Source organism: Kitasatospora sp. NPDC036934 (assembly GCF_055608425.1).
This window is the reverse complement of record NZ_JBVJQR010000001.1, coordinates 1-112,210: the sequence shown is the minus strand read 5'-3', so window position 1 is coordinate 112,210 and position 112,210 is coordinate 1. Positions and strand designations below refer to the sequence as shown.

Annotated in this window: 99 protein-coding genes, 1 tRNA gene and 2 pseudogenes (1 of these 102 cut by a window edge); 51 read left to right on the top strand and 51 right to left on the bottom strand. The window is 73.5% G+C overall.

Annotated features, from left to right (window positions below; genetic code table 11):
* A protein-coding gene (locus tag ACZ7BZ_RS00510; RefSeq protein ID WP_470356396.1) for a cation-translocating P-type ATPase crosses the window boundary here: on the top strand, window positions 1-868 show its 3' portion. The gene continues 2,090 nt to the left of window position 1, outside the view; the window shows 868 of its 2,958 coding nt (coding positions 2,091-2,958); the start codon falls outside the window, past its left edge; its stop codon occupies window positions 866-868.
* Window positions 869-1,204: 336 nt separating this feature from the next.
* The gene (ppsA, locus tag ACZ7BZ_RS00505; RefSeq protein ID WP_470356395.1) at window positions 1,205-3,568 is read left to right on the top strand and encodes a phosphoenolpyruvate synthase; all 2,364 of its coding nucleotides are present in this window, start codon (window positions 1,205-1,207) and stop codon (window positions 3,566-3,568) included.
* Between the two features lie 11 nt (window positions 3,569-3,579).
* Here ppsA and ACZ7BZ_RS00500 read toward each other — a convergent pair whose 3' ends face one another.
* The 6 genes from ACZ7BZ_RS00500 to ACZ7BZ_RS00475 form a co-directional block, all read right to left on the bottom strand.
* Window positions 3,580-3,771 (bottom strand): hypothetical protein, encoded by a 192-nt coding sequence (locus ACZ7BZ_RS00500; protein WP_470356394.1) that lies wholly within the window; start codon window positions 3,769-3,771, stop codon window positions 3,580-3,582.
* A gap of 71 nt (window positions 3,772-3,842) precedes the next feature.
* Window positions 3,843-4,334 (bottom strand): hydrogenase maturation protease, encoded by a 492-nt coding sequence (locus ACZ7BZ_RS00495; protein WP_470356393.1) that lies wholly within the window; start codon window positions 4,332-4,334, stop codon window positions 3,843-3,845.
* Complete coding sequence (locus tag ACZ7BZ_RS00490; RefSeq protein WP_470356392.1) at window positions 4,331-5,626, bottom strand: Ni/Fe hydrogenase subunit alpha; 1,296 nt, start codon at window positions 5,624-5,626, stop codon at window positions 4,331-4,333. Before ACZ7BZ_RS00490 ends, ACZ7BZ_RS00495 begins: the two co-directional genes overlap by 4 nt.
* Window positions 5,623-6,423: an NADH-quinone oxidoreductase subunit B family protein gene (locus ACZ7BZ_RS00485; protein WP_470356391.1), complete on the bottom strand. Its 801-nt coding sequence runs from the start codon at window positions 6,421-6,423 to the stop codon at window positions 5,623-5,625. The genes ACZ7BZ_RS00490 and ACZ7BZ_RS00485 overlap by 4 nt, the downstream gene beginning before the upstream one ends.
* 5 nt (window positions 6,424-6,428) lie before the next feature.
* Window positions 6,429-7,235, bottom strand: a complete 807-nt coding sequence (locus ACZ7BZ_RS00480; RefSeq protein ID WP_470356390.1) for an FAD/NAD(P)-binding protein — start codon at window positions 7,233-7,235, stop codon at window positions 6,429-6,431.
* Window positions 7,235-8,383, bottom strand: coding sequence for a 4Fe-4S dicluster domain-containing protein (locus ACZ7BZ_RS00475; RefSeq protein WP_470356795.1), 1,149 nt, complete (start codon window positions 8,381-8,383; stop codon window positions 7,235-7,237). Before ACZ7BZ_RS00475 ends, ACZ7BZ_RS00480 begins: the two co-directional genes overlap by 1 nt.
* A gap of 239 nt (window positions 8,384-8,622) precedes the next feature.
* Between ACZ7BZ_RS00475 and ACZ7BZ_RS00470 the strand changes: the two genes are divergently transcribed.
* The 6 genes from ACZ7BZ_RS00470 (at window position 8,623) to ACZ7BZ_RS00445 (ending at window position 12,892) form a co-directional block, all read left to right on the top strand.
* Window positions 8,623-8,808, top strand: coding sequence for a hypothetical protein (locus ACZ7BZ_RS00470; RefSeq protein ID WP_470356389.1), 186 nt, complete (start codon window positions 8,623-8,625; stop codon window positions 8,806-8,808).
* Window positions 8,801-9,412 (top strand): cytochrome b N-terminal domain-containing protein, encoded by a 612-nt coding sequence (locus ACZ7BZ_RS00465; RefSeq protein WP_470356388.1) that lies wholly within the window; start codon window positions 8,801-8,803, stop codon window positions 9,410-9,412. Before ACZ7BZ_RS00470 ends, ACZ7BZ_RS00465 begins: the two co-directional genes overlap by 8 nt.
* Window positions 9,409-10,341, top strand: a complete 933-nt coding sequence (locus ACZ7BZ_RS00460) for a hypothetical protein (protein ID WP_470356387.1) — start codon at window positions 9,409-9,411, stop codon at window positions 10,339-10,341. The genes ACZ7BZ_RS00465 and ACZ7BZ_RS00460 overlap by 4 nt, the downstream gene beginning before the upstream one ends.
* Before the next feature lie 331 nt (window positions 10,342-10,672).
* Window positions 10,673-10,891, top strand: a complete 219-nt coding sequence (locus tag ACZ7BZ_RS00455) for a hypothetical protein (protein ID WP_470356386.1) — start codon at window positions 10,673-10,675, stop codon at window positions 10,889-10,891.
* Between the two features lie 14 nt (window positions 10,892-10,905).
* Window positions 10,906-11,607, top strand: a complete 702-nt coding sequence (locus ACZ7BZ_RS00450; RefSeq protein WP_470356385.1) for a helix-turn-helix domain-containing protein — start codon at window positions 10,906-10,908, stop codon at window positions 11,605-11,607.
* 16 nt (window positions 11,608-11,623) lie between these two features.
* Window positions 11,624-12,892, top strand: coding sequence for an NAD(P)/FAD-dependent oxidoreductase (locus ACZ7BZ_RS00445; protein ID WP_470356384.1), 1,269 nt, complete (start codon window positions 11,624-11,626; stop codon window positions 12,890-12,892).
* Between the two features lie 160 nt (window positions 12,893-13,052).
* On the opposite strand, the gene ACZ7BZ_RS00440 is transcribed toward ACZ7BZ_RS00445, so the two are convergent.
* The 5 genes from ACZ7BZ_RS00440 to ACZ7BZ_RS00420 form a co-directional block, all read right to left on the bottom strand.
* A complete protein-coding gene (locus ACZ7BZ_RS00440; RefSeq protein WP_470356383.1) occupies window positions 13,053-13,250 on the bottom strand; it encodes a hypothetical protein in 198 nt (65 codons plus the stop codon).
* Between the two features lie 975 nt (window positions 13,251-14,225).
* A complete protein-coding gene (locus ACZ7BZ_RS00435) occupies window positions 14,226-15,401 on the bottom strand; it encodes a magnesium and cobalt transport protein CorA (RefSeq protein WP_470356382.1) in 1,176 nt (391 codons plus the stop codon).
* 262 nt (window positions 15,402-15,663) lie between these two features.
* On the bottom strand, window positions 15,664-16,026 hold the full coding sequence (locus ACZ7BZ_RS00430; RefSeq protein ID WP_470356381.1) for a hypothetical protein: 363 nt from the start codon (window positions 16,024-16,026) through the stop codon (window positions 15,664-15,666).
* A gap of 381 nt (window positions 16,027-16,407) precedes the next feature.
* Window positions 16,408-17,955 carry an alpha-L-arabinofuranosidase B gene (locus ACZ7BZ_RS00425; RefSeq protein ID WP_470356380.1) on the bottom strand — a complete coding sequence of 516 codons (1,548 nt, stop codon included), beginning with the start codon at window positions 17,953-17,955 and terminating at the stop codon, window positions 16,408-16,410.
* A gap of 714 nt (window positions 17,956-18,669) precedes the next feature.
* Window positions 18,670-19,782, bottom strand: a complete 1,113-nt coding sequence (locus tag ACZ7BZ_RS00420) for a sensor histidine kinase (RefSeq protein WP_470356794.1) — start codon at window positions 19,780-19,782, stop codon at window positions 18,670-18,672.
* 614 nt (window positions 19,783-20,396) lie between these two features.
* Here ACZ7BZ_RS00420 and ACZ7BZ_RS00415 point away from each other — a divergent pair.
* Window positions 20,397-21,731: a cation:proton antiporter gene (locus tag ACZ7BZ_RS00415; protein ID WP_470356379.1), complete on the top strand. Its 1,335-nt coding sequence runs from the start codon at window positions 20,397-20,399 to the stop codon at window positions 21,729-21,731.
* 16 nt (window positions 21,732-21,747) lie between these two features.
* On the opposite strand, the gene ACZ7BZ_RS00410 is transcribed toward ACZ7BZ_RS00415, so the two are convergent.
* Entirely contained in the window at window positions 21,748-22,434 is a 687-nt protein-coding gene (locus tag ACZ7BZ_RS00410; protein ID WP_470356378.1) for a response regulator, read from the bottom strand.
* Between the two features lie 211 nt (window positions 22,435-22,645).
* On the opposite strand from ACZ7BZ_RS00410, the gene ACZ7BZ_RS00405 reads away from it, so the two are divergent.
* On the top strand, window positions 22,646-24,442 hold the full coding sequence (locus ACZ7BZ_RS00405) for an ABC transporter ATP-binding protein (protein ID WP_470356377.1): 1,797 nt from the start codon (window positions 22,646-22,648) through the stop codon (window positions 24,440-24,442).
* Between the two features lie 143 nt (window positions 24,443-24,585).
* Here the strand turns inward: ACZ7BZ_RS00405 and ACZ7BZ_RS00400 are convergent, their stop codons facing one another.
* Window positions 24,586-25,365 carry an SGNH/GDSL hydrolase family protein gene (locus ACZ7BZ_RS00400; RefSeq protein WP_470356376.1) on the bottom strand — a complete coding sequence of 260 codons (780 nt, stop codon included), beginning with the start codon at window positions 25,363-25,365 and terminating at the stop codon, window positions 24,586-24,588.
* A gap of 265 nt (window positions 25,366-25,630) precedes the next feature.
* Complete coding sequence (locus ACZ7BZ_RS00395; protein WP_470356375.1) at window positions 25,631-25,822, bottom strand: hypothetical protein; 192 nt, start codon at window positions 25,820-25,822, stop codon at window positions 25,631-25,633.
* A 1,068-nt stretch (window positions 25,823-26,890) separates the two neighbouring features.
* On the opposite strand from ACZ7BZ_RS00395, the gene ACZ7BZ_RS00390 reads away from it, so the two are divergent.
* Window positions 26,891-27,484: a PadR family transcriptional regulator gene (locus ACZ7BZ_RS00390; RefSeq protein WP_380456135.1), complete on the top strand. Its 594-nt coding sequence runs from the start codon at window positions 26,891-26,893 to the stop codon at window positions 27,482-27,484.
* A gap of 20 nt (window positions 27,485-27,504) precedes the next feature.
* Here ACZ7BZ_RS00390 and ACZ7BZ_RS00385 read toward each other — a convergent pair whose 3' ends face one another.
* The 6 genes from ACZ7BZ_RS00385 to ACZ7BZ_RS00360 all read right to left on the bottom strand — a co-directional run bounded on the left by ACZ7BZ_RS00385 (window position 27,505) and on the right by ACZ7BZ_RS00360 (window position 33,602).
* Window positions 27,505-28,296, bottom strand: coding sequence for an SGNH/GDSL hydrolase family protein (locus tag ACZ7BZ_RS00385; protein ID WP_470356793.1), 792 nt, complete (start codon window positions 28,294-28,296; stop codon window positions 27,505-27,507).
* Window positions 28,296-28,697, bottom strand: coding sequence for a nuclear transport factor 2 family protein (locus ACZ7BZ_RS00380; RefSeq protein ID WP_470356374.1), 402 nt, complete (start codon window positions 28,695-28,697; stop codon window positions 28,296-28,298). The genes ACZ7BZ_RS00385 and ACZ7BZ_RS00380 overlap by 1 nt, the downstream gene beginning before the upstream one ends.
* Before the next feature lie 281 nt (window positions 28,698-28,978).
* Entirely contained in the window at window positions 28,979-30,895 is a 1,917-nt protein-coding gene (locus ACZ7BZ_RS00375; protein ID WP_470356373.1) for a putative Ig domain-containing protein, read from the bottom strand.
* Window positions 30,896-31,489: 594 nt separating this feature from the next.
* Entirely contained in the window at window positions 31,490-32,341 is an 852-nt protein-coding gene (locus tag ACZ7BZ_RS00370; RefSeq protein ID WP_470356372.1) for an NmrA family NAD(P)-binding protein, read from the bottom strand.
* Between the two features lie 121 nt (window positions 32,342-32,462).
* Window positions 32,463-32,927, bottom strand: a complete 465-nt coding sequence (locus ACZ7BZ_RS00365; RefSeq protein WP_470356371.1) for a hypothetical protein — start codon at window positions 32,925-32,927, stop codon at window positions 32,463-32,465.
* A 156-nt stretch (window positions 32,928-33,083) separates the two neighbouring features.
* Window positions 33,084-33,602, bottom strand: coding sequence for a MarR family winged helix-turn-helix transcriptional regulator (locus ACZ7BZ_RS00360; RefSeq protein WP_470356370.1), 519 nt, complete (start codon window positions 33,600-33,602; stop codon window positions 33,084-33,086).
* A 341-nt stretch (window positions 33,603-33,943) separates the two neighbouring features.
* Between ACZ7BZ_RS00360 and ACZ7BZ_RS00355 the strand changes: the two genes are divergently transcribed.
* Complete coding sequence (locus ACZ7BZ_RS00355) at window positions 33,944-34,816, top strand: universal stress protein (protein ID WP_470356369.1); 873 nt, start codon at window positions 33,944-33,946, stop codon at window positions 34,814-34,816.
* Window positions 34,817-35,039: 223 nt separating this feature from the next.
* Here ACZ7BZ_RS00355 and ACZ7BZ_RS00350 read toward each other — a convergent pair whose 3' ends face one another.
* The 3 genes from ACZ7BZ_RS00350 to ACZ7BZ_RS00340 all read right to left on the bottom strand — a co-directional run bounded on the left by ACZ7BZ_RS00350 (window position 35,040) and on the right by ACZ7BZ_RS00340 (window position 39,509).
* Window positions 35,040-35,210: a hydrophobic protein gene (locus tag ACZ7BZ_RS00350; protein WP_380456107.1), complete on the bottom strand. Its 171-nt coding sequence runs from the start codon at window positions 35,208-35,210 to the stop codon at window positions 35,040-35,042.
* A 237-nt stretch (window positions 35,211-35,447) separates the two neighbouring features.
* Window positions 35,448-37,082, bottom strand: coding sequence for a PP2C family protein-serine/threonine phosphatase (locus ACZ7BZ_RS00345; RefSeq protein ID WP_470356368.1), 1,635 nt, complete (start codon window positions 37,080-37,082; stop codon window positions 35,448-35,450).
* A gap of 333 nt (window positions 37,083-37,415) precedes the next feature.
* Window positions 37,416-39,509, bottom strand: coding sequence for an alpha-galactosidase (locus ACZ7BZ_RS00340; RefSeq protein WP_470356367.1), 2,094 nt, complete (start codon window positions 39,507-39,509; stop codon window positions 37,416-37,418).
* 676 nt (window positions 39,510-40,185) lie between these two features.
* Here ACZ7BZ_RS00340 and ACZ7BZ_RS00335 point away from each other — a divergent pair.
* Window positions 40,186-41,880: a ricin-type beta-trefoil lectin domain protein gene (locus tag ACZ7BZ_RS00335; RefSeq protein ID WP_470356366.1), complete on the top strand. Its 1,695-nt coding sequence runs from the start codon at window positions 40,186-40,188 to the stop codon at window positions 41,878-41,880.
* A gap of 362 nt (window positions 41,881-42,242) precedes the next feature.
* Window positions 42,243-42,319: transfer RNA gene (locus ACZ7BZ_RS00330), tRNA-Met, on the top strand.
* 339 nt (window positions 42,320-42,658) lie between these two features.
* Here ACZ7BZ_RS00330 and ACZ7BZ_RS00325 read toward each other — a convergent pair.
* Window positions 42,659-44,422, bottom strand: a complete 1,764-nt coding sequence (locus ACZ7BZ_RS00325) for an ABC transporter ATP-binding protein (RefSeq protein WP_470356365.1) — start codon at window positions 44,420-44,422, stop codon at window positions 42,659-42,661.
* 811 nt (window positions 44,423-45,233) lie between these two features.
* Between ACZ7BZ_RS00325 and ACZ7BZ_RS00320 the strand changes: the two are divergent.
* Window positions 45,234-45,605, top strand: a pseudogene (locus ACZ7BZ_RS00320) (VOC family protein); the annotation flags it as partial.
* A 63-nt stretch (window positions 45,606-45,668) separates the two neighbouring features.
* On the opposite strand, the gene ACZ7BZ_RS00315 reads toward ACZ7BZ_RS00320, so the two are convergent.
* Window positions 45,669-46,523, bottom strand: coding sequence for a helix-turn-helix transcriptional regulator (locus ACZ7BZ_RS00315; RefSeq protein WP_380462529.1), 855 nt, complete (start codon window positions 46,521-46,523; stop codon window positions 45,669-45,671).
* Window positions 46,524-46,678: 155 nt separating this feature from the next.
* Between ACZ7BZ_RS00315 and ACZ7BZ_RS00310 the strand changes: the two genes are divergently transcribed.
* Entirely contained in the window at window positions 46,679-47,458 is a 780-nt protein-coding gene (locus ACZ7BZ_RS00310; RefSeq protein WP_470356364.1) for an NAD(P)H-dependent oxidoreductase, read from the top strand.
* A gap of 84 nt (window positions 47,459-47,542) precedes the next feature.
* On the opposite strand, the gene ACZ7BZ_RS00305 is transcribed toward ACZ7BZ_RS00310, so the two are convergent.
* Window positions 47,543-48,451, bottom strand: a complete 909-nt coding sequence (locus tag ACZ7BZ_RS00305; protein ID WP_470356363.1) for an NAD(P)-dependent oxidoreductase — start codon at window positions 48,449-48,451, stop codon at window positions 47,543-47,545.
* A gap of 83 nt (window positions 48,452-48,534) precedes the next feature.
* Between ACZ7BZ_RS00305 and ACZ7BZ_RS00300 the strand changes: the two genes are divergently transcribed.
* The gene (locus ACZ7BZ_RS00300; protein ID WP_470356362.1) at window positions 48,535-49,002 is read left to right on the top strand and encodes a winged helix-turn-helix transcriptional regulator; all 468 of its coding nucleotides are present in this window, start codon (window positions 48,535-48,537) and stop codon (window positions 49,000-49,002) included.
* On the opposite strand, the gene ACZ7BZ_RS00295 is transcribed toward ACZ7BZ_RS00300, so the two are convergent.
* Window positions 48,992-49,597, bottom strand: a complete 606-nt coding sequence (locus ACZ7BZ_RS00295; RefSeq protein WP_470356361.1) for a hypothetical protein — start codon at window positions 49,595-49,597, stop codon at window positions 48,992-48,994. The two genes, ACZ7BZ_RS00300 and ACZ7BZ_RS00295, sit on opposite strands and share 11 nt — an antisense overlap.
* Before the next feature lie 342 nt (window positions 49,598-49,939).
* Here ACZ7BZ_RS00295 and ACZ7BZ_RS00290 point away from each other — a divergent pair, with 342 nt between their 5' ends.
* The 3 genes from ACZ7BZ_RS00290 (at window position 49,940) to ACZ7BZ_RS00280 (ending at window position 53,285) form a co-directional block, all read left to right on the top strand.
* A complete protein-coding gene (locus ACZ7BZ_RS00290) occupies window positions 49,940-51,064 on the top strand; it encodes a fatty acid desaturase family protein (RefSeq protein ID WP_470356360.1) in 1,125 nt (374 codons plus the stop codon).
* A gap of 62 nt (window positions 51,065-51,126) precedes the next feature.
* A complete protein-coding gene (locus ACZ7BZ_RS00285; RefSeq protein WP_470356792.1) occupies window positions 51,127-52,281 on the top strand; it encodes a glycosyltransferase family 4 protein in 1,155 nt (384 codons plus the stop codon).
* A 92-nt stretch (window positions 52,282-52,373) separates the two neighbouring features.
* Complete coding sequence (locus ACZ7BZ_RS00280; RefSeq protein ID WP_470356359.1) at window positions 52,374-53,285, top strand: alpha/beta fold hydrolase; 912 nt, start codon at window positions 52,374-52,376, stop codon at window positions 53,283-53,285.
* A 16-nt stretch (window positions 53,286-53,301) separates the two neighbouring features.
* Here ACZ7BZ_RS00280 and ACZ7BZ_RS00275 read toward each other — a convergent pair whose 3' ends face one another.
* A complete protein-coding gene (locus ACZ7BZ_RS00275; RefSeq protein WP_470356358.1) occupies window positions 53,302-53,700 on the bottom strand; it encodes a MerR family transcriptional regulator in 399 nt (132 codons plus the stop codon).
* Window positions 53,701-54,012: 312 nt separating this feature from the next.
* Here ACZ7BZ_RS00275 and ACZ7BZ_RS00270 point away from each other — a divergent pair, with 312 nt between their 5' ends.
* Window positions 54,013-54,672, top strand: a complete 660-nt coding sequence (locus ACZ7BZ_RS00270) for a hypothetical protein (protein WP_470356357.1) — start codon at window positions 54,013-54,015, stop codon at window positions 54,670-54,672.
* Window positions 54,673-54,698: 26 nt separating this feature from the next.
* On the opposite strand, the gene ACZ7BZ_RS00265 is transcribed toward ACZ7BZ_RS00270, so the two are convergent.
* The 3 genes from ACZ7BZ_RS00265 to ACZ7BZ_RS00255 all read right to left on the bottom strand — a co-directional run bounded on the left by ACZ7BZ_RS00265 (window position 54,699) and on the right by ACZ7BZ_RS00255 (window position 56,612).
* The gene (locus ACZ7BZ_RS00265) at window positions 54,699-55,556 is read right to left on the bottom strand and encodes a siderophore-interacting protein (protein WP_470356356.1); all 858 of its coding nucleotides are present in this window, start codon (window positions 55,554-55,556) and stop codon (window positions 54,699-54,701) included.
* A 184-nt stretch (window positions 55,557-55,740) separates the two neighbouring features.
* Window positions 55,741-56,100 (bottom strand): DoxX family protein, encoded by a 360-nt coding sequence (locus tag ACZ7BZ_RS00260; RefSeq protein ID WP_470356355.1) that lies wholly within the window; start codon window positions 56,098-56,100, stop codon window positions 55,741-55,743.
* The gene (locus ACZ7BZ_RS00255; protein ID WP_470356791.1) at window positions 56,097-56,612 is read right to left on the bottom strand and encodes a cupin domain-containing protein; all 516 of its coding nucleotides are present in this window, start codon (window positions 56,610-56,612) and stop codon (window positions 56,097-56,099) included. The genes ACZ7BZ_RS00260 and ACZ7BZ_RS00255 overlap by 4 nt, the downstream gene beginning before the upstream one ends.
* A gap of 105 nt (window positions 56,613-56,717) precedes the next feature.
* Between ACZ7BZ_RS00255 and ACZ7BZ_RS00250 the strand changes: the two genes are divergently transcribed.
* The 3 genes from ACZ7BZ_RS00250 to ACZ7BZ_RS00240 all read left to right on the top strand — a co-directional run bounded on the left by ACZ7BZ_RS00250 (window position 56,718) and on the right by ACZ7BZ_RS00240 (window position 59,464).
* Window positions 56,718-57,590 (top strand): LysR family transcriptional regulator, encoded by an 873-nt coding sequence (locus tag ACZ7BZ_RS00250; RefSeq protein ID WP_470356354.1) that lies wholly within the window; start codon window positions 56,718-56,720, stop codon window positions 57,588-57,590.
* Between the two features lie 166 nt (window positions 57,591-57,756).
* Entirely contained in the window at window positions 57,757-58,389 is a 633-nt protein-coding gene (locus ACZ7BZ_RS00245) for a type 1 glutamine amidotransferase family protein (RefSeq protein WP_470356353.1), read from the top strand.
* Between the two features lie 91 nt (window positions 58,390-58,480).
* On the top strand, window positions 58,481-59,464 hold the full coding sequence (locus ACZ7BZ_RS00240) for an aldo/keto reductase (RefSeq protein ID WP_470356352.1): 984 nt from the start codon (window positions 58,481-58,483) through the stop codon (window positions 59,462-59,464).
* Between the two features lie 154 nt (window positions 59,465-59,618).
* Here ACZ7BZ_RS00240 and ACZ7BZ_RS00235 read toward each other — a convergent pair whose 3' ends face one another.
* A complete protein-coding gene (locus ACZ7BZ_RS00235) occupies window positions 59,619-60,128 on the bottom strand; it encodes a transglycosylase SLT domain-containing protein (protein ID WP_470356351.1) in 510 nt (169 codons plus the stop codon).
* Window positions 60,129-60,404: 276 nt separating this feature from the next.
* Between ACZ7BZ_RS00235 and ACZ7BZ_RS00230 the strand changes: the two genes are divergently transcribed.
* The 3 genes from ACZ7BZ_RS00230 (at window position 60,405) to ACZ7BZ_RS00220 (ending at window position 63,400) form a co-directional block, all read left to right on the top strand.
* Window positions 60,405-61,049 (top strand): PadR family transcriptional regulator, encoded by a 645-nt coding sequence (locus tag ACZ7BZ_RS00230; RefSeq protein WP_470356350.1) that lies wholly within the window; start codon window positions 60,405-60,407, stop codon window positions 61,047-61,049.
* Window positions 61,042-62,574, top strand: coding sequence for an FAD-dependent monooxygenase (locus ACZ7BZ_RS00225; protein ID WP_470356349.1), 1,533 nt, complete (start codon window positions 61,042-61,044; stop codon window positions 62,572-62,574). The genes ACZ7BZ_RS00230 and ACZ7BZ_RS00225 overlap by 8 nt, the downstream gene beginning before the upstream one ends.
* 334 nt (window positions 62,575-62,908) lie before the next feature.
* A complete protein-coding gene (locus tag ACZ7BZ_RS00220) occupies window positions 62,909-63,400 on the top strand; it encodes a DUF402 domain-containing protein (protein WP_470356348.1) in 492 nt (163 codons plus the stop codon).
* Between the two features lie 183 nt (window positions 63,401-63,583).
* Here ACZ7BZ_RS00220 and ACZ7BZ_RS00215 read toward each other — a convergent pair whose 3' ends face one another.
* The 3 genes from ACZ7BZ_RS00215 to ACZ7BZ_RS00205 form a co-directional block, all read right to left on the bottom strand.
* Window positions 63,584-65,248, bottom strand: coding sequence for an eCIS core domain-containing protein (locus ACZ7BZ_RS00215; protein WP_470356347.1), 1,665 nt, complete (start codon window positions 65,246-65,248; stop codon window positions 63,584-63,586).
* 313 nt (window positions 65,249-65,561) lie between these two features.
* Window positions 65,562-66,425, bottom strand: coding sequence for a serine hydrolase (locus ACZ7BZ_RS00210; RefSeq protein ID WP_470356790.1), 864 nt, complete (start codon window positions 66,423-66,425; stop codon window positions 65,562-65,564).
* Window positions 66,426-66,526: 101 nt separating this feature from the next.
* The gene (locus tag ACZ7BZ_RS00205) at window positions 66,527-67,474 is read right to left on the bottom strand and encodes a LysR family transcriptional regulator (RefSeq protein ID WP_470356346.1); all 948 of its coding nucleotides are present in this window, start codon (window positions 67,472-67,474) and stop codon (window positions 66,527-66,529) included.
* 188 nt (window positions 67,475-67,662) lie between these two features.
* Here ACZ7BZ_RS00205 and bla point away from each other — a divergent pair, with 188 nt between their 5' ends.
* The 3 genes from bla (at window position 67,663) to ACZ7BZ_RS00190 (ending at window position 71,445) form a co-directional block, all read left to right on the top strand.
* The gene (gene bla, locus ACZ7BZ_RS00200) at window positions 67,663-68,598 is read left to right on the top strand and encodes a class A beta-lactamase (RefSeq protein ID WP_470356345.1); all 936 of its coding nucleotides are present in this window, start codon (window positions 67,663-67,665) and stop codon (window positions 68,596-68,598) included.
* A gap of 104 nt (window positions 68,599-68,702) precedes the next feature.
* The gene (locus ACZ7BZ_RS00195) at window positions 68,703-69,764 is read left to right on the top strand and encodes an MBL fold metallo-hydrolase (RefSeq protein WP_470356344.1); all 1,062 of its coding nucleotides are present in this window, start codon (window positions 68,703-68,705) and stop codon (window positions 69,762-69,764) included.
* A 70-nt stretch (window positions 69,765-69,834) separates the two neighbouring features.
* On the top strand, window positions 69,835-71,445 hold the full coding sequence (locus ACZ7BZ_RS00190) for an Ig-like domain-containing protein (RefSeq protein ID WP_470356343.1): 1,611 nt from the start codon (window positions 69,835-69,837) through the stop codon (window positions 71,443-71,445).
* Window positions 71,446-71,649: 204 nt separating this feature from the next.
* Here ACZ7BZ_RS00190 and ACZ7BZ_RS00185 read toward each other — a convergent pair whose 3' ends face one another.
* Window positions 71,650-72,738, bottom strand: a complete 1,089-nt coding sequence (locus ACZ7BZ_RS00185; RefSeq protein WP_470356342.1) for an alcohol dehydrogenase catalytic domain-containing protein — start codon at window positions 72,736-72,738, stop codon at window positions 71,650-71,652.
* 172 nt (window positions 72,739-72,910) lie between these two features.
* On the opposite strand from ACZ7BZ_RS00185, the gene ACZ7BZ_RS00180 reads away from it, so the two are divergent.
* The 4 genes from ACZ7BZ_RS00180 (at window position 72,911) to ACZ7BZ_RS00165 (ending at window position 76,420) form a co-directional block, all read left to right on the top strand.
* Entirely contained in the window at window positions 72,911-73,804 is an 894-nt protein-coding gene (locus ACZ7BZ_RS00180; protein WP_470356341.1) for a LysR family transcriptional regulator, read from the top strand.
* Between the two features lie 112 nt (window positions 73,805-73,916).
* A complete protein-coding gene (gene thpR / locus ACZ7BZ_RS00175) occupies window positions 73,917-74,510 on the top strand; it encodes an RNA 2',3'-cyclic phosphodiesterase (RefSeq protein WP_470356340.1) in 594 nt (197 codons plus the stop codon).
* 82 nt (window positions 74,511-74,592) lie between these two features.
* Window positions 74,593-75,768, top strand: a complete 1,176-nt coding sequence (locus ACZ7BZ_RS00170) for a hypothetical protein (protein ID WP_470356339.1) — start codon at window positions 74,593-74,595, stop codon at window positions 75,766-75,768.
* 124 nt (window positions 75,769-75,892) lie between these two features.
* Window positions 75,893-76,420 (top strand): hypothetical protein, encoded by a 528-nt coding sequence (locus tag ACZ7BZ_RS00165; protein WP_470356338.1) that lies wholly within the window; start codon window positions 75,893-75,895, stop codon window positions 76,418-76,420.
* A gap of 105 nt (window positions 76,421-76,525) precedes the next feature.
* Here ACZ7BZ_RS00165 and ACZ7BZ_RS00160 read toward each other — a convergent pair.
* A pseudogene (locus ACZ7BZ_RS00160) lies at window positions 76,526-76,642 on the bottom strand (DUF6939 family protein); the annotation flags it as partial.
* A 98-nt stretch (window positions 76,643-76,740) separates the two neighbouring features.
* Here ACZ7BZ_RS00160 and ACZ7BZ_RS00155 point away from each other — a divergent pair.
* A complete protein-coding gene (locus tag ACZ7BZ_RS00155; protein WP_470356337.1) occupies window positions 76,741-77,133 on the top strand; it encodes a hypothetical protein in 393 nt (130 codons plus the stop codon).
* A 186-nt stretch (window positions 77,134-77,319) separates the two neighbouring features.
* Here the strand turns inward: ACZ7BZ_RS00155 and ACZ7BZ_RS00150 are convergent, their stop codons facing one another.
* A complete protein-coding gene (locus tag ACZ7BZ_RS00150; RefSeq protein ID WP_470356336.1) occupies window positions 77,320-77,724 on the bottom strand; it encodes a hypothetical protein in 405 nt (134 codons plus the stop codon).
* Window positions 77,721-78,071 (bottom strand): hypothetical protein, encoded by a 351-nt coding sequence (locus ACZ7BZ_RS00145; protein ID WP_470356335.1) that lies wholly within the window; start codon window positions 78,069-78,071, stop codon window positions 77,721-77,723. Before ACZ7BZ_RS00145 ends, ACZ7BZ_RS00150 begins: the two co-directional genes overlap by 4 nt.
* Before the next feature lie 181 nt (window positions 78,072-78,252).
* Here ACZ7BZ_RS00145 and ACZ7BZ_RS00140 point away from each other — a divergent pair, with 181 nt between their 5' ends.
* Both ACZ7BZ_RS00140 and ACZ7BZ_RS00135 read left to right on the top strand, forming a co-directional pair.
* The gene (locus ACZ7BZ_RS00140) at window positions 78,253-79,245 is read left to right on the top strand and encodes a helix-turn-helix transcriptional regulator (protein ID WP_470356334.1); all 993 of its coding nucleotides are present in this window, start codon (window positions 78,253-78,255) and stop codon (window positions 79,243-79,245) included.
* 175 nt (window positions 79,246-79,420) lie between these two features.
* A complete protein-coding gene (locus ACZ7BZ_RS00135) occupies window positions 79,421-79,795 on the top strand; it encodes a hypothetical protein (RefSeq protein WP_470356333.1) in 375 nt (124 codons plus the stop codon).
* Between the two features lie 159 nt (window positions 79,796-79,954).
* Here ACZ7BZ_RS00135 and ACZ7BZ_RS00130 read toward each other — a convergent pair whose 3' ends face one another.
* Complete coding sequence (locus ACZ7BZ_RS00130) at window positions 79,955-80,929, bottom strand: LysR family transcriptional regulator (protein ID WP_470356332.1); 975 nt, start codon at window positions 80,927-80,929, stop codon at window positions 79,955-79,957.
* Window positions 80,930-81,062: 133 nt separating this feature from the next.
* On the opposite strand from ACZ7BZ_RS00130, the gene ACZ7BZ_RS00125 reads away from it, so the two are divergent.
* From ACZ7BZ_RS00125 to ACZ7BZ_RS00115, 3 genes are all read left to right on the top strand, one after another.
* Window positions 81,063-81,788 (top strand): SDR family oxidoreductase, encoded by a 726-nt coding sequence (locus ACZ7BZ_RS00125; RefSeq protein ID WP_470356331.1) that lies wholly within the window; start codon window positions 81,063-81,065, stop codon window positions 81,786-81,788.
* A gap of 46 nt (window positions 81,789-81,834) precedes the next feature.
* A complete protein-coding gene (locus ACZ7BZ_RS00120; protein ID WP_470356330.1) occupies window positions 81,835-82,449 on the top strand; it encodes an ester cyclase in 615 nt (204 codons plus the stop codon).
* A gap of 73 nt (window positions 82,450-82,522) precedes the next feature.
* The gene (locus ACZ7BZ_RS00115) at window positions 82,523-83,491 is read left to right on the top strand and encodes an NAD-dependent epimerase/dehydratase family protein (protein ID WP_470356329.1); all 969 of its coding nucleotides are present in this window, start codon (window positions 82,523-82,525) and stop codon (window positions 83,489-83,491) included.
* A 9-nt stretch (window positions 83,492-83,500) separates the two neighbouring features.
* On the opposite strand, the gene ACZ7BZ_RS00110 is transcribed toward ACZ7BZ_RS00115, so the two are convergent.
* A complete protein-coding gene (locus tag ACZ7BZ_RS00110; protein ID WP_380454009.1) occupies window positions 83,501-83,848 on the bottom strand; it encodes an ArsR/SmtB family transcription factor in 348 nt (115 codons plus the stop codon).
* 98 nt (window positions 83,849-83,946) lie between these two features.
* Here ACZ7BZ_RS00110 and ACZ7BZ_RS00105 point away from each other — a divergent pair, with 98 nt between their 5' ends.
* The 3 genes from ACZ7BZ_RS00105 to ACZ7BZ_RS00095 all read left to right on the top strand — a co-directional run bounded on the left by ACZ7BZ_RS00105 (window position 83,947) and on the right by ACZ7BZ_RS00095 (window position 89,074).
* Window positions 83,947-85,917: a heavy metal translocating P-type ATPase gene (locus ACZ7BZ_RS00105; RefSeq protein ID WP_470356328.1), complete on the top strand. Its 1,971-nt coding sequence runs from the start codon at window positions 83,947-83,949 to the stop codon at window positions 85,915-85,917.
* A 195-nt stretch (window positions 85,918-86,112) separates the two neighbouring features.
* Window positions 86,113-86,868, top strand: a complete 756-nt coding sequence (locus ACZ7BZ_RS00100; protein WP_470356327.1) for a hypothetical protein — start codon at window positions 86,113-86,115, stop codon at window positions 86,866-86,868.
* 43 nt (window positions 86,869-86,911) lie between these two features.
* Complete coding sequence (locus ACZ7BZ_RS00095; RefSeq protein ID WP_470356326.1) at window positions 86,912-89,074, top strand: bifunctional polysaccharide deacetylase/glycosyltransferase family 2 protein; 2,163 nt, start codon at window positions 86,912-86,914, stop codon at window positions 89,072-89,074.
* A 59-nt stretch (window positions 89,075-89,133) separates the two neighbouring features.
* Here the strand turns inward: ACZ7BZ_RS00095 and ACZ7BZ_RS00090 are convergent, their stop codons facing one another.
* Together ACZ7BZ_RS00090 and ACZ7BZ_RS00085 are read right to left on the bottom strand one after the other, a co-directional pair.
* Window positions 89,134-89,877 (bottom strand): G1 family glutamic endopeptidase, encoded by a 744-nt coding sequence (locus ACZ7BZ_RS00090; RefSeq protein ID WP_470356325.1) that lies wholly within the window; start codon window positions 89,875-89,877, stop codon window positions 89,134-89,136.
* A 254-nt stretch (window positions 89,878-90,131) separates the two neighbouring features.
* On the bottom strand, window positions 90,132-91,580 hold the full coding sequence (locus ACZ7BZ_RS00085) for a PTS transporter subunit EIIC (protein WP_470356324.1): 1,449 nt from the start codon (window positions 91,578-91,580) through the stop codon (window positions 90,132-90,134).
* Window positions 91,581-91,869: 289 nt separating this feature from the next.
* On the opposite strand from ACZ7BZ_RS00085, the gene ACZ7BZ_RS00080 reads away from it, so the two are divergent.
* From ACZ7BZ_RS00080 to ACZ7BZ_RS00065, 4 genes are all read left to right on the top strand, one after another.
* Window positions 91,870-93,558 (top strand): MFS transporter, encoded by a 1,689-nt coding sequence (locus ACZ7BZ_RS00080; RefSeq protein ID WP_470356789.1) that lies wholly within the window; start codon window positions 91,870-91,872, stop codon window positions 93,556-93,558.
* Window positions 93,555-94,013 carry a MarR family winged helix-turn-helix transcriptional regulator gene (locus ACZ7BZ_RS00075; RefSeq protein ID WP_470356323.1) on the top strand — a complete coding sequence of 153 codons (459 nt, stop codon included), beginning with the start codon at window positions 93,555-93,557 and terminating at the stop codon, window positions 94,011-94,013. Before ACZ7BZ_RS00080 ends, ACZ7BZ_RS00075 begins: the two co-directional genes overlap by 4 nt.
* 170 nt (window positions 94,014-94,183) lie before the next feature.
* Window positions 94,184-97,489 carry an amidohydrolase family protein gene (locus ACZ7BZ_RS00070; RefSeq protein WP_470356322.1) on the top strand — a complete coding sequence of 1,102 codons (3,306 nt, stop codon included), beginning with the start codon at window positions 94,184-94,186 and terminating at the stop codon, window positions 97,487-97,489.
* Window positions 97,486-97,611 (top strand): hypothetical protein, encoded by a 126-nt coding sequence (locus tag ACZ7BZ_RS00065; protein WP_470356321.1) that lies wholly within the window; start codon window positions 97,486-97,488, stop codon window positions 97,609-97,611. The genes ACZ7BZ_RS00070 and ACZ7BZ_RS00065 overlap by 4 nt, the downstream gene beginning before the upstream one ends.
* A 39-nt stretch (window positions 97,612-97,650) precedes the next feature.
* Here the strand turns inward: ACZ7BZ_RS00065 and ACZ7BZ_RS00060 are convergent, their stop codons facing one another.
* From ACZ7BZ_RS00060 to ACZ7BZ_RS00050, 3 genes are read right to left on the bottom strand one after another with little or no spacing between them, the layout of a single operon-like run.
* Window positions 97,651-98,970, bottom strand: a complete 1,320-nt coding sequence (locus ACZ7BZ_RS00060) for a cryptochrome/photolyase family protein (RefSeq protein WP_470356320.1) — start codon at window positions 98,968-98,970, stop codon at window positions 97,651-97,653.
* 59 nt (window positions 98,971-99,029) lie between these two features.
* Window positions 99,030-100,532: an SDR family oxidoreductase gene (locus ACZ7BZ_RS00055; RefSeq protein WP_470356319.1), complete on the bottom strand. Its 1,503-nt coding sequence runs from the start codon at window positions 100,530-100,532 to the stop codon at window positions 99,030-99,032.
* A 55-nt stretch (window positions 100,533-100,587) separates the two neighbouring features.
* Window positions 100,588-101,529, bottom strand: a complete 942-nt coding sequence (locus ACZ7BZ_RS00050; protein ID WP_470356318.1) for a MerR family transcriptional regulator — start codon at window positions 101,527-101,529, stop codon at window positions 100,588-100,590.
* 230 nt (window positions 101,530-101,759) lie between these two features.
* On the opposite strand from ACZ7BZ_RS00050, the gene ACZ7BZ_RS00045 reads away from it, so the two are divergent.
* Window positions 101,760-101,951: a hypothetical protein gene (locus tag ACZ7BZ_RS00045; protein ID WP_470356317.1), complete on the top strand. Its 192-nt coding sequence runs from the start codon at window positions 101,760-101,762 to the stop codon at window positions 101,949-101,951.
* 37 nt (window positions 101,952-101,988) lie between these two features.
* Here the strand turns inward: ACZ7BZ_RS00045 and ACZ7BZ_RS00040 are convergent, their stop codons facing one another.
* From ACZ7BZ_RS00040 to ACZ7BZ_RS00025, 4 genes are all read right to left on the bottom strand, one after another.
* Window positions 101,989-103,803 carry an alkaline phosphatase family protein gene (locus ACZ7BZ_RS00040; protein WP_470356316.1) on the bottom strand — a complete coding sequence of 605 codons (1,815 nt, stop codon included), beginning with the start codon at window positions 103,801-103,803 and terminating at the stop codon, window positions 101,989-101,991.
* 234 nt (window positions 103,804-104,037) lie between these two features.
* Window positions 104,038-104,757 carry a scabin-related ADP-ribosyltransferase gene (locus ACZ7BZ_RS00035; protein WP_470356315.1) on the bottom strand — a complete coding sequence of 240 codons (720 nt, stop codon included), beginning with the start codon at window positions 104,755-104,757 and terminating at the stop codon, window positions 104,038-104,040.
* Between the two features lie 219 nt (window positions 104,758-104,976).
* Window positions 104,977-106,644, bottom strand: coding sequence for a serine hydrolase (locus tag ACZ7BZ_RS00030; RefSeq protein ID WP_470356314.1), 1,668 nt, complete (start codon window positions 106,642-106,644; stop codon window positions 104,977-104,979).
* Window positions 106,645-106,866: 222 nt separating this feature from the next.
* Window positions 106,867-107,964: an endonuclease/exonuclease/phosphatase family protein gene (locus ACZ7BZ_RS00025; RefSeq protein WP_470356788.1), complete on the bottom strand. Its 1,098-nt coding sequence runs from the start codon at window positions 107,962-107,964 to the stop codon at window positions 106,867-106,869.
* Between the two features lie 137 nt (window positions 107,965-108,101).
* Between ACZ7BZ_RS00025 and ACZ7BZ_RS00020 the strand changes: the two genes are divergently transcribed.
* Together ACZ7BZ_RS00020 and ACZ7BZ_RS00015 are read left to right on the top strand one after the other, a co-directional pair.
* Entirely contained in the window at window positions 108,102-108,821 is a 720-nt protein-coding gene (locus ACZ7BZ_RS00020; protein ID WP_380453976.1) for a response regulator transcription factor, read from the top strand.
* A 73-nt stretch (window positions 108,822-108,894) separates the two neighbouring features.
* Window positions 108,895-109,935 (top strand): sensor histidine kinase, encoded by a 1,041-nt coding sequence (locus ACZ7BZ_RS00015; protein ID WP_470356787.1) that lies wholly within the window; start codon window positions 108,895-108,897, stop codon window positions 109,933-109,935.
* 81 nt (window positions 109,936-110,016) lie between these two features.
* Here the strand turns inward: ACZ7BZ_RS00015 and ACZ7BZ_RS00010 are convergent, their stop codons facing one another.
* Window positions 110,017-111,060 carry a GlxA family transcriptional regulator gene (locus tag ACZ7BZ_RS00010; protein WP_470356313.1) on the bottom strand — a complete coding sequence of 348 codons (1,044 nt, stop codon included), beginning with the start codon at window positions 111,058-111,060 and terminating at the stop codon, window positions 110,017-110,019.
* A gap of 138 nt (window positions 111,061-111,198) precedes the next feature.
* On the opposite strand from ACZ7BZ_RS00010, the gene ACZ7BZ_RS00005 reads away from it, so the two are divergent.
* A complete protein-coding gene (locus ACZ7BZ_RS00005; RefSeq protein WP_470356312.1) occupies window positions 111,199-112,122 on the top strand; it encodes an NADP-dependent oxidoreductase in 924 nt (307 codons plus the stop codon).
* Window positions 112,123-112,210: the final 88 nt, after the last annotated feature.

Genomic DNA, 112,210 nt, shown 5'->3' with positions numbered 1-112,210 from the left:
GCCGGAGGTCGTCCCCTTCCTGGTCTTCGCGCTCGCCGGCGGCGCCGTGCCGCTCCCGCTGACGGTGATGCAGATCCTGGCCATCGACCTCGGCACCGACACCCTCCCGGCCCTCGCCCTCGGCCGCGAGCGCGCCGAGCCGGGGCTGATGGACCGGCCGCCCCGGCCCCGCTCGGAGCGGGTGATCCGCCCGGCCATGCTCGCCCGGGCCTGGGGCTTCCTCGGCCTGATCTCCGCCGTGCTCGTCATGGGCGGCTACTTCCTCACCCTCGGCCTCGCCGGCTGGCACGCCGGCGACCCGACCGGCCCGGGCTCCGCGCTTCACCTGCCGTACCAGCAGGCCACCACCGTCGCCTGGCTGGGCATCGTCGCCTGCCAGATCGGCACCGCGTTCGCCGCCCGCACCGACCGGGCCTCGCTACGGGCGATCGGCGTGTTCAGCAACCCGCAGCTGCTCGGCGGCATCGGCTTCTCGCTCGCGTTCGCCGCCGCGGTCGTCTACCTCCCGGCGCTGCAGAGGGTGTTCGGCACGGCCGCCCTCTCCCCCACCCAACTACTGACGGTGGCACCGTTCCCGTTCCTGGTCTGGGGCGCGGACGAACTGCGCCGTGCGGTCGTCCGCCGCCACACGACCGCGGCGAGGCCCTCGGCGACGCCCACCCCGGTACCGGCCGCCCCGGTACCACCCGCCCCGGTACCGGCCGCCACCGAGGAGACTCCGCACCACCCGCTCCCCGTCCTGCTCGCCCGGCACGGATGGAGCGCCCCCAGGCTCACCCACGCCCTCGGCGTCGGCGAGCACGCGGCCGCCGAGATCGTGGCCCACGCCCACCGCGTCGCCGCACAGCACGGTCACCGGGCCCGGTGAGCCCGGGCCGCCGCCCCGGCCCTCGCCCTGCCGGCGGACTCGGTGCCGTGGGGCGCCGTGGTCATCGCACCCGGCGCCGCCGCCTACGCCCTGCGCAAGGCGATCGCCCGCACGTGAACGCTCCTCGGGGGGTGGAGTCCATCCGATTCCGATCCGCCCCCCTGCCCGGCCCGGCGATCGGGGCCGAACGGCCCTGATTCGGCAGCCGATCGGGCCGGTTCCCCGGGGCGTACGCCTCTGCGCGCGGCGGGCGGCCCGGGTGGACAGTGGCAGGGACGGAGCCCTCGACGCGTCCCGCGCTGCGAGGACATGCTGCGAGCGCGCCTGGAGGAAGCCATGCGCCGTGTCATCCGCTTCCGCGAGGTCGGCCGCGAGGACGTCGGCCTGGTCGGCGGCAAGAACGCCTCGCTGGGCGAGCTGATCAACGGTCTGGGCCCCGCCGGGGTCCTGGTGCCGGACGGCTTCGCCACCACGGCCGACGCCTACCGCGAGCTGTTGGACACCGGCGGTCTGCGCGAACGGATCGCCGAGCAGGTAGACCGGCTGCGCGGGGGCGCCCCGTTGCCCGAGGTCGGCGCCGCGATCCGGTCCGCCGTTCTGGCCACTCCCCTGCCTCCCGCGCTCGAACGCGAGGTCGTGCAGGCCTACGGGCGACTCGCCCGCGAGGCCGGGCGGGAGGACCCGGACGTCGCCGTGCGCAGCAGCGCCACCGCCGAGGACCTGCCGGAGGCGAGCTTCGCGGGCCAGCAGGAGACCTTCCTCAACGTCCGGGGCGCCACGGCGCTGCTCGCCGCCTGCCGTCGCTGCTTCGCCTCGCTGTTCACCGACCGGGCGATCGACTACCGGGAGCGGATGGGCTTCGAGCACCTCGCCCTGGCGCTGTCGGTCGGTGTCCAGCTGATGGTGCGCTCCGACCTCGCGGGCGCGGGCGTGGCGTTCACGCTGGACCCCGAGACCGGCTTCCCCGGCGTGGTGGTCATCAGCGCCGCGTGGGGGCTGGGCGAGACGGTGGTCAGCGGGCAGGTGGACCCGGACGAGTACACGGTGTTCAAGCCGGTCCTCAAGGACCACCGCCTCGATCCGTTGGTCCAGGTGCAGCTCGGGGCCAAGGGCCGCAAGGCCGTGTACGCCGAGGACGGCTCGACCCGGACGGTCGACACCGACACCGGCGAGCGGGCACGCCAGGTGCTCGGCCTCGGCGACATCCGCACGCTCGCCGAGTGGGCGGTGGCGGTGGAGGAGCACTACGGCTGCCCGATGGACCTGGAATGGGCCAAGGACGGGATCAGCGGCACGCTGTTCCTCGTCCAGGCCCGGCCGGAGACCGTGCAGTCCCGCCGCCGGGGCGAGGTGCTGCGCCGCTTCCGGCTGACCGGTACGGGCGAGCGGCTGGTGGACGGCATCGCCGTCGGCGAGGCGGTCGGCGCCGGTCCGGTGTGCGCGCTGGCCGAGCCGGTCGGCCTGGACCGCTTCCCGCAAGGGGCCGTGCTGGTCACGGAGATCACCGACCCGGACTGGGAGCCGTTGATGAAGCGGGCCGCCGCGATCGTCACCGACCACGGCGGTCGGACCTCGCACGCGGCGATCGTCAGCCGCGAGCTGGGCGTGCCGGCGGTGGTCGGCACCGGCTCGGCGACCGCCCTGCTGGCCGACGGGCAGGAGGTCACGGTCTCCTGTGCCGAGGGCGCGGACGGGCACGTGTACGCGGGCCGCGTCGCGTACGAGTCGACGGAGACCGACCTCGGCTCGCTGCCGGCCACCCGTACCAAGGTGATGCTCAACCTGGCCGACCCCGGCGCGGCGTTCCGCTGGTGGCGGCTGCCAGCGGACGGCGTGGGCCTGGCCCGTACCGAGTTCGTGGTCGCCCACCAGGTGCGCGTCCACCCGATGGCCCTGGTCCACCCCGAGCGGCTGTCGGCCGAGGACCGGCGGCTCGTCGGCGAGTTGACGTACGACTACCCGGACCGCACCGACTACTTCGTGGACCGCTTCGCCCACGGCGTGGCCCGGATCGCCGCTTCCCGCTGGCCCGACCCGGTGGTGGTGCGCACCAGCGACTTCAAGACGAACGAGTACGCCCGGCTGGTCGGCGGGACGCCCTTCGAGCCCGCCGAGGCCAACCCGATGATCGGCTGGCGCGGAGCGAGCCGCTACTACGACCCCGGCTACCGCGAGGGCTTCGCCCTGGAATGCCGGGCACTGCGCCGAGCCCGGGACGAGCTCGGGCTCACGAACGTCGTCGTGATGATCCCGTTCTGCCGCACCCCGCAGGAGGCCGACGAGGTCCTCGCGGTGATGGACGACAACGGCCTCACCCGCGGCGCGAACGGCCTGCGGGTGTACGTGATGGCGGAGATCCCCTCCAACATCCTGCTCGCCGAGCAGTTCGCCGAGCGCTTCGACGGCTTCTCGATCGGCAGCAACGACCTCACCCAGCTCACCCTCGGCGTCGACCGCGACTCCGGCCTGCTCGCCCACCTCTTCGACGAACGGAACCCGGCCGTCACCCGCAGCATCGAGTCCCTGATCGCAACGGCTCACGCGGCCGGCCGCCACGTCGGCCTCTGCGGCCAACGCCCCAGCAACGACCCGGACTTCACCCGCTTCCTGGTCCAGGCCGGGATCGACTCGATCTCCGTCACCCCGGACAGCTTCGCCGCCGTCAAGCACGCCGTGGCGGCCGCCGAGGCGACGGGCTGACGAGGTCGAGGTCAGGCCGCCGGCCGGTTGTGCAGCAAGGCGTCGAGGGCGTCCAGGATGCGCGTCCAGGTGTCCTCGGGGGTGCGCGGGGGTGCGCGGGGTGTGCTGGGAGCTCCCGGCCCGTTCCGGGCGACGTAGCCGTAGAAGGTGCTGCCGAGCAGCTCGGCGCCGAGGTCACCGCGTGACCGGGGACGGGGTCTCACCCTGCGACCTCGCCGTCACCCTGGGCTGGTTGCCGACGCCGCCGGGCGCCGAGTGCCCTCGCGCCGGGTCGTCATCGCCGGGCTTCCACCGCCCGACGGACCTCGGCGGCGAGGCGCGGCACCGCGTCGGCGACGGCCGGGCTCAGGCCCTCGCCGATCGAGAAGTCCGCGCCCTCGACCGCGACGATCAGCAGCTCGCGCGGCAGTTTGCCGAGCGCGGCGGCCAGGGCGACGGCATGGCCGAGGCCCAGGCCGTGGGTGCCCGCCGCCGCCTCGTCCTCGGCGAGGGGGTCGGCGAGCAGGTGGTCGGTATCGACGGTGACGCGGTGGATCCGGCCCGGCTCTCCCGGGTGGCTGTGCACCGCGTCCACCACGATGGCGAGGTCGGCGCCCTCCCAGAGCTCCATCAGACGGGTGGACTCGCCGTCGCACAGGGTGAGCCGGTCGACGGCGGGGCCGTCGGCGGCGAGCTCCGCGAGGACGGCCACGGCGGCGCCGTCGTCGTGCCGGTACTCGTTGCCGACGCCGATGACGACGATGCGCCGGCCGACCACGCCGGTCACCTCCGGTCCACGGTGAGGTTGAGGAAGTGCGCGGCGCAGGAGATGCACGGGTCGTAGTTGCGGATCGCCTGCTCGCACTGGCGGGTCAGCTCCGCGTCGTCCAGGTGCAGCCGCGGCTCGACGAAGGCGCGCAGGTCGGCCTCGATCGCGGACTGGTTCTGCGCGGTCGGCGGGACGATCACGGCCCGCCGGATGAGCCCGTCCTCGCCGATGTCGTACCGGTGGTAGAGCAGCCCCCGCGGGGCCTCGGTGGCGCCGTACCCGGTGCCCGCGCGCGGCGGGACGGGGACGGCCGGGGCCGGTGGCGGCTCGTACCGTTCGATGATGCGCTGGGCCTCGGTGACGGCCCACAGCGCTTCTGTCGCCCTGATCACGATGCTGCGGAAGGGGTTGTCGCAGCGCGGGCCGAGCCCGGCCTCGTCGGCCAGGGCGCGGATGCCGGTGGGCAGCCGGTCGCCGGAGAGGTTCCAGCGGGCGAGCGGGCCGGTGAGGTGGGGCCGGCCGTCGAGGGTGGCGTGCAGGGCGGTGGAGTGCGGCACCTGGTGCTCCCGGGCGCGCTGCTCGAAGTCGGCCACCGGGAACGGGCCGGCCGAGGTTCCGGTGGGCGTGCCGGAGTCGATGGCGTAGCCGCCGGGGTCGGCGAGGGCGAGCAGTTCGTGCCGGACGGTCAGCGGTGGGAAGTCGAAGCCCGCCACCCAGCCGAGGGTGTCCTCGGCATCGGTCCGGGCCTGGCGCAGCACCGTTGCCAGGTGCTCGAGTTCGGCGCGTGTGGGGAGCCGGTGGAAGCCGCCGAGCCGGATGTTCACCGGGTGGATCGCCCGCCCGCCGAGGACCTCGACGATCTCGTTGCCGGCCTTCTTCAGCCGCAGGCCGCGCTGGAGCAGGGCCGCGTCCGTACGGGCGAGCGCCAGCGCGTCGGGCAGGCGGAGGAAGTCGGGGGCGTGCAGCAGGTAGATGTGCAGGGTGTGGCTTTCGATCCACTCCCCGAAGTACAACAGCCTTCTCAGCTGGGCGAGTTGGCCGTCCACCAGTACCCCGCAGGCGTTCTCCACCGCTTGGCAGGCGCTCATCTGGTACGCCACCGGGCAGATCCCGCAGATGCGGGAGGTGAGGTCGGGCGGCTCGGTGTACCGGCGGCCGCGCAGCAGCGCCTCGAAGTAGCGCGGGGGCTCGTAGATCTCCAGCCGGACCTCCTCGACCGCGCCGTCGCGGACGGCGAGGTGCAGCGCGCCCTCGCCCTCGACGCGGGCCAGCGCGCCGACGGTGAGCAGCCGTTCGGTGCGGTGGGTCATCCGGGCTCCTCGGTCGTCTGCCGGGCCGCTTCCGCGAAGTCGGGAGCCTCGGCGTTGAAGGTGCGGTAGAGCCGGGCGGCGTCCGCGTCGGTGACGCCGTCGCGGCGCAGCAGCGGCAGCAGGGCGCGGGTGTTGGGCCCTCCTTCGCCGTGGAAGCTGCCCACGGGCCCGAAGCAGCCGTAGCAGCCCCGCCCGTACGCCGGGCAGATGGCGCCGCAGCCGGCCTGGGTGACCGGGCCGAGGCACGGGGTTCCGTGGGCGACGGTGACGCAGGTGGTGCCGCGCAGCTTGCACTCGAAGCAGACGCTGTGGGTGGGGATGTCGGGCTTGCGGTCGGCCAGGTAGGCGGTGATGACCTCCAGCAGCTGCCGCTTGTCGATCGGGCAGCCACGCAGTTCCAGGTCGACCGGCACGTGGGCGGAGATCGGGGTGGAGCGGTCGAGGCTGTCGATGTACTCGGGGCGGGCGTAGACGACCGACTGGTACTCGGGCAGGCTCGCCAGGTTGCGCAGGGCCTGGACACCGCCGGCGGTGGCGCAGGCACCGATGGTCACCAGGTAGCGGGACTGCTCGCGGACCCGCCGGATCCGCTCCAGGTCGGCGGGGGCGGCGATGGAGCCCTCGACGAGGGAGAGGTCGTAGGGCGGCGGTAGTTCACGGCTGGAGGCCTCCAGGAAGTAGCCGATCTCGACCTCTCCGGCGAGCGCGAGGAGTTCGTCCTCGCAGTCGAGGAGGGTGAGCTGGCAGCCGTCGCAGGAGGAGAACTTCCACACCGCCAGGCGCGGGGTAGCGGCCATGGCACTCACCGCTCGGGGGTGGACAGCAGGCCTTCGGCGTGGTCCCAGCCGAAGACCGGGCCGTCCCGGCAGACGAGGACGGGGCCGAGTTGGCAGTGGCCGCACCAGGCGGTGGCGCAGCGCATGTTGCGTTCCAGCGAGACCCGGATGCGCTCGGCGGGCACGCCCCGGCGCAGCAGTTCGCGGGCGGTGGCGCGCATCATCACCTCCGGGCCGCACAGGTGGGCGGCGCAGTGCTCGGGGCGGAGGTCGACCCCGTCCAGCAGCGCGGTGACCAGCCCGACTGCGCCGCGCCAGCCGGGCTCGGGGCGGTCCACGGTGGTTCGGACGTCCGCCCGGGAGCGCCAGCGCGGCAGGTCTTCGACGAACAGCTGCTCGCCCGGTTCGCGGTATCCGGTGAGCACCGAGACCGTCCCGTAGGAATCGGCTCGGGCGAGGACTTCCTCGATCAGCGGGCGGAGCGGGGCGAGCCCGATACCGCCGGAGACGATCAGGACGTCGCTGCCTGCGGGTGGGGTCTGCCAGGCCGTGCCGTACGGTCCGCGCGCCCCGATCCAGTCGCCCGGCTCGGCCTTGCACAGCGCCTCGCTGACCCTCCCGACCGCCCGCACGGTGTGGGCGAGCGTGTCGCCGGTGATGGCGCTGACGGAGAGCGGGATCTCGCCGGTGCCGAAGCCGTACAGCATGGCGTACTGCCCGGGCCGGAACGGCCGCAGTGGGCTCGCGGCCGGGACGAGGTCGAGGGTGACGGTGTCGGCGGTCTCCCGGTGGCGGGCCAGGACCCGGTAGGGGACGGGGGTCGTCTCGTGCATCACGGTTCTCCGTCCGTCGTGGCGGCCTCCGCGCGCAGGGCGGTGACCTCCTCGGTGATGTCGATGCCGACCGGGCACCAGGCGATGCAGCGGCCGCAGCCGACGCAACCCGAGGAGCCGAACTGGTCGTGCCAGGTGCCGAGTTTGTGGGTGAGCCACTGGCGGTAGCGGCTGCGGGCGGAGGTGCGGACCGGGCCGGTGCCGTGCAGGTGGGAGAAGTCGAGGTCGAAGCAGGAGTCCCAGCGGCGCCACCGCTCGGCGTGGTCGCCGGTGAGGTCGGTGATCTCCTCGGTGGTGGTGCAGAAGCAGGTGGGGCAGACCATGGTGCAGTTGCCGCAGGTCAGGCAGCGGTTCGCGACCTGGTCCCAGCGCTCGGCGGTCATCGTGCCGGCCATCAGGGCACGCAGGTCGGTGGGGTCCATGCTCCGGCCCATCCGCCCGGCGGCCTCGGCGACGGCCGTACGGGCCCGTTCGCCGTCGGTGGGGCGGGTGGGGAGGGCGGTGAGGACCTCCTCGCCGTCGGGGCTGCCGGCGCGGACCGTGTAGTGGAGCCCGTCCGGTTCCGCCGTCTCGGTGAGCGCCAGGTCGTAGGAGGACCCCTGCGGGAGGCCCGGACCGGTGCCCATCGAGACGCAGAAGCAGACCGCGCTCGGTTCGGTGCATTCGGCCACGACGATGAACGCGCCGGCCCGCCGGGGCTCGTACACCGGATCGGTGTACGAGCCGCCGGTGAGCACCCGGTCCTGGACGGCGATCGCGCGCAGGTCGCAGGGGCGCACACCGAGGAACGCGTAGCGGGGCGGCGGATCGTCGTCCTCCCGGACGGTGACGGTGCCGTCCTCGGCTCGGTCGGCCTGCCAGAGCCGGGCCCGGGGCGGGTGCAGGAAGGTCTTCCAGGACTGCGGCCCGGCCGAGTGGGCGAAGGCCGCCCGGTCCGCGCGCGGGTGCAGCCGGTAGGTGCCGGCCTCGGCCTCGACGCCCCAGCCGTACGGCAGCTCCGCGGCGGAGGCCAGCTCGGCGAGCACGATCGCGCCGTCCCGCACGGTGGGGCCGACCACTGTGTACCCGCGCTGCCGCAGGGCCGCGACGAGCGCGGCGAGACCCTGTTCGTCCAGCTCCACGAGCGGAGCGGTGGTGGTGTCCATCATCGGGCTGCCCTCGGGCTCGTCGTCGTCCCCGGCACCGCCCGGGGCGGGCGGTGCGCGTGGTTCCACTGTCCATCGCGACCCGGGATCCCGCATGGGCCGCCCGGCCCCGCCCCGGGGGCCGTCGGGGCCGGGCGGCCCATCGGCCGCCGCCGTTCGGCGCAGCGTCGTGTGCGGCGCGCGGGAGGACGGGCAAGACTGGCGCCAGATTCTCGGTCCGGATGCTCGGAGAGGGGGCCGCCATGAGAGCGGCACCGCGAACGGGTGGCCTCGCGGCACCAGTCGACCTCAACCACCCCGGGCACTACGTCCACTGGGGCGTGGTGCAGATCTCGGTGGCGAACCTGGTGGTCATCGGCGTGATGGTGGTGGTCTTCCTGGCCGCGCTGTTACTCCCGTTCCCCGAGGGGCGGCGGCGCGATGACTGACTGGACCGGGGCGGTGCGGCGGTTCGCCGTCCGCAGGCTGCCTCCGGAGAAGCTGCTGCCCGGCACCCAGCCGGCGTACATGTCGTCGTGGATCTACGTCTTCGGCGTGCTCACGGTGTCGTCGCTGGTGGTGGTGCTGGTCTCCGGCGGGGTGCTCGCGCTGGAGGGTCCGGGCTGGTGGCACGCCTCCGGCGTCGGGAGGTTCGTCAACAGCGTCCACCTGTGGAGCGTGGAGCTGTTCATGGCGGTGATGGTGATCCACCTGTGGGGCAAGTTCTTCATGGCCGCCTGGCGCGGCCGGCGGGCGCTCACCTGGGTGACCGGCGCGGTCACCTTCCTGGCCGCGATCGCCACCGCCTTCACCGGCTACGCGGTGCAGCAGAACTTCGACTCGCAGTGGATCTCGGGACAGGCCAAGGACGCCCTCAACGCCGTCGGGATCGGTGCCTGGTTCAATGTGCTGGACTTCGGCCAGATGCTGATGTGGCACATCATGCTCTTCCCTCTCGTGCTCGTGGTGCTGACGGCCTGGCACGTCCTGTTGGTCCGGACCCGAGGGATCGTGCCGCCGATCGACGCCGCCGCACCGCGGGTCGAGTCGTGAGGCGCACCGACACGCCCGACCCGGGCGACTTCCCGACCCGCCCGTACGACCTGGTCAAGGAGTTCACCGTCGCGTTGGTGGTGGTGACGCTGTTGAGCGTGGGCCTGGCCGCGCTGTTCTCCTCACCGGACGAGAAGCCGACCACCCTGGCCTCCTGGTCGACCGCGGACCCGAACGACTTCACCGCCACCGCCGTGGCGGAACTCGCCGGCACCAGCACCTCGGCGGGCTACGGCCCGCCGTACAACCACGCGCCCGGTGCCGGGCAGAAGATCGGCCCAGTCGGGCTGCAGCGCGCGGCCGGGGTGCGCATCCCGGTCGATCCGGCCGAGGACTTCGTCCTGGGCCCGCTGCGCCGTTCCCCCGAGCCCGCCGAGGTCACCGCCGCACTCGCGGCCTGGAACGGCGCCACGGGCGACCAGCAGCAGTCCTGGAGTTCGGCGTACACCGACGCCCTCGGCAAGGCACCCGACGGCGACCCGGCCAAGGTCGCGCCCGGTGACTACGGCCCGGTACCGGTCCTCGCCGCCCGGCTCCTGGTGCTCGCCCAGTCCGGTTCCCTCGACGGGCAGCTCCTCGCCCAGGGCCGCTTCTACCAGACGGACTACACCCGGCCGATGCTCTTCCTCGCCGACGGCTCCCACCTGTCCGACCGGGCCACCTCCCAGCACCTGACCGGCAGCCAGTGGGGCATGATGAACGAGACCGGGAACTACCCGGGACAGGCCTGGCTGTGGCTGTACACCTTCTGGTACCAGATCGACCCGTTCAACACCTCCAAGAACGCGGACGCCGAGATCTGGGCGATCATGGCCGTTCTCAGCCTCGCCCTCGTCCTGGTTCCGTTCATCCCCGGCATCCGGTCCATCCCCCGCTGGACCAGGGTCCACCGGCTGATCTGGCGGGACTACTACCGCGGTCGGCGGTAGTTCCGCTTCAGCGTTCGTCCCTTCCGGCTGGTCAACGGTCCGAGTGCCACCGCCCGGAAGACGCCCGCTGAGTCCGCGCGGCCGCCGGAGGTCTCGCCCGGCGACGGCCGCTGACCGGGCCGACCGGAACCACCCTCCGTGGTGACCGCACAGCCCCGTCACCCCGTCGCGGTGTCACCGGGACCGCCCGGGCCCGTCAGGGCCCACCGGCCTGCGGCCCGGGACCGACCGGCCCTGCCCCGCCCGCCCGGCGGCGACCGACGATGAGAGCGGTCAAGCCTCCGCACAGAGCCGGTGACGGCGCCGGCCGGGGCCGACGAAGGAGTCTGCGATGAACGGCTTCGAAACCCGCCGCCCCGTGATCGTCGGCGTCGACCGCTCCCGGCTGCCGATGACAGGCAGCGGGCGCGCGTCGCGACGGGCGCCAGCACCGGGGTGCGGGAGCCGCCTCGGCGGCTCCCGCGGCCCGCTGTCCGGCTCCACCTGCCGCGCCCTCGTGCACCGCTGCACCGCGCCGCCGGTGATCGTCCCGAACAACGTCCCGGCCTGACCACGGAGATCGTCATGAAGACCACCAACGAACACCGGACGGACCCCTGTCCGCCCGACCCCGGCGACCTCGGCCGCCGGGTCGCCCACCGCCGTACCCAGCTCGGGCTCACCCGCGAGCTGGTGGCCGAGCGCGGCGGCCTGGATGCGGGGTTCGTCGCATACCTGGAGACGCACCCCGTTCCGGTCGGCGTCAGTACGCTCACCCGGCTCGCCGACGCGCTCGACACCACGGTCGGCAACCTCCTCGGTGGCGGGCGTGAGGAGCCGCCCGGCCGAGCCCGCGCCAACACCCGGGTACGGACCGAGGAACTGGACCCGGCGGCCTGCTGGAGCAGACTCAACCCCGGGGGCGTCGGCCGGGTGATCCTGACGGCGCCGCGCGGGCTGGTGGCGCTGCCCGTCAACTACCGCGTACTGGACGCCACCATCCTCTACCGCACCGCGGAGGACGGCACCCTCGCCCGCACCGCGGGCAGCGAAGTCGCCTTCGAGGTGGACCAGTTGGACGAGACGTTCGCCACCGGCTGGAGCGTGCTGGTCAACGGCACCGTCTCGGTCGTCTCCGACGAGGAGGCCGTGCGATGGTTCGAACGGCACTCCGACCCCCGCCCCTGGGCGGGCGGCGCCCGGGACACCTGGATGCGGATCCGGCCCACCGGGATCAGCGGCCGGATCATCCGCCCGGAAGGACCCCCGATCATCGACTCCGAGTAGGCAGGGCACCATCGCGATGAACGCCAAACCGCACGTGCTCGTGGTCGGCGGCGGCTTCGCCGGCCTGGAGACGGCCTTCGGCCTGCGCTACCTGCTCGGCGACCGCGTCCACATCTCGCTCGCCGCCGACCGGGAGGACTTCCTGTTCAAGCCCAGCACCATCTACCTGCCCTTCGGCGCCGCCGAGGGCCCGCTCCACATCCGCCTACCCGGCCCGCTGTTCCGCCGCCACGTCGCCTTCCACCAGGGCGCGGTGGCCGAGGTCGACCCGGACGCACTGGCGGTGGAACTGACCGACGGCACCCGTCTCCGCGGCGACTTCCTGGTCCTCGCCACCGGAGCCGCGATGCGCCCGCAGGAAGTGCCCGGCCTCGCCGAACACGCCCAGACGGTCTGGACTCCCCGCCAGATGCGCTCGCTGGGACGGAGGTTCCAGGAACTCAAGGAAGCCGCCGAGGCCGGGCAGCACCGCCGGGTGCTCTTCCTCGTCCCGCCGGACAACACGTGCGCCGGGCCGCTGTACGAGACCGCGCTGATGCTGGACACCTGGCTGCGCCGGGCGAACCTGCGTCCGCACGTCCACCTCACCTGGACCACCCATGAGACCGGCTACATCCAGGCCTTCGGCCCGCGCCTGCACCAAGTGGTGGAAGGCGAGTTCACGGCGCGGGGCATCGAGGGCCACACCTCGGCGGTGGTCGACGAGGTCGGCGCCGACGAGGTCCGCTACGCCGACGGCACCATCCGCCCCTACGACCTGCTGGTCGCCTTCCCCCCGTACGCCGCGGCCGTCGACTACCCTGAACTGCCGCACGATGAGCGGGGGTTCCTGCTCACCCATCCGGACACCCGGCAGGTGCGCGAGCACCCGCGGATCTACGCACCCGGCGACGCGGGCGATTTCCCGGTCAAGCAGGCCTTCCTGGCCTTTCTCCAGGCCGATGCCGTCAGCCAGCACATCTGCACCGTTGTCGACCCCGAACTGCTCGACCGGCCAGGACCGTTCGAGCCGATCAGCATGTGCGTGCTGGAGATGCTCGACAAGGCGACGTTCGTCCAGGTGCCGCTGGAGGAGACCGGCAGCACGGCCCAGCCCGTCCGCGTGGCGGTCGACGCCGATGGCGCCTACCGGGTCGGCACCTCCCCGCTCTGGCGCCTGGGCAGGAAGGCCCTCGGCCTCTACCTCCCGGTCCGGTTCCGCGCCGGCCTGCCGTTCCACGGCGGCCGCCCCTGGCAGGCCATGGAGCTCGCGCTCAAGGGCATGTCGCGCGTTCTCGCCACCTGACCTGCTCCGATCCGCACCCCTCGCCAAGTCATGGCGGTTCACTCCCTGCCGGCGGGGAGCGTCGGTGATTCGAACACCCGCCGGACCGGTGGTACCGGTCGAGGGTCCAACAGCCCCGACCGCTCCGGCCGGGCGGCACTGACCGCTGGGAGCCCGCACCTCACCGGACGGCCGGGGCCAGCAGCTCGATGTGCCCGGTGCGAAGGTGGTTGCGGTGTCCGTCGGCGAACTCCAGCCGGAGGCTGCGGTCCGCCGGGGTGTCCACGACCACAGCGTTCTCGATCGTGCCGTAGCAGGACTCGCGGTAGACGCAGACGCGGTCGCCGATGTGGAACTCCATGGTCTCCGAGACGATCACCGGACTCACCTTCTCTCCCCTGTTCCGGTGCCTCCACGATGACGCATACGTGCGGCGGCACCGAGAGGCCCAGGGCCCTCGCCCGCCGGTCTCCCCGCCCTCCCGCACCAGGGCATCCGGCCTGGGCCGGTTCCGCGCCAACCGGCCCAGTCGGTCCCGTCGGCAGGGCCCATCAGCAGGCCGAAGGGCCCTGCCGCCCCGCGCAGGTCCTCAAGACCGAATTCCTGCCTCCTGATCGGGAGGCGGACAAGAGCGCGTGGCGTGGAAGCAGTCGGTAGCTCGAGGAGTGGCCCGGCGACGGCACCGTGATCGCTCGGCAGCACGGTCGCAGCACCATCCATGTGCACCGTGACTTCGTCCGCGGCACAGCCCGGACTGTTCGCCGTCGCGGCGTTGGCGCGGACCCTGGGGGGTGACGGTGGACGAGCGGGTGACGGCCGCGGGTCCGGTGCCGGGTCCGTGGTCAACGGGCTACGAGGGCCGCACGATCGACTCGCTCAGGCCGCGGTCCGGGTCGCGGCGTCGTCGTCCCACCGGCCGGATACGGGCGGCGCTGTGCGGTGCGTGGTCACGGTTGAATGCTCCAGAGAGGTCGTCGGGAACGGCGGCAGGGCAGTGGCGGCGAGCAGAGCGGTGAGGACGATCCGCTGACACCGGCGACGCACGGCATGCCGTCGGGCACGGTGGGGAAGGACATGCACCCAGCATCGGCAGCCGGGCGGGCCGACGGTATCCGGCAGGAGTCCGGACTCCGCCAGCCGGTCGGCCGCGTGCCCCCGCCGCTCAGCGGGGTGCGGTGTCACGCTCGCCGCACCCCCGGAGGACGGAAACGGGCGTGCGGCGCCGTCAAGGGCGCAGACGGGGCCGCGGGAGTCGGCCGGCCTGACCGGGATCTCTGCGTCGCCACGGCACGGTCGGTCCGTCCGGCAGGGCGGTCGTCCGTCGGCTGTTCAGGCGGATCCCCACGAGGGCCTGCTACAGCCAGTCACGGCGCTTGAAGGCCAGGTACAGACCGGTGCAGACCAGCGCCATCAGGCCGATCGCGAACGGGTAGCCGAAGGCCCACTTGAGCTCGGGCATGGTCTGGAAATTCATGCCGTAGACGGTGCCGATCAGGGTGGGGGCGAAGAGGATGGCCGCCCAGGACGAGATCTTCTTGATCTCGTCGTTCTGGGCGTGGCCCGCCTCGGCGAGCTGCTTCATCTCCTCGTTCTGCCGCTGCGAGACCAGGGTGGCGTTGACCGTGAGGATGTTCTGCAGCATCTGGCGGAACCCGTCGACCCGCTCGGCCGCGTAGGTGGCGTGGTCCGCGACGTCGCGCAGGTAGCGCTGGAGCTCCTCGTCGGTCCCGTACTTCTCGAAGCCCGCCTCCAGGCTCCGCATGATGTCGAGGAGGGGGCGGGTGGCACGCTGGAATTCGATGACCTCGCGGGAGAGCTCGTAGATGCGGCGGGAGACCTGCGGGTCGCCGCCGAAGACCTCGGTCTCGATCTCGTCGATGTCGTGCTGCAGGCCCGCGATGACAGGTGCGTAACCGTCGACGACGGCGTCCAGGACCGCGTAGAGCACCGCCTCCGGGCCGAGCGCGAGCAGGTCCGGGTCGGCCTCCAGACGCCGGCGGACCGCTGAGAGGTCGGGAGCCTGCGAGTGACGCACCGTGAGGACGAAGTCGGGGCCGACGAACAGGTGGATCTCGCCGAAGTCGACCTCCTCGACATCGTCCAGGTAGCGGGCGGCGCGCAGTACGACGAACAGCGTGTCGCCGTAGCGCTCCAGCTTCGGGCGCTGGTGGGCGACGATGGCGTCCTCGACGGCGAGCTGGTGCAGGTCGAACCGCTCGGCGGCTTCCAGCAGCTGGGCCTCGGCCGGACGGTAGAGACCGATCCAGGTCATGGTGCCGGGTTTGCCGGGCAGCTGCCGGTAGACCTCCGTAAGGCTGGACGGCGTCCCGGTGCGGTGGCCGTCCCGGTAGACCGCGGCATCGACCACCGAGCGTTCGAGCGGGATCGCCGACGGCTCGTCGTGATGGTCGGGCCGGGGGTCCATCGAGTGCTCGGGCGCCGGGTGGGGGGTGTCGTGGCCGGTCGGGTCGGTCGGTCGGGTGAACGGACGCCTGCTCGCCCGGGTCGCGCGGGCACGCCAGTCGGACATGGAAGAAACCTCCACGGGAGAGTATCCGCCGCCGCTGCCCGCGCCGCCTCCGGGAGGCGGCGGTGCGGAAGGGGGTGGTGCGGGAGGGGGTGGTGTGCCGGCTGGCCGCGCGGTCCGGAGGTCTTGACGGTGCCGAGGGCCGACGGCGACCAGCAGGTGGCCGCCCGAGGCGGAACCGCCCATCCGGTGGCCGGCGGGCCGGTGAGCCGGTAAGCCGGTAAGCCGAGCCGGCACTGCGCCGCCTCGGCCCGCGCGGAAGCAGTCACTCGTCGTAGTGACCGTCGTCGCTGAACGCCCCGCCGAGCAGGGCCCCGCCCACCAGGCCCGCCGCGCCCGCGCCCAGGAGCGCGCCGGTGCCGAACCGGCGACCGCCACCCTCTGGCCGGTCCTGCCCGGCATCCTGCGCGTAGCCCTGCTGCGGGTAGCCGTGCTGGACCGGCTGCGGGTACCCCGCCGCCGATGCGTACCCGTTGCTCTGCGCCGGCGTGTAGTACGGCGGCGGAGTGGTCTGGACGCGATGGGCGCAGCCGCCGCAGGTCTGGACCTGGCGGGGAACACCCCACTGCGGGGACCACAGGACGGCTGTGGTGCCGGTGCCGTGCGAGGGGTCGAAGAAGCAGGTCATGACAGAAGTCCCTGATGGTTCCTTGGTGCTGAGGGTGGCAGCGGCCGGGGCGGCCGCGGGTCGGGCCGACCGTCTGACGGGCACCGGCGGCGGGGACCCCGTGGACCGTTGCAGCGTGCCGGGCCGACTGCTCCGGCCGGCACCCGGCACCCGGCCGGAGCAGCCCCGCCACCCGGCCGGAGCAGCCCCGCCACCCGGCCGGTACGCCCCCTCTGCTCGGCCGGAAGCGCCACCGGCCCGGCAGGGTCGGCTGGCCGCGGCCAGCCGGATTCGGCGGCACGCCGCACTTGATCGCCTCGGGTTGCCATGACGCCGCCGGGCCGGTGCGGCTTCGGCCCCCTTGGGCGCGGGGCCCAGCGGGGCCCGGCCCGGGGCTGCTGGTCAGCTCCAGGAAGCAGCCGCGGACCAGGTGGTGTCCTGGGCCCACGACGACGGGTTGTCCCAGGCGTTGGCACCGCCGTCGCTCGCGAGGTAGCCGGCGAGGCGGTAATGGCGGACGTAGTCGGCCGGGTAGTTGAAGGACCGGAGGGAGTAGCCGGTGCCGCCGTTTCCGGGCTGGACGCAGAAGGTGGCGTCGGCGGCGAACTGGCTGGTGCCGGCATCGGGCTGGAGGTGCAGCTGGAACGCGTAGTGCCTGAGGTAGCTGCCGGGTGTGTCGGCCGACTCGAAGGAGACGCAGCCGCTGTCCGCCAGGCCGGCCCGGACGATCCAGGTCGCGTTGCCCTTGTCCGCGGCGGAGCTGCCGGACGGCACCGGCGCGATCACCACCTTGTCGTCGGTCGTGTCGTGCTGCAGGTAGCCGCCGGTGCAGCAGGAGGTGGTGGCCTGGAGCGACACCTCCGCGCCGGGGGTGAAGGGGGTGGTGGCACTGTAGCCGGCCGCGGCGATGTTGGCCTGGACCGCGGCGTCGGTGGCGTCCGAGGGGTAGCCCTTGACGATGGCGCCCTCGTAGAAGGTGCCCGCGCTCGCGTTGCGGTTGGTCTGGCAGCAGTCGCCGCCGCTGCCGAGGATGACGGCGCCCTGCTTGTGCATCGGGCTCCATCCACTGGGCAGCGAACCGCTGTAGAGCTGGGTCAGGCTCCCGGACCGGGCGTCGGCTCCCTTGAGTGCCATCCGGGCGGTGCCGTCGTTCTTGAGCATGGCGGTGACGAAGCGGCTGGTCTGCGGGACCTGGTGGGGGTTCCACGTCTTGCCGCCGCCGGAGAACAGTCCGTTCTCCAGGTCCGCCTGCACCCACGGTCCGGTTCCGGTGCAGCCGCCGAACCAGCATTCCGTGCCGAAGTTGATCGCGTCCATGGCGCCGTTGCCGTCGGCCTTGTGGTCGATCTCCGTGTTGCCGTAGTCGAAGCAGCAGCCGTTGTTGACGTGGGTTCCGCTGGTGACCATGTACTCGCCCTCGGGTGAACTGCCGGTCGGCACGCCCCCCGTGGAGTTGTGGGCGAAGTAGCTGTTGCCGGGGTCGATGTGGAGCGCGTATGCCTTCCGGCCGCCGACGCTCAGCGCCTCCGTGTTCGCGGTGGCCGCAGTGTCGGCGCCGCCGGTCCCGCCGGGTCCCTGGTAGACCAGGGTGTTGCCGCCACCGGTCTGGTCGTAGACGCGGGTGATGGTGCAGGTGGTGCCCGCGCAGAAGGAGTCCTGCGCCGGGCCGTCGGCAACGCCCCCGGCGGACAGCACCCTGACGTCCTGCAACGTGCTGTCCGAGGCCCGCCGCACCTGGTACAACGGGCCGTTGTAGGAGGCGAACAGCGCGCGCGTGGTGCTGTGCGCCGCGACGCACGGCGTTCCGCCGCCGGCGTAGACGTCGCACGGCCCCTCGGCCGCGGCCTGAGCGGTGGCCGTGCCGGTGAGCAGGCCGGCGACGAGCAGGGCGGTCGCGCCCGCTGCCGACAGCGCCCGCCGGGCACGGCGCAGCCACGATCGTGTGGTCATGAACGGACTCCTTCACGGGGTGGGGGAAGGAAGAGGGCGTCCCAGTCTGTTAGCGCTAACAATCAGGCATCGCAAAGGCTGCACGCATAGCGTCGAGGGCACCGCCACCGTGCTGCGCCGGCCATCACTATTCCCAGGCGCCGGGGCACCGTCAAGAGATCGGACTGTCAGCACTCACCGCGAGTACCCCGGCCACCGGAGCGGGCGGCCCGCCGAATGCCCGCTCACACGCATCCGACTCGGCCAGGGGCCGAGCCGGGGCCCTGCCCGCCGGGCCGACCAAGGGCGGCGAAGCGATCAACGGCCAGAAGAATCAAGGGACTTAAGCTTGGCAGACATCACTCTACGCGCGTCATCATGTGCTGGCCGGGCCCCTCCCCGGCAGGGCTCACACGTGCGAGGTCAGGCGAGGGCGGTCATGCCGTGCCGGTCAAGCGCCAGTCGGCCGACGCCCGCGCGGCGTCGGGTCCTGAGGTTCAGCCACGACGGTCGCCCTGACGGCGTTCTCGGCAGCCTCGTGGCAAACCGGACCTGTCGAAGTCCGGCAGCTCGCCATCACCATCGACCTCCTCCGGGAACCCGCAAGAGGAGTGCGGGCGCCGAAGCGGTTCATCGACGGCAAGAGTCTGCGTCTGGTCCCGAAGACGGCCTGAGCCGCACACGACCCTGCCCCGTGCGGCCAGGAGCGGCGCGGGCAGAGGTGCGGCCTGCCCCTCAGTCGCCGTTGGCGGTGAGGGGGATGCGCAGGCTGACCCGGTAGCCACCCCCGTGGGTGGGGCCGGCTTCGAGGGTGCCGTGCAGGATCTCGGCGCGTTCGCGCAGACCGATCAGGCCCTGCTGGGAGCCCGGCAGAGCCAGGGAAGGACGAGCGGGCGCGCTGTTGGTGACGGTCACCCCGACGTCGGCCCCGTCCTGCCAGAGTTCGACGGTCGCGGTGGCACCCGGGGCGTGCTTGCGGGCGTTGGTGAGCGCCTCCTGGACCGTCCGGTACACGGCCCGCTGGGCGGAGGCGCCGAGGTCGGGCGGCAGTCCTCCGGTCAGGCGGGTCTCGATGCCGCCGGAGTCCACGAGCCGGTGCAGGTCGGCCAGGGTGGGCTGCGGGGTCAGTTCGGTGTCTCGGCCGCCGGAGGCGCGCAGCAGCCTGACCATGGTGCGCAGCTCGTCCAGCGTGGTGACGCTCAGGGAGCGGATGGTGCGGGCGGCGTCCTTGGCGTCCTCGTCCCGGGTGGACACCTGGAGCGCCCCGGCGCGCACGGCGATCAGGCTGACCTGGTGGGAGACCACGTCGTGCATCTCGCGGGCCAGTTGAGCGCGTTCGCGGGCGAGCACGGTCTGGGCGTGCAGGATCCGCTCGTGCTCCCTGGCCTCCTCGGTCTCGGCCATCTGCCGCTCCAGGTCCCTGCGGGTCTGGAGGAGTTGCCCGAACAGCACGGCGGCAGCCGCGGTGGCGAGGCTGTACACGAACGTGACCAGGGTGAAGGTCCGGCTGACCTCGAACGGGCCGCCGAGGGACCACGGGACGATACTGGCGAAGGCGGTACCGAGGGCGCAGAACGCGAGCAGCCGGCGGTTGCGGGAGCGTTCGGCGAGGGTGAACAGCGCCACGATCGGTGCGAGGGCGATGTCGTCCTGGGTGAAGGCGATCGGCAGGGTGAGCAGCAGCACACCGAGGGGGTACCTGCGGCGCAGTGCCAGCGCGGCGCAGGCGACGGCGGCCACGGCCAGATCGAATGCCCCCGGGCCCTCCGTGAGGTTCAGCCAGGCGTCGATGCTCGCTGCCAGGACCAGGGCGCCGTCCACGACGGGCGCCGGCACCCGTGCCCACAGTGCGCGGGCTCGGCCCGTCCCCGGCGTCTGCGGCTGGTTCCCGTCGACCGCCGTGCGACTCACCGCAGCCTCCCGCTCCGTCACCGCCTTCGTTCTCATCCGTGCCGCCTCGCCTTCGCTCTGTTCCGTCCCGGCCGCCCCGGCCCCGGGTCGTGGGCGGCGCCCCGGGGGCGACCGGGGTGGGCCGTCACAGGGTGCGGCCGGGCTGAGCCGGTGCGCGACCCGCTCCGGCAGGTGTTTCCGTCGGAGCCGACCCTAAGGCTTCGGTGTCGTCGGGGCGGTGGCCGACCGACAGCTCCGGCCACCCGGCGGGGTGTTCACATCCAGTCGGCAGAGGGCGCCCGGTCACGCAGGCCCGTCGAGGTGGCGGGCCTTCCGGCGTCACAGGCGTTCCGCCCGGTCGGCGGGGGTGTTCCCGGCGGTCGGCGGGGTGACTGCGTACGGCCTTCGAGGTGGGATGGGGACCGTCCGCTGCGACACTGGCCGGCGGACCGGGGCACCTGCATGCTCGGGCGCTGCCAGGCATGTAGTCAGGACCGACGGACTCCTCCGGCGAGCAATGAGCCGACGACGGAGGTGTCCACCCCCGTCGTCGTTCGGAAGCGGAAGTTGCCTTGTTGATTCCTGTCCTGATCGTGATCACCGCCGTGGTGGCCGGCTGGTCGCTCGTCGCCGGGCGGCTCGAACGCCGGCACGTGCGCGCGCCGCTCGTGCTGGTGCTCGCGGGTGTGGTCACCGGCCTGTTCACACACAGTGAGATCGCCGCCGCCATGAACTCCGTGATCGCCCAGCGGGTGGCTGAGATCATCCTGGCCGTGCTGCTGTTCGTGGACGCCACCGAGCTGCGGGGCGGGCGGCTGTTCGGCCGCGATCCGGGCTCGGCCGCCCGGGTGCTGCTGGTCGCCCTGCCGTTGAGTCTCGGTGCGACGGTCCTGCTCGGCGGGCTGCTGCTGCCGGACCTGTCGGTCGCGGCGTTGCTGCTGATCGCCTGCGTCATCATCCCGACCGACTTCGCACCCGCCGAGATCCTGGTCCGCGACCGGCGCATCCCGGCCCGGGTGCGCAGCGTGCTCAACGTGGAGAGCGGCTACAACGACGGCATCGTGTCGCCGCTGTTCCTGTTCGCGCTGGTGCTGGCCGGGTCGACGGCCGAGAAGCGCACGCCGCTGGGGGCGCTGGGCACGACCGTGCCGTTCGCGGTCAAGGCGCTGGTGGTCGGCGCGCTGGTGGGTGCGCTGCTGGCCTGGCTGATGAACCGAGCCCAGCGCGCGCACTGGATGACCGACCAGTCCCGCCGGATCCTGGTGCTGATCATCCCGCTGCTGGCCTACACCTTGACCACCGCGGTGCACGGCAACGGCTTCGTCGCCTCGTTCGTGGCCGGCGTCGCCTTCCGGTACGTCCGGCGGGCGCCGGAACGCCATGGCGCCGCGGTGCCGGCCGGCTCGGACTTCCAGCTGATCGAGGACACCAACGCCATGATGACCATGGTCATGTGGTTCTTCTTCGGCAACGCGGCGGTACTGACGTTCAGCCTCGGCCTGGACTGGCCCGTGCTGGTGCTGTGCGCGGCCGCGCTCACCGTGCTGCGGATCGTGCCGGTCCTGCTGTCCTTGCTCGGTTCCCGGTTCAGCCGGGCCGAGCGGCTGATGGTCGGCGCGCTCGGGCCGCGCGGCACCACCTCGATCGTGTTCGGGCTGCTCGCCTTCAACGCCCTCCCGGACGGGCCGGCGGCCAACAGCGCACTCGACGCCATGGTCGTCGTCGTCCTCGGCAGCATCCTGCTGCACGGCGGTGGGTCGCTGGCCATCGCCCGCGCGCTGCGCGGCCGAGCCCGGCCCCGTCCGGAGACGGCGGTGGACGCCGGGAAGGCCGAAGAGGTCGGTGATGTCCGGGGCGGCGGGAGGGACGAGGCTCCTCGCTCCTCGGCCGGCGCACGGCGCGAGTGAGCCTCGATGCCTCACCTCACAGGCGCCGCGGCGTGGTGCCCGTCCCGTTCGGGACGTCGGCCAGCAGGCCCGCGCGCTGGGCGAGCAGCGCGGCCTGCACCCGCCCACCGACCCTGAGCTTGGTGAGGATCGCGCTGACGTGGTCCTTCACCGTTCCCGTCCCCAGGTGGAGGCGTACGCCGATGTCGGCGTTCGACAGCCCCTCGGCGAGCAGCACCAGCACCTCCCGCTCCCGGTCGCTGAGCCGGTCGACCCGCCCGGCCTCCTCGTCGACCACGGCCGGACCACTGCCGGGATGGCCGCGCAGCAGGCTCCGCGAGGCCTTGGGCGACAGGACGACCCCGCCTGCCGCGAGGGTGCGCACCTGCGGGGCGAGGTGCTCGGGCTCGGTGTCCTTGAGCAGGAACCCGGCCGCCCCGGAGTTCAGCGCGGTCAGGATGTACTCGTCCGCGTCGAAGGTGGTCAGCATCGCCACCACCGGCGGCGACGGCAGGAGGACCAGTTCCCGAAGCACGCTCAGCCCGTCCACGTCCGGCATCCGGATGTCGAGCAGGACGACGTCCGGACGGTGCTCCCGCACGGTGGCGACCGCCTGCCCCCCGACGCAGGTCGCCACCACCTCGATGTCCCCCGCCGCACTGAGGATCATTCCGAACCCCGACCTGATCAGCGCCTCGTCGTCCACCACCACTACCCGGATCACATATCCTCCGCCGCCGCAGGACCTCTGCCGTACCGCCCAATGATCCCTTGTCCGGCCGGCACCGGCGCACACGGGGCACCGGTGCGGCCACGCGCCACCCGGCGGGGAGGTACCGGCCGAAAGGCGGGGGTGATCCGGACGGTCACCGGATGGGGCGCAGCGCCGCGCGCCGTCACGCTGGACCCGTACGCCACCAGCTGAGAGGAATCCTGTGAACACCGCATCCGACCCGACGAGCGCGGACACTCCGTCGCTGTCCGCGCGGGCGACGTTCAAGGCGCTGTACGGCTATGTCCGGCCGCACCGGTGGACGGTCGCGCTCGGCCTGCTGTGTGCACTGGTCGGATCGGCCGGCGGCCTGCTGCAGCCGCTGGCCACCAAGGCGCTGGTGGACCGGCTCTCGTCCGGTCAGACCATCATCGCGATCGTGCTGTCCCTCACCGCGCTCGTACTGCTCGGCACGGTGTTCGAGGCGCTCAGCGGATACGTGCTGGAGCGCACCGCCGAGTCCGTCGTGCTGGCCGCCCGACGAAGCCTGATCGGACGGCTGCTGCGGCTGCGGATCTCGGAGGTGGACCGGATCCCGCCGGGGGACCTGATGTCCCGCGTGACCTCCGACACCACGCTGCTGCGCGCCGTCACCACCCGGGAGCTGGTCTCCGGCGCCACCGGCGTGGTCACCCTGGTCGCGGCCGTCGTGCTGATGGCCGTCCTGGACCCCGTCCTGCTGGGCGTGACGCTCGGCGTCGTGGCCCTGGTCGGCGGGGCCGTCGCCCTGGTGATGCCGAAGATCTCCGAGGCCACCGAACGCTCGCAGGAGGCGGTCGGCGAGATCTCCACCGAACTGGAACGCACCTTCGGGGCCTACCGCACGGTGAAGGCGTCCGGCGCCGAGGAACGGGAGACCGCCCGGGTGACGGCCGCCGCCCAGCGGGCCTGGCAGCACGGCGTGCGCAGCGCCAAGTGGGAGGCACTCGCGAAGTCCGCGGACGTCCTCGCCGTCGAGCTCGCGTTCCTCGCGGTGCTCGCCGTCGGCGGGGCCCGCGTGGCCTCCGGGCAGATCCCGGTCTCCACGCTGATCGCCTTCCTGCTGTACGTCTTCTACCTGATCGAACCGGTCTCCCGGCTGGTCGACGCCGCCTCCCAGTACCAGGAGGGCGCGGCCGCGATCTCCCGGATCACCCAGGCACAGCAGCTCGCCACCGAACAACGGGAACTGCGCCGGCTCACCCTGCCCGCCCGCACGGAGGACGGCGCCGGCGCGGGCCCGGCATCGATCCGCTTCGAGCAGGTGTCCTTCCGCTACGGCCCAGCGCTGCCCGACATCCATCACGAGGTGACCTTCGACGTGCCGGCCGGCGGGATGACCGCCTTCGTCGGCCCGTCCGGCGCGGGCAAGTCGACCGTCTTCGCCCTGCTCGAACGCTTCCACGAAGTGACCGGCGGACGAGTGCTGGTGGACGGCGAGGACGTCCGGGACTGGTCGCTGCCCCGTCTGCGGGACTCCATCGGCTACGTCGAGCAGGACGCCCCGGTCCTGGCCGGCACACTCCGCGAGAACCTGCTCTTCGCCGCACCAGACGCCTCGGACCAGGACCTGGTCGACGTCCTGACCCGCACCAGGCTCGACACTCTCGTCGCCCGCCTGCCCGACGGCCTGGACACCCTGGTCGGCCACCGCGGGTCCAAGCTCTCCGGCGGCGAGCGGCAACGCGTCGCCATCGCCCGCGCACTGCTGCGCAAGCCCCGGCTGCTGCTCCTCGACGAGGCCACCTCACAGCTCGACGCCGTCAACGAACTCGCGGTGCGGGACATCGTGGCGCAGGCGGCCCGGGAGACCACCGTCCTGGTGGTGGCCCACCGCCTGTCCACCGTGACCGGCGCCGACCGGATCGTGGTGATGGACGCGGGCCGCGTCCGGGCCGTCGGCACCCACGCGGAACTCGTCGAGCGGGACGAGCTCTACGCCGAGTTGGCCACCACCCAACTGCTGACCCCGGCCCGCTGACCCGACAGGCCGTACACCCGGCCGCGCGGTGCCGAAGCCGGCGCCGCGCGGTCCGGCGCCGGGCACCGTCTCCGCCGCGAACAGGGTGACCAGCCACGGCTCACCGCTGCCGCCCAGCTCTGGACGGCGTGCCGGTGCCAGTGTCAGACCGGGGTCGGCTCGGGGCGCTTGGGGGCGAGGTGGTCGCCGGAGGTCTCGCCGCGCAGGCGGCGGCCGACCCAGGGCGCCAGGTACGTGCGAGCCCAGTGGAGGTCCTCCCGGTAGTGCGCCGCGGTGGAGCGGGGCGGCTGGGCGGGCCAGGGGGCTTGCGGGTCCTGCGCCGTGGGGAGTCCCAGGGTGCGGGCGGCGAGCAGGGCCACTCGCTGGTGGCCCTCGGGGGACAGGTGCAGGCGGTCCCCGCTCCATGCTCGCGGGTCCTGCACCGAACCGAGCGACCACAGGTCCACGACCGTGCAGCAGTGGCGGTCCGCGATCGCGCGCAGGTGGCCGTTGTAAGTGGCGATCTTCCCGCGCAGATGCTTGAGCAGGGTCATGCCGCGGGTGTCGAAGCCGGTGAAGAGCACCACGGTCCCGGCTGCCCCGGTGAGCTGCGTGACGGCGGCCTCGAAGCGTCGGGCCACCTCGTCCGGGTCGCTGCCGGGGCGCAGGATGTCGTTGCCGCCGGCACAGAGGGTGACCAGGTCGGGGCGGATCCGGCTCACCTGCGGTACCTGCTCCGCCACGATGCGGTCGAGCAGCCGCCCGCGCACCGCGAGGTTGGCGTACCGGAACTCCCCCTCCGGGCGGCCCTCGGCGAGCATCGAGGCCAGGCGGTCGGCCCAGCCCAGGAAGGCTCCGTCGGTGCCGGGGTCGTTCATCCCTTCGGTGAAGCTGTCCCCGAGGGCGACGAACGAGCGGATGTCGGCCGGCTCCATTTGGTTCATGGCATCTATATTTCATGAACTGAAGGGTTTTCGCCAGTCGAGAGACCGCCTCGCCGTGCCCCGCCCTGGCCGCCGCTACCGGGGCCCTCCCGCTGGTCATCACCCCCGGGCAGTGCGCCGGCCGCACCCGGTTCGAGGCGGTCATGGACCGGATCCGGGTACTGCGGCTGACCTGCGGCAGGCCGCGCACGAAGCCGGACAGTCGGCTGGCCCGTGAGGTACCGGCCGCACCCGGCCAGGTGCGGCCGACCTCCCCGACGTGAAGTCAGACCCCCACGGGCTCACGGTCGGAGACCCCCGCGGCGGTCTCCTCCTCCTGGCCGAAGTGGGCCACCGCCACGGCCGCGGCGACGGCGATGACGAACCCGCCGACGGCGAGCCAGCCCAGCCCGCTGCGGGAGGCGTCGCCGAGCCACAGCACGCCGGCCGCGCCGGGGACGACGGTCTCACCGATCACCAGGGCGTCGGCGGCGCCGAGTGGTTCGCCACGTGGTCAGGTCCTCACGATTCCTGGTCTGCGGTCAACTCGGTGAAGGCTAGATCCGCCACCCGGCCACGCCGGCGACGGCGCGCCGCGCGGCGGTCGGTCCTACCGGGGATTGGAAGTTCCGCGCCGTCGGCCAGGGCTACGCCTCCGGGCTGGCCGGAATCGCCGCCGACTTCGGCGTGGACGTGCTGCAGCCCTCCGCACCACCACCGGCGCCAGCACCACTGCCGGTGCCGGTGCCGGTGCCGGCCGTCCCTGCCACGGCCACCCTCCTCACCAAGGAAACACCGGGGAGTTCACTCATGACCTGCTTCTTCGACCCCTCGCACGGCGCCGGCACCACCACCGCCCTGTGTTCCCCGCTGTGGGGCGTTCCCCGCCAGATCCACACCTGCGGCGGCTGCGCCCACCGCATCAGCACCACCCCGCCGCCGTTCTACACCCCGCCGCAGACCGGCGGGTACCCGCAGCCGGTACAGCCGGGCTACCCGCGGCAGGCCTACCACCAGGACGCCCCACCCGCAGCAGGGCCATCCCCAGGCCCCCGGACAGGAACGGCCGGAGGGACGCCGCCGCTTCGGCACCGGCGCGATGCTCGGCGCGGGCGCCGCCGGCCTGGTGGGCGGCGCCCTGCTCGGCGGGGCGTTCAGCGACGACGGCCACTACGACGAGTGAGGGCTCCGGCGCCCGGACGGAGGCAACGGCGTGCCCCTGGCAGCCAGGCCGAGCAGCCTGACGCCACCCCCGAACCGACCGCCGCGGATCGGGGCACCTGCGGACGGCTCCGATTCGCTGTGGTCGCAGCGCCGGGACGGGACAGGTGAACACCGCAGCGCCGCGGTTGGCTTGTGTCGGCAACGGGTGGGATTCAGCCGTTGCCGACATCGGCCGCTGACAGGAAGCCGCTCTGCGCGACCCATCGGGCTGTGCGCCCGTCCGGTTCCCGCTGCAGGAGCATGCCGGGACCCCAAGAGCTAGGTGCGTTGTTGATTAGTCGCATCGGTCGCCGGCGCACCGGGCGCTCGCTAGGCTGGCGGCATGGCTCTGCGCAACGCGATCATGTCGACCCTCCTGGAGGGCGAGGCGTCCGGTTACGACCTGACGAAGGCGTTCGACGCGTCGGCGGCGAACTTCTGGATGGCCACACCGCAGCAGCTCTACCGGGAGCTGGACCGGATGAAGGCGGAGGGACTGGTCAGCGCCCGGGTCGTCGAGCAGGAGCGGCGGCCGAACAAGCGGCTGTTCTCGCTCACCGAGGCGGGCCGCGCCGCGCTGCGGTCGTTCACGGCCTCGCCACCGCGACCGTCCGCGGTCCGGGACGAGCTGCTCGTCCAGGTGCAGGCCGTGGACGCGGGCGACCCGGACGCCGTTCGCGCGGCGCTGCTCGAACGGCTGGTGTGGGCGCAGGCCAAGGTGGCCCGCTACGAGCGCCTGCGGGCGCGGCTGCTGGACGGGCGTTTCGAGGACGAGTACCTCGCCACGGCCGAACGGATCGGGCCGTATCTGACCCTGATGCGCGGACTGTCGTTCGAGCGCGAGAACCAGCGCTGGTGCGAGCAGGTGCTCGCCGTTCTGGACCGGCGGGCCGCCGCGCCGGCCCCCGCACGGGGGCCGGCGCAGGGCCCGGTCTGACGGTCTTCGCGGGCGGCCGCTCAGTGCGCCGGGCGGGGAGCCCCGACCGGCCGCAGATCCGGGCGCTTCGCGACACGTCCGTCGCCGGAGGAGCGCCCGCGCAGGCGGCGCATCAGCCACGGTCCGAGGAAGGTGCCGATCCAGGCGGCCTCCTGGGCGGCTCGCCGGTGGAGCCCCGCTGCCGGGAGCGGTGGCAGCGGCTCGGTCCACCCACCGTCGCTGCCGGGCAGCGCGAGCGCTTCGGCCGCCGCGGCGGCGATCCCGGCGTGGCCGAGCGGGCTGGCGTGCAGCCGGTCCGAGCTCCACATGCGCGGATCGGTCGTCACCTCGTGCGGGAAGAAGTCGACGACCACGACGCCGCGGTGGTCGGCCGTGGCCCGGATGCGCGCGTTGAGGTCCAGGAGCCGGGGTCGCAGTCCGCGGGCCAGTGGCGCGATCCGGCCGATGTCGGGGAAGGTGAACGTGAGCACCTGCGCCCCTGTGGCCGTGAAGGCGGCGAACATCGCGTCCAGCTCCGCCACCACGCCGCCCGCGTCGAAGCCCGGCCGCATCAGGTCGTTCATCCCTGCGACCACGGTGACCAGGTCCGGCCGCAGTGCGAGGGCAGGGGCGAGCTGTTCGGCCCGCACCTGGCCGGCGAGTCGGCCGCGCACGGCGAGGTTGGCGTAGAGCAGATCGCGTTCGTGCCCGGCGATCGTCTCCGCCAATCGGTCCGCCCAGCCGCGCCATCCGGCCGCCTCGTCACCGTCCCCCAGGCCCTCGGTCTGGCTGTCGCCGACCGCGACGTAGCGACGGAAGCCCGTGGTCGCGATCATGCCGCGGACGCGCCCTGCGCTTCGGCGGTGATCCGCTCGAACTGCGCGCCCATCGCGGCGGCGAGCGCCTGCGCGCCGGAGAGGGGGCGGACCATCACCGTCAACTCGTCGACCAGGCCGTCCTCGTCGACGTGGAGGAAGTCGCAGCCGTGCACCTCACGGCCGTCGACGGTGGCCTTGAAGACGAACGCGTGGTCGCGGCCGTCGCCGTCGTTGATCTCGCGGACGTAGTGGAAGTCCTCGAAGACCCGTGCGGCACCGCGCAGGATCGCGGCGGTCATGGCCTTGCCCGGATAGGGCTTGAAGACGACGGGGCTGGTGAAGACGACGTTCTCGGCCAGAAGGGCCTCGAGGGCATCGTGGTCGCCGGCTTCGACGGCTGCGCGAAAGGGGTGCACGACGGGCTCCATAGTCAACAAATTGAATAGCTTGCCTGCGCGTGAGCCTAGTCGCGCGGTCCGGGCGATGTCGAGGATGCACCGAACCTCGGCGTTCGCGAGGGCGCCCGGGCGTTCCGGGCCGCGACCTGCCCCGATCGGGCCGGCGCCGGGCTGGACCGACCAGATCCGGACCACCAAGCTCTTCACTCCGATCAACACCGACGACGGCGACATCACCGACCAATGGGTGGGCCCGGCGGCAAGGAGCCGCCGGGCCGAACGTTCGGACGGGCCAGGGGTCAGCTGGTCTGGATCGCGGTGTCGTCGATCACGAAGCTGGTCTGGAGGGAGGAGTCCTCCACCCCGGTGAACTTCAGCGCGACGCTCTGACCGGCGTAGGCCGACAGGTCGACCGTCTTCTGGGCGTAGCCGGTGTTGTGGTCGAGGTTGGAGTACGTGGCCACCGTGGTGCCGTTGACGGTCACGGTGAGCTTGTCGTACTGGGCGGTGGTGGTGGTCTCGGCCGTGTCGATGTGCAGCCAGTAGCTCAGGGTTGCCTTGCAGCCCGACGGGACGGTGACGGTCTGCGCGAGGCTGTCGGTGTGCGAGGTGCCGTAGCCGTCCAGCCAGGCCTTCCAGGAACCGCTGTGGGCGGGCTCGGACGCCGAGTTGTCGATGACGCCGCTGGTCGCGGTCCACGGCGCGGCGGAGCCGGTCTCGAAGCCGGGGTTGCCGAGCAGCTGGGCCGGAGTGCAGGAGCCTCCGGTGCCGTTGACCGTCCAGCCGAAGCTGGTGGAGCCGGTGGCGCCGGTGGTGTCCTTGGCGGTGGCGGTCACGTTGTAGCTGCCGGCCGCCGTCGCGGTGCCGGTGATCAGGCCGGTCGCCGAGTTGATGGAGAGGCCGGTCGGCAGGCCGGTGGCCGAGTAGGTGAAGCTCTGGCCGGAGGCCGAGTCACTGGCCTGGACCTGCAGGCTGACCGAGGCGCCCTGCGCGGTGGTCTGGTTGCCGGGATTGGTGACGCTCACCGTGTTGCCCGTCGAGCCGCCGCCCACGATCGGGTGGGAGATCGCGCAGGAGTTGGTGTCGTTGGACCAGCTGGCCTGCTCGGCCCAGGTACCGAAGCTGCCGAAGGTGATGTTGGCCGCGCCGCCCGCGGTGCCCGGGGACAGCCAGGCGCACTCGTCGGAGTTCTCCTGACCGTTGTACGAGCTGCCGGACACGTGGTTGGTCCAGCCGCCGGCCGGGTTCTGGTCGGACATCATCTCGTGCCACTCGTGGCCGAGGGTCATCGTGAAGCCGTCCAGCGTACCGGGCGAGTTGACGAAGCCCACGCCGCAGCCGGCGCCGGAGTCGATGTTGTACGGCTGGTTGCTGAACGCGACGTCGCCGTACGGGGAGTTGACCGCGCCGCCGGTCAGAGTGGTGTCACCGTTGTAGTCGTGCCACGCGCAGTACTGGTTCTGGTAGTTGTCCGGGTTGGTGCCGTGCGGCGACAGGATCACGTAGTAGGCGTCCCGGTTGGACGCCGCCGTGGTGTTGCCGAAGTGCGCCGCGGCGTTGACGGCTTCCTGGCCCAGCTGGTGCCCGGTGGCCGCGCTCGGCGACGCCGCCGCGTTGTCGTACCACACGCCGGCGAGCACGCCACCGCTCTGGTACGGGACGAAGTTCGCGTTGGAGGGGCAACTGGTGGCCCCGGCGGCCACGTTCGGCCCGTCACACCACTGCGTCAGGTCCGCGGACCACAGCTCGTTGCCGGTGCCGATGCCCTTGAACATCTGCTGGGCGGCGCCCGCCGCCCCGGCGGAGTCGCCCGAGAACTTGGCGTTGCCGTTGGCGTCCGCGGTCTGCGTGCCCCACTGGTTGCCGTAGAAGACCAGGTAGACCTTGGAGTGGCCGCTCTGCACGCCGATCCCGTCGATCCCTCCGCCGTAGGAGAGGGTCTGCGGTCCGGTGGCCGCGCCGGCGCTGGGCTCCTGGTGGGTGGAGGCCCACTGCTTCATCTTCTCGTTCTGCGCGATGGTCGGCATGACGCCGTGTCGGTACGGGTGCTGGTAGGCGGGGCTGTACGGGTTGGTCACGGAGCCGTTCTGCGACGACGCCGACTCGTCCGCCGCCCGGGCGGCACCGCCGGTGATCAGGGCGGCGGTGACGAGGGAGAGCGACGCGACGGCGGCCAGGGCCGCTCGTCTGAGCGCACGAACGTGGGGGATGCCCATGGGTGGGGATTCCTCTCTCATGCCGGCTCCGGTGCCGGTCGGCCCGGATGACGGCTCGTGGCAGGGCGGGTGCCGGCGAGGACGCGGGCGCGAGGCGTAACGGTGGAGTGGCCCGTGCTTGCCGGCAGTGCCGTGGGGGCTGACGGACGTCGACCGACGCCGTGTCAGCGGCAGAGCTGCGGTGCGGGTGGAGCAGCGGAAACCAGGCCCGGTGGCCGGCCTGCGGAGGCTCCGGCGGGGGCGTGAACGGAAGAAAAGCAGCGGTGACGGGCCGCAGTCAACGGATAACGCAAAAGAAGGATGTGCGCGCCACCGAAACCTCTGCGAAGGAAAGAATCTGACGAGAAGTCAGCAACGGGACACTCTCGCGTCCGTCATTTCGGAATGTCCGGAACAGCACGCAGCCCGGGTCACAAAAGGCCCGAGCGATCGGCAGCACCCGGCTCGACGGTTACATCACCATCGGACCTGGCGTCAGACGGCGTCGCCCACTCCCCTGGATCCAACACCGAGGGCCGGCTGCGCCAACAGGAACGCAAGGGCTTCGCCGAGGCCGTCGGTCAAACCCGCGCCCGTAACCGGAAGCAGGATGGATCACCGGAAGTGGGCGCGATGTCCGTCCAGGAAGGCGTCGAGCGTACGGGGCGGCCGGCCGAGGACGTCGGCGACGGTGCTGGTGGGGAACTCGGGTCGTTCGATGGCGAGTTGCTGGATCTCCACGACGTGGTCGGCGAGCCAGGCAGGCATGCCGGCCTGGCGGACGAGGGTGTCGCGCAGCTCGTCCGGGGCGAGGTCGACGTACGTGATCCGACGGCCGGTCAGTTCGGTGAGCCGGGCGGCGAGATCGGGGTGGGAGACGGCTTCCGGGCCGGTCAGCGCGTACGTACCGCCCGCGAGGTGGCTCCGGGTGAGCACTGCGGCCGCGACATCGCCGACGTCGCGGCAGTCGACGTAGTTGCAGCGCGCGTCCCTCATGGCACCGAGGACGAGCCCCTGGGCCACGGTGGGCGCGAGGCGCAGCAGGTTCTGCATGAACGCGTAGGGACGCAGGACGGTGCCGGTGAGCCCGGAGGCCCGCAGGTGTTCTTCGACGGCGTGGTGCCCCCGGGATATCGCGACGGGCGACGTGGGCTCGGCCGCGGGGGCGGAGAGCTTGACGACGTGTCCGATACCGCTGTGGGCGGCGATGTCGATGACGCGGGTTTCGAGTTCGACCTGTGCGGGGCTGTTGGCCATGGCGAGGAAGAGCTGGTCGGCGCCCGCGAAGGCGGTGCGCAGCGAGTCCGGGTCGCCGGCGTCGGCGTACCGGACCTCGACGAGCCGGTCGTGCGGGCCGGTGGTGCCGGGGAGCGGTCGGTGCGGGGTGCGGGTGAGGGCACGGACGGGTACGTCGAGTGCGCGGAGGCTGTGGAGCAGGGCGGTCCCGGTGGTTCCGGTCGCTCCCATGACAACGATCATCGGGTTTCTCCTCGGTGCTTGGTGTCGTCCGCGGCAGCCGGTGCCGCAAGGGTGGGTTCGGTGCGTCCGGGCGCCGGTGGCCGGACCGCGGTGCCGGTCACGGCCGGGCTCACGGCCGGGCTTTCGCGACGCCGGCGCGCCAGCGCAGGGTGACGATGGTGGTGGCGAGGACGGCGGAGACGGGCAGGTCGATGCGCAGTCGCCGCAGCCAGGGCGCAGCGTGGACCGGGGTACGGGCCGGCAGCCACTCGGCGGCGAACCATCCCAGCGCCGCCGCCGCACCGGCGGTCACGATGACGAGCAGCGCGGTCAGGACGAACCGCGGCAGGGTCGTGGTCCAGCGTCGTGGCTGCCCGCCGTGCCGCAGCCAGGTACCGACCAGGTACGCCATCACCGCGGATGTGCCGGCGATGGAGGTGCAGGCCGCCACTGTCAGGTCCGCCTGTCCGGTGACGACTCCCGCGGTACCCGCCATCAGGGCGGGGGCGGCGTAGGCGGTCAACACCTCGCGCCACAGCGTGAACTGCGGGGCGGCCGCCGGGCTCGGGCCGGTTCTGTCCTTCGTTGCAGCCATCTTGACCTCTTCATCTCGTGGGAATTCCGGAAGGCGAAAGGGTTCTGCCAGGCTGCCGACGGGCCCTTGAAGAGCAGATAATTAGCTGGCTAATTACTGCTCCGCGAGAAGGGCTCCCATCCACGGGATGAGAGCCCGGGCCGGCCGCCGGCCGGGTCAGTCGGCGGTCAGGGCCGAACTGTCGCGCACGACACGGGCGAGAAGGTCCAGGAACACGGTTCGCTCCTCGACGGTGAGCCCCCCCACCATCGCCTCCAGTCGCCCGAAATGCTCGGGCGCCATGTCCCGCAGGCGCTGCGCACCGCGCGCGGTCAGGACCGCGACCGTGCCGCGACCGTCCTCGATGGACGGACGCCTGGCAATCAGGCCCTCGCGCTCCAGGCCGTCCAGCAGGCCGGTGACCGTGGCCCTGGAGACATCGAGGTCGGCCGCCAGTTGCGAGGGGGACTTCTCCCCCCCATGGCCTTCGAGGTCCGCGAGCAGCCGGTAGCGGCCCGTCGACAACCCGAACCTGGCGAAGTGGGCCTCGGCCGCCCGCCCGACCCTGGCACCCGCGGAGATCAGCCGCACCGCGACCAGCACGGCCTGCGGATCCACCTCCAGGCCGTAGTGCCGCAGCTGCCACTCGGCCTGCTCCAGCGTGGGCTGCTCGCCGTCGACTCCACCCTTTGCCATACACATAATATGGCAGCTAACGACCTGGGGCGTCAAGACGCCATGAGGCTCAGGCGGACCAGGCGGGGTCCGGCTACTTCTGGACCATTGCCCCGCTCGATCTCGGCGTGGGTCTGCCCGGGCCCTGAGGACCGCGGTCAGCTGACCGGCAGCACCGCGGCCGGACCCGAGGCGCGCACCCGGACGTTCCGGGTGCGCGCCTTCGCGCACCCGGGACCTTCGGCCCGGCCGACGGACCCGGGCGGCCCTGGAGCGGCGGGACCGCATTCGGCCAGGCTGGTTCCCCGGCCCCGGGTGGTTGTGCCCGGGGCGGTCCCGAGGAACGGAAGCAGGGCACAGCCATGAGCAAGTTCGTTCTGGCCGGAATCGACGGCTCGGCCGAGAGCACCGCGGCAGCGCAGTGGGCGGCCGACGAGGCGGTGCGGCGCAGCCTCGCCCTGCGCCTGGCCCACGCCTGGACCTGGCAGGACGACGTCCACGCCGATCCCGACCAGCCGGCGGAGGTACGCGCCCTGACCGAGCGCATGCTCGCCCACGCGGCGGAACAGGTGTGCTCGGCTCACCCGGGCCTGGAGGTGCACACCGAACTGCTGGCCGGCCACGAGCCGGCCGCGTCCCTGCTCGCCGCCGCGGCCCGCTCCGAACTGCTCGCCGTCGGATCCCTGGGCCTTGGCGGCTTCGAGGGTCTGACGGTGGGATCAGTCGGTCTGAACGCCGCGGCACGGTGCGACGTGCCCGTCGTCCTGGTCCGGTCCGCGCAGTCGAATCAGGTGGGCGCCGCCGACGGAGCCGAGGTGGTCGTCGGCCTCGACACCCGCGCCCCGGCGGACGAGGTCATCGACTTCGCCTTCCGGGAGGCCGCGGAACGCGGAACCGCGCTGCGCGCCGTTCACGGCTGGACCCCGCCGGCGGTCTGGGGCTACGCGGGGTGGACGGCGCCGCTGGTCGAGACCGAGCAGTTCCGCATTGTCGAGGCCGGGTTGCTCAGCCAGGCGCTCGACCCGTGGCGGGAGAAGTACGCCGGGGTGCAGGTGGTCGAGGACAGCCGGATCGGCAGCGGCGCCGGCGCGGTGGTGGACGCCTCCGGCAGTGCCGGACTGGTCGTGGTCGGCCGCCGGCGGCGCCGCCACCACCTCGGTACGCGGCTCGGTCCGGTCGCCCATGCGGTGATCCACCACGCCCAGGCGCCGGTCGCCGTCGTCCCGCACGACTGACGCGCCGCAGGGAGCCGTGGCGGGACGACGGCGAGCAGGGCGGTGAGGACGGCTGCGACGTCTGCCCGGTCTCTCTCGCCGGGACCGGTGGTGTCGGCGAAGAGGACCGCGTGCGCGGCGGCCAGGCGGGGTGCGAGGTGTTCGGCGGTGGCCGTGGCCAGTTCGAGGACCAGGATCATCCCGCACCTCCTCGGAACCACGCGGGCGGCCGCGGGCTGCGGTGCTACCAGCGGTACCAGCGGCCTCGGCTGCCCGCACTGCTGGTGCCGCGCACGACGAACCCGAGCAGCCAGACCACCAACACCACCACGGCCACCCACCACAGGGCCTTCAGTGCAAAACCCACACCGAACAGGATCAGGGCCAGCAGGAGCACGAGCAGAAGGGGAACCATCGTCAGCAACCTCCTTGGTCGGTCGAACGTCCTTCGTGTGGACTCGTCTGCCCCGCACCGCCCTCCCCATGCACGTTCAGAGCACAGGAGCGGTGCCCGCGGCGTTCGGCGCCAGGACCTGTGTGCTGACGCCGTGGTGCCGTTGGGGGTGCGCGCCTGGACACCGGCCCGGTCCGGCAAGCGGCTCCAATTCGGCGCCACCGATCACCATGGGCAGGACGAGCGACCCGCCCCCGCTCAGCGGGCCATGTGCAGGGCGCAGATGTCGTCGCGGCGCGCCTGTGGTCCGACGAGCGCCCGCGTGAGCGCGTCCACGCAGCGCGGATCGCCCACGTGGACCAAGGCGGTGCGCGCCAGACGGGCCAGCCCCTCGTCCAGGGTCTGGCCCGGGGTCTCGACCAGCCCGTCCGTGTAGAGGAACAGGTGGTCCCCGGGCAGCAGGTCGAGGGTGGACGCCTCGTAGTGCGCCTCCGTGGTGGCTCCCAGCAGCGTACCCTCGGGGGCCGGCAGGAAGCGGGCTCGGCCCCCGCGCACCAGCAGCGGGGGCAGGTGGCCGGCTCGGACCCAGGTCAGCCGGGAAGCGACCGGGTCGTAGCGGGCCATGATCATGGTCGCGGTCTCGAAGCCCTGGTCCGGTGTGTGCAGCAGCAGGGTGTTGAGGCGGGCCAGGATGGCGGGCAGCGGCGTGCCGGTAATGGCCATGCCCTTGCCGGTGAAGCGCAGCAGCGCCATGGTGGCCACTGCGTCGAGCCCGTGGCCCGCGACGTCGCCGACGACGAACAGCGCGTCACCGTCGGGCAGTTCGATGGCGCTGTACCAGTCGCCGCCGAGGCTGAGACCTTCCTGCACGGGCTGGTAGGCGACGTCGACGGTCAGGCCCGCCAAGATCCGGGTCTGGCGGGACACCGGAAGGAGAGTGTCCTGGAGACGGGCGGCCAGCCGGCGTTCGGCGGCCAGCTGGCTCTGCTGGGCGAGCGCCTCCTGCTGGTGATGGCGGAGCTGCTGTTCCGCGTGCTTGGCTGCGGTCAGGTTCTGGAAGAAGCCGTGGACTTCGACCGGGTCGGCGTGCGCGTCGAGTTCGGCTTCCGCGACGATCCGCACGTGCCGAACCTGTCCGCCCGGAGTGGTGATCCGGAACGTGTGATCGATCGGCTGACCATCGCCCAGCAGCTGATGGACAGCCCTTCCGAGGGCCGGAAGGTCCTCGGAGGGGACGTGGGAGGGCAGTTCCTCCAGAGTCATCGGGCCCTGGACCGGGTCACGGTCGAAGATCGTGTAAACCGCCTCGGACCAGGTGACCACGTTGCGAACCAGGTCCCAGTCCGCCCAGCCCATGCCCGCCAGGCGCTGCATGACCGCCAGACGGCGCTGCTCACGCTCACCCGTGTCCAGGCGGGTCCAAGAGACGATCAGCCCGCTTTGGCACGGCACCGCCCGCACCCCGTAACGCGAGCGGTGCGGGATGCCGGCCGCGACCTCCTCGTACTCCAGCTCGCCCTCATAGCACTCACCAGTCTCCAGGACCTTCAGGTAGCCGAGCCACAGCTCACTGCCCGCCGCCCCGGGATACGTCTGGAGGACGCTGAGCCCGATCAGGTCCCGGCCCCGCCGGCCCCCGATGTCCACCGCCCCGGGCGAGGCCGCCGCGAAGCGCAGATCTGTGACCTCTCCCTCCGGGCCGAGGACCGGCTGGAGGAAGGTCACCGATCCCGGGACCCCGGCCAGGACCTCCTGAACCGCGGACACCGCCGGCTCGGCGACCGGGTTCAGGGCGGGTGGCTGCTGGCGGGCCAGGTACCGGCGCGAGGAGAAAACACCACCGTAATCGGGTCCCCCGGTCCGCGTGACCTCGTGCTCGGCGTCGACATCCATGGGACGAGCATGCCACGTAGGCTCCGCGCGACAGCCAGTTCCCGTTGTTCGTCCCCCCGCTCCCACCAGAGCGGCCGGTCCGAAAGGCGCCGCATCGTACTCGGATGCATCCGCAGGGATGGCACTGCCGACCCCGAGTCCCCGCAGACGCCTCTGCGGCACAAGCCCCGCAGGCGCCCGAGCCGGACCCGCTCCTGCGGTCCGGTCCCGCACTGACAGGGATCTCCCGACAGCAGCCCACGGGCCCGGGCTTGGCCGGTGCCCCGCACGCTGTCGAAGCGTGCGGGGCACCGGCGGTGGTTCGGGGCGGGACCGGGGTTCAGCGGCCGGGATTCAGGACAGGGCCGTCCAACTCTGGCCGGCCGCAGCCGGGTTGGCCGGGTTGGTCATCCCGGTCGAGCCTGCGGTGGTGCCGGCGACGTCCAGGACCAGGCCGTTGCCGACGTTGGTGATGGTCAGCACGCCGGAGCCGTTCTGGACGACCTTCCACTTCTGCCAGGGGTTGTTGGGCGAAGGGTTGAGCAGGTAGGCGCTGCCGACCCCGCTGCCGCCGGCCAGTACGGTGTGCGTCTGGGCAGCGGTGTAGCAGTTGTCGCTGATCGTCACCGTGCCGTCCGCGTTGGGCGTGAACAGCCACTGCTGGGCGGCGTCGCCGCTCTGGTAGGCGTTGATGTCGGAGTTGGCACCGGTGACGGCGTAGCAGCCGCCCTGGACTTCGAGTGCCCGGCCGCCGGTGCCGCCCGCGCTGATCGCGTGGTACTTGCCGTCACCGACGATGCCCGTGCCGGTACCGGTGCCGGCACCGCCGCCCATGCCGATGCTTCCGCCGGCGATGCGGTAGAGCGTGACGCCGTGCGCGGGGATCCAGTTGCCGCCGATCGTGCCCGTGGTGGTGCCGGTGGCGCCGGTCCACAGGTCCCGGTAGGAGTAGCTGGAGCCGGTGAGGCCGAGGTCCGCGAAGCTGGCGCTGGGCATCGCCCAGTTGTTCGGGTCCTGGTTGATCAGCGCCACGGCCAGGTCACCGTTGGCGAGTTGGCGCTTGAGGATGACGGGGGCCGTCGGGGAGGCGGGCGGGTTGCCGACCAGGGTGGCGGGCTTGGCCAGGCTGTCCTGGTCGATGGCGATCATGTCCGGGTTCTTCAGCAGCCCCAGGGCGGAGGCGCTGATGCCGGTGGACCAGGTGTAGCCGTTCGAGGTGCGCTGCGAGTCGGCGGTGGTGCGCAGGTCGGCGCCGGCGATCAGCGGGGCGGCCATCATCGACAGGATGGACAGCTCGGTGCGCGACTCGTCGTCGGTGAACGGCTTGTTGCCCTTGTTGGTGTCGGTGACGCCCCAGATGCCGTTGGTGTCCTGCCAGCCGGCGAACATCATGTCCATGTCGTTCCAGCTGCCGGGGTGGACGTTGCCCGGATACTGCAGGGCGGTCTGCAACTGGCCGTTGTAGAGGACGCCGTCCAGCTCACTGTCCCGGTCGCCGCCGATCCGGCACAGGTTGGCGACCTGTCCGCACCACACGCCGGTGGGGTAGTACCCGGGCGCATGGTTCGGCAGGGTGCCGGCGGCCGCGATCAGCGGGTCGGTGCGGGCCGGGTCGTCGGCGTTCAGCAGCGAGGGGATGCCGGTGTGCGCGGGCTGCGCGGACAGGCTGAGGGTGACCTTCGGCCGGCCTGCGGCGGCGGTGGCCGCGTCCAGGGCGTGCTGGAAGGTCTGCGTCCGGGCGTAGATGGACCGGGTGAGCTCCTTGCCCTCGCCCTGCGGGTAGTAGCTGTAGTTGTTGATGGTGATCGTCGGCCCGTAGGGGCAGTCGTCGTACTTGACGTAGTCGACGCCCCAGGAGACGAAGTCGGTGGCATCGATGGACTCGTGGCCCAGGCTGCCGGGGTGGCCCTGGCAGGTGGTGTAGGTATCCGTTGCGTACAGACCGAACTTCATGCCCTTGCTGTGCGCATACCAGGCCAGGTACTGGATGCCGTTCATGGTCTGGCCGTTGACGGTCTGCGAGGGGAACGAGCCGGGGTCCGGGACGAGGTGGCCGCTGGTCGGGTCGTTGCCGCTGCCATCGGTGCCGGAGACCGGGTTGCCGTAGCTGTCGTACAGCTGCATCCCGTTGTCGGCGTTCTTCACGAAGTCCGTGGTCTGGCCGTCCCGGTGACGCATCGACCAGCCGTCGTCGATCGTGACGGTGTTGTAGCCCGCCTGCACCAGGCCGTTGGCCGACATGAAGTCGATGGTCTGCTTGACCTCGGTCTCGTTGATGGAGGCGCCGAAGCTGTTCCAGGAGTTCCAACCCATGGGCGGGGTCAGGGCGTTGCCGTTACCCAGGGCGGCGGCCGGAGCGGCGGTGACGAGGGTGGTGGCACCGAGGCCGGAGGCGGCGAGCACCATGGCGGCCAGCAGGCCGACGACGCGATGTGGCGATGTGCGCATGTGGGGGCTTCCCGAGGACTGGGTGCGCCAGGTCCGCATCCACCCGAAGGGGCGGGGCCTGGCCACGGCTGGTGGGGGGCGGCTCTGAGTTCTGACGCGCCTGGACGCGGTCGTGAACACGAGCGGGCACCCGCAGGCGCCGCGCTGGGAGAACATCACGACAGCACGTCAGACAGTCACCGTCGGTGGGGTGTTGACAGGGCGGATCGCTGGGCCGCCCGGCTCCGAAGGTGATGCCATATGATATTTCACCAATCAGAACCCCACAAGACTAAACACAAAAACCCACACGCCATGATGGCTGATGTCGCCTCCACGACCCTCCACCATCGCAACGCAACCGCGGGACGGACGGTCACCGCCCGGCAGATGCGAGCGCGACCGCCCGCAAGCAGTACTGCTCATATCTGCGCAGCTGGTTCGCACGGCCGCGTGATCGAAGGTGATCGCCTGACTGCGACAGACCGACTCGCTCCGGCCGGCGCCTGGCCGCTTACGCCGCCTTCACCGGCCTCATTGATCTCCATGTTCACGACCGTGCGACTTTGGCGGTGACGTGCAACTGCACCGATCATGCTCAAAGTTGAAGTTTTTTCAGACTTCTTGACATAACTGCGCAGCCCCAGTGCACTTGGGTGCGCACTGCTCCTCAGCATCCCGACGCAAGGAGTCCACCGTGCCACTCTTCCGCACGTCCCGGCGCCGACTAGCGGCCGGCGCACTGTCAGCCGCGTTACTCACGCTCTCACTGGCATCCACCACGGCGCACGCCTCACCCACCGCGACGTCGGGTGACGGCAAGCCGCTCGCCGTCACCCCGCCGATGGGCTGGAACGACTGGGCCCACTACCAGTGCGCCGTCGGCGAACAGGTCGTCACCGCCAACGCCGACGCCCTGGTCTCCACCGGCCTCGCCGCCAAGGGCTACAACACCGTCACCGTGGACGACTGCTGGATGTCCACCGCTCGGGACGCCAGCGGCAATCTGACCGCCGACCCGGCCAAGTTCCCGCACGGCATGGCCTGGCTCGGCTCCTACCTGCACGCCCGCGGGCTGAAGTTCGGCATCTACGAGGACGCCGGCTCCACCACCTGCGGCGGCTACCCCGGCAGCGGCATCGGCCGCCACGGCGAGCCGGACCACTTCGCGCAGGACGCCGCCACCTTCGCCACCTGGAGCGTCGACTACCTGAAGCTGGACGGCTGCAACCTCTACACCGCCCCCGCCCAGACCCAGGAGCAGGCCTACCACCAGGCCTACGACGCCCAGGCCGGCGCACTCCGCGACTCCGGCCGGGACATCGTGTTCTCCGAGTCCGCGCCCGCCTACTTCCAGGGCGGCGAGTGGGGCAACCAGAGCTGGTACGACGTGCTGTCCTGGGTCGGCCAGGACGGCCAACTCTGGCGCGAGGGCTACGACATCGCGACCTACGATGCCGCCCACCCCGACGCGAGCCGCTGGTCCAGCGTGCTCGGCAACTACGGCTACAACCGCTGGATCGGCTCCTTCTCCTCACCCGGCAACTGGAACGACCCCGACTTCCTGATCGCCGGCGACAAGGGCCTGACCGACGACGAGGCGCGCAGCCAGGTCGCCCTGTGGTCGATGATGGCCGCCCCGATGATCCTCTCCTCCGACGTCTCCCAGCTCTCCCCCGCGGGGCTGCGCGCGCTCGGCAACTCCGACCTCATCGCCATCGACCAGGACCCGTCGGGCCGACAGGCCGGCGTGGTGTCCAGTACGTCCTCCGCCGACGTCCTGGCCCGGCCGCTCGCGAACGGGGACCGCGCGGTGGCGGTGCTGAACCGCTCGAACAGCGTCCAGACGATCAGCGTCCCGCTGGGCGCCGTCGGACTGCCCGGCTGCTCCGTCGCGGCGAAGGACCTCTGGACCGGAACGGCATCCGCCTCGTCGTCCGTCCTGAGCCAGACCGTCCCGGCGCACGGCACCGCCGTCTGGCGGCTCACGCCCGGCAGCGGCTGCGGCACGGCCGTCCCGACCGGGCAGTTCACCGGCGACGGCGCAAAGTGCATGGACGACTCCGCCGGCGGCACCGCGGACGGCAACCCGGTGATCCTCTACGACTGCACCGGCAACGCCAACCAGCGCTGGACCAGGAACGCCGACGGCACCGTTCGGAGCCTCGGCAAGTGCCTGACCGCCAAGGGGAGTTCGGTCGGAAGCGGGATTGTGCTCAGCACCTGCACCGGCGGCGTTCTCCAGCAGTGGGCCCCCACACCGGACGGCACGCTGACCGGCTCCGGCCTCTGCCTGGACGTGACGGGTGGCAGCACCGCCTCCGGCACCAAGCTGGAGCTCTGGACCTGCGGCAACCATCAGGCCAACCAGTACTGGTCGCTCCCGGTCTGACCGGAGCACGGCATCTCTGCCCGGGGCAGGTCACCCCGGGCGGAGGTCCCACCGGCGTCGACGCGCTCGCGGTGGCCCCGGTGCTCCGGCCCCCGGCCTCGACGCCGGTCGCAGAGGCGACGGGATGTTCGGCACAATCGGTTCCGTTCTTGTCCGACCGCCCCCTCGCGGCGTCCGTCCTCGCCGCAACCGCCGTACTCGCCATCGCCGTCGGCGCCGCGCCGACCGCGTTCGCGCACGCGTGCGGTGCGTCCAGACCGAGTTGGGGCGGACGTGGATCAGGAGCCGGTCGCGGGTTGCCTGGCACCGGACGCATGCATTTCGCGTCGTGGCCGTGGATGGCGTACAGTCTCCCTCATCGACGCGGGGTGGAGCAGCTCGGTAGCTCGCTGGGCTCATAACCCAGAGGTCGCAGGTTCAAATCCTGTCCCCGCTACCACCAAGGCCGGGCCCGGTGCGCAGTGCGCGCCGGGCCCGGCTTTGTGCTCGCGCGTCGCGGCCGACGAGGCTGCGCCACCAACGGGAGCCCACGGAGAACCTGGACCGGCTGGGCGAAGTCCTCGGCAGTGCCGCGAACCTGCCAGGCCGCACCGACGACGGTGCTCGCCGAGCGCGTCAGCCTCTGGCGGCTGGTCGTCGTGGACGAGGACTGCCGGCCCTGACTCGCACAGCCCGACGGGAACCCCGAGGAGATCTGCGAGAAGCCGCGCAGCATCGCAGGCGGCGGACCTCATCGAGGGGGCGCGGCACTGAGCGACTCCCCCACCGCGGTTCGGCGTCACCCCGGGTGGGTGGCGGCGACTGCTGCCGGGGTCGGGCCGAGGTTGAGCACGTCGTCGGCGAGGGGTAGCAGGGCCTGGTCGTGGGTGATCAGGATGATCGTGCGGCCGGCCATCAGGCGGCGCAGCGGGGGGACGAGCTGTTCGACGGTGTGCGGGTCGAGTCCGGTGGTGGGTTCGTCCAGGACGAGGACCGGGGTGTCGCGCAGGAAGGCCCGGGCGATGGCGACGCGCTGGGCCTGCCCCCCGGAGAGCTGGAAACCGTCGTCGCCGATGACCGTGCGGTAGCCGTCCGGGAGTGCGGTGATGAAGTCATGGGCGCCGGCGTTCCGGGCCGCGCGCTCGATCTCGTCCGGCAGGGCGGCGGCGGCGCGGCCGTAGGCGATGTTGTCGGCGATGGAGGCGTGGAACAGCGGTGCCTGCTGGGGCAGCAGGGTGACGGCCTGGCGCAGGGAGGCGAGGGTGAGCTCCCGGATGTCCTGGCCGTCGAGGCGGACGGTTCCGCTCTCCGGGTCGAGGAAGCGGACCAGCAGTTTGGCGAGCGTGGACTTCCCGCTGCCGCTCGGGCCGACCACGGCGAGCGTCCCGCCGGGGCGGAGGTCGAGGTCCAGGCCGGCCAGCACCGGGGCCCCGGAGGCGCCCGGGTAGGCTGCACGGACGTCCTCGCAGGTGATCCGGCCGCGCACCGGCCCGGTGTCCCGGGCGCCGTCGCGTTCCCGTACGGGGCTGGTCAGGTCGTGCAGTTCCAGGAGGCGTTCGCCGGAGGCGCAGGCTACGCCTGCCAGGGGGACGAGCCCGGCCAGTTGCTGAGCGGGTTCGAAGAGCTGGGCCATGAAGGCCGCGAACGCAAGCAGGCCGCCGAGGCTCAGTTGGCCGTGGATGACCTCGAAGGCCCCGACGCCCACCACGACCAGTCCCGCGAGCAGCTGCAGCACCCCGATGAAGGGCTGGTAGAGGTCGGCCACCCGGGCGGCGGAGAGCTCGGCGTTGAGGAGCGCCCGGCCCTCCCGGTCGATCCGTTCGACCTCGCGGCCCTCCTGGCCGTAGGTCCGGGTGACGACGGCATTGCGCAGCGTCTCCTCCAGCAGCGCGGTGACACCGCCGGCACGGCGCTGGACCTGCCGCTCCCGGCGGCGGATGCCCCTCCCGAACAGGGTGGTGGCGAGGATGAACAGGGGTGCGACCACCAGTGCGGCCAGCGTGAGCGGCCAGCTGAGGTAGAACGCGGCGCCGGTGAACAGCAGCAGGCTGACGGTGGCCACCGCGCCCTCGACCAGCCCGGTGGCCACCATCTGCTCGATCGCGGCGATGTCGGTGGTGAGCCGGGCGACCAGGTCACCGCGCCAGCGGGTCTCCAGGGTGTCGGGCGGCAGGGTGTGCAGATGGGCGAGGGTGTCAGTGCGCAGCCGGAGCATGTACCGCTCGGCGGTCCTGGTGCTGGTGTACGTCCCCGCGTAGGTGAACAGCCCGGCGACGACGGCCGCGCCCAGCATGAGCCCGGCGAGCAGCCAGAAGTCGCCGAAGCGGCGCGGCACGAGGACTTCGTCGATCAGGTCCTTGAACAGCCAGACCGAGACGACCTCGCCGAAGGCGCCCAGGACGAGCAGGGCCGCGCTGAACGGGAGCCACCGAACGTCCGGGCGGACCCACGGCCAGAAGCGGCGGAAGAGCTCGCGTAGCGGGATGTCGGGTGAGTCCGCGACCGGGCCCTGGTCGGCAGCGGTCGGGTCCGCCCGGCCCCCCGAGGACGTTGCACCGTGCACGTCGGCACCCCGTTCGGCATGCGGAGGACAGGATGAGGGGCCGACGGCGATGCCGCCGGCCCCTGGTTGAGCTATGACGGACTACTCCACGCAGTCCTCATCGGCCCCACCGTCACCAGAATCCGAACCGCCTACGGCGGTGGTGACGACGACGACGCCGACGTCCGTGGTCATGGTCGCGACGGTCGAAGTAACTCATTGCTGACTTCTTTCTCTCGTCTCACCGGCGCTCCGCCCTCGCACTCGTCGGTTGACTTGACGGGGGAACGGCGTCGGATCTGCCGTGCCGTGGTCGGATCCGTCGGGCGGGGCCGTGGGCCACGCGCTACGCGGATTCGCTCCACTTCTTCAGTATCGCCCCGTCCCGGCCGCGCGCAGCCCCAGAACGGCACCGGGAGCAGCCTCACCCGCTCTGACCAGGCGAAACGTGATTCGGATTCGGTGGCGCCGAACGGGGCCGTGCCCAGGCTGCTACGGGCCGGAGCGGCGGTCGGCGGGACGGCCGAACGGGGCGGTAGCCAGTGTCTGCACGGGGGTGAGCGCGCTCGGCCGGGCCGGGCTGCCCGCCATCGCTCCGGGGTGCCGGTGGTGCGGTATCTCCTCGACGTGGTCGACGTGGTCGACGACCGGGTGCTCAGGTCGACCGGCATCGACCTCGCGCCACCGCGTCACCGTCCGTCACGGGCCCGCGGCCGCCACCCGCATCGCCCGTCTGTCCCGGACCGGACCCGCCGCCGTCTGCGACGTCAGCTGACGCGCCCTCACTCACCACCTGCCCGGGTGGGCCCGCGGCCGCCCCAGGATCTGCGGCATGGCGACACGACTCGTGCAGATCAACATGAAGGCCCGGGACGACTCCGCGCTCGGCCGGTTCTGGGCGGCGGCGCTCGGATGGGACGTCGACAGCGAGGGGCCGGGCGTGACCAACCTCGAACCCGTGGGCTTCGCCTACCCCGACCCGGCGGCCGTCTGCATCGACATCGTCGCCCGCCCGGAGCCCAAGACGGTGAAGAACTGGGTGCACCTGGATCTGGCCACCGAATCGGCCGCGCACCAGGCGGAGTTGGTCGCACGGTTGCAGGGCCTCGGCGCGACGCTCGCCGACGTCGGGCAGGGCGACGGCGTGCCCTGGACGGTCATGGCCGACCCGGAGGGCAACGAGTTCTGCCTCCTCAGCCCCCGCTGACCACCGGCCGCCCGCGCCCGCCGAAGGCCCGTCGTCGGTGGGCGCGGGCAGGATGTCCGATCACGAACGGCCGCCGGTGCGGGCGTTCACCGGGGGATGCGCGTCGTCACCGTCCGCGCCCAGGCCCGCGAGCAGGCGCAGCCCGTCCTCGGCGGGGCTGCCGGGGGCTGCGGACAGCACCAGCAGTTCGATGCCGGATTCGTCGGGCAGGGCGAAGTTCTCCTGGTGCAGCTCCAGCAGTCCGACCAGCGGGTGCCGGTACACCTTGCGCCCGTGTGTGCGGGCGCGCACGTCCGCGCGGGCCCAGAGGTGACGGAAGCGCTCGCTGCCCATCGCCAGTTCGCCGATGAGCGAGGCCAGGCCGGGGTCGTCGGGGTACTGGCCGGCGGCCAGCCGCAGGTGCCCGACCACGTCGAGGGTGCAGGCCTCCCACTCCGCGTAGAGGCCGCCGTCGAGTTCCTCCAGGAAGATGTGCCGGGCGGTGTTCAGACCCGGCATCGGGCGGCCGAGGAGGAGCCCGGCGAGGCGGTTCCCGGCGAGTACGTCCAAACGGTGGTTCATGATCAGCGCGGGTGCGTCGGCGACCAGGCCGAGGACGCGCAGCAGCTCCGGCCGGATCCGGCCGCCCGGCGACTTCGCGCGGCGGCGGCACTGCCGGGCGAGGCGGCCGAGGTGCCCGCGTTCGGTCTCGTCGAGGTCGAGGACGCGGGCGAGCGCGTCGAGCACCTGCTCGGAGGGCTGGGTCGCGCGGCCCTGCTCCAGGCGCACGTAATAGTCCACGCTGACGCCGGACAGGTGCGCGACCTCCTCGCGGCGCAGCCCTTCGACCCGGCGGCGGCGGTCGGTGGGAATGCCGGCCAGCGCCGGATCGACCCGGGCGCGCCGGGTCCGCAGGAAGCCCGCGAGATCGTCCATGCGGCCCAGTATCGCCCCCGGCCGGGCCCGCGAGGGTGGCCCTGCCGGTACCAGGAAGTCCGGTCCGACGGAAGCAGGGCCCCTGAACGCCGGGCGCCGGGGCGTCCAGGATCGAAGCCGTCCGATCCGAACGCATCCGATCCGAAGGAGTTCCCGTGAAGACGCTGATCGTCCACGCCCACCCGGAGCCGAAGTCGCTCAACGGCTCGTTGAAGGACCTCGCCGTCACCACCTTGGAGGAGGCCGGACACGAAGTACGGGTGAGCGATCTGTACGCGATGAACTGGAAGGCCGTCGCGGACGCCGCGGACTACGGCCCCGAGGCCTCGAACCCGCTGAGGGTCGGCCGGGACTCCGGCCGGGCCTTCGAGGCCGGGACGCTCACCCCGGACGTCCTCGCCGAGCAGCAGAAGCTGCTGTGGGCCGACACCGTCATCTTCCAGTTCCCGCTGTGGTGGTACACGATGCCCGCGATCCTCAAGGGCTGGGTGGACCGGGTGTTCACCCACCGCTTCGCGTACGGCGTCGGCGAGCACAGTGACACCAAGTACGGCGAGCGCTTCGGCGAAGGCACCCTCGCGGGCCGCAGGGCGCTGCTGTCGGTGACCACCGGCGGCCCGCGGTCGCACTACGCCGCGCGCGGGATCAACGGCCCCATCGACGACCTGCTGTTCCCGTTCCAGCACGGCGTCCTCTACTACCCGGGCATCGAGGTTCTGCCGCCCTTCGTGCTGTACGGCGCCGACCGGATGACCGAGGAGGACTACCCGGCCGTCGCCGAGGCCTGGGAGCGGCGCCTGCTCACCCTGGAGTCGACCGAGCCGATCGCGTTCCGGCCGCAGAACTTCGGCGACTACGAACTCCCCTCGCTGCACCTGAAGGAGGGCCTGGAACCTGCGGGCCGCACGGGTTTCGGCCTGCACGTGCGCGGCTGACCGCCGACGACGGACCGGGACGAGCAGGGGCGCGAACAGGACGAGCGGGGGCGCGGGTCCGGGCGCCCCCGCTCCCTCATCCGGTCAGCGCGCTCCTCGGATGCTGTCGATGATGCGGGTCCAGTTGTCACCGCCGTGTCCGTTCTCGATCGCGCGCCGGTAGTGGGCCTGCACGGCCATCGGAAGCGCGAGGTCGAGGCCGACCGAGGCACTGGTGTCGACGATGTGGTCGGCCGTCGCGCCCATCATGGTGACCGTGCTGAGGGCGCCGGGGTGTTCTCCGGCATCGAGCGCCGTGCCGGGGGTCTCCTCACCGGCCCTCAGGATGGCGCCGATCGAGTCGGCGGAGGCGAGCAGCTCCGGCAGCGCCGCCGTGGCCTTCATACCGGCCGTGCCCAGCATCGCGGTCGCCTGCATCAGTCCGGACAAGGTGCTGAGGAACACCGCGAGTTGGGCCTGGTACATCAGCTGCGCGAGCCCCGGGTCCTCCCCCAGGTACTTCGGTGTCCCCAGCAGCGTCAGCGCCGCCAGGTGGCGCTCCAGCACGTGGCCGTCGCCGCTGTAGTAGACCTGGGACGCCGCCGTACCGACCATCGGCGCGGGGACCATGACACCTCCGGTGAGGAAGGCCGCGCCGTGGCCCGCCGCCCAGGCCGCCGCCTCGCGCGAGCGGTCGGGGGTGTCGGAGCCGAGGTTGACCAGCGTCCGGCCGGCCAGCGACCCGGTGGCCCCGCCGAGGATGTCGTACATCGCCTGGTAGTCGGTCAGGCTGAGGATCACGAGGTCACTTGCCGCCACCGCCCCACCGGGCGTCGCCGCGAGTACCGCCCCGGCGGCGGTGAGGCCGTCCGCTCGGCCGGCGGTGCGGTTCCAAACGGTCACCGGGTGGCCGGCGGTGAGGAGGGTTCGGGCCATCGCCTGTCCCATCGGGCCGAGCCCGATCACGGTGACGGCGCTGTTCTGCTTGCTGCTGTGGTTCTGTCGTTCGTTCACCCCTCCATGCTCGGAGAGTGTCACCGCTCCCGGAAGTACCTACTATTTCCTGCGGTACTTACCAATAAGTAAGGGGGTCGGCGATGGCCAAGGCACCGAGGCAAGGCCCGTACATCTGCGGCATCGACGCCGCGCTCGACGTGGTGAGCGGCAAGTGGAAGGGGCTGATCCTCTGGGAACTCGACACCTGTGGCGTGCGCCGCTTCGCCGAACTCCGCCGCGCCCTGCCGGGAGTGAGCGAGAAGATGCTGACGCAGCACCTGCGCGAGCTGGAGGCCGACGGCCTGGTGCACCGGGAGGTCTACGCGGAGGTGCCGCCACGGGTCGAGTACTCCCTCACCGAGCACGGGCACACCCTCAATCAGGCCCTCCGGCCGCTCGGCGTCTGGGGGCGGGAGCGGATCGACCGCGAGGGCCACGCGGTGGTCGACGCGGCCGGGGATCCGGTCGACGGACAGACCGGGCGGCGAGTTCAGCCTCCGCTCCCCGGTCGCGAACTCGACGGCCCCGCCGGTGCCCGCTCGCACGGTGCTGCCCGGTTCACCTCGTGATGTCGCCGTCCGGCAGGTCGTGGACGGTGACCTCGGCGCGCGGCCGGCCCAGGAGCTCGGCCACCGTGTCGCCGATCCGCCGCGCGTCGCCCGTGGGCTCGGGGGGCGCTCCTTCGGTGTACCGCTCGACGGCCTTCTCGAAGTAGGAGGGGTTCCAGGCCCCGACGGCCCCGCTGACGTCGACGGCCTTCACCGGGCTGTGGCCGACGGCGCGCCTGATGGCGGGGAGGATCTCGTCCGAGGCGTACTTCCCCGGGACCTGGAACAGGCTCGCGTGGCCGCCGACCTTGCCGCCGTCCCGCAGGTAGACGGTGACGACCAGGCAGCTGGTCACGGACGGGTAGGTGATCGTGCCGCGCGGACCCACCCGGCCGACCTCTCCCTCGGTGAGCGAGATGCCGGGCGCGGCCGGCGTCCGCGGCACGAGGTGCTGTGCGCTGACCTGCCCGGCCCCGCCGAGCGCCGCGGCCCCGACCGGGCCGGCGCCGAGCCCCTCCGCCGACGCTCCCCCGGCCGTGAAGACCGCCAGCACCAGCGCCGCCGCGACGGCGCCACCGGCGCTCCGCACGCCCCGCCTGGACACCAGCAACGTCATGACCCCACACCCCCGGAAACCGATTCCGCTTCCGCGTGCACCCGTGCACACGCGCGGTGACACATGCTCCTGAGCACGAACGGTCTCGTCAACTCCGCGCCCCTCCCGTCCACCCCCCTCCCGCCGGTCGACCCGGGAAGGTCGCCGGAACGAACGGGCGCCCTTCGGACAGACGGCCGGACAACCAGCCCGTCCGTCCACCCGATCGGGCACTTCCCCGGAACATCCGCGAACGGGGCGGGACAGCAACCGGCCGCATGCGAAAGGCTCCGCGCATCCGGAGCGGGCCCCGTGGTTCGGCGGCCGGGATCGGCCGGATCGAGCCCACACCCGGAAGGTGACATGACCGTTCAGGACGTCCCGACCGCCCGCGCCGTCCGGCACGGCGACTTCGCCGAGCTGCGGCGACGCGTCGCGGAGGCCGGGCTGCTGCGCCGGCGTCCGCTGTACTACGCCTACCGCGCCGTTGCCCTGCTCATCGCCTCGGGGCTGGCGCTGGCGGGGTTCACCGCGCTCGGGGCGAGCTGGTGGCAGCTCGGCCTCGCGCCGCTGTTCGCCTTCCTGCTGGGGCAGTTGGCGCTGCTCGGGCACGACGTCGCGCACCACGCGGTGTTCTCCGGGCGCCGGGCGACGGACCTGGCGGGGATCCTGCTGGGCAACCTGGTGGTCGGCATGAGCTACGGCTGGTGGGTCAGCGACCACAACCGCCACCACGCGCACCCCAACCGCGAGGGCCGCGACCCCGCGGCGGACGCCATCCTCTTCGTCCGCACCACCGAACAGGCCGACCGGACAAGGGGGTTGAGGCGATCCATCGCCAGACACCAGGCGGAGCTGTTCTTCCCGCTGCTCTCCCTCCAGGCACTCGGCCTGGTCGTCGCCACCGGGCTGACCCTGGCCCGCGGCCCGCTCCGCCACCCGGTGCTGGAACGGACCCTGGCCACCCTGCACTACGCCCTGGCGGCGGCCCTGCTGCTGCTCGTCCTCACGCCGCTCCAGGCGCTCGCGTTCGCCGTGCTGTGCGGCGCCGTGCTCGGCGTCTACCTGGGGTGCGTCTTCGCACCCAACCACAAGGGCATGCCGATGACCGGCGCCGCCGAGGAGCACACGGACTACCTGCGCCGGCAGGTGCTACCCTCCCGCAACCTCCGGGCCGGGTGGTTCGTCCACTTCCTGTTCGGCGGCCTCGACCTCCAGATCGAGCACCACCTCTTCCCGGCCATGCCGGTGGTCGCGCTGCGCCCGGCCTCGCGGATCGTGCGCGCCTACTGCGCGGAGATCGGAGTGGACTACTGCGAGGCCGGGCTCGTCGACTCGTTCCGGGAGATCCTGCGGGACCTCCGGGCGGTCGGCCGCTCCATCGAGCCGGAGCCGCCGTCGGCCGCCGAGCCCGGGACGGAAGCCGGGCCCACGTCGGCCGCCGGGCCCGGGACGGAAACCGGGCCCACGATGGGAGCAGCCCGGTGAGCGCGGCCCCCTCCGGGGCGGCGGTACGCACCCCGGGCGGCCCGGTGCGCGACGGCGGCCTCCTGCGGGTGCTGATCGTCACCGAGTCCTTCGCCCCCCAGGTCAACGGCGTCGCCCACAGCGTGCTCCGGACGGCCGAGCACCTGGCGGCCCACGGCCACCGGGTACTCGTGGTCGCCCCGGCGACCCGGACCCGGCGGGGCCCCGAGCGGGCCGACGGCTACGACGTCCTCCGGGTGCCGTCCGTCCCGCTGCCCGGCTACCCGGAGGTGCGGATCGCCCTCCCCGGGCGCCGACTGGCTGCGGCCATCGACCGGCACCGGCCCCAAGTCGTCCATCTGGCCGGACCGTTCGCGCTCGGCGCGGCCGGGGCCGCGGCGGCCGGACGGGCCGGGATCCCGACCGTGGCGGTGTTCCAGACCGACATGGCCGCGTACACCAGGACCTACCTTCCGGTGGCGCGCGAGCCCGGCGCCCGACTCGCCTGGCGGATCCTGCGGCGCATCCACACCGGCGCCGCCCGGACGCTGGCGCCGTCCCAGGCCTCGCTGAGCGCGCTGGCCGCCCAGGGCGTCCCCCGGCTGCACCTGTGGCCGCGCGGCGTCGACGGCGCCCGCTTCCACCCCCGTCACCGCGACGAGGCCCTGCGCCGCCGGCTCGGCCCGCGCGGCGAGGTGCTGGTCGGCTACGTCGGGCGTCTGGCTGCGGAGAAGCAGGTCGACCGGCTGGCCGCGGCGTCCCGGCTGCCGGGCGTACGGCTGGTGGTCGTCGGCGACGGCCCGTGCCGGAGCGCCCTGGAGGCCGCACTGCCGGACGCGCTCTTCCTGGGCCGCCGCACCGGCCCCGAACTCGCTCGGCTCTACGCCTCGTTGGACGTGTTCGCGCACACCGGCCCGTACGAGACCTTCGGCCAGACCGTCCAGGAGGCGATGGCCAGCGGCCTGCCCGTCATCGCCCCGGCCGCCGGCGGGCCGCTGGACCTCGTCCGACCGGGGAGCACCGGCCTGCTCGTCCCACCCGGCTCGGGCGACGCGTTCCGGGCGGCGGTCGAACGGCTCGCCCGGGACGGCCGGCTACGGGCGGAACTCGGCCGGGCGGGCCGCGCGGCGGTGGCCGGGCGCAGCTGGGCGGAGGTCGGCGACCAGCTGATCGGGCACTACCGGCTGGCCATCGCGGAGACGGCCGGGCCGCGGAGTCGACCGGTCGGGACCGGCTGACGGCACCCGTCCGCGACCCGCCTCGGGACCCGTCGCGCCAGCCTCGCAACCCGCCTCAGGCCGCCGTCGCGCCACGCATCGAACCCCCCGAGATGAGGACCACCGTGCACCAGCCCCTCGCCGCCGAGTACCTCCCCAGTACGGCGCCCGCCGCCGACACCGCCGTGTTCCTGCACGGCCTCGGCGGGTGGACCCACAACTGGGCCGCGCTGACCGGCCTGCTGCGGCCGTCCGTCCACTGCCTCGCCCTGGACCTCCCCGGCTTCGGCAGGTCCGCACCCCCGCCCGACGGCCGGGTCACCGTCGCCCGGCAGGCCGCCGCCGTCGCCGGCCACCTGGAGCGCGCCGGGCATCGCCGCGTCCACCTCGTCGGCAACTCCCTCGGCGCCCTGACCGCCCTCCACCTCGCCGCCCACCGTCCGGGCCTGGTCGCCACCCTGACGCTGGTCTCCCCCGTGCTGCCCGCCCTGCCGCCGCGCCAGGCCCTGCGGCTCTCCCTGCTCGCCCTGCCCGGCGCCCACCGCCTGTACTCCCGGCGCCTCGCCGCCCAGAGCCCGGACCGCCAGCTCGACGACCTCTACCGGCTGATCTACGCGAACCCCGCCCTGGTCACCCCCGAGCAGCGGACGACCGAGGCCCGGGAACGCCTGCGCCGCGCCGAACTCCACCACACCCCGGGGATGCTGACCGCAGGCGTGCGCGCCGTCATCCGCACCTACCTGCGCCGCGGAACGTCCTCGCCCTGGCAGCAGGCGCGCCGGATCACCGCTCCCACCCTGCTCGTCTACGGCCGGGAGGACCGCCTCGTCCCCTTCCGTACCGCACCCCGCGCCTACGCGGCCTTCCGCGACGTCCGGCTCCTGGCCCTGCCCGGGACCGGCCACGTCGCCATGCAGGAACGCCCCGAGCCGGTGGCCGCCGCGCTCCGCGCCCTGATCATCGGGAGCCGCCCCGCCCTGCCGGACCCCACCACCGCGGCCCGGCCCGCCGTCTCCGGGCGCTGATCCGACCCGGCCGGCGTCAGAGGGCCCTGGACTCGCCGTCGACCATGCTGAGTTGAGCCCGGCCGGAGGCGGTCTCGATCACCTCGTCCAGGACCTCGCGGGAGCGGATCAGATCGGTGATCACCTGGTCGATCCGGTCGCGCTCGGCGGCGAGCTCCTCGACCAGGCGCGGGGTGGCGGTCGCGTTCGGCGCGCCGTCGGAGTCCCGCATGCAGGGGAGGAGTTCGGCGATCTTCTTGCTGCGCAGCCCGGCCGCGAAGAGCTCCTGGATGAGGACGACCCGGTCCACCGCGCCGTCCGGGTAGTCCCGGTGCCCACCCAGGGTGCGCTCGGCGGAGAGCAGCCCCTGTTTCTCGTAGTAGCGCAACGAGCGCTCGCTCACACCGGTGCGCCGGGCCAACTCGCCGATCCGCATCCCGTCCCCCGTCCCCCGTTCTCCGACGCGCCGTCACCTGGCGCCGGAGAAGCACTTGAACCTGACACCCATGTTAACTTCTGCGGTTTCGGCATGACGACGAGCGCCGGAACCACCGCCCCGATCCACCGCCGCAGGCGCGTACGTGCCCGATCTTGAGTACGCGTACTCAGGCGGCGCCCGGACGGATCGGTGAGGATCACCAGGGCAAGCCACGCGGACACCGCCAGGCTCGCCCGCACCGACGAGGGGCATCCGCCCCGGTCGGACCGATCATGATTTCTCCCGGGGGATTCCTTGCGCTCCGCAACCGTGCTCCGTACCACCGCCGTCCCGGCCGCCGCCGCGCTCGCCCTCCTCCTGACGGCCTGCGGGCCCGACAACAGCGACGGCCCCGCCAGCGCGGCCCCCACCGCCACCGCCGCCACGGGCCCGATCACCGCCCCGCCGTCGACGGCCGCCACCGCGGCACCGAGCATCACCGCCGCAGCGCCCACCGCGACGCCCTCCGCCCCCAGCCGCTTCGCCGGCGCGCTCGCGCCCGCAACGACCGCGAAGGGCACCTACACCGACAGCGAGAAGGGCGACATCTCCGTCGCCATCGGCCCCACCAGCGTGGTCAAGGGCGACATCGCGGACCTGGCCAGGTTCCTCAAGCCGGAGGACATGACGGGCAAGACGCCGTACTACGTGAGCGTCACCTACACCCACACCGGCGGCAACGGGATCTACGAGCCGTACTTCAACCGGCGGCTGCGCGCCATGATCAGCGACACCTCCCAGGCCCGGAAGGTCGACCTGCTCAGCGCCTTCCCCAAGTGCGAGAGCGACGTCCCCCAGGGTGGCAAGGACTTCGTCAGGGGCCAGAGCGAGCACGAGTGCGCCATCTACCTGGCCCCGGCCGACCAGCCCCTCAAGTACGTCCTGTGGCTCGACAAGGACGACAAGCCCCTGGCCTGGAAGGCCGGCTGACGCACAGCCGGCCCCCACGGCCACGATCAGCCGACCTGCTGCCGCTCGGCCTGCTCCTGCTCGGCCTCCACCTGGGCGTTCCACTCGCGCTTGGCCGCCCGCCAGGCCTCATCGCTCTGGCCGAGCCGCCAGTAGCCCGAGACCGACAGCCGCTCGCGCGGGATGCCGCGCTCCACCCGTAGCAGGCGGCGCAGTTCCTTCACGAAGCCCGCCTCGCCGTGGACGAACGCGGAGGCCGTGCCGGCCGGGAACTCCAGCGCGCCCACCGCCTCGACCAGTGCCTCGCCCACCGGGCGCGTGCCGCGGTGCAGCCAGCTGATCCCGGCCCTGGCGGGCGTGACGATCTTCTGCTCCTCCGCGGCGTCCGCGACCTCGATGAAGGCGTGCACCAGCGCGTCGGCCGGCATCCGCTCCAGCGCCGCGGCGATCGCGGGCAGCGCGCTCTCGTCGCCCGCCAGCAGGTGCCAGTCGGCGCTCGGGTCGGGGGCGTAGCCGCCGCCGGGGCCCAGGAAGCGCACCGTCTCGCCGGGCTGGGCGCGGGCCGCCCACGGGCCGGCCAGGCCCTCGTCACCGTGCACCACGAAGTCGACGGTCAGCTCGCACTGCGCCGGGTCCCAGGCCCGCACGGTGTACGTCCGGGTGATCGGCCGTTGCTCGGGCGGGAACTCCGCGCGGATCCGCGCGATGTCGAAGGGCTCCGGGTAGCCGACGCCCTCGGGAGCGAAGAGCACCTTGATGTAGTGGTCGGTGAACTCGGTGGCGTCGAAGTCCGCCAGCCCCGCACCGCCGAGGACCAGTCGCACCATGTGCGGCGTGATCCGCTCGGTGCGCAGCACCCGTGCTTCACGGGCCCGTGGCGTGCGGCGGGTCGGTTGGTCTGCCATGGTGTGTGCCCCCCTGGGCTTGCTGGTCGCGCCTTTTGAGCAGAAATGGTAAGGCTTACCTAAGTTACCACTCCCCGGGGGGCATCGACACTCCCGGGGCGTCGGCACTCAGCGGGGGCGTCGGCCCGCCACCGCGTGGTGGCGGGCCGACGCCCGTGCCGTCCGGCCTCCCGGTTGACCGGGCTCAGGGCCCGGCGGCCAGCCAGGCGGCCCCGGCGGCGGCGATGACCAGGGCGGCGTTGAGGCCGAGCCGGCGGTCCCCACCGCTCAGGTGGACGGCGACCGCCCCGCCCTGCAGCAGCACGAGGCCGATCGCCGCGGCCGGCGCCAACGCGGGCGCGATGCCGGTCAGCGGCGGCAGGAGCAGGCCCGCCGCGCCGAGCACCTCCACCACGCCCAGCGCCCTGAGGGCGGCCGGCGGGACGCGGTCCACCCAGGCCATCATCGGCCGGAGCCGATCCGGGCTGCGGACGGTCTTCAGCGTGCCCGCGTAGCCGTAGAAGAGCGCCAGCGGTCCCGCGACGATCCAGTAGACGAGACTCATTCGGCACCCGGGGCGGCAGTGGTCGCGGGCTCGGTCGCGTAGCGGCTCATCGCCTCGGTGTTCGCGCGGGGCGTCAGCGGCCGGCCGGCGGCGAGCACCTCCGCGAGGTCACGGAAGTACTGCACGTACAGGTCGGGGGTGAACGTGCTGAGCAGGACGGCGGGTTGGTCGGTCAGGTTGGCGAAGGTGTGCGGGGCGCCGGGCGGGACGATCACCAGAGTGCCCGCCGCGGCGTCGTGGTCCTGCTCCCCGACGGTGAAGCGCACGGTGCCGGAGAGGACGTAGAAGCCCTCGTCGTGCTGGGCGTGGCGGTGCTGCGGCGGCCCTTCGGTGTGCGGGGCGAGCACGGACTCGGCGATCGCGAGGCGGTGCCCGGTGTGGCTGCCGTCCTCCAGGACGCGCATCCGCGTGGTGCCCAGCACGATCGTCTCGCCCTCACCGGGGCGCACCAGGACGACGGCGGGGGTTGTCCCGGCGCCGGTTCCGGTGTCGCTCCCGGTGCCGCGTGCCATGTCTTCTGCGAGGTCTTCGGTCATGCCCACCACTCCACCGCCGGCGCCCACCGGGTGTCCAAGACCGGTCCCGCAGCGCCGATACCGGATGGGTATCGTGGCAGCGTGGAGCTACAGACCCTGCGCTACTTCGTCGCCGTCGCCGAGGAACTCCACTTCGGCCGGGCGGCCCACCGCCTGCACATGACCCAGCCGCCGCTGAGCCGGGCGATCAAGCGGCTGGAGACCGAGGTCGGGGCCCTGCTGTTCACCCGCTCCCCCGCCGGTGTCGCGCTCACCCCCGTGGGCGCGGTGCTGCTGGACGAGGCCCGGGGGCTGCTCGACCACGCCGACCGGCTCCGGGCCCGGGTGAGCGCGGCGGCCGGCGCCGCGACCGTCACCGTCGGCATCCTGGGCGACGGCACCGACCCGGGGATCTCCGACCTGGCCGCCGCCTTCCGCGGACGCCACCCCGGCATCGACATCCGCGTCCGCGACACCGATCTGACCGACCCGGTCTGCGGGCTGCGCGCCGGACTGGTCGACGTCGCCCTGACCCGGGCGCCGTTCGACGAGACCGCCCTGACGGTTCGTACACTCCGGGCCGACCCGGTCGGCGTGGTCCTGCGCGCCGACGATCCACTGGCCGGCCGCGACCGGCTGCGGCTGGCCGAGTTGGACGACCGCCGCTGGTTCCGGTTCCCGCCGGGCACCGACCCCGGCTGGCAGTCCTACTGGCACGGCGGCATCCCGCGCGAGGGCCCGGTGGTGCGGGCCGTCCAGGAATGCCTGCAGGCCGTGCTCTGGAACGGCACCGTCGGCCTGATGCCGCTCGGGCACGACCTGCCCGCGCAACTCGCCGTGGTGCCGCTGGCCGACATGGCACCGAGCCGGGTGGTGGCGGCGTGGAACGAGGGCGACGGCAACCCGCTGATCCGCTCCCTGGTCGAGCTCGCGACGGTCGTCTACCGCCGCCGAGCAGCGTCGGCCACGGGTTGAACGCAGTTCCGTGACAAGGGAGTCGGGCGAGATCCCGGCTGGGCCCGCCCGCCTTCGCCCCGCCCCGGACCCGAGGCTCCGATCCGAGCGGGAACACCGCGACACCGTTGCCCCCGACCGGCCGCTCCCAGGAGACTGGACGCCCGTACCGCACGGAGGAGTCGTGATGCAGGTAGCCGTGATCACCTTCGACGGGTTCAACGAACTCGACAGCTTCATCGCCTCGGCATTGATCAACCGCTGCCGCAGGGACGGCCTGGAGGCGTTCATCACCACACCGGCGCCGGTGGTCACCTCCATGAACGGCGTCGAAGTGACCGGGCAGCGCCCGATGGAGTTCGTGGCCGAGGCCGACGTCGTGCTGATCGGCAGCGGCGTGCGCACCCGCGACGTGGTCGCCGACGGCCGGACGCTCTCGCTGCTGCCGCTCGACCCCGCACGGCAGCTGATCGGCTCCCAGTGCTCCGGCGCCCTCGTCCTGGCCCACCTCGGACTGCTGGGCACCATGCCCGTCTGCACGGACCGGACGACCCGCCCCTTCGTCGAGGCCCGCGGACTCACCGTGCTGGACGCGCCGTTCCACGCCGAGGGGAACATCGCCACCGCCGGCGGCTGCCTGGCCTCCCAGTACCTCGCCACCTGGGTGATCACCCGGACCCTCGGGGCGGACGCCGCCCGCGCCGTCCTCGACTACGTGGCCCCGGTGGGCCAGAACCAGGAGACCGTCGACCGCGGCCTCCGGACGGTCGGCGCCACCCACGCCGTCCGCACGGGCGGGCCCGCCCTGCCCTGCCCCTGACCCGGGTCCTGACCCCGGCCGCGGAGCTGGTCGCGGAGCCGGTCGCGGGCCGGGGTAGGCGTCGCCCGGCGTGGCGTGAGAGGCTCGCGGCATGGAACAGCGCGTACTCGGCCGCACCGGCCGTCCCGTCTCGGTGGTCGGACTCGGCACCTGGCAGCTCGGCGCGGATTGGGGGGACGTCCGGGAGGAGGACGCCCTTGCTGTGCTGGACGCCTCCGTGGAGGCGGGTGTCACGCTCTTCGATACCGCCGACGTCTACGGCGACGGCCGCAGCGAGCGGCTGATCGGCCGCTACCGGAAGGAGCGCCCGGACGCGGAGGTGTTCGTCGCCACCAAGTTCGGCCGCCGGGTCGAGCAGCGGCCCGAGCACTATCGGCTCGCCAACTTCCGCGCCTGGGCGGACCGTTCACGGGCGAACCTGGGCGTTGAGCGGCTGGACCTGGTCCAGCTGCACTGCCCGCCGACGCCCGTCTACTCCTCCGACGAGGTGTTCGACGCCCTGGACACCCTGGTCGCGGAGGAGCGGATCGCCGCCTACGGGGTGAGCGTGGAGACGTGCGCGGAGGCGCTGACCGCGATCGCGCGCCCGGGCGTCGCGAGCGTGCAGATCATCCTGAACGCGTTCCGGCTCAAGCCGTTGGAGCGGGTGCTGCCCGCCGCCGCGGCGGCCGGGGTCGGGATCCTGGCTCGGGTGCCGCTCGCCTCGGGGCTGCTGTCGGGCCGTTACGGCAAGCAGACCGTCTTCGCCCCGGACGACCACCGCACCTACAACCGCCACGGCGAGGCCTTCGACCAGGGCGAGACCTTCTCCGGGGTGGACTTCGCAACGGGCGTCGAGGCGGCGGCGGAGTTCGCCGCGCTCGCGCCCGAGGGCGCGACGGCCGCCCAGACGGCGCTTCGCTGGATCATCCAGCAGCCGGGCGTGACGACGGTGATCCCCGGGGCCCGCAACATCGAGCAGGCCCGGGCGAACGCGGCCGCCGCCGCGCTGGCGCCGCTGCCGCCAGCCACCCTCGACGCCGTCCGGGAGCTGTACGACCGCCGGATCCGGCCGCAGGTGCACGACCGCTGGTAACCCGGGCCCGCCGCGCGGGCGAACGAACGGAGCAGGGGCGGCCCGAACACGGGCCGCCCCTTTTCCGTCACCGCTCCGCTCTCCCGGTCGGGCCGGACGGGCGGACGGGCGGACGGGCGGACGGGCGGACGACTTGCTCGCCCGCGGTGGGGCGTTACTGCCAGACGCGGTAGACCGCGTCGCGTGCCTGGCCGAGGTACTGCTGGTAGGTGCCGAGCTTCCAGGCCGCCCAGGAGGCCCACCCCCGGCCGGTGCCGTCGGTGTCGATCCTGAAGGCCTTGCGGGCCGACCAGCCCATGTCCTGCCAGTTCTCGGCGGTGACGACCTCGGCGTCGTGGTAGTGGACCTCGGGGTACCACCGCTCGTTGATCTGCCAGGCGCCGAGGTCCTTGGTGCCCGGGTCGGGGTCGGTGGGCTGGTTGGTGTGGACGGCCAGCCGGTCGCAGCCGGACTCGGCCATGGCGATCGCGACGGCGTAGATCGCGTCGTCGTTGCGGCCCTCGCCGGACTTGTCCTTGGCGAAGCCGGCGAGTTGGGCCTCCCGGGCGCAGGCGTCGATGCCGCTCTGATCCCCGGCGGCATGGGCGGTGAAGGTGATCGAAGTGAGCGTGAGCGCCAGGGTGACGGCCGTACCGGTCAGCAGTGCGCGGGTCTTGCGGAGCACGAGTGTTCTCCCTTCGGCGCCGGCCCGGGTCGGGCCGGGTTCGAGGAGGGACGCTAGGCGGCACGGGAAGACAAACGGTCAACGCGGGCGACGGAGGGTGCGGTCCCGGTGCGCCAGAGGGGCCGGCGGGTCCGGCAGGTCCGGCAGGTCCGGCAGGTCCGGCAGGTCCGGCGGGTGGGTGCCCCACGAAAGGCCTTGCCCTCGACGCTCCGGCTCCATATGCTCGGATCCGAGTAATCGATACCTAGTAGTCCACGCGTCGACCCACGGAGCCCCATGGCCAGCCGCCAGCACCCCACCACCGGCCAGCAGTCCCCGAAACGCCCCGCCAACGCCCTCGCCCTCGCGCTCCTCGGGCTGCTGCTGGAGCAGCCGATGCACCCCCACGCGATGGCCGGCGCGCTGCGTGAGCGCGGCATGGAGCGCGCGTTCAAGCTCACCACCGGCTCGCTCTACGACACCGTCCGCGCGCTCGCCCGGGACGGCTGGATCGAGGCGGACGGCACCGAGCAGGTCGGCAACCGCCCGGCCCGCACCGTCTACCGCCACACCCCCGCCGGACGGGCCGGCTTCACCGACTGGCTCGACGAGCTGATCCGGCAGCCCTCCCCCGAGTACCCGCGGTTCCTCTCCGCCGTCGGCTACCTCGGCGCGCTGGGCCGCGACCGGGCTGCGGAGGCGCTGCGCGAGCGGGCCGCCGCCCTGCGGGAGAGCATCGCGCGGGACGCCGAGGGCTACCGCGCGGCCCGCGAGGAGCACGGCGCGCCGCGGCTGTTCGTCATCGAGGCCGAGTACGCCACCGCCATGGCGCAGTCCGAGCTGGCCTGGGTGGAGCGCACCGCCGAGGAGATCGAGCGCGGAACGCTGACCTGGCCGGACCAGGAGTCCCGGGGCGGGCGGACGGGGGCGGACGATGAGTGACCACGCCACGGAGCCCGAGACCGTCGACGTCCTGGTGGTCGGCGCCGGGCCCGCCGGACTGACCGTCGCCGGGGAGCTCGGGCGCGCCGGGGTACGGGCGCTGGTCCTGGAGCGGGAGCCCGAACCTCCCGGCCACTGCCGCGGGTTCAACCTCAACGCCCGGAGCCTGGAGCTGCTCGACCGCCGGGGCCTGGCCGACCGCTTCCTCGCTGAGGGGCCGACCGTACCGACGGCCGTGTTCGTCGGAGCCTCCCGGCTCGACCTCGCCGCCATGCGCGCGAAGCACCGCTACGTCCTGGGCATCCCCCAGACCCGGGTCGAGGAACTGCTCGCCGAGTGGGCCGTCGAATCGGGTGCCCGCCTGCTCCGCGGCCGACGCCTCGCCGGGCTGCGGCAGGACGGTGCCGGCGCGACGGTCGAGGTCGACGGCGCGGACGGCCCGTCGACCGTGCGCTGCCGGTGGCTGGTCGGCTGCGACGGGGGCCGCAGCACCGTGCGCAGGGCGGCCGGGATCGGCTTCCCCGGGACGCCCGCCCGGAACTTCAGCCTGCTCGGGGACGTCGTGCTCGCCGACCCTTCGGCCGTCCCGTTCGGCCCCAACACCGGTCCCGGCGGCCGCTCGGTGTTCGCGATCCCGCGCCCCGGCTACGTCCGCCTCCTCACCGCCGACCCGGCGCCGCCCGCGGACCCGTACGAGCCGGTGTCGCTCGACTCCTTCCAGCGCGCGGTCGACGCCGCGCTGGGCCGCCCGGCCGAGATCGCCCAGGCCCGGTGGCTGACCCGGTTCGGCGACGCGGCCCGGCTCGCCGAGCGGTTCCGGGCCGGCCGGGTCCTGCTCGCCGGGGACGCCGCGCACATCCACCCCCCGGCCGGCGCCATCGGCGTCAACGCGGCCCTCGACGACGCCGTCAACCTCGGCTGGAAACTCGCCCTGGTGGCGCGCGGGCAGGCCCCGGACACGCTGCTCGACACCTACCACGACGAACGCCACGCGGCCGGCACCCGGCTGCTCCGCAACACCTGCGCCCAGGCCGTACTCGCCCGGGCGGACGGGAACGACCACGACCGGCTGGCGCCCGTCCGCGAACTCCTCGCCGAGCTCGCCGAATCCGCCGACACGGCAGGGCCGTTGGCCGAGGTGATCACCGGTGTCGCCACCCGCTACCCCGCCTCCGGCGACCCCGGACACCCCTGGGCAGGACGGCTGGTGCCGGACCTCCCCCTCGGCCCGACCGGCCGGGACCGCCTCACCGCACTGCTGACCCGCACCCCCGGCGGCGCCCTGCTGCTCGACGGCGCCACCCCGTACTCCGCCGCCCTCGCAACCGCCGCGCACCCCTGGGCGGACCGGGTCACCACCGCCCGCACCCACCCGCGCACCCCGCACCGCGCCGACGCGATCCTGGTCCGCCCGGACGGGCACGCGGCCTGGATCGGCACGCCGACCACACCCGCCGACGTGGCGGCGGAGGAGCTACGGGCAAGCCTCACCCACTGGTTCGGGCCACCGGCGGCAACCGGCTGACGCGCGGCGCCGACTGCCGTCAACTACCGCCCCAGAGCGGAAGAACGGGCCGAGACAGCCCGCATCGCCCACGACGTCTTCGCCTACGCCGGCCAGCTCGCCGCCCGGCCCAGGGCGAGTACCTGCCCGAGGGCGCCTTCTCCTACGTAGCGGGTGAGCCGGCAGACGGCGAACAGGTCAAGCCGATGCGTCTGCGCCAACCCGGCACCGCCAGCAGGCGGGGCTTCGCCCTCGACTGCGCCTGTAGCCTGACCGACGTCACCGACGGCTGTACAGACGAGACGGGCTTTCTGCGTTGACGAGGACGGACACCGGAACGGGCGCACGGATCCGGGTGCGCAAGGGCAAGTGGCCACTGCCGGGCTCGGCCTCGCCTCGGCCGGTGGCGGAGTGGGACGCGCGGGTCCTGGGCACCGATGAGTTCGGAACCTGGCTGTTCTGCGCAGAGGGTGAAGTCCACCACAAAGCCAATGGCGAGTCGCTGGCGGTTCCCAGCGACGGCGTGCAACTTCTTCCCAGCTCCGGCTGGTGGGCCGCATGGTGGTGGCGCAAAGGGCAATGGATCAGCGTGGACGTCTGCACGCCACCCGCCCTCGGCGAATCGGGCTGGAGCTATGTCGACCTCGAACTGGACCTGGCGCGCCTGACGGACGGCACGGTCCTGCTGGTCGACGAGGACGAGTTCGAGCAGGCCGTGGTCGAGTGCCTGATACCCGTGGACGTCGTCGGCGCAGCCCGAGCTGCGGCGGCGTCCCTGCAGACCATGCTGGCCGACGCGACGGAGCCCGTCGTAGCCGCTGGCTGGCAGTGGCTCGACCAGGCCTGACGGCCGGTCCGCCAGCAGCTACACCTACGAGAACACCATCCTGCCCACCGGCTCACTCACTGGTGCCCCCGAAGGCGCTCTCGGCTGCGCCTGCGGCCTTCACTCCACCTGGCCATACAACTGACCGAGCAACACACGGCACCGGATCCGAAGGCAACCCCCGAAGAACTCCGGAGCCGACCACTAGGCCCGAGTCGGCCCCTGGCCCGCCAGGATGTCGGCGAAGACGACCACGGTCGCGCTCTCGCCGTACTTCGCCGACTTCTCCTGCCGGAAATCGCCGCTCCGCACGAGGATCTGGCGGATGTGGATCTCGGTGCCGATGGGGAAGGTCATCTCCTCCTCGGACTGGTTGTTCCTGCCGAGCGCCCTTCCCCGGTGGTCCTCCGGGAGGCCGAACTCCCAGACGATCTCCTTGCCGGCCACGTACGTGTGGGTCAACGGATCGCCGTACGTGGTCGACAGGATGGCCGGCCACTCGATCGTCTGGTCGACCGGGACGTAGCCACCGTCCGGGTGGTTCTCCTGCTGCTTGAGGATGCCGCCGAACGAATCGAACATGTGCTTGCTGTCGCCCCGCATCACGTTGCCTTCCTCGTTCGCGCGGGGCGTCGCGAAGTCGTCCCACACGCCGTTGATCCGGGCGAAGATGTCGAAGGTGTCCGCGAGGTGCTTCTCGTCCCACGCCTCTGTGCTCTGCTCGTCCGCGTACCCCCGTGCCACGGCGATACTGCGCCACACGTCGAGCACCTCCCTCTCCTTCGACTTGTAGGAGAAGCCGGGGGCGGCGATCTCGCCCGGGGCGAAGCCCACCTGCCCGAGGGCCGCGAGGAGCGGGTTGATCCGCCGGTAGTCGGCACTGAGGTAGTTCTCGCCGAGATCGAGGTCCTTCTGCTTCTGCTTGGCCGCGAGGACCGCCGGGTCCAACTCCGCGGCGCGAGCCGCTTCGTACTCCGCGCGGGACGCCTCCTGCCCCTCGACCGTCCCCCACGACTTGTCCTTGAGGGACGCCCGGGGCTTCTTGCCGTCCGCGCCCGCAGAGATCAGATAGGACCCGAAGGAGAAACCGAGGATCGTCTGCCCCCCGATGTCCTTCTCGTCCGTGTGCTTGACGACCTGGGTGCCCTTGGGGAGGCCCGCCGCGAGGGTGCGCTGCACGGGCTCCGCTGCCGCACCGGCCGTCCCGGTCTCGGGGCCGTCCGAACGCTGCAGGCCGGCGGTCGCCCGCGGGGCCGGACGGCTCATCACCGCGCGGGCGTTGGCCTCGGCCTCGCGCTCGAAGCGGTCGGAGGGGTCGGAGACCTTCAGCCCGTTGCCGTGGTCGGTACCGCTGACCGGTCCCCGGCGCTGCTGGATGACGTGGGTGAGCTCGTGGGCGAGGGTGTGCGCGTCGCCCCCGCCCGCGGCGATGACGACGTGGTTGCCGGAGGTGTAGGCACGTGCGCCGACCTCGGCGGCGGAGGCGTTCGCGGCGCTGCCGGTGTGGATGCGTACGTCGGAGAAGTCGGCGCCGAGGCGGGACTCCATGTCCGTACGGGTGGCCTGGTCCAGGGGCCGGCCGGGGCTGCGCAGGACGTCGTGGACGGAGGAGCGCTGGACGGCTGCAGCCGCAGCGCGCGGGACGGCGGGGTCCTTGAAGCCCCCGTGGCCGCAGCCGTCCCCGTGCCGGTGCTCCTCCTCGTCCAGTCCGTGCCCTGCCCTGCGAAGCATCTGGACGACCGCCGCGTTGCCCACGGTGCCCTGCAGGGCGAGGAGTCCGGGCCGTGGGTGCCCGGCCGTGGCGGGCGCGTGCCTCGCCTCCCGGCCGGCCCTGGCCCCGGTGGCTTTCTCGTTCTCCCGCTCACGCATCGGGCTCCGCCCCTCCTGGGATCGTCGGCAACGTTCCATTCAACCCAACGGCCGGGGCGCGGCGGAAGGTACTTGAGGGCAGAGCACGGGTGCCCTGCGACGGTTTCCTGTGGCACTTCCGTGCAGGTGGCCGATGACAGGGTGTGGACGAACCGTTCCGGCGCGGTCGGCTGGAACCACCGCGCCGAGGCATCGCCGCCACCCGCTACGAGAAGACCGCCGCCATCCACCTGGCCGGACTCCACATCGCAGGCACCTTCCTCAGGTCCGCCTGGTGGTCCAGACGAAAGCGCCTTGGTCCTGCCCGGCCCGCTCAGCCCCTCCCGGCCGCTGCCGCCTGTGCCCGGAGGGCGTCGACGGCGAGGCGGGCGGTGGTTCCGATGGCGGCGTCGGCGGCGGGCAGGGTGATGGTGGTGGCGGCGGCCCGGGTGAAGACGGCGACGGCGTAGCGGCCGCCATCGGGGTACTCGACGACGCCGACCTCGTGGCGCAGCGTGGGGAGGGTGCCGGTCTTGCCGTGGACGCGGACGTCGTCGAAGGGGAAGCCGGAGGCCAGGCGGTGCGGCCAGACCTGGAGGCCGAGGAGGCGTCGCAGGGCGGCGCCGTGCTCGCCGGGGCAGGCGTCGCCGTGCCAGAGGGCGGCGAGCAGGGTGGTCATGTCGCGGGGGGTGCTGTAGTTGGTGAAGGCGGGGTCGAGAACCCTGAGGCGGGCGACCACGGCCGGGTCCACCGGGGAGTCCGGGCCGGTGTCCTCGGCGAGGGCGGCGACGAGGTCGCGGAGCTTGTGGACGGCGAGGGTGCGGCTCAGGCCGAGGTCGGCCATGGTCCGGTTGACGGTGTCGAGACCGATCTCGTCCCACAGGACGTCGGCGGCGGTGTTGTCGCTGACGGCCACGGTGAGGTAGGCGAGGTCGCGCAGGGAGAGGCGGGCGGCGTCGAGCATGGCGGCGAGGCCGGTCCTTCCGGGGGTGCGACCGGTGGCGGGGACGTCGACCTGCCGGGTCAGGTCGATCCGTCCGGCGGCGGCCTCGCGGTACAGCGTCACGAGCAGGCAGACCTTGTGGACGCTGGCGGTGCTGGCGGCGGTGTCGGCGCCGAGGCCGATCTCGGCGCCGGTGTCGAGGTCGCGCGCGTGCAGCTGGCCGGTGACGCCCGCGTCGGCGAAGGCCGCGGCGATGCGGGTGCGCGCGGCCCGGCCCTGCGGGGTCCGGGCAGCAGCCGTGCGGTCGTTGACCGTGCGGTCGGCTCGCGTGCGGTCGGCTCTCGTGCGGTCGCTGGTCACAGCGGGAACTCCATTGCGGGCCGGGGGTAGAGCGGGCGGTTGGGCGGCTGGGGCAGCAGGCCGCCCGGTCCGGTCAGCGCCGCGTGGGCGGCCTCCGCGAACAGCCTGACGGCGGGCCCGCCCCGCCCGGCCGGCCAGGCCGTGGAGGTCCGCCAGGCCAGCGGGGAGCCGGTGAGCGGACGCCAGACTGTACCCGGCGGTGGCGCGGTCCGCGGCACCAGGGCGACGGCGCTGCCGGTGAGCACGAGCGCGCCCGCGACGTCCGGTCCCGGCGGGTCGACGACGGCCTCGGGAGTGCATCCGTGCCTGGTCAGCGTGGTGAGCACCTCGTCGTACAGGGCCGGGGCGTTGGCGCGCGGGGGGAGGACCAGGCGCAGGCCGGTCAGTTCGGCTACCGCCAGCTCCGGGCTGTCGGCGTACGGGCCGCGGGCGGCGAGCAGGACGCCGAGCGGCTGGTGCAGGACGGGGCCGAAGGCCAGTCCGTCGGCCGGGCAGGGGTGGCGGACGACGGCGACGTCGACGGTGTGCTGGGCGAGTTCGCGCACCACGGCCGCGACCGGCAACTCCCGCAGTTCGAGCCGGGTACCCGGGGAGGCGGTCTCGAAGCCGGTGAGCAGCGCGGCCAGGGCGGCCGGCCCGAGCTCGGGCGGGACGGCCGCGCGCAGGGTGCCGGCCCGTCCGGTGCGCAGGTCGGCGGCGGTGGCGAGGAGCCGGGCGGCGCTGTCCAGCGTCTCCTCCGCCTCGGCGAGCAGCAGCCGGCCCGCCGGGGTGAGATCGACCCCGCGCGGGCCGCGGTCGAACAGGGTCACCCCGAGTTCGCGTTCGAGGCGCTGGATCCGCTGGGAGAGCGAGGGCTGGGCGATCCTCAGGCGCTCGGCGGCGCGGCCGAAGTGCCGCTCCTCGGCGACGGCGCGGAAGTGGCGGAGATGCCCCAGCAGGTCCATGGCCAGCAATCATAGGCGTTTTCTTATCGTCCACTTCACGATTGCGGTCTTGGACTGGGAAGGCGGCGGCCTGTTTAGCTGAGCGCGACGGCGCGACCACGCCGACACGAACACGACGGCAACGAACAAGACCGCACCGCGGACGACCGCACCGCGGACGACGGCAACGAACACCTGGGAGACCACCGATGACGCCCCACCTGGACCGACCCCGCACCGCGCTGCCCGCCGTGGCTCTGCTGGTGGCCGCACTGATCGGCGGGTGCGGCCAAGCGGGCAACGCCTCGACGGCGTCGGCGACCGGCACGACCGCGACGACCGCGACCGGCTCGGCGGACACCTCGGCGGACGCCTCCTTCGCGGCACTGGAGCAGCAGTTCGGTGCCCGGCTCGGCGTGTTCGCCGTGGACACCGGTAGCGGCCGGGAGGTCAGCCACCGGGCCGACGAGCGGTTCGCGTTCGCGTCCACGATCAAGTCGCTCGCCGCCGGCTACCTGCTGCGCAAGGCGTCCGACGCGGACCTGGACAAGGTCGTCCCCTATGGCCAGGAGGACGTGCTGGCGTGGGCACCGATCACCTCCCAGCACGTGGCCACCGGCATGACGCTGCGGGACCTGGCCGCCGCCTCCATCCAGTACAGCGACAACACCGCGGCCAACCTGGTCACCGCCCAACTCGGCGGCCCGGCGGCCGTCCAGCAGTCCCTGCGCGACCTGGGCGACTCGACCACCAGCGTCGACCGCACCGAACCCACCCTCAACGAGGCCACCCCGGGCGACACCCGCGACACCAGCACACCGCACGCCCTGGGCGCCGACCTGCGTCGCTACGTGCTCGGCGACGTCCTCGCGGAGAACCGGCGCGGGCTGCTGACGGACTGGCTGGTCGGCAACACGACCGGCGGCCCGTACATCCGCGCGGGTGTGCCCGCCGACTGGAGGATCGGCGACAAGACCGGCAACGCGGGCTACGGCACCCGCAACGACGTCGCCGTGGCGTGGCCGGGCGGCGGGCGCAGCCCGATCGTGATCGTCCTCCTGTCCGACCGCGGCAAGGCGGACGCCAAGTCCGACGACGCCCTGCTCGCCCAGGCCACGAAGACCGTCGTCAAAACCCTCGGCTGAGCCTCCCCGACCAACCGACCGATCAACCGACCGATGAACCGATGAACCGATCAACCGCCGCCCGCCACACGCCGCCCGCCGATCGACCAGGAGCCCCGACCGCGATGATCCGCCCCACCCGCCGGACCGCCACGGACGCCGACTTCACCCGGCGCCGCCTCGCCCAGCTCGCCCTCCTCGGTCTCACCGCCGGAGCCGCGCCGACCGCCCTGGCCGGCCCGGCCTCGGCCGCCGTCCCCGCTTCGGCGAGGACACCGTCCGCCTCCCGCGCCCACTACGACCGCGCCCGCCGCCTCGCCGGTGACGACCCCGTGCTGGGGGCCCTGGTGACGGCGCTGACACCCGGTTCCGACCTACCCCGGCTGCCCGCGCCCGCGCCCGTCAAGCTGTTCGACAACCTCGTGCTGCTGAGCGTGGGCTGGGTCTCGGCGATGGCGGTGCTGACCGACGACGGCATCGTGCTGATCGACGCGCTCACCTCTCCCGCCGATGCCGAGGGCGTCATCGTCCCCGGACTGCGGGCGGTCGGCGCCGACCCGGCGGGGATCCGGCACGTCGTCGTGACCCACGGCCACGCGGACCACTTCGGCGGCGCGCGGACCCTCGCCGACCGCTACGGCGCCCGCGTGCACATGTCCCCGGCCGACTGGGACCTCCTCGCCCGCACCCGCCCCGCCGACGCCCCCGTCCGCGACCTCGACATCGCGGACGGCACGCAGCTCACGCTCGGCGGCACCACGATCGAACTGCACCACACCCCGGGCCACACCCCCGGCACCGTGTCGCCGGTCATCCCGGTCCGAGCGGGCCGCCGACACCACAGCGCGATGCTCTGGGGCGGCCTCAACCCGCCCTCGACGGTGGCGGAACTCCGCACCTTCCTCGCGTCCGTCCACTCCTTCCGGGCCGTCATGCGCCGGGCGAACGTGGAGGTAGAACTCTCCAACCACCCGAACGACCACGGCCTCGAACGAGCCGAACAGCTCCGGCACCAACCGCCCGGCACCGCGAACCCCTTCCTCCTGGGCGGCCCTCGCACCCAGCGGTACATGGCGGTCATGGACGCGATGCTGCGCGGCCGCATCACCGACGCGGAGGCGGTGGAGGCAGCGGCGGAGGGAGCGGAGGCAGCGGCCAAGGAAGCCGGGACGTCCAAATGCGATTGACGCCGGGTCGGCCTGCTGACAAAGTGCTCCCGCCACACGATCGAACATGATCGAAGAGGGGGGAAACCGCATGTCAACCACCGTCAGCGGGCGCCTGGCCGCCACGCTCGGTGCCGCCGCCGTCGTCCTGATGACCATCGGCGCGCCCACGGCCACGGCCGAGAACGGGCAGTCGGCCGTGACCGACCCCAAGGCCGCCCCGAGCCCGCGCTCGCTCGCCGCCGGGGCGTCCACCGACGCCTGCGACGACACCACGACGCCGGGCTGGATCACCACCACCGAGCCCGCGCTCACCGCGCGCACCACCGCGCCCGGGGCCCGCTTCAAGGTGTGGAACGCCGCTGGCGTCAAGGTCTTCGACCAGACCGCGCAGACGGCTGCCGACGGCACCGTCCAGGTCCGGCCCACGGGCCTCGCCGAGGGCGCCGGCTACTCCTGGCAGGTCTGGCCCGACTACGGCCCGGGCGGCGGGAAGCCGACCGCGGCCTGCCACTTCGGGATCGACGCCACAGCCCCGCAGTTCACCGTCGAGTCCGCCGACTTCCCGGCGTCCGCCGGCGGGGCGACCCCGTCGAAGTACGCCGGCCAGACCGGAACCTTCACCGTCAAGGGCACCGACCGGGGCTCGGGCGTGGCCTGCTACCGGTACGTCCTGAACGGCACGCTGAGCGCCGGCGCACCGTGCCAGGGCTCGGGCACCGTGACGGCCGGCGCCGACGGCACCGCGACCTTCCAGCTGAAGCCGACCCAGTGGGGCACCAACGTCCTCACCGTGCAGGCCGTCGACAACGCGGGCAACACCACCCCGCCGGTCACCTACACCTTCTACGCACCCTCGAACCCGAACCCGCCGTCCACCCCGGGCGACGTCAACGGCGACGGCGTGCCGGACATCCTGCTGCCCGACGCCGCCGGCAACCTCCAGATCATCAGCGCGGACGCCACCAGCACCGTGCCGACGTCGACGGTCGGCGCCGTCCGCGCGCCGGGCGGCGCGGGGTGGAACGGCGTACAGCTGCTGCACCGCGGCTGGGACCAGGCGCACGCGCCGGTGGACGACCTGATGGCCCACCGGCCGGGCGGTGCCGGCATGTCCCTCTACCGCAACTTCGACATGGGCGCCTTCGCCCGTGGCGTGATCTCGTTCGGGCGGGACGTGGACCCGTTCAACCCGCCGCCGGTCCCGGCGGGCTTCACCTCCGACTGGTCGAAGGCCACTCAGCTGGTGCCCGTGGGCGCGCTCGGAACGGACCAGCGGACCTCGATCCTCACGGTGGAGGACGGCGACCTCTGGCTCTCCACCGACCCGGCTCCGCTGTACGACTACAACACCTTCGTGCGGATCTCCACCACGGGCGCCTGGGCCGGCTACGACCTGATCGCCCCGGGCAAGGCGGCCGACGGCTCGCTCGCGCTCTGGTCCCGCAACCAGGCCACCGGCGAGCTGCGGACCTACCCGATCGCCAAGGGCGCCGACGGCACGTACGACTTCACCGCGCTGGCCGACCCTGCGGCGGGCACGGTGATCGGCACCTTCCCGGTCGCCGAGTACCCCACGCTCGGTAGCGTGGGCGACGGCAACGGTGACGGGCGGCCCGACCTGTACGCCGTCACCGCCGACCGGCACCTGCTGACCTTCAACGGCGTCACCGACCCGAAGGACCTGGGCGTCCTGCGCTGATGCCGATGACCGAGGACCCGTCCGACCGGACGGGCCCTCGGTCTTGCCGTCCTTGCCGCCCCTGCCGCCCCTGTCGCCCCTGTCGCCCTCGGGAACGGGGCCGCCGAACGGTCGGTCCCGGGACCTCACACACCGACCGTCACGGTGTCACCCGGGGTCACGGGCGCCGGGCTCAGGTGCGCGGCCGGGCCCGGGGCGATCCCGTCAGGCGGACGGCGGGGTGAGGACGGTGCGGTCGAACGCGCCGCCGTGGGCGGCGGCGTGGGCGACGGCTTCGTTGACGGCGCCGAGGCAGAAGGTCCGGACCCGCTCGGGGCGGAGGTCCAGGGTGCCGGCGGCGACCAGCCGGATGATGCCGACGTTCGCCGTGCGCGGGTACATCCACTGCCCGCGCACGGTGACCGAGTTGCGCATGATCCACGGGTACGGGAGGGCGAGGTCGTCCCCGCCGAGCATGCCGACGCCGCCCATCAGGACGACCCGGCCGTACTCGCGGACGGTCATGGCCGCCGCGCGGGTGGCCGAACTGGGGGCGCTCGGCGGGAGCAGGTCGATGACCAGATCGATCGGGCCGTCGGCCGCGGCCGTCATGGCAGCACGGTCGGCGCGCTCCTCGCCGGTCAGCACGACCGGGCGCACCCGCGGCCCGAACCGGTCGGTGAGGAGGTCGAGGACGGCCCGGTTGCGGCCCGGGGCGACGACGCGGCCGGCCCCCATGGCGAGTGCGACGGCGACGGCGCTGCTGCCGAGGTTGCCGGTGGCCCCGCTGACCAACAGCGTCTCGCCGGCGGCGAGTTCGCCCGCCAGCAGTCCGCCGTGGGAGATGGCGTGCACGGCGAGGGCGGCCCAGCGGGCCGGGTCGTCGGCGGCCGCGGCGGGCAGCGGGTGGACGTTCTCGGTCGGGACCCTCATCAGCTCGGCGAACGATCCGTCGTGCAGGTGCCGGGCGAGCCGCGCGCCGCCCTCGCCGCGTGAACTCCAGCCCTGGAGCGTGATGTCGGGCGTCAGGGCGTCGTCCCGCGCGCGCACCGTCGAATCGCACCACACCAGGTCGCCGGGGCGCAGCCGGGTGGCGTCCGGGCCGACCTGGACGACCCGCCCCACGCCGCCGATCCCGGGGACGACGGGCGGGACCAGGGGGTACTTCCGGGCCCCGCTGAACACCTCGCCCGCGTACGGGGCCACCGCGGCGGCGAGGACCTCGACCAGCACCTCGCCGCCGCCCGCCTCGGGATCGGGCACCTCCCGCACCGTGAGCGGGGCGCCGAACCGCGTCAGAACTGCTGCGCGCACGTGATTGACCTCCAGGTCCGTCGGAATCGTCAGGCATCCCTCGGGAATCGTCGGGATCGCCGAGGTCCGGCGGGATCCGTCGGGATCCACCGAGACCCCTCGGGATCGAGGCTAGGAACGCCGAGCGCATGCGGGAAGCGACGATCCTTCATCCCTGGTATGCGTAGGACGCATGGACATCTCCAGCACGGGACTGCGGGTCCTGCGACAGATCGCCGAGTCCGGCAGCTTCACCGCGGCGGCCGGCCAGCTCGGCTACACCCAGTCGGCGGTCTCGCGACAGGCCGCCTCCCTCGAACGAAGCGTCGGCACCGCCCTGTTCGAACGGCGCACGGACGGGGTGCGGCTCACCCCCGCGGGCCTGACCCTGCTGCGGCACGCCCACGCGATCCTCGACTCCTTCGCGGCGGCCGAACGCGACCTCACCGGCGCCCGTCCCCGGACGCCACCGGTACGTCTCGGGGTGTTCCTGAGCGCCGGCGCGGCGATCCTGCCCGCCGCGCTCGCCCACCTCGCGGTGGCCGATCCCCAGATCACGGTGACCACCAGCGAGGGCACCACCCCCACCCTGATCCGGAGGCTGCGGGCGGGCTCGCTCGACCTCGCCGTGCTCACCTCCCGGCCTCCCCACCGGCCCCTGGACGGCGAGTCGCCGCGCCTGCACGTCGACACCGTCGCGGACACCGAGCTGGTCGTCGCGGCGCCGGTGACCGGACGGTTCGCCGGCCGCACGACGGTGCACGTCGACGAACTCGCCGACGCCGCGTGGATCGCCACCCCGTCATCGGCCGCCGAGCCGCTGCTCGGTGTCTGGCCCGGCCTGCCCGCCCGGCCGCGCATCGCCCACGCGGCCCGGGACTGGCTGACCAAACTCCACCTGGTCGCCGGCGGGTTCGGCGTCACGACCGTCCCGTCCCGGCTGTCGCCGCTGCTGCCGCCCGGGGTGAGCCTGCTGCACGTCGAAGGCACGCCGCCGGAGATCCGCCGGGTCCTGGTGGCGCGCCTTCCCGGCCGTACCACCCCGGCGGTCGAGGCCGTCACCCGGGCACTCACCTCGGCCGCCTGACCGGCGTTGCCGCCCCCGTGCCCCCTGCTCCCCCGACCGCCGGCCACCCCGGCGGCACCGCCCGCGGCCGGGCACTCGTCGACTCCCGGTGCCCGGGTGCTAGAAATCCCCCGTGGACGATCACCCAGAACCCCCGACCCGGCGCGTCTTCGTGGCCCTGGCTCCGCCCGACGACGCCAAGGACGAACTGGCCCACGCCCTGGGGCCCGCGTACGAGGAGTACCCGAGGCTGCGCTGGAACCGGATCGAGGACTGGCACATCACCCTGGCCTTCCTCGGCGAACAGCCCTCCACGGTGGTGCCGCTGCTTCAGGCGGCGCTGGCCGGTCCGGTCGCATCGCGCCCCGCCCTGCAGCTGAGCCTGCGCGGCGGCGGCCACTTCGACGAGCGGCTGCTGTGGAGCGGCATCGACGGGGACCTGGACGGACTGCAACTGCTCGCCGCCGACGTCCGGGGCCTGGTCAGGTCCTGCGGGATCCAGTTCAGGGACCGGCCGTTGCACCCCCACCTGACACTGGCACGCTCCCGCCGCGACGATCCCGTCAGCGTGCCGCGGGCCGCGGCCGGGCTCACCGGGTTCACCGGCCGACCCTGGCGGACCGAGCGCCTGCACCTCGTCGCCAGCAACATCGGCCGTGGCCCCGGGCCGATCCGCTACCGCGACATCGCCTCCTGGCCGCTCGGCACCTCCCTGACCGAGCCGTAGCCCGCCCGCCCGAACGTCCGAACGTCCGAACGCCACACCGACACACGGCCGTTACCCTGGGCCGGACGCGAAAGGGGCGGGCATGGCACAGGTCAGCGTGTGGCGGCTCATGGCGATGTTCCGGGATCTGAACAGGCCGTTCGCCCCGGACCGCCGGAACCCCCGGTACCGGCAAGCCGACCGGACGGACGTGGCCAAGGCCCGGCTGGAGGGCGTGTTCCAGCTGCTGGACCTCCCCGGGCGTCGGCGCGCCTGGCTGCTGCCCCTGGTGCGCGAGCAGTGGCTGAGGGCGGTCGAGGACGATCCGCACGTGGCGCTGCCACCCCTGGCCGAGGCGGCGGCCGACGGACTGGACTTCGCGACCGACGAGTTCGTCCACCAGGCGCTGGAGCGCTGGATCCGCGCCGGCCGGCCGTACCGGCTGGAGCGGCAGGTCTACGACCGGCTGGGCGAGACCCTGGCCACGACCGGCCGGTCCCTGGTCGAGCGGCTGACCGAGGTGTACCGCACCGTCGAGCCCGTCGACGAGGAGAGCAACCACCGGATCCGGCGGATGCTGATGGACTACCACCCGGAGCAGCCGCCGATGGAACTGCTGGTGGCCATCGGCCCGTTGCGCTCCGCGGCGGACTGGTGGTGCGACCTCGGGTACGACGCCGTCATGATGGGAGACCTGGAGCGGGCCGGGCGGCACTTCGCCCGGGCCAATGAGCTCGGCTGCCCGCACGTGCGCGAGCGGGTCGCCTACCTCGCGGTGCTGCGGGTGGCGGAGCACGCCCACCGGGCCCAGGTGCGCGAGGCCCTGATGACCGTCCGCGAAGTGCACCCGTCCCTGAACCCGGAGCAGTTGTTCTACCTGGGCTGCCGGGCCATCCTCGCCGGCCTGGAACCGGACCTGCCGGACGGGCCGCCGTTCGCGGGGCTTCCCGTGGACCGACCGGACCTCCTCCAGCTCTGGCTGGCCCAGCTCGCCCTGCGCGCCGGAGCCCGCACCGAGGCCCGCGGCAGGCTGCGCGCGTGCGTGCGCCAGGCCAGGAAGCTGACCGCACTCGCGTCCCGGCCACCGGCCGTCGGACGGGTGGGCGACCCCTCGCCCGCCGACGTCCGCATCCTGGCCGGGGCCCAACAGACCCGCCTGAAGGGCGAACCCGCACCCCACCGCCCCGGCCACGCCTCCGCCGATCCGGACGAGCGCTTCCTGCCGTCCGTACTCCGCCTGGACCCGGGCTGGCTGCACACGACACCGCCGAACCCGTGACGCACCCCGCGAACCCGTAGCGCGACCGCAGCCCAGCCCGCGGCACCCCGGGCGGGCCGGTCAGCAGCGAGACCACGGGCCGCTCGGTCGACGGGTCCGGCCGTCGACTGCGATCATGAGCCGCATGCTGTCGCTGACCATGAACGACGCCGCGGCCGAGACGCTGGGGCTGCTCGCCGGTCGGGCCACCCTGATGCCGCCCGGCGGTCTCACCCCCGGCCTGCGGAGTCGGCTTGCGAGCGGGATCACTCGCCGAGGAGAGGTACTCACCTGGGCGAACTCGACGGGCGACGCCGACAACGCTCCCTCGTTCTTCGGCGATCTCACGGCTTGGGAGTGCGCCGACAGCTCCTTCCACCTGGAGGACTGCGTTCCCGTCGATGTTCGGATCGTCGACGACGCCCCTCAGCTCTCGGAGGACGATCAGCGGGTCCTTCTCCTCCACGGGATCGCGTTCGCCCTGGAGTTCCGCCGGCTCGTCACGGAGCAGGGCCACCCGGGCCCGGTGCGGTGCATCGTCGGAGCCAATGCGACCAACGCGACGTTCAGGTTCCACCGGATCCGTGCAGGCGAGTCGTGGCACAACCTGGATCTCGACCGCTACCGCATGGACAAGATGGTCGTGATCGACCTCGACCCGGCCGACGGCTGACTTCCCTTCACCTGCCTCCGGGCGTTCGATCACTGATGCGCGGGACGCCTCGAGGTCGTCCTCGCCGGGCCGGCGACCGTCCATGTGCAGGTGGACGAGCGCGGCGTGGGAGAGCGGGGTGGTTGGGTCGGTGACGTCCCCGTTGGCGGTGTAGTCCAGGAGCACGATGTCGTCCGTGTTCCTGAACAGCTCGACCAGGTCGGCGGCTCGGTGCTCGGGGATCCAGCGGTAGCCGGACGGCCGTGGGGGCGCGGGAGGGGCCCGGATAGGCTGTTACGGCACGTCAGAGGGCCGGGAGCGGCCGGGGAGGGTCCTGGAGCATGGGGAAGAAGAGCGAGCTGGACGACCTGCGGGCTCGGCTGGCGACCCTGGAGGCAGAGGTCGACCGCCTGCGCGGTGAGGCTGCGGCGGTGGCGGCGGGTACGGCGTCGGCGGTGGCCGCCGGGCAGCCCCAGTCGATGACCCGCATCGCGGACGCCGTCGGGGTGATGGTCTCCGGACGGGCGGAGACCATGGCACTGTCCGGGCGGGAGGAGACCGTGATGATCTCCGGTCGGGCGGAGGAGGCGACCCAGGTCCTGCGGGCGCGCGCCGGGGCCCCGGAGGGCCGGAGCGCGGAGGCCGTGGAGAGTGGGAGCGTCCCGGTCCCCGTCCCGGAGCACGGCCAGTTCCTGGAGAGCCTCCTGTCGGGTCGGCCGGCCCTCCAGCAGTAGCCGGGGCCCGCGCCCGGTCGGCGGGCCGCCGTGGGCGGGGCCCCCTCGGCCGTGCTCCCGGCGGTCCTGCGCGTCGATCGGCAACAGGCCTCGGTCGGCGACTCGCGTCGCCCTCCAGCAATGCCGTCCGCGGGGGCGGTCCACCGACACCGTCGACGGACCGCCCCCGCGAGCATGACCGACCGGTCAGACGCGGATCTCGTTGGTGCAGTCGGTCCACCACGGGCTCGCGGGGGGAGTCCAGCCGAGCCACTTGGTGCCGCAGATCTTGATGCTGCCGACCTGGACGACCTTGTCCGCGATGGCCTTGCCCCGGTCCGCCTTCAGACTCTCCTTGTCTCCGTTGCCGGAGCCCTCCGTGATCTCGACGCTGCCCGTGAAATAGGTGCCGCCACCGGTGTAGATCCAGACCCAGCCACCCGAGCAGTTGTCGACCTGGACCTGAATGTTGTCAAGCTTGTAGTACTTTGTGCAGCCAGCCGTGGCGGAGGTGCTCGCCGTGGCCGGGGAGGCCGACACGGAGGTCAATGCGGCTACGGCGAGGCCGAGGACGCCCGCCGTCTTCGCCAGTCGGCCCGTCAGCTTCTTCAAAGTGACAACTCCCATGGTGTGATGCCGACATGTCTGCTTGCCGGATGCCTCCACTGTGCGGTCGCGGTCACCTGTGTCGCATCGGTCATTTGACTGCTCGGCAGTCCGACGGAGCTCTGCCGCTTGACCCATCGGGTGACGGCAGTCGGCTGGACTGCCGCCACCCGGGCGAGGGACGGTCGGGAGGGCTGCTTCCAGAGGGTGGCCGGCCCGGTGGAGGCGGGCGGGTCCGCAGGTGTTCCGGTCTGCCGCACGTCGGTGATCTCCGGCATGGCGAGGTTGCCCTTCGAGGTGACGGTGCACAGCACGTCGCCCTTCACGACCGGACGGCGCTCGGGCACCCCCACGGCCGGATCGGGACGCCGGCGGCGATGCGATGAATCACACGTCCGCGAATTGCTCCGCGTTCCCCCTGGTCTGACGTCACATCGACCGGGTGCCCCGGATTGGTCCCCGCTTGATCGGCACGGCGGGCACTCCTATGCTGATGGCGATTTAAATCGTCGCGCCACCGGGGGGTATGCGCACATGCTGAACATGTTCGGCCTGGACCACGTGTCCGAGTCCGTCTACCGGACGATGCTCTCCAGTCCGGAGGGGAGCCTGCAAGAGCTCTGCAGCCGGCTGAGCCTGTCCGGGGAGGCGGTCCGCGAGGCCCTGGACCGGCTCGCGGATCTGCAACTCCTGCGCCCGTCGATGGAGTTGTGCGGCGGTCTGCGACCGGTCAGCCCCGAGGTCGGCCTGGATCTCCTGCTGCGGCGCCAGGAGGAGGAACTGCTGCGCCGCCAGCAGCGGCTCGAACTGAGCAAGGCCGCCGCCGCCCGGGCGATCGCCGAGTACGGCGGCCTGCGGCCGGAAGCCCCGGCCGGGTCCGCCACCGAGCGGCTGACCGGACTGGACGCCATTCAGTCCAAGTTGGAGCTCCTCGCCCGAGAGGTGTCCCAGGAGTGCCTGTCGGTGATGCCCGGCGGCGCCCAGTCCCCGGCCAGCCTCGCCGCCTCCAAGCCGTTGGACGACGCCGCCCTGCACCGGGGGGTCGCGCTGCTGACGCTCTACCAGGACAGCGCGCGCCACGACTCCGCGACCCTCGGTTACGCCCGCTGGATGACCGGAGCCGGCGGCCTGGTGCGCACCCGTCCGACCCTGCCGCCGCGGATGCTGATCTTCGACCGCAGGATCGCCGTCCTGCCGATCGACCCGGCCGACACCCGGCTCGGCGCGCTGTGCACCCGCGAGCCCGGGATCGTCGCCTCACTGGTGGCGCTGTTCGAACAGACCTGGCACGCGGCCGTGCCGCTCGGCGCCGACCGGTCCAGGGACACCGGCACCGGCCTCAACGCCTCCGAGCGGGAACTGCTGAGGCTGCTCGCGGCCGGCCTCACCGACGAGGTCGCGGGCCGCCGCCTGGGCATCTCGGCCCGCAGCGTGCGCCGCCAGATGGCCGCGCTGATGGACCGCCTGGACGCCTCCAGCCGCTTCGAGGCCGGCCTCAAGGCGGCGCGCCGCGGCTGGCTCGACTGACCGTACGGGCGGAGCGGTTCGCGGCGCCCGCCGGGCGGCGGGAGCGGGAGGCGCCGGCCGGGGCCCGGGCGGGGTGGCGGCACCACCGAGAACCGGCCGGTACGCCCGGCGGATAATGGCCGGGCCACCGGCCGAACGCGCCCGCGGCACCGATCGAGCGAAAGGCAGTGGACGGATGACCTTGGAGGAAGGCCGGCGCGTCAGGCTGACGGAGGACCTCGGCCTCGGCGACGCCGTCGCCGGGGAGTCCGGGGCCGTGGTCGGGTTGCTGTCGCTGGGCGCCGGGACCGAGGGCACCGTCGAGCGGGTGGACGGCGAACTCCCGGAGAGCGAGGCGGTCCGCGAGTACCAGCGGCTCAAGGCGCTCTTCGAGGACTACGGGCACACCATGCCGACCGCGAGCCGGGAGCGGCTGGAGAGCCGGCTCGCGGCGCTGGAACCGGAGTGGGCCGCCCACCGGGAGCGGGGCCGGCAGGTGACGGTCCGGGTCCGCCTGGACAACGGCTTCGTCCTCGACGGACTGCACCAGGACGTCCTCGCCGCGCTCTGACCGCGGGCGCCGCGCCTCCGCCGACGTGCGCGTTGAGCGGGCGTTCACGGCGCCCGGGCACCGGGGGCCGGCCACGGAGACCAAGCACCCCGAGCAGCTGAGGCGCGGCTGACCTGCGGCGGCCGGCCCCGGCCGCCGCAGTGTCGTGCCGACCCGGTGTCAGCCCGGCGGGAGGTCGCCGCCCCGGGCCCGCTCGGCGAGGAGTTCGGCGAGCAGTTCGGCGAAGGCCACGGTGAGCGGGTCGGGGCGGGTGCGGGTGTACGCGGTGAGGGTGCGCCGGATCGGCGGGTCGGGGCGGAGCAGGATCCCGTCGAAGCGCGGCGGGACGATGTCGGCGGGCACCAGGGCCGGGCCGAGTCCTGCCGCGGCGAGCAGCGGTGCCGCAGAGGTCTGTTCCGCGCGGACGGCCGCCCGGGGGCGGAACCCGGCCCGGGCGCAAGCCTGGTCGAGCAGGTCGGCGAGGCCGTTGTCGGGGGCGTAGTGGACCCATGCGCGGTCGGCGAGCTCACCGAGGGCGACCGAGCCGGTGGGGCGGCCGACTCGCAGATCGTCGCCGGCCGCTTCGTCCGCCAGCGGGTCGTCCACCGCCGCGCCGTCCGCCAGCGGGTCGTCCGCAGGCAGGACGACCGTGAACTCCTCGACGCCCAGCTCCCGGATCGGCCCCTCCCACCCCTCCGGCGCGGGCCCGATGGCGAGATCGGCCCGGCCGGCGGCCATGGCCTCCTGGAGTCGGTCGGCGTGCGGGTACTCGCGCAACCGGATCCGCACGCCGGGGTGCAGACGGCGCCAGGCCCGCAGCACGGGCGGCAGGATGCCGAGGCTGATCGAGTAGACCGCGGCGACCTCCAGCTCCCCCGCGTCCAGGCCGGCCGCGCGCCGGGCCACCGCCTGCAGCCGGTCGGCCTCGGCCAGCGCGGCGCGGGCGTGCGGCAGCACCGCCCGGCCCGTCGGGGTGAGCCGCACCGAGCGCGGCAGGCGTTCCAGCAGCGGGCCGCCGAGCGCCGCCTCCAGGGCCCGGACCTGGTGGGAGAGCGCGGGCTGGGTGACGTGCAGCTGCTCGGCGGCGCGGGTGAACGAGCCGGTGTCGACCACGGTGACCAGGTACTCGAGCTGGCGGAGCGTCGGCGTTGCCATGAAGGGATTCTATGGCAGCGCTAGAAAACAAGCCTTGGACTCATCGCAGGGGGTCGGGAGAAGGTCGTGGTGTGGCCGCCCGCCGCGGAGCAGCGGGCGCCCGGATCCCCTGATGACTCGAAGGAGTACTCCCATGTCCATTGGCATCTCCCTGCAGGGACGGCGACTGATCGTGGTGGGCGCGGGTTCGCGCACCGGACGGGCCGTGGCCACCGCCGCCTCCGCGGCCGGCGCCACGGTCGTACTGGCCGGTCCGGACCCGCGCAAGCTGGAGTGGACGGCCGGTGAGCTGGCCGGGCCGTCGGAGGTGGTCGCGCTCGACCTCGCCGACGAGGGCTCGATCGCCGACCTGGCCCGGCGGGCCGGTCGGTTCGACCACCTGGTCTCGACCGCCGCGATGCCGGCCAACGGCCCGCTGAAGGAGCTCGAACTCGCTGATGTGCGGCTGGCGTTCGCGGCCAAGGTGTTCGGCCCGCTGCTGCTGGCCAAGCACCTGTCCGGCCAGGTGTCCGAGCGCGGCTCGTTCACCTTCTTCTCCGGCGTGGCCGCCTGGCGCCCGGCCCCCGCCCGTACGGTGATGGCCACCACCAACGGTGCGCTGGCATTCCTGGTGAAGGCACTGGCCGTGGAGATCGCCCCGGTCCGGGTCAACGCGGTCTCGCCCGGCATCGTCGACACCGGATCCTGGGACGGACTGGGCGGCGACAAGGAGGCGTTCCTGCGCGGCGTGGCCGAACGCAACCCGGCACGGCGCGTGGGCAGCCCCGAGGACTTGGTCAAGGCCGTGTTCTACGCCATCGACAACCCGTACGTCACCGGCACCGTGCTGCACGTCGACGGCGGCGGCCGACTCGCCTGACCGCCCGCCCCGCCCCCCTGTCCGTACGTCCCGAGGAGCGACCCCCATGCCCTGGCACACCCTGACCCGTACCGCCGCCGTCGTCGCGACGGTGGTGAGCCTGGCGGCCGGCACCGCCGCGGCCGCCCCGTCCCCTTCGCACCAGGAGGGACGGCACCGGCCCGCACACGGCTGGCCGCAGAACCTGATCGACCGCTCACCCGACCTGGTCCAGCCGAAGGCGCTCACCGTGGACCGCTCGATCGGCACCCGGCGTGCGACCCAGGAGGTCCGTCTGGCGCAGCAGTTGTACACCTTCTGGAACACCGGGCAGCAGCGCTACCTGGACGCGTCGGTCGACCCGCGGTTCAAGGACGACACGCTGCCGCCCGGCCGCCCCCAGGGCCCGGCCGGCCTGCTGTTCGCCTCCCGGAACTTCCGCGCGGCGGTCCCGGATCTGAGTTGCGAGCTGTCCGACGTACTGGTGACCGGGGATGAGATCACCGCCCGGCTGGTCTTCCGCGGCCACTTCACCGGCACCTTCGAAGGCGTCCGGGGGCAGGGCCGGCGCATCGAATTCAACGCCATCGACATCCAGCACGTCGGCACCGACCGAATCGTCGAGGACTGGCACATCGAGGACAACGAGGCGCTGCTGACCCAGCTCGGCGTCCACGGCTGAGGCCCGGGGCCCGATCGGAACCTGGCCCGATCGGGCCCTGGCCGAGTCCGCGCCGAGCTGGGACCATGACCTGATGCGGATACTGATCATGGGCGGCACCCGGTTCGTCGGCCTCCACTTCGCCCGGGCGGCACTCGCCGCCGGCCACGACGTCACCGTGCTGCACCGGGGCCGGTCCGGCGCCCACCTACTGCCCGAGGCCACCCACCTGATCGCCGACCGCGATGCGGACCTGTCGGTGCTGCGCGGCCGCACCTGGGACGCCACCGTGGACGTCAGCGCCTACTTCCCGCGCCAGGTACGGCAGTTGGCCGCCGCCCTGGACCCCGGCGCCGCCGGGCGGTACCTGCTGGTCTCCTCCATGGCCGTCTACGACACCCCCTCCGCCCCCGGGTTCACCGAGGACTCCCCGCTGCTGCCCGCAGACGGCCCGGAGGCCGAGGAGATCACCGTCGCCTCCTACGGCGTGCTCAAGGTCCAGTGCGAGCGGGCGGCGCGGGAGTGCTTCGGCCCGGACGTGCTGCTGGTGCGTCCCACGTACGTGATCGGCCCCGAGGACTACACCCACCGCTTCGACCACTGGGTGCAACGGCTCGCCCGGGGCGGCGAGGTGCTGGCGCCGGGCCGTCCGGACGCCCCGCTCCAGGTCGTCGACGCCCGCGACCTCGCCGACTGGATGCTCGCCCTGCTGGCGCCCGGCGCCTCCGGCGCCTTCCACGCCGCGACGCCCCCGCCCTTCACGATGGGCGATCTGCTCGACGCCGTCGCCTCCGCCGTCGCCCCGCCCGGCACCACGCTCACCTGGGTGGGCGACGACTTCCTCCGGGCGTCCGACGTCCAGGACGGCGCGCTGCCGCTGTGGCACGCCGACCCGCAGCGCCGGGCCACCAACACCGCCGACCCCGCCGCCGCCCTCGCCACCGGGCTGCACCTGCGCCCGGTGGCGGACACCGCCCGCGACATCCGGCAGTTCGAGCCGTTGCCGCGCGCCCTGACGCCGGACCAGGAGTCCGCCCTGCTCACCGCGTGGCACCAGAGCTGACCCCGGGGGTCAGTCGGTGAGCCCCAGCCGCAGGTGCTCGATGTGGTAGACGGCCTGGTCGAGCAGGGCGGCCACGTGGTTGTCGTAGAGCGCGTACACGACCGAGCGGCCCTCCCGCCGGCCGACGACCAGGCCGAGGTTGCGCAGCAGCCGGAGCTGGTGGGAGCAGGCGGACTGCTCCAGGCCGACCTCGGCGGCGAGTTCGGTGGCCGCGCAGGGGCCCTCCCGAAGCCGGGAGAGGATCAGCAGGCGGGACGGGGTGGCCAGGGCCTGCAGGGTGGTGGCCACCCGGGCGGCGCTGGCTTCGTCCAGGCGGGTGTGCGGGACGGCGGTGGCGGGGGCGGCTCCATGACCCATGCGGGCAATAGTACAACTCACACATGAAGGAGCGTTCATATGTTCATGTATGGTGAGTGAGTCACCGGCCCCACCCTGCCCCGAAGGGTCCCGTTCGCATGCCCACCACCCTGACCGAGCGCCCCGCGCACTCCCCCGCGCAGCGCCCCGACACCGCCCCGCGCCGCCGAACCCGGGTGTTCGCCCTGCCCGAGGCCCGCTGGGCCGCCGCCGCGACCGTGCTCTTCCTCGTCGCGCTACCGCTCCAGCTCACCGGCGCCCCGGCCTGGGCCTGGGCCCCGCTGTACGCCTTCGCGTACGCCACCGGCGGCTGGGAGCCCGCCTGGGCCGGGTTGCAGGCGCTGCGCGAGAAGACCCTCGACGTCGACCTGCTGATGATCGTCGCCGCCCTCGGCGCCGCCGCCGTCGGCCAGGTGATGGACGGCGCGCTGCTGATCGTCATCTTCGCCACCTCCGGCGCCCTGGAGGCCCTGGCCACCGCCCGCACCGCCGACTCCGTACGCGGACTGCTCGACCTCGCCCCGGCCACCGCCACCCGGCTGCTCCCCGACGGCACCGAGGAGGGCGTGCCGACCGAACACCTGGCCGTCGGCGACACCGTCCTGGTGCGGCCCGGCGAACGGATCGGCGCCGACGGACGGGTGCTGGACGGCGCGAGCGAGGTCGACCAGGCCACCATCACCGGCGAGCCGCTGCCCGTCGCCAAGGAGTCCGGCGACGAGGTCTTCGCCGGCACCCTCAACGGCACCGGCGCGCTGCGGGTGCGGGTCGAGCGGGACGCCGCCGACTCGGTGATCGCCCGGATCGTCGCCCTGGTCGAGGAGGCCTCCGAGACCAAGGCCCCGACCCAACTGTTCATCGAGAAGGTCGAACAGCGCTACTCGATCGGCATGGTGGCCGCCACCCTGGCCGTCTTCGCGGTGCCGCTCGCCCTCGGCGCGGCCTTCACCGGCTCGCTGCTGCGCGCCATGACCTTCATGATCGTGGCCTCGCCGTGCGCCGTGGTGCTCGCCACCATGCCCCCGCTGCTGTCCGCCATCGCCAACGCCGGCCGGCACGGGGTGCTGGTGAAGTCCGCGGTGGTGATGGAGCGGCTCGGGCAGGCCGACGCCGTAGCCCTGGACAAGACCGGCACCCTGACCGAGGGCACTCCCCGGGTCACCGACATCCGCCCCCTGCCCGGCTCCGGCCCGGGTGAGGAGGAACTGCTGGCACTGGCGGCCGCGGCCGAGCACCCCAGTGAGCACCCGCTCGCCCGCGCTGTCGTCGACGCCGCCCGCGCCCGCGGCCTGGTGCTCGCCGACGCCGAGGGCTTCTCCTCGACCCCCGGCATCGGGGTCACCGCGACCGTCGACGGTCGCACCGTCGCGGTCGGCACCCCGGCCAGGCTGCTGGACCGCGCCCACCGGGAAGTCTCCGCCGTCGCCGCCGAGTTGGAGGACGGCGGCCGCACCGCCGTCCTGGTCGTGGTGGACGGCGCCCCGGTCGGCCTGCTCGGCATCGCCGACCGGCTGCGCCCGGACGCCGCCGCCACCGTCACCGCGCTGACCACCCTGACCGGCTCCGCACCGGTGCTGCTCACCGGCGACAACCCGCGCGCCGCCGCCCGGCTGGCCGCCGAGGTCGGCATCACCGACGTCCGCGCCGGGCTGCTCCCCCAGGACAAGGTCAGCGCGGTCAAGGAACGGGAGGCCGCCGGGCGCAAGGTCCTGGTGGTCGGCGACGGCGTCAACGACGCGCCCGCCCTGGCCGCCGCCCACACCGGCATCGCGATGGGCCGGACCGGCTCCGACCTCGCCCTGGAGACCGCCGACGCAGTGATCGTACGGGACGAACTCGCCACCGTCCCCGCCGTGGTGGCGCTCTCCCGCCGGGCCCGCTCCCTCGTGGTGCAGAACCTGGTGATCGCCTCGGCGTTCATCTCCGTGCTGGTGGTCTGGGACCTGGTCGCCACCCTCCCGCTGCCGCTGGGCGTCCTCGGCCACGAGGGCTCCACCGTCGTCGTCGGCCTCAACGGACTGCGGCTGCTGCGCGAGTCCGCATGGACGAAGGCCCGGACCGAAAACTGAGCCGTCTCCGCCGGAAGGCCGCCGCTCCCGGACCGGGGGCGGCGGCCAGCTGCGTGTCAGGAGTCTCAAGGGGGTGTGACAATCCGCCCGGTGTCGGCGCTGAACAGTCACGACAGGTGCACCACCCCGATCCACCGGGGATCGGCGCACGCCGTCGTGGCAGCACGCGAACCGACAACACCTGGACCCGACACCGTGACCGTCAAGTCGTACGACCCATGGCTCACCGCCGAGCAACAGCCCCACCTCGCGGAGGCGCCGCGGCACCCTCCCGGTCCGGCGCAGGGCGAACCGGTCGCCGAGGCAGCGATCGAGCACTTCGCCGTTCCCGCGTACGTCGCCGAGCACTTCGCCGCTCCGATCCACCCCGGCGGGCCCCTGCTCCTCCCCGGAGCCGACGAAGCGGATCCGCCCACCGCCGAACTGTCGCCGGTAGCCCCCGCCATGGACCCCCAGCCGGAACCCGCACCCCCGCCGGTGTTCGTGGACTCCTCCGGCCGCAGGCAGCGCCGGATCCGACGGCTCGGCGCGGTCCTGGCCGTCCCGGCCGGAGGGTACCTGGCCCTGCTGGCCAGCGCCCTGCTCGGCGGCCCCACGGTGAACGCGCCCTTCCTTCCCCTGCCCCAGCCGCCCGCGCCCAGCGCACCCGCTCCGGAGGCCACGCCGTCCGAGGCGCCGTCCGCCGCCCCGCAGGCCGAAGCGCCACCCGCGGCCGCGGGGACGCAGGCGCCCGCCCACCGGGGCAGCGCCACCGCGGTCGGTCTCCAGCGCCCGACGACCGCCGCCACGGCGGCCCCGGCCGGGTCCGTCCCCGTGCCCACGGCCGGCAGCTCGCCTGCTCCGACCACCACCCCGGCACCTCCGGGCACCACACCGACCGGCCCGGCCACCCCCACCCCCGGGCACGGCCGCCCGACCACCGCACCCGGCAAGGGGCCCGGCAAGCCCTGACGCCGACGCCCCTCGAACCGTCCCCGTCCCAGAAAGCAGCACCATGAGCGCCACCCGCCGACGACGAACCCCAGCCCCCGACCGCACCCGCCGAGGCCGACGCGGCGTCGTCCGTCAGCGACCGCTACGCACCCACTGGCTCCTGCTGACCGCCCTGCTGCTCACGCTCACCGGTGCCCTGGTGCTCCAGGGTTACGCCCAGCACAGCTTCGACGACCGCCCCGACCAGGCGGCCAAGCCGGCCGCCGCGGACGCCGTACCGCCGGCCATCCTCAACGGCGGCCCGGTGATCGACGCCGCCGCCCCGCAGCCGCGCAGCGCCTCCCCCGCGCCCGGCACCATCGCCCTCACCTTCGACGACGGCCCCGACCCGACCTGGACGCCGAAGATCCTGGACGCCCTGCACCGGGCGGGCGTGCACGCGACCTTCTTCGTGGTCGGCACCCAGGCCGCCGCCCACCCCGACCTGATCCGCCGGATCGTCGCCGAGGGACACCAGCTCGGCATCCACACCTTCACCCACACCGACCTCGGCGCCGCCCCCTCCTGGCGCCGCACGCTGGAACTGCGCGAGGCCCAGCTGACCGTGGCCGGGGCGGCCGGGGTCACCAGCTCGCTGCTGCGCCCGCCGTACTCCTCGACGCCCGAAGCCGTGGACGACCCCGGCTGGTCCGCCATCCAGCAGGCCGGCCGCGAGGGCTACCTGACCGTGCTCACCACCCAGGACAGCGAGGACTGGCGGCGCCCCGGTGTGCCCTCGATCGTCAAGGCGGCGACCGCGGGCGCCGGCGACCAGGGCCAGGTCCTCCTGATGCACGACGCCGGCGGCGACCGCTCGCAGACCGTCGCCGCCCTCGACGGGGTGCTGAGCACGCTGAAGGCCCGCGGCTTCCGGTTCACCACCGTGAGCGACGCCGTCGGCCTGCCCGACCCGGTCCGTCCGTCCGGCACCGGTGACCACTGGCTCGGCCTGGCCCTGATCTGGCTGCTGACCGGCGGCAACCAGGTGCTCACCGCGCTGGACTGGCTGCTCTGGGCGGCGGGCGCGATCAGCGTGCTGCGCGCGGTCGTCGTGCTGTACGCGGCCCGCCGGCACAAGCGGATGCGCCGCCGCGGCTGGGGTGCGCCGGTCACCGAGCCGGTCAGCGTGATCGTCCCGGCGTACAACGAGATCGCCGGGATCGAGCCCGCCGTCCGCTCGCTGCTGGCCTCCGACCACCCGGTGGAGGTGATCGTGGTCGACGACGGTTCCACGGACGGCACCGCCGACCTGGTGGAGTCGCTGAACCTGCCGTACGTCCGGGTGATCCGACAGGAGAACGCCGGCAAGCCGGCCGCCCTCAACACCGGCATCGCCGCGGCCCGCGCCGAACTGCTGGTGATGGTCGACGGCGACACCGTCTTCGAGCCGGACGCCGTCCGGATGCTGGTGCAGCCGTTCGCCGACCCTACCGTGGGAGCCGTCTCCGGCAACGCCAAGGTGGTCAACCGCGGTGGTCTGCTGGGCCGTTGGCAGCACATCGAGTACGTGGTCGGCTTCAACCTGGACCGGCGGCTGTTCGACCTCGCCGAGTGCATGCCCACCGTGCCCGGCGCGGTCGGCGCCTTCCGCCGCTCCGCACTGCTGGCCGTCGGCGGCGTGGGCGAGGAGACCCTCGCCGAGGACACCGACCTCACCATGGCGATGTGCCGGACCGGCTGGCGGGTGGTGTACGAGGAGCGGGCCAAGGCCTGGACGGAGGCCCCCGCCTCGCTGAGCGCCCTGTGGCGGCAGCGCTACCGCTGGTGCTACGGCACCCTCCAGGCGATGTGGAAGCACCGCGGCGCCCTCGTCCAGGGCGGCCAGGCCGGCAAGCTGGGCCGGCGCGGGCTGCTCTACCTGCTGATGTTCCAGGTGCTGCTGCCCCTGCTCGCCCCGGTCGTGGACGTCTTCGCGCTCTACGGGCTGGTCTTCCTCGACCCGGTCCGGATCATCGGCCTGTGGGCGGCATTCCTGCTGGTGCAGATGCTGATGGGCGCGTACGCGTTCCGGCTGGACAAGGAGAAGCTCGGGCCGCTGTGGAGCCTGCCGCTCCAGCAGTTCGTCTACCGGCAGTTGATGTACCTGGTGGTGATCCAGTCGGTCTTCACCGCGCTCGCCGGCTCCCGGCTCCGCTGGCAGCGCATGCAGCGCTACGGCACGCTCCGGGTGCCTGCGGGCGGCTGAGCCGGACGACCGACCGGTGGGCGGGGCCGCACCCACGGCGCGGCCCCACCCACCGACCCTCAGCTGTGCTTCCAGGTGACCGAGAAGGAACTGCCGCCGCTCAGCCCGGAGGTGGTGGCCTTGGTGGTGCCGCCGGAGGCCATGGTGATGTTGTCCGGACTGAAGGCGCCGAGGGCCTGCCCGTTGACGGTGGAGCCGCTGAACGAGACCGAGCCGAAGTCGGAGAGCGGGAGCACCCCCGAGGAACTGGAGGGGGCCTCGGCGATCACCTCGGCGGAGGCCAGCGCCGCGCTCTTCAGGGACTTGTTGACGGTGTGGCTCCAACCGGCGGTGGTGTCGGAGAGGGTGAGGGTGAAGGAGCCGCTGCCGCTGGTGGTGACGCTCGCCGTGAAGTGGTCCCCCGGCCGTACGGTGTTGCCGAAGTTGACCGGGTAGGCCGGGTACATCTCGTACCAGGCGGAGTAGACCGGGGAGCCGCCGGAGCAGTCGGCCTCGGTGCCGGTCTGTTCGACGCTGTTGCTGCCGTCGCCGTCCAGGCCGACCCAGAAGCTGGACCAGGTGTTGGTGCCGGTGCAGGACACGGCGGGCTGGACCCAGCTGGCCTTGACGCTGGTGAACCGGCTGCCGGTGGCGGCGTAGCCGGACCAGTTGCCGCTGGTGCTGTTCAGCAGACCGCCGCCGTGGTGGGCGAGCGGGGCCTGGACGAGGGTGGGGGCGGCAGCGGCGACGGCCGGTGCGGCGGTGCCCAGGAGGGTCAGCAGGGCGGTGGACACGGCGAGGGTGCGCCGACGGGCTTCGGACATGACTACTCCCTTGTGGGGGCGTGGAGTTGGCCGAGCGTCGACAAAGGTAGACCCGCCGGAGCAGTGCCGGATGTCACAGGGACATAACGAACCGTCACCCCGTCCGCGGGGAACGCGGCCGGAGCGACGGAGGGAGTACGCCGGATTGCGGACGGAGGGACGGGAGGACGGACGGGACGGGGAGCTGGAGAGCCAGAAGGACAGAGGGAACGGGCCGTTACGGAGGGTCAGCCCGCCCCGGACCGCGACCGCCCTCAGTCTCCTCCCCCGGCCACCGGGGCCGGTGCGTCGTACTCGGCGAGCAGCTCCCGGGTGAAGCCGAAGAAGTAGGTGGCCAGGAAGCCCACCAGGTAGCCGGTCAGCAGCCCGCCACCGTAGACGGCCGCGCTCGCGACCACGCCGTGCGGCCCGGCCAGCAGTGGGAACAGCGCCCAGCCGGACGGGCCGACGGCCGTCGAGCCGACCGAGTGGCCGAGTTGGCCCGCCACCCCGACGAAGGCACCCCCGGCCGCACCACCCACGCAGGCCGTGACGAACGGACGGCCGAGCGGCAGCGTCACCCCGTAGACCAGCGGCTCGCCGACGCCGAGCAGGCCCGCCGGGAGGGCGGAGCGGATGGTCGCCCGGATCGAGGCGTTGCCGCGCAGCCGCAGGTAGACGGCCGCGGCGCAGCCGACCTGCCCGGCTCCGGCCATGGCGAGGATCGGCAGCAGCACGGTGGAGCCCTGCTGCTGGATCAGGGTGGTGTGGATCGGGATCAGCGCCTGGTGCAGGCCGAGCATCACCAGCGGCAGGAAGAGCCCGCCGAGCACCAGCCCGGCGAGCAGTCCGCCGTGGGCGAGCAGCCAGGTGGCGGCACGGCCGATGCCGGTGGAAACCTCCCCGGCGAGGAACATCAGGCCGAACAACGCGGCCAGCCCGCCGACCAGGACGGTGACCGTCGGGGTGACCAGGACGTCCAGCGCGGCGGGCACCAGTCGCCTGGTCCACCGTTCCACCTGGACGGCGAGCAGCGCGGCGAGCAGCGCCCCGACCACGCCGCCCTGCCCGGGGGTGAGATGGTGCCCGAAGGCCTCCACCTTGGCGACCCCGGAGTAGACGATCACGCCCGCGACCGCCCCGCCCAGCACGGGCGTTCCACCGAACTCCTTCGCCGTGTTGTAGCCGACGAAGACGGCGAGCAGCGACATGAACCCGGAGGAGACCGCCGTCAGCGCGGGGACCAGCCCGGTCGCCCAGCCCAGGTTGGCGAGCGCCCCGGAGAGGGCGGCGACGATCCCGCAGCCGATCAGGGCGGGGATCAGCGGGACGAAGATGTCGGCGACCCGGCGCAGCGCCCGTTTCACGGGGGTGGCGTTGCGGACCCGGGCCTCCTCCCGGATCCGGGCACCGCGCCCGGCGAGGTCCTCGGCGCCGGGAGGCGTCGGGGCGGCGGTGGCCCCGTCGGCGGCGGCCAGCAGCCGGCGCAGCTGGGCGGTTACCCCGGCGACGGCGCCGGGGCCGAGGACGATCTGGTAGGTGTCGTCCTCGACCGTGCCCAGGACGGCCGGCAGCGCCCCGAGCGCCTCCCGGTCGACCAGGGAGAGGTCCGCCAGGCCCAGCCGCAGCCGGGTCATGCAGTGGGCGACCGAGCGGATGTTGGCGGCGCCGCCGACCAGCGGGAGGATCGCCTCGGCCACGGTGCGGTGCTTCTCGTCGGACATGCCAGGGGAGGTACCCGGGCGGGCCCGGACCTCAACCCGGCCGACGCTCAACCCGGTGAACGGTCAAGCCGGGGAACGTTCAAGCCGGCCAGGACTCACCCCCAGGGGGGTGCTCCGGACGGCCTACCACCGGAACGACCATCGGACTATCGTTAGTTGGCGGAAGCTATCGAAATCCACACTCGATCCGGCGACCGCCCCCGGCCCGGCCGGCCGGCGGGAGGCAGCGGTGGCGACAAGACTCTCCGGCAGCGGCAGGACCGGGCGGCAGCGCCCGGCCCGTACCGGAATGGACCCGGGCCACCCCCGGTACAAGTGGGTGGCCCTGTCCAACACCACGCTCGGCACCCTGCTCGCCACCGTCAACGCCTCGATCGTGCTGATCTCGCTGCCGGCGATCTTCAACGGGATCGGCCTGGACCCGCTGCAGCCCGGCAACGTCAGCTACCTGCTGTGGATGCTGATGGGCTACATGCTGGTCACCGCCGTCCTGGTGGTCACCCTCGGCAGGCTGGGCGACATCCACGGCCGGGTCAGGATCTACAACGCCGGGTTCCTGATCTTCACCCTCACCTCGGTGGCCCTCTCCCTCGATCCGCTGCACGGCGGCCCGGGCGCGCTGTGGCTGATCGGCTGGCGGGTGGTGCAGGCGGTCGGCGGCTCGATGCTGATGGCCAACTCGGCGGCGATCATCACCGACGCGTTCCCGGCCCGCCAGCGCGGTACGGCCCTCGGGATCAACATCGTCGCGGGCATCGCCGGGTCGTTCATCGGACTGGTGCTGGGCGGGCTGCTGGCCGAGTGGAACTGGCGGTCGATCTTCTGGGTGAACGTGCCGATCGGCGTGCTCGGCACGGTCTGGGCCTACCGCTCGCTGCGCGAGACCGGGGTGCGCAGGCCCGCCCGGATCGACTGGTGGGGCAACATCACCTTCGGCGTCGGCCTGACCGCCCTGCTCGCCGGGATCACCTACGGCATCCAGCCCTACGGCGGCCACACCATGGGCTGGACCAACCCCTGGGTGCTGGCCGGGCTGTTCGGCGGGGTGGCGCTGCTCGCCGCGTTCTGCCTGGTCGAGGCCAGGACGGCGGAGCCGATGTTCCCGCTCTCGCTGTTCCGCGACCCGGTCTTCACAGGCGGCAACGCGGCCACCCTGCTGGGCTCGATCGCGCGCGGCGGGCTGCAGTTCATGCTGATCATCTGGCTCCAGGGCATCTGGCTGCCGCTGCACGGCTACGACTACGCCGACACCCCGCTGTGGGCAGGCATCTACCTCGTCCCGCTGACCGTCGGCTTCCTCGCCGCCGGGCCGATCTCGGGCTACCTCTCGGACCGCGCCGGGGCCCGGCTGTTCGCCGCCGGCGGGCTGGTGGTGATGGCGTTCTCGTTCGCCGGGCTGCTCCTGCTGCCCACCGACTTCGGCTACCCCTGGTTCGCCCTGCTGGTGTTCCTCAACGGCCTGGGCGGCGGCCTGTTCGCGGCCCCGAACACCTCGCTGATCATGTCCAGCGTGCCGGCGACGGCCCGCGGCGCCGCCTCCGGCATGCGGGCCACCTTCCAGAACGCCGGCATGGTGCTGTCGATCGGGGTGTTCTTCTCCCTGATGGTGGCCGGTCTGGCCGGCTCGCTGCCGCACACCCTCACCACCGGGCTGACCGCCCAGGGCGTGCCCGCCGCCGACGCCCGCGCCATCGCCTCGCTGCCGCCGGTGGGCACGCTGTTCGCCGCGTTCCTCGGCTACAACCCCGTCCAGCAGCTGCTGGGCCCGCACATGCTGAGCCGGCTCCCGCCGGGCAGCGCCCGGACGCTCACCGGCCGGGAGTTCTTCCCCCAGCTGATCTCGGGTCCGTTCCACGACGGGCTGGTGGTGGTGTTCTGGCTGGCGATCGCGATGTCGCTGGTCGCCGCCGCGGCCTCGCTGATCCGCGAGCGGTCGCGGCCCGCCGCCGGACCGCGGCACCCGGAGGACGGCCGGTGAGCCCGGACGGCGGCGGGCTGTCCGCCGAGGCGGTGGTCCGGCTCCGGCTGGCGATCGGCCGGCTCAACCGCCAGTTGGTCCGCGCCTCCGGCGACCAGGACCTCACCGCCGCCCAGCTCTCCGCCCTGGCCCGGGTGGACCAGTACGGCCCGCTGCGGCTCGGCGAACTCGCCGCACGCGAGGGCGTGGCCGTCCCGTCCATGGTCCGTACGGTGGCGCCGCTGGTCGCCGACGGCCTGATCACCAAGACCCCCGACCCGCAGGACGGCCGCTCCCAGCTGCTCACCCCCACCCCGCACGGGCGGGACACCCTCGACCGGATCCGCCGCGAGCGCACCGCCCTGCTGGCCCGCCGCAGCGCCCACCTGACCCCGGAGCAGTGCCGCGCCCTGGAGGCGGCCCTGCCCGTACTGGAACTGCTCCTGGAGGAGCCCGACACGCCCGGCCCTAGCTGACGGGCGGCACGAATCCCCCGTAGTGGCAGGGCCATTGACGAAGCGATGGTCCGAAAGCGGCCCGTCCGCCCCAGCACCCGAATGACAATGGACATGTCGAGAACGCTCGAACCATCCGGCCCGGGCCGGGGTCGAGCGGCGGGTCCACTGAGGTCGGGAAGGGAACGGGCATGGCGTTTCTCCGGGACGGGCAGGGCCGGGAGTCCGGCCAACGGGGCGCCGACCGGCTGGAGTCCGGCCAACCGGGCGTCGACCGGTTGGAGTTGAGTCGGCGCGGGCTCATCGGCGCGGCGGCGCTGGCGGGCGCGAGCGCCGCGCTCGGGCCGATCGCCACGGCCACCGCGGCCCCCGCGGCCTCCGCCGAAGGGGCGCAGGATCCGGCCCACCGTCCCAGCCGGGTGCTGGAGTTCACTGCCGGCACCAACGCCGGTGTCGCCGTCTCCCCGGACGGCGGGCGGCTGGTCGTCGAAGTCCAGGGCGTGCTGTGGGGCCTGCCCCGGCAGGGCGGACCGGCGACCGCGCTGACCGCCCCCGGACTGGAGCCGACCCGCCCGGTGTGGTCACCGGACGGATCGACGGTGGCGTTCTGCGCCTACCGGGACGGCGGGTTCCACCTGTGGGCGATGGCCCCGGACGGATCGGACCTGCGCCGACTGACCACCGGGCCCTGGGACGACCGCGGGGTGTCCTGGTCGCCGGACGGACGCCGACTGGCCTTCTCCTCCGAGCGCGCCGGCGACGCGGTGGCCGGCGGCTCGTACGACATCTGGACGGTGGAGCTCGCCACCGGCCGGCTCACCCGCCTCACCGACCGGCCCGGGGTCGAGGACTACGACCCGTCCTGGCACCCGGACGGCGACCGGGTGGTCTTCGTCCGGGCGGACGCCTCCGGCGGCCGGACCGTCGCCTGCGTTCCGGCCGCCGGCGGGCCGGTGAGCGTCCTGCGCACCGTGGACAGCGGCACGGTGGTCGGCCCGGTGGTCTCCCGGGACGGCCGACTGGCCTACGTGCTGGTCGGCGACGCCTCCGCCGCCTCCTCCTACCAGTCGGCCACCGCCTCCCTCGCCGTCGACGGCACCGTGGTCTCCGGCGACGAGGACGTCTCACCGCTGCCGCCGTGCTGGACGCCCGACGGCGGGATCGTCTACTTCGCGGACGGCCGGATCACCGACCGTTCCCCCGCCCTGGACAGCGCGCGGGAAGTCCCGTTCCGCGCACGGCTGGAAGTGCCGCGCACCGAGTACCGGCGCAAGGTGCGCGACCTCGACTCCACCGCCGAGCGCGAGGTGCGGGGGATCCACCTGCCCGCGCTCTCCCCGGACGGCCGCTCCGTCGCCTTCTGCTCGCTCAACGCGCTGTGGCTGCTGCCGATCGGCGGACAGCCGCGCAAGCTCCGCCAGGCCGACCCCGCCCACTACGTGCAGATGCCCTCGTGGAGCCGGGACGGGCGCAGCATCCTGTACGTCCACGACGGGAACGAAGGCGGGACCGAGAGCGCGAACGGAGGCGGGAACGGCGATCGGGACGGCCTGGGCGCCGTCCACCGCCTGACCCTGGACGACGGCACCGACACCGTCCTCGCCCGGGGCGGCCGGTTCAACCCGGCGCTCTCCCCCGACGGGACCACGCTGGCCTGCCAGGACGTCCTGGGCAACCTCCTCCTGGTCGACCCCGCCACCGGCGCGGAGCACCGGCTCGCGACCCCGCTCGGCGGCAACGGCCTGCCGGGACGGCCGAGTTGGTCCCCGGACGGCCGCTACCTCGCCTACTGCGACCGCAACCGCCTCAACCACCGCTTCCGTGAGGGCTACAACGTGATCCGGGTGGTCGACACCCGGGACGGCTCCGCGAGGTCCTACCTGCCGCTGCCGGACACCTCGGTGGCCGACCGCTGCGACAGCGGCCCGGTCTGGTCGCCCGACGGCAAGTGGATGGCGCTCGTCGTGGAGTCCGCGCTCTGGGTGCTGCCGGTCGCCCCGGACGGAACGCCCACGGGCGAGGCCCGGCGGATCACCGAGGACTCCGCCGACCACCCGTCCTGGTCCGGCGACTCCGCCCGGCTGCTCCACCTCTCCGACGGGCGGCTGCGGCTGATCGGCCGCGACGGCGGCGACCCGCGCACCGTCGCCGTCCCGCTGCGCACCTCCCGCGCCCTGCCGCCACGCTCCGACGTCACCCGCATCCACGCCGCCCGGCTGTGGGACGGCACCGCGGAGAACGTCCGCGAGGACGTCGACATCGTGGTCACCGGCTACCGCGTCTCCGCCGTCGAACCGCACCGCTCGGGCGCGCGCCGCGCCGGAGAGCGGCTGGTCGACGCCACCGGCTGCACCGTCCTGCCGGGCCTGTGGGACGCCCACACCCACCCGTACCAGAACACCTACGGCGGCCGGCAGACCCGCACCATGCTGGCCTACGGCATCACCGGCACCGCCTCGCTGGGCGGCTTCGCGTACGAGCAGGCCCGGATCCGCGAGTCGGTCGACGCCGGGGTGCTGGCCGGGCCCCGCTTCCTGACCACCGGCGAACTGCTCGACGGCAGCCGGGTGGCGTACAGCATGGGCCGCGCCCACCGGACCACCGACGGCCTGCGGCGCAGCCTGGACCGCCTGGTGGCGCTGGACTGCGACTTCGTCAAGACCTATGTGCGGGCGCCCGGTTGGATCATGGCGGAGGCCGCGCGGACGGCCCACGAGCGCCTCGGGGTGCCGGCCGGCAGCCACCTGCTGACGCCCGGGGTGCAGCTCGGGCAGGACCTCACCACCCACCTGTCGGCCACCCAGCGGCAGGAGTACGGCCGGGCGTCCTCACCCACCGGGCGCGCCTACCAGGACGTCCACGAGATCTACCGGGGCGGGGAGTTCGCGATCGTCATCACCCCGTTCTCGGCGTTCTACCTGCTCGGGGACGATCCGTCGCTGGCCGACGACACCCGGGTGACCGCGCTGATGCCGCCGTGGGACGCGGCCGGCGTGCAGGCCCAGGCCCGGACGGCCGTCACCGCCGAGCAGCGGCGCGCCGTCCGGCGGGAGATGGAGGTCTACCGGACGATCATCGCGGACGGCGGCGCACTGGCCCTCGGCACGGACGCCCCGCTCACCCCGGTCGGCCTCCAGGTGCACCTCGGCCTGCGCGCCCTGCACCAGTACGCGGGCCTGTCCCCCGCCCAGGCGCTGCGCACGGCCACGGCGGCACCGGCCCGGCTGTTCGGGCTGGCGGACGAGCTCGGGACGGTGGAACCGGGCAAGCTCGCCGACCTGACGGTGGTCGAGGGGAACCCGTTCCACGACTTCGCGGACCTGGCGCGGACGTCCTGGGTGATGCGCGACGGCATCGTGTTCCGGCGCGCCGACCTGGTGGCCGCCCCGACCCCGACGGCCGCCCGCCCGTCCGCTCCGGAGCAGCAGTCCGGTCCGGAGCAGGACTGGCTCGCGATCGGCCAGGCGCTGCGGAGCGACGGCTGCTGCGCGCCGTGACGCCTGCCGTGCCGCCGCCGGCGGCGGTACGGGCCCGGGCGGAGCAGTACATCAACGACATCGAGTCCGCCCGGCTGCTCCACGACACCGGCAACGACACCGGCACGGGCACCGACGGCTGAGGGCTGAGGGCTGAGGGCTGAGCCAGTCCGGGTTCCGGTTCAGTCCAGGTCGCGGGCCGAGCGCAGCCGGGCCGACAGGGTGTCGGGGGCGATCAGCGGCTCCGGGTAGTCGGGGGCGAGCAGCCAGGGGCGGTGCACGGCCGGGCCCGGCAGGTGGGCCAACTCCGGTACCCAGCGCCGTACGTAGTCCCCGGCGGGGTCGTAGCGGTCGGCCTGGCGCAGCGGGTTGAGCACCCGGTTGGGCCGGGTGTCGGTGCCGGTTCCGGCCACCCACTGCCAGTTGAGCTGGTTGTTCGCCACGTCGCCGTCCACCAGCAGGGACAGGAAGTGGGCGGCGCCGATCCGCCAGTCCAGGTGGAGCGACTTGGCGAGGAAGCTCGCCGTCAGCAGTCGGGCCCGGTTGTGCATCCAGCCCTCGTGGGCGAGTTGGCGCATCCCGGCGTCGACGATCGGGTAGCCGGTGCGGCCCTGGCGCCAGGCCTCGGCCTCCCGCTCGTCCCGGTGCCAGTGGTCGTCCCGGGTGCGGTAGTCGCGGTGCGCGGCGTCGGGCCGGGCGGCGAGGACCTGGTGGTGGAAGTCGCGCCAGGCGAGCTGGCGGACGAAGGCCTCGGCGCCGGGGCCGCCGCGCTGGAGGGCGCGGGCGGTCAGCTCGGTGGGCGACAGACAGCCGAAGTGCAGGTACGGGGAGAGCCGGGAGGTGTCGTCGGCCGCCAGGTCGTCGTGGACGTCGGCGTAGGAGTCGACGTCCCAGCGCCTCCACCGTTCCCGGGCCGCGGTCTCGCCGCCGGCCGGCAGGCCCGGCGAGACCTGGCCTGAGACCACGAGGTTCTCGCTGCCGATGCCGCCCGGCGTGCGGATCACCCGGGGCGCGCCCAGCACGGTGCGGTGCGGCACCTGCTGCCAGGCGCGGTGGTACGGGGTGAAGACGGCGTAGTGGTCGCGGCCGGCCGGGGTGATCCGCCCGGCCGGGACGACGGTCACCGAGCCGTCGTGGACGTGCAGCCGGTCGCCGAACCGGGCGAGCAGTCGGGCCTCGCGCCGCCGGGCGAAGGCGCTGCCCCCGGCGGCGAGGTGCACCGTCCCGGCGCCGGCCTCGGCGGCCACCCGGGCCGTCTGCTCGTCGGTCGCGCCCCGGCGCACGATCAGCCGGGAGCCGGTGCGGCGCAGCGAGGCGTCCAGGTCGGTGAGGCAGTCGGCCAGGAAGGCCAGCCGGTTGGGGGCGGCGAAGCCGGCCGCCTCGACGGCGGGGTCGAGGACGAACAGCGGCACCACCTGCTCGGCGGCGGCGCGGGCGGCGTGCAGCACGGGGTTGTCGTGCAGGCGGAGGTCCTGGGTGAACAGGGCGATCGAGACGGTCATCGGCGGGGCCTCGGAACGGGTGCGGGTGTGATTGGCTTTTTCGGGGGGTGCGAGGTGGGTCAGGGGTGCGGCCCGGCCCGGCGGGCGCGTTCGGTGATGTTGCGCGCCATCGCGTCGAACACCAGGGAGTGGAACGGCGCCACCGACCACCAGTAGGCGTGGCCGGCCAGTCCGTGCGGGTGGAACAGCGCGCGCTGGCGGTAGAGCGCCCCGCCGGCGCCGTCCGGGCCGACCCGCAGCTCCAGCCAGGCCAGGCCCGGCAGGCGCATCTCGGCCCGCAGCCGCAGCAGGCGTCCGGGCTCGATCTCCTCGACCCGCCAGAAGTCGAGGGCGTCGCCGACCCGCAGGCGGTCCGGGTCGCGCCGGCCGCGGCGCAGTCCGACGCCGCCGGCCAGCCGGTCGACAGTGCCGCGCAGCGCCCAGGCGAACGGGACGGAGTACCAGCCGTTCTCGCCACCGACGCCTTCCACGACCCGCCACAGGGCGGCCGGGTCGGCAGCCACCCGCCGTTCCCGCAGATCCTGGTAGAGGCTGCCGCCGGCCCAGTCGGGGTCGGTGGGCAACGGGTCGCTGGGGGCGCCGGGGAGCGAGGCGGAGGACCAGCGGGTGGTGACCCCGGCCTCGCGGATGCGGCGCAGCGCGAGTTCCACGGCGCGGTCGAAGCCGGTGAGGCCCTGCGGGGGGTCGGGGATCCAGCGGGCGATGTCGTGCTCGTGGCAGACCACCTCGTGCCGCAGCGACTCCACCAGCGGGCGGGCCAGCGGGCCGGGGACCGGGGTGACCAGGCCGACCCAGAGGCTGGAGAGCGCCGGGGTCAGCACCGGCACCGGCACGATCAGCCGGGGCGGCAGGCCGGCGGCCCGGGCGTAGCGCTGCATCATCAGCCGGTAGGTGAGCACCTCCGGCCCGCCGATGTCGAAGGCCCGGTCCACCTCCGGCGGCAGCCCGGCGGCGGCCACCAGGTAGCGCAGCACGTCCCTGACGGCGATGGGCTGGATCCGGGTGTTGACCCAGCGCGGGGTGACCATCGCGGGCAGCCGTTCGGTCAGGTAGCGGAGCATCTCGAAGGAGGCCGAGCCGGAGCCGATGATGACGGCGGCCCGCAGTTCGGCGGTGGGCACCCCGGCGGACCGCAGCACCCGGCCGACCTCGGCGCGCGAGCGCAGGTGCGGGGACAGCCCGGCCTCCGGCACCCCGGCGGGCAGCAGCCCGCTGAGGTAGACGATCCGGCCCACTCCGGCCCGGGCGGCCGCGTGGGCGAAGGCGCGGGCGGCGCGCCGGTCGGTGGCCTCGAAGTCCGACCCGGTGCCGAGCGAGTGGACGAGGTAGTAGGCGACCTCCACGCCGTCGAAGGCGCCGTCCAGGGTCTCGGGCCGGGTGACGTCGCCGGTGGCCGCCTCGACCCGGTCGCGCCACGGCTGGTCGCGCAGCCGTCCGGGGTCGCGGGCCAGGCAGCGCACCCGGTGGCCGGCCGCGAGCAGCTCGGGGACGAGCCGCCCGCCGATGTAGCCGGTGGCGCCGGTGACCAGGCAGTGACGTCCGGTCGGGATTGGCTGGTCCACTGTCCGCTCCTTCCGTTCTCTTCGTTCCGTCCGTGGTACGCCTACCCGGCCCCGGTCAGCGCAGCAGGCCCTCCAGCAGGTCGAGAGCGCCGGCGAGGTCGCGGGGCCGCAGGGTGCCCGGCGGGCGGCGGGGGCCGGTCCAGCCGGGGCCGGCGACCAGCACCACCGGTCGGGTGCGCGCGCCCTGCGGGCCCCAGGCCGTCCGGACCACCCGCTCCACCAGGGCCCGGTCGGCGGTGCGGGTGACCTGGGACCACAGCAGGACGGCCGGCGGACCGGTCCGGCGCACCGCCTCCAGCAGCGCCTCGGCCGGCAGGGCGGGGCCGAACATCCGGAACGGCAGGCCGCGCTCGGCCAGGGCCGCGGCGAGCGCCTCCAGCGCGAGGGCGTGCAGCTCGGTGGGCATCCCGGCGAGCAGCGCGGCCGGTCCCGGGGGCGACTCGGCCCCGTCGGCGGCCCGGCGCAGGGCGGCGGAGACGTGCCAGGACAGCAGGTGCTCCACCTCGACGTAGCGCTCGCCCTCGGTGGACCACTTGCGCCCGACCGCCCGCAGCGCGGGGGTCATCACCTCCGTCCAGGCGGTGACCGGGCCGAGCGCGTCCACGCTGCGGCGCAGGATCAACGCCATCTCGGGGGCGTCCAGCCGTACGGCGGCGCGGGCCAGGCCCCGGCACTCGGGGCGTACGGTGCCCACGGGCAGGGTGTTGCCGCCGGAGGCCGTACCGGTCCCCCGCTCCGGCCGGGCGGAGGCGGCGCCCACCAGGGCGGCCCGGGCGGCCTCGGCGGGGTTGACGCCCCGGGCGGTGAGCCGGCACATCTCCTCCAGCACGGCCACGTCGTCCGGCTCCCACCGCCGGTGCCGCCCGGGCGCGCGGTGGGCCGGGCCGACTCCGTAGCGGCGCTCCCAGGAGCGGATGGTGGTGGGCGAGACGCCGAGCCGTCGGGCCAGTGCCCCGGTTGTCAGTCCGGCCGGGGCGGGAGCGGGCGGGGCGGTCACGGCCGCGAGCCTACGTCGAGGGGCCGGAGCCCGCTCGGCCGACGTGCCGTCGGTGTCTGCGGCGCCGGTGGACGGCCGGTCGGTGATTGCCTGCACTCTCCAACCGTCGCGCGGTCGCGAGCTGCCCGGGTAGTCGCAGCGTTTTCGCAGCGTTCCGGCGGGCCGCGCGCGGGCGCCGAGCTCGCCCGCGCGGCGCGGGCGTCGGTGGCCGTGGGGGCGCGGACGCCCTGGTGTCCACGCTCGCGATGCACGGCGCCTGGCTCGTGCCGCTGGTGGGCTTCACCGCGCTGTTCGCGGTGGCCCTGTGGGTCGGCGGCCGGATGCGGTCGCGCCTGAACACCTACCGCCCCTCACCGCGCTCGGCTCCCGGGTGCTCGGCGACGTCCGCACGGCCGAGCACCCCGAGCCGCCCCGGCGGCTGAAGGGGCCCGGCGGGCGGGCCCCTTCAGCCGCCGGTCGTCAGCCGACGGTGACGGTGAACGGGCCGGCCAGGACGGAGTAGCCGTCGTTGGCCAGGAGGTACGCGTCGTAGCGGCCCGGGCCGCCGAGCTTGCCGGTGGCGAAGGTGAGGGCGCCACTCTGGTTCGGGGCGTAGGACCAGGTCAGCGAGGAGCGGGAGCCCGGGGTGACGCCCGCCGGGTAGAAGCCGACCCAGTTCTTGGCGCCGGCCTGGGCGGCGGTCGGCAGGGCGTAGCGCAGGGTGAGGTTGCCGCCGTTGGCCACCGCGCCGAGGTCGCCGGTCAGAGTCGGGCCGGTCGCGGTTGACGGCGCGAAGGCGGCGTTGAGCGGCGTGGCGTAGGTGTCGTTGGCGGTGAGGCCGGGCAGTCCGAGGGCGGACTCGATGGTACGGCCGATGCCGTAGTGGTCGTAGTGCAGCGGGCTGCTGGTGCCGGCCGGGACGGTGCCCTGGGAGCCGACGGCGATGGTGGCGAGGTGGTTGTAGGCCTCGCCGGCGCTCTCGTCCCAGGTCAGCAGGAGCAGGGAGCGGTCCTGGGTCCAGGCGGGCGAGGACAGCACCGGGGCGAGGGTCTGCTGCAGCCAGCCGTCCTGGGTCTTGAGGCTGGTGGCGTTGCCGTTGCCGGAGGCCTCGCCGTCGTAGTAGTCGTCGGCGGCGATCCAGGAGAAGTTCGGGGTGGTGGCGGCCGACTTGAGGTCGGTGGTCAGCTGGGTGGTGTCGAACAGGTGGGCCGCGCAGCGGGCCGGGTTGCCGCTGATGTCGGTGTAGTTGATGAACGGCGCGTCGTCGGGCTCGTACTTGGCGTCGTACTGGGTGGTGGTGTTGCAGGGCGTGCCCATGCCCTGCTCGTAGGCCTTCCAGGTCTTGCCGGCGCCCTCGATGGTGTCGCCGAGGTTGCGCTGCGGGGAGTTGATGTTGGGCCAGTAGGTGGCGCCCTTGGTGTAGGTGTCGCCGCCCGCGATGGCCAGGTAGTTCTCGTCGCTGGGGTGGTAGACGCCGTGCGAGTCGGTGAGGGTGGCGCCCTGGGCCATCAGGCCGTGGATGAACGGGGTGTCCGCCGGGTCGTTCATGATCTGGGCGTAGTCGGTGTTCTCCATCATGACGGTGAACACGTGGTCGTAGCCCGGCACCCGGGAGGCCGGCGGGGCGACCGGCGCGGGCGCGGCGACCGGGGTGTCGAGGGTGAGCGAGAGGTTGTCCAGGTAGCCGGTCTCGTTCGTGGTGGAGAGGAACTGCACCTCGACCTGGATCGAGCGGGTGCCGGCCGGGACGGCTCCGGTGGCGCTGCGGGAGAGGAACTTGGTGCCCAGACCCCGGTCGGTGGCGGAGACGGTGGGCAGCTTGGCGGTCGCGCCGCGCGGGCTGCCGTCGGCACCCTGGAAGTGCAGGCTCACCGCGGCGTAGCCGCCGTAGGTGGTCCAACCGCCCAGCCAGCCCGCGAGGTCGTAGTGCACGCCGCCGCCGTCGATCGCGCCGGCCGCCGAGGAGACGTCGACGGTCTGGCTCATCGAGCCGTCCCCGAAGTTGCCCGGTCCGAAGAAGGCCTTGCCGGGAGCCTGTCCGTCGGTCGGCAGGCCGAAGGAGCCGACCGTGGAGCACATCACGTCGACGCCGCCGGCCTGGACGGTCCAGCCGGGGACGGTGGTGGCCGCGCTCCAGTCGTTGGTGCAGTATCCGCCGGCCTCCGCGTCGCCGTTGACGATCAGGTTGCCGCTGCCGCCCGCCGCCTGGGCGGTGCCGGGGGCGGCGACGACCAGGGCGCCGACGAGCGGGAGGGTGGCGAGCATTCCGCCGATGGGGCTCCAGCGCAGTCGCATGGGGTACCTCGTCCCGTTGGTTGCATGAGGGTGGGTGCCGTGGCGGTGCACCACGGGCGGGACATAGGTACCGGTTCCACGCCGCCCGGGGAAGGGCGCGCGGGCGAACACAGGCCGAACTTGGTCAGACAAGTTTGCGCGGAGGGCGCCCCACCACCCGTCGGACGCCCGCCGAACGGGGCTACGCCGCAGCTCCGGGGGGCGGTGGAGCGACCTCCGCTCCGCGCGGGGCGGTCAGGAGCCGGCGGGCACGTTCGGGTACGGCGCGAATCCGGAGTTGGACTTGCAGCCGAGGTTCTCGAAGGTGCTGATCTTGGTGTTCGGGTCGGTGGAGAGCAGGTGGTACTTGCAGGCGCCCTTGATGTACCGGCCCTCGACCCCGCCGGGGAAGTCGATCTCCTTGTTCCAGAGGTACGGCGACTGGTAGCCGTTCAGCCGGGCGGTGGCGTTGACGTCGATCCCTCCGGGGGCGTACATCTCGTACACCCAGCCGGTCTTGGTGTCCCCGTAGGTGGCGAACTTCTGGGCCACCCACTGCGTGCAACTGGTGCTCAGGTGCGCGCTGTTCTGCCCGCCGCCCTTGACGATGTACTCGGCGAGCGGGGTCACCTGCTCGCCGCGCGGCGTGAAGCCGCCGCGGAAGATGTCCTCGACGTTCTCCCGGGTGTCGCCGCGCCAGAGCGTGTTGACGTCGTTGCGCCACTGCCAGCGCTCCGCCGTCGCCTGGCCCGCGACGGTCTGGGCGATCTGCGGCTCGGTCGTGGTGCTCCACCAGTCCGAGGCCCGGTAGTCGCGGACCGGCCCGCAGGGGGTGGTCAGGTCGTCGTCGTCGGCCGCGCGCGGGGCGGGCACGGACGGCCCGGCCGGGGCGGCGACGGCCGGGGCGACGGCGACGGTGGACAGGGCGGAGGCGAGGGAGACGGCGGTGAGCACCCGCAGAGCTGCCTGCAACATGGTGAGAACCCATCAGTCGATCAACATGACCGGCCCTTTATAGGCGTGCCGACCGGAGCGCAGCGGGAGCACTACGCCGGCACCACTCGCACGGGTGGATTATTCGTATCGATACTGACGGGGCGCCGGCCCCGCGGCGGGGGGGCGACCCTGCGGCGGGGGTCCGGCCCCGCGGCGGAGCGCCAGCCCTGGGGTGGGCCGGCGCTCGCAGCGTCCGGGTCAGCCGCGGGTGAAGGTTCCCAGGCCGTCCACGTCGAGCTGCTCGACCACCACCTTCCCGGCCCTCCCGTCCGACCCCACGCTGAAGGTCACCCCGGACAGGCCGACCGCGTTCTCACCCTTGCTCAGGAAGCTGAACACATCGCCGTCGAAGTGCTGGAGCGGGTACTGGAGCTTGGCCGGCCCCACCGTCATCACCAGGCCGCCGTCCTGCTCGGTCACGGTCAACGGCCCGTAGTAGCCGCTGGCGTACGTCCCGGTGTACGCGGAGTTCGGCTCGGCCGGGGCGGCGCTCGCCGGCGGCTTGCCGTAGTCGGTCTTCGAGACCGGGCTCGCCGCGGCGGCGGGCACCACCTTGCCGAAGAAGCCCAGCCAGTCCACCGTCTCCCGGCCCTCCTGGGCGACGTCGAAGAACTCCTCGGCCACCGCCTCCGGGAGGCCGGTCGGCTGGCCGTTGGTGAGCACCACGATCCCCAGCTGCTCGGAGGGCAGCAGGGTCACCGTGGTCGCCGCGCCCAGCTCGAAGCCGCCCGAGTGGTTCAGCCGCAGCCGGCCCTGGGGGTCGGTGCCGACGTTCCAGCCCAGGCCGTAGAACCCGGCGGTGCCGGCGGCCGCCCTCGGCGGGCTGTTGACGTACTGCGGGGTGCGGGTCTCGTTCAGGGCGACCGGGTCGATCACCGACCGGCCCTCGAACTTCCCGTCGGAGAGCTGCAGCCGCATCCACCGGGCGAGGTCCTGCACCGTGGAGCTCACCCCGCCGGCCGGCGACTGGGAGTCGGCGTTCTCGGTGGTACTGACCTGCCAGCCGCCGGCCGTCTTGACGTGCGCCGCCGCCTTGTCCGTCGCGTTGTCGTAGTCGGAGCGGCGCGAGCTGGTCGAGTTCATCCCCAGCGGCCGGTAGAGGACGTCCGCCGCGAGGTCCTCCCAGGCCACCCCCTTGGCCTTGGCGACGGCCGCGGCCGCCTCGGTCAGGCCGTAGTTGGTGTAGGCGTAGCTCGCCCGGAACGGGCCGAGCGGCTGGTCGCGCAGGTGCTGGACGATGTAGTCGCGCTGGTAGCCGAGGTCCTCCAGCAGGTCCCCGGCGTGGTCCGGCAGGCCGCTGCGGTGCGAGAACAGGTCGGCGATCGTCACGTGGCTCGTCACGTACGGGTCGGCCAGGGCGAAGCCCGGGTCATGGGCGGTGACCGGGTCGTCCCACTTCGCGACCTTCTGGCCCACCACCCCGGCGACCACCGTCGAGGAGATCGGTTTGGAGACCGACGCCAGCTGGAACACGGTGTCCGGATCCACCTGGTCCGGCTTGCCCAGCTCACGGACCCCGAAGCCCTTCGCGTGGATCACCTTGTCCTGGTACACCACCGCGATCGCCACCCCGGGGACACCGGTCTTGGCCATCGCGTCCCGCACGTAGCCGTCGATCCGGTCCACGGAGGCGTTCACCTGCTGCTCCGTCAGCTGCGGCGCCGGCTGGGCGGGCGGCGCGGTCGCCGGGGCGGTCGCCGGGGCGGAGGAGGGGTCCGGGGTGGGGGCGGCCTCTGGGTCGGTGGCGGCCGCGGAGGTGCATCCGGCGAGCAGCGGGCCGCTCAGCAGCAGGCCCGCCAGCGCGGGCGCGGCGACGGCCCGGCCGGGGCCGTGGGCGGTGCGACTGGCTGCGCCGTGACGATGCATCGAGGTCCTCCCTCGTCCGGGCGGCGCGGCCCCGGTTCCTCGGTGCCGCCGTCCGCCGTACGGCGGGAGTGTGAACGGCGGGGCGCGCCCCAGGCCGCCGCCGCGCGCCGTCAGCCACGCAATCCACCCGTCCGGCGGCCGGTCAGCGGGACGGCGGGGCGGCGACCCGTCAGCGGAACGGCGGCCGGTCGGCGGGGACGGCAGCCAGGCGGGCCGGAGCGTTCACCAGCTGATGCCGGCCGCGACCGGCAGGTGGTCGCTGCCGGTGTCCGGCAGGACCCGGGAGTTCGTCGCCGTCACGCCGCGGACCAGGATCTGGTCGATCCGCACCACCGGGAAGGAGGCCGGATAGCTGAAGCCGAAGCCGTCCCCGGCCGTCTCCTGGGCCGAGCGCATCCGTGCGGTGAGGCCGGCGAACCCGCGGTCGTCCAGGCTGCCGTTCAGGTCCCCGAGCAGCAGCGTCCGCTCGCTCGGGTCGGCGGCCAGGGCCCTGCCGAGCGCCTGCACGCCGATGTCGCGCGAGGCCGTCGCGAAGCCCGCCCCGGGGTACACCCGGACGGACCCCAGGTGTGCCACGTACACCGCCAGCGGCCCGCGCTCGGTGACCACCGTGGTGCGCAGCGCCCGGTTCCCGGCCGTCTTGTCGTTCGCCGGCTTGCGGTCGGCCAGCGGCCCGTAGTTCACGACGTCGATCGTCTGGGCCTCGCCCAGCGGCAGCCTGCTCCAGAGGCCGACGGTGCCCCGCACCACGTGGTAGGGGTACTCCGCCGCCAACCCCGTCTCGTACGTGCCCACGGCCTGCGGGGCCAGCTCCACCAGGGCCAGTAGGTCCGCGCCGGACCCGGCCAGGTGGCGGGCGGTGCCGGCCGGGTCGGGGTTGTCGGCGTTCACGTTCTGCTCGACCACGGTGAGGTCACCGCCGGGGCGGGACTTGTCGGTCAGCAGGCCACCGAACAGGTTGAGCCACGCCACGACGGGCAGCAGCAGCGCCAGCACCGCGGCGGCGGAGCGGCGCCAGAGCGCGGCGGCCAGCAGCAGCGGGACGAACAGGCCGAACCACGGCAGGAAGGTCTCCACCAGACTGCCGAGGTGCCAGCCGGCGTTCGGGATCTCCGCGTGCAGCAGCAGGACCAGGCCGAGCAGCAGCGCGAGCGCCGTCAGGAGCGGCCCGCGCCGCCACGGCTCGGGCCGGGAGAGGGCGCGGGCCGCCCGGCGCAGCGCCGCGCGCCGGCCGCTCCCCCGACCACCGCCCGGCTCCCCCGTTCCCGTTCCCGCCCCTGTTCCCGCCCCTGTTCCCGCCCCTGATCCAGCCCCCGTCATCGGCGCCGGGCGCTCCCCCGCGGTCATCGTCGCGTCCTGCTCGTGGTTCATGCCGCCAGTCAACGCGGCACGGTGTTGCCGGGCCGTATGCGATTTCCGATACGCGGACGATAGGCACCGGCTCGTAGCATCGGGGGATGCGCGTGTTGATCGTCGAGGACGAGTTCTACCTGGCCGAGGCCATCCGGGACGGCCTGCGACTGGAGGCGATCGCGGCCGACATCGCCGGTGACGGGGACACCGCGCTGGAGCTGCTCGCCGTCAACACCTACGACATCGCCGTCCTCGACCGCGACGTCCCCGGGCCGTCCGGTGACGAGATCGCCAGGCGCATCGTCGCCTCCGGCAGCGGCCTGCCGATCCTCATGCTCACCGCGGCCGACCGTCTCGACGACAAGGCCTCCGGGTTCGAACTCGGCGCCGACGACTACCTCACCAAGCCCTTCGAGCTCCGTGAACTCGCCCTCAGACTCCGGGCGTTGGACCGCAGACGCGGCCACAGCCGGCCCCCGGTGCGGGAACTCGCGGGCCTGCGGGTGGATCCGTTCCGACGCGAGGTCTACCGGGACGGCCGCTTCGTCGCGCTGACCAGGAAGCAGTTCGCCGTGCTCGACGTCCTCGTCGCCGCGGAGGGCGGCGTGGTCAGCGCCGAGGAACTGCTGGAACGGGCCTGGGACGAGAACGCCGACCCGTTGACGAACGCCGTGCGGATCACCGTCTCGGCGCTGCGCAAGCGCCTCGGTGAACCCTGGATCATCGCCACCGTGCCGGGCGTCGGCTACCGCATCGACACGGCGCCGGACGGGCCGGGGGCGGCATCCGGGTCGACGTCAGGCGAAGGCGGGCGGCGTGGCTAGGTCCTGTCCGGAGCCCAGGTCACCGGGGCCGAGCGTCCGGCTGAAACTCGCCCTCAGCTACGCCGGGTTCCTGATGGTCGCCGCCGTCCTGCTGCTCGCCGCGGTGTGGCTGTTCCTGCTGCGCTACGTCCCCGACCGGGCGTTCCTGATCGCCGGCGCCACCGACACCCCGACCCACGGGGTGTTCCCCGTCCGGTCGAACCTCCTGCGCGTCTTCGCCCCCAGGGCGGCCGTGGTGCTGGCGTTCCTGCTGGTGTTCGGCCTGGTCGGCGGGTGGGTCCTGGCCGGCCGGGTGCTGGCCCCGCTGACCCGCATCACCGAGGCCGCCCGGAAGGCCTCCACCGGGTCACTCGCGCACCGGATCCGACTACCCGGCCGCGCGGACGAGTTCCGGGAACTCGCCGATGCCTTCGACACGATGCTGGCCCGGCTCGAAGCGCACGTGGGCGAACAGCAGCGGTTCGCCGCCAATGCCTCGCACGAGCTGCGCACCCCGCTGGCCACCTCCAAGGCACTCCTCGACGTCGCCCGCACCGATCCCGACCGGGACGCCCGCGAGATCATCGACCGCCTCCACGTCGTCAACACCCGGGCGATCGAACTCACCGAGGCGCTGCTCCTGCTCAGCCGGGCCGACCGGCGCTCCTTCGCCCGGGAGCGCGTCGACCTGTCCCTGCTGGCGGAGGAGGCCACCGAGACCCTCCTGCCGCTCGCGGAACGGCACGGCGTCACCCTGGAGACCTCCGGCACCGTCGCCCCCACGAGCGGATCGCCGGCGCTCCTGCTCCAGCTCACCGTGAACCTCGTGCACAACGCGATCGTCCACAACCTGCCCGCCGGCGGCACGGTACGGGTCGACACCCGGGTCCGTCCCGGGGCCGCGCTGCTGACCGTCGACAACACGGGCGAGCCGCTCGCCCCGGTACTGGTCGCGACGCTCACCGAACCGTTCCAGCGCGGCACCGGCCGGATCCGCACCGACCACGCGGGTGTCGGGCTCGGCCTGGCGATCGTCCGCTCCATCACCCGGGCGCACGACGGGACCCTCACCCTCGCCCCACGGCCCGGCGGCGGCCTGCGCGTCACGGTGGAACTGCCCGCACCACCCCCCTGACCGCGCCCGCCCGGCCGTCCGCCAGTCCATCCGCCCGCCCGGCCGGCCGGCCGGCCATCTGTCCGCCCGTCCGGCCGTCCGTCACCTGAGCGCGGGTACCCGGTCGTCGGCGCCGAAGGTGCGGCGGTAGGAGGCGGGTGAGATGCCGAACGAGGCCCGCATGTGGGCGCGCAGGGAGTTCGCGGTGCCGAAGCCGGCCCGGTGGGCGACCAGGTCGATGGACAGGTCCGTGGTCTCCAGGAGCTGTTTGGCCAGTTCGAGCCGCTGGGCGGTGAGCCACTGGACCGGGGTCATGCCGACCTCGTCGCGGAAGCGCCGGGTGAAGGAGCGCAGGCTCATCCGGGCGTGCTCGGCGAGCCGGGTGAGGGGCAGCGGTTCGCCGAGGTGGTCGAGGGCCCAGGCCCGGGTGGCGGTGGTGGCGGCGACGGTGGGGTCCGGGACGGGACGGTCGATGTACTGGGCCTGCCCGCCGTCCCGCCACGGCGGCACGACGCACATCCGGGCGGCCCGGTTGGCGATGGCCGCGCCGTGGTCGCGGCGGATGATGTACAGGCAGAGGTCGACGCCCGCGGCCACTCCCGCTGAGGTGAGCACGTCGCCGTCGTCGACGAAGAGGACCTCCTCGTCGAGCTTGACCGCCGGATAGGCCCGGCGGAACTCGGGGGCGAGGTTCCAGTGGGTGGTCGCCGGCCGGCCGTCGAGCAGTCCGGCCGCGGCGAGCACGTAGGAGCCGGAGCAGATGGACACCAGCCGGGTGCCGGGGCGGATGCGGGCGACGGCCGCGGTGACCTCGGGCGGCAGCGGGCCGCCGCGGGCCAGCTCCGGCATCGCGTGGGTGGGCGGGATGATCACGGTGTCCGCCGCGGCCATGGCCTCGGGGCCGGCGGCCGGCTGCACGGTGAAGCCGGCGTCGCTGAGGACGGCGGTTCCGTCGGCCGTGCAGACGGTGACCTCGTAGAGCGGGCGGCCCTCGGCGTCCTGGGCGCTGCCGAACACCCTTGAGGGGATGCCCAGTTCGAACGGCGGGACCCCGGGCAGGGCCAGCACGGCGATCCGGTGCGGACCGGGGGCCGCCGGCGCCCGGTCCGAGGTGTTCTGCGGTGTTACCGACCGAATCCTGCCCATGGCCAGATCCTGTCACATAGTGGCCGGACGGCCAACCCCGCGAGCGGCCCGGATTCCGGATCGTTGACCGCGTCGCCGCCGGGGAGCCCCGGCGGCGACGCGAACCAACCGGATCCGAAGAGAACGAGGCACACGGTCATGCGTGCAGTGGTGGTGGAGCAGTGGGGCGGTCCCGAGCAGCTGGTCGAGCGGGAGCTGGCGCGGCCCGAGCCCGGGCTGAACGAAGTCCTGGTGCGGGTGCACGCGGCCGGGGTGAACCCGGTGGACTGGAAGACCCGGGCCAGCGGGGGCCTCATCGAGTGGGGTGACGTGCCCGCCGTCGGCTGGGACGTGTCCGGCACGGTCGAGGCCGTCGGCCCCGGGGTGGGCATCCACCGCCCCGGTGACGAGGTCTACGGGATGCCGCTCTTCCCGCGCCAGGCGGGCGCCTACGCCGAGTACGTGGTGGCACCGGCCCGGCACCTCGCTCCGAAGCCGGCCGGCCTGACCCACGTGGAGGCGGCGGCGCTGCCGCTGGCCGGGCTGACCGCCTGGCAGGCCCTGGTCGACGCGGCGGACGTGCGCCCCGGCGAGCGGGTGCTGGTGCACGCGGCGGCCGGCGGGGTCGGCCACCTGGCCGTCCAGATCGCCAAGGCCCGCGGCGCCCACGTCATCGGCACCGCCAGCGCGGGCAAGCACGGGCTGCTGCGCGAACTGGGCGCGGACGAGGTGATCGACTACCGCGCGGTCCGCTTCGAGGAGGCCGTGTCCGACGTGGACGTGGTGCTCGACGGCCTCGGCGGCGAGACCGCCGAGCGCTCGCTGCTGGTCCTGCGGCCCGGCGGCCGCCTGATCACCCTGCCCGGCCCGGGCGACGTCCCCACGGCCCGCGACGGCGTACGGGCGACCTGGGTCCTCGTCGAGCCCGACCACCGGGGCCTGCGCGAGCTCACCGCCCTGGCCGACCGGGGCGCGTTGCGGCCCGTGGTCGAGACCGTCCTCCCGCTCGACCAGGCCGCCAAGGCCCACGAACTCGGCGAGCGGGGCCGCACCACCGGCAAGATCGTCCTGACCGTCGCCTGACAGTGAGGATGTGACGTGATGATGTTGCCGGTGGGTCTGACCCTCCGCCTGACTGACGTCTCGACTGTCCTGTTTGGGATTTGTCGGC

Bases quoted from the DNA above. Each gene is read 5' to 3' on its own strand.
- ACZ7BZ_RS00450 (WP_470356385.1), top strand. From the start codon at position 10,906: ATGAAGACCACCAACGAACACCGGACGGACCCCTGTCCGCCCGACCCC.
- ACZ7BZ_RS00215 (WP_470356347.1), bottom strand. From the start codon at position 65,248: ATGCGTGAGCGGGAGAACGAGAAAGCCACCGGGGCCAGGGCCGGCCGG.
- ACZ7BZ_RS00370 (WP_470356372.1), bottom strand. From the start codon at position 32,341: ATGGGAGCGACCGGAACCACCGGGACCGCCCTGCTCCACAGCCTCCGC.
- ACZ7BZ_RS00040 (WP_470356316.1), bottom strand. From the start codon at position 103,803: ATGCGACTGCGCTGGAGCCCCATCGGCGGAATGCTCGCCACCCTCCCG.
- bla (WP_470356345.1), top strand. From the start codon at position 67,663: ATGACGCCCCACCTGGACCGACCCCGCACCGCGCTGCCCGCCGTGGCT.
- ACZ7BZ_RS00180 (WP_470356341.1), top strand. From the start codon at position 72,911: ATGGACATCTCCAGCACGGGACTGCGGGTCCTGCGACAGATCGCCGAG.
- ACZ7BZ_RS00245 (WP_470356353.1), top strand. From the start codon at position 57,757: ATGCAGGTAGCCGTGATCACCTTCGACGGGTTCAACGAACTCGACAGC.
- ACZ7BZ_RS00260 (WP_470356355.1), bottom strand. From the start codon at position 56,100: ATGAGTCTCGTCTACTGGATCGTCGCGGGACCGCTGGCGCTCTTCTAC.
- ACZ7BZ_RS00255 (WP_470356791.1), bottom strand. From the start codon at position 56,612: ATGGCACGCGGCACCGGGAGCGACACCGGAACCGGCGCCGGGACAACC.
- ACZ7BZ_RS00465 (WP_470356388.1), top strand. From the start codon at position 8,801: ATGACTGACTGGACCGGGGCGGTGCGGCGGTTCGCCGTCCGCAGGCTG.
- ACZ7BZ_RS00085 (WP_470356324.1), bottom strand. From the start codon at position 91,580: ATGTCCGACGAGAAGCACCGCACCGTGGCCGAGGCGATCCTCCCGCTG.
- ACZ7BZ_RS00095 (WP_470356326.1), top strand. From the start codon at position 86,912: ATGAGCGCCACCCGCCGACGACGAACCCCAGCCCCCGACCGCACCCGC.
- ACZ7BZ_RS00090 (WP_470356325.1), bottom strand. From the start codon at position 89,877: ATGTCCGAAGCCCGTCGGCGCACCCTCGCCGTGTCCACCGCCCTGCTG.
- ACZ7BZ_RS00360 (WP_470356370.1), bottom strand. From the start codon at position 33,602: ATGGCAAAGGGTGGAGTCGACGGCGAGCAGCCCACGCTGGAGCAGGCC.
- ACZ7BZ_RS00225 (WP_470356349.1), top strand. From the start codon at position 61,042: ATGAGTGACCACGCCACGGAGCCCGAGACCGTCGACGTCCTGGTGGTC.
- ppsA (WP_470356395.1), top strand. From the start codon at position 1,205: ATGCGCCGTGTCATCCGCTTCCGCGAGGTCGGCCGCGAGGACGTCGGC.
- ACZ7BZ_RS00275 (WP_470356358.1), bottom strand. From the start codon at position 53,700: ATGCGGATCGGCGAGTTGGCCCGGCGCACCGGTGTGAGCGAGCGCTCG.
- ACZ7BZ_RS00295 (WP_470356361.1), bottom strand. From the start codon at position 49,597: ATGACGTTGCTGGTGTCCAGGCGGGGCGTGCGGAGCGCCGGTGGCGCC.
- ACZ7BZ_RS00080 (WP_470356789.1), top strand. From the start codon at position 91,870: ATGGACCCGGGCCACCCCCGGTACAAGTGGGTGGCCCTGTCCAACACC.
- ACZ7BZ_RS00350 (WP_380456107.1), bottom strand. From the start codon at position 35,210: ATGGTTCCCCTTCTGCTCGTGCTCCTGCTGGCCCTGATCCTGTTCGGT.
- ACZ7BZ_RS00390 (WP_380456135.1), top strand. From the start codon at position 26,891: ATGGCTCTGCGCAACGCGATCATGTCGACCCTCCTGGAGGGCGAGGCG.
- ACZ7BZ_RS00165 (WP_470356338.1), top strand. From the start codon at position 75,893: ATGCTGTCGCTGACCATGAACGACGCCGCGGCCGAGACGCTGGGGCTG.
- ACZ7BZ_RS00470 (WP_470356389.1), top strand. From the start codon at position 8,623: ATGAGAGCGGCACCGCGAACGGGTGGCCTCGCGGCACCAGTCGACCTC.
- ACZ7BZ_RS00205 (WP_470356346.1), bottom strand. From the start codon at position 67,474: ATGGACCTGCTGGGGCATCTCCGCCACTTCCGCGCCGTCGCCGAGGAG.
- ACZ7BZ_RS00345 (WP_470356368.1), bottom strand. From the start codon at position 37,082: ATGGATGTCGACGCCGAGCACGAGGTCACGCGGACCGGGGGACCCGAT.
- ACZ7BZ_RS00425 (WP_470356380.1), bottom strand. From the start codon at position 17,955: ATGACCACACGATCGTGGCTGCGCCGTGCCCGGCGGGCGCTGTCGGCA.
- ACZ7BZ_RS00430 (WP_470356381.1), bottom strand. From the start codon at position 16,026: ATGACCTGCTTCTTCGACCCCTCGCACGGCACCGGCACCACAGCCGTC.
- ACZ7BZ_RS00115 (WP_470356329.1), top strand. From the start codon at position 82,523: ATGCGGATACTGATCATGGGCGGCACCCGGTTCGTCGGCCTCCACTTC.
- ACZ7BZ_RS00060 (WP_470356320.1), bottom strand. From the start codon at position 98,970: ATGACCGTCTCGATCGCCCTGTTCACCCAGGACCTCCGCCTGCACGAC.
- ACZ7BZ_RS00315 (WP_380462529.1), bottom strand. From the start codon at position 46,523: ATGGACGATCTCGCGGGCTTCCTGCGGACCCGGCGCGCCCGGGTCGAT.
- ACZ7BZ_RS00105 (WP_470356328.1), top strand. From the start codon at position 83,947: ATGCCCACCACCCTGACCGAGCGCCCCGCGCACTCCCCCGCGCAGCGC.
- ACZ7BZ_RS00445 (WP_470356384.1), top strand. From the start codon at position 11,624: ATGAACGCCAAACCGCACGTGCTCGTGGTCGGCGGCGGCTTCGCCGGC.
- ACZ7BZ_RS00300 (WP_470356362.1), top strand. From the start codon at position 48,535: ATGGCCAAGGCACCGAGGCAAGGCCCGTACATCTGCGGCATCGACGCC.
- ACZ7BZ_RS00005 (WP_470356312.1), top strand. From the start codon at position 111,199: ATGCGTGCAGTGGTGGTGGAGCAGTGGGGCGGTCCCGAGCAGCTGGTC.
- ACZ7BZ_RS00240 (WP_470356352.1), top strand. From the start codon at position 58,481: ATGGAACAGCGCGTACTCGGCCGCACCGGCCGTCCCGTCTCGGTGGTC.
- ACZ7BZ_RS00070 (WP_470356322.1), top strand. From the start codon at position 94,184: ATGGCGTTTCTCCGGGACGGGCAGGGCCGGGAGTCCGGCCAACGGGGC.
- ACZ7BZ_RS00485 (WP_470356391.1), bottom strand. From the start codon at position 6,423: ATGGCCGCTACCCCGCGCCTGGCGGTGTGGAAGTTCTCCTCCTGCGAC.
- ACZ7BZ_RS00030 (WP_470356314.1), bottom strand. From the start codon at position 106,644: ATGCATCGTCACGGCGCAGCCAGTCGCACCGCCCACGGCCCCGGCCGG.
- ACZ7BZ_RS00480 (WP_470356390.1), bottom strand. From the start codon at position 7,235: ATGCACGAGACGACCCCCGTCCCCTACCGGGTCCTGGCCCGCCACCGG.
- ACZ7BZ_RS00230 (WP_470356350.1), top strand. From the start codon at position 60,405: ATGGCCAGCCGCCAGCACCCCACCACCGGCCAGCAGTCCCCGAAACGC.
- ACZ7BZ_RS00355 (WP_470356369.1), top strand. From the start codon at position 33,944: ATGAGCAAGTTCGTTCTGGCCGGAATCGACGGCTCGGCCGAGAGCACC.
- ACZ7BZ_RS00135 (WP_470356333.1), top strand. From the start codon at position 79,421: ATGACCTTGGAGGAAGGCCGGCGCGTCAGGCTGACGGAGGACCTCGGC.
- ACZ7BZ_RS00400 (WP_470356376.1), bottom strand. From the start codon at position 25,365: ATGAACCAAATGGAGCCGGCCGACATCCGCTCGTTCGTCGCCCTCGGG.
- ACZ7BZ_RS00010 (WP_470356313.1), bottom strand. From the start codon at position 111,060: ATGGGCAGGATTCGGTCGGTAACACCGCAGAACACCTCGGACCGGGCG.
- ACZ7BZ_RS00110 (WP_380454009.1), bottom strand. From the start codon at position 83,848: ATGGGTCATGGAGCCGCCCCCGCCACCGCCGTCCCGCACACCCGCCTG.
- ACZ7BZ_RS00490 (WP_470356392.1), bottom strand. From the start codon at position 5,626: ATGACCCACCGCACCGAACGGCTGCTCACCGTCGGCGCGCTGGCCCGC.
- ACZ7BZ_RS00025 (WP_470356788.1), bottom strand. From the start codon at position 107,964: ATGACGGGGGCTGGATCAGGGGCGGGAACAGGGGCGGGAACAGGGGCG.
- ACZ7BZ_RS00155 (WP_470356337.1), top strand. From the start codon at position 76,741: ATGGGGAAGAAGAGCGAGCTGGACGACCTGCGGGCTCGGCTGGCGACC.
- ACZ7BZ_RS00365 (WP_470356371.1), bottom strand. From the start codon at position 32,927: ATGGCTGCAACGAAGGACAGAACCGGCCCGAGCCCGGCGGCCGCCCCG.
- ACZ7BZ_RS00125 (WP_470356331.1), top strand. From the start codon at position 81,063: ATGTCCATTGGCATCTCCCTGCAGGGACGGCGACTGATCGTGGTGGGC.
- ACZ7BZ_RS00455 (WP_470356386.1), top strand. From the start codon at position 10,673: ATGAACGGCTTCGAAACCCGCCGCCCCGTGATCGTCGGCGTCGACCGC.
- ACZ7BZ_RS00140 (WP_470356334.1), top strand. From the start codon at position 78,253: ATGCTGAACATGTTCGGCCTGGACCACGTGTCCGAGTCCGTCTACCGG.
- ACZ7BZ_RS00435 (WP_470356382.1), bottom strand. From the start codon at position 15,401: ATGTCCGACTGGCGTGCCCGCGCGACCCGGGCGAGCAGGCGTCCGTTC.
- ACZ7BZ_RS00035 (WP_470356315.1), bottom strand. From the start codon at position 104,757: ATGTTGCAGGCAGCTCTGCGGGTGCTCACCGCCGTCTCCCTCGCCTCC.
- ACZ7BZ_RS00265 (WP_470356356.1), bottom strand. From the start codon at position 55,556: ATGGCAGACCAACCGACCCGCCGCACGCCACGGGCCCGTGAAGCACGG.
- ACZ7BZ_RS00475 (WP_470356795.1), bottom strand. From the start codon at position 8,383: ATGATGGACACCACCACCGCTCCGCTCGTGGAGCTGGACGAACAGGGT.
- ACZ7BZ_RS00280 (WP_470356359.1), top strand. From the start codon at position 52,374: ATGAGGACCACCGTGCACCAGCCCCTCGCCGCCGAGTACCTCCCCAGT.
- ACZ7BZ_RS00340 (WP_470356367.1), bottom strand. From the start codon at position 39,509: ATGCGCACATCGCCACATCGCGTCGTCGGCCTGCTGGCCGCCATGGTG.
- ACZ7BZ_RS00170 (WP_470356339.1), top strand. From the start codon at position 74,593: ATGGCACAGGTCAGCGTGTGGCGGCTCATGGCGATGTTCCGGGATCTG.
- ACZ7BZ_RS00290 (WP_470356360.1), top strand. From the start codon at position 49,940: ATGACCGTTCAGGACGTCCCGACCGCCCGCGCCGTCCGGCACGGCGAC.
- ACZ7BZ_RS00195 (WP_470356344.1), top strand. From the start codon at position 68,703: ATGATCCGCCCCACCCGCCGGACCGCCACGGACGCCGACTTCACCCGG.
- ACZ7BZ_RS00190 (WP_470356343.1), top strand. From the start codon at position 69,835: ATGTCAACCACCGTCAGCGGGCGCCTGGCCGCCACGCTCGGTGCCGCC.
- ACZ7BZ_RS00375 (WP_470356373.1), bottom strand. From the start codon at position 30,895: ATGGGCATCCCCCACGTTCGTGCGCTCAGACGAGCGGCCCTGGCCGCC.
- ACZ7BZ_RS00130 (WP_470356332.1), bottom strand. From the start codon at position 80,929: ATGGCAACGCCGACGCTCCGCCAGCTCGAGTACCTGGTCACCGTGGTC.
- ACZ7BZ_RS00020 (WP_380453976.1), top strand. From the start codon at position 108,102: ATGCGCGTGTTGATCGTCGAGGACGAGTTCTACCTGGCCGAGGCCATC.
- ACZ7BZ_RS00015 (WP_470356787.1), top strand. From the start codon at position 108,895: ATGGTCGCCGCCGTCCTGCTGCTCGCCGCGGTGTGGCTGTTCCTGCTG.
- ACZ7BZ_RS00120 (WP_470356330.1), top strand. From the start codon at position 81,835: ATGCCCTGGCACACCCTGACCCGTACCGCCGCCGTCGTCGCGACGGTG.